Annotated in this window: 100 protein-coding genes and 2 pseudogenes (1 of these 102 only partly in view); 52 read left to right on the top strand and 50 right to left on the bottom strand. The window is 41.8% G+C overall.

Translation table 11 applies throughout. The annotated features are described in order from the left end of the window. A partial coding sequence (locus AC5JL8_RS04070; protein WP_495878499.1) for a hypothetical protein occupies positions 1–340 on the top strand: 340 nt, incomplete at its 5' end. Between the two features lie 58 nt (positions 341–398). After that, the gene (locus tag AC5JL8_RS04075; protein ID WP_495878500.1) at positions 399–4892 is read left to right on the top strand and encodes a PAS domain S-box protein; all 4494 of its coding nucleotides are present in this window, start codon (positions 399–401) and stop codon (positions 4890–4892) included. 317 nt (positions 4893–5209) lie between these two features. Here AC5JL8_RS04075 and AC5JL8_RS04080 read toward each other — a convergent pair whose 3' ends face one another. The 3 genes from AC5JL8_RS04080 to mnmE form a co-directional block, all read right to left on the bottom strand. Next, positions 5210–5539 (bottom strand): hypothetical protein, encoded by a 330-nt coding sequence (locus tag AC5JL8_RS04080; protein WP_495878501.1) that lies wholly within the window; start codon positions 5537–5539, stop codon positions 5210–5212. A gap of 50 nt (positions 5540–5589) precedes the next feature. Further along, positions 5590–6360 carry an SDR family NAD(P)-dependent oxidoreductase gene (locus AC5JL8_RS04085; protein WP_495878502.1) on the bottom strand — a complete coding sequence of 257 codons (771 nt, stop codon included), beginning with the start codon at positions 6358–6360 and terminating at the stop codon, positions 5590–5592. Positions 6361–6538: 178 nt separating this feature from the next. Then, entirely contained in the window at positions 6539–7930 is a 1392-nt protein-coding gene (gene mnmE / locus AC5JL8_RS04090; RefSeq protein ID WP_495878503.1) for a tRNA uridine-5-carboxymethylaminomethyl(34) synthesis GTPase MnmE, read from the bottom strand. Positions 7931–8097: 167 nt separating this feature from the next. On the opposite strand from mnmE, the gene AC5JL8_RS04095 reads away from it, so the two are divergent. Continuing rightward, entirely contained in the window at positions 8098–8298 is a 201-nt protein-coding gene (locus tag AC5JL8_RS04095) for a hypothetical protein (protein WP_495878504.1), read from the top strand. 442 nt (positions 8299–8740) lie between these two features. Here AC5JL8_RS04095 and AC5JL8_RS04100 read toward each other — a convergent pair whose 3' ends face one another. Both AC5JL8_RS04100 and AC5JL8_RS04105 read right to left on the bottom strand, forming a co-directional pair. Next, positions 8741–9340 carry a hypothetical protein gene (locus tag AC5JL8_RS04100; protein ID WP_495878505.1) on the bottom strand — a complete coding sequence of 200 codons (600 nt, stop codon included), beginning with the start codon at positions 9338–9340 and terminating at the stop codon, positions 8741–8743. Positions 9341–9651: 311 nt separating this feature from the next. Next, positions 9652–10101, bottom strand: a pseudogene (locus AC5JL8_RS04105) (ISAs1 family transposase); the annotation flags it as partial. Between AC5JL8_RS04105 and AC5JL8_RS04110 the strand changes: the two are divergent. Both AC5JL8_RS04110 and AC5JL8_RS04115 read left to right on the top strand, forming a co-directional pair. Beyond that, a complete protein-coding gene (locus AC5JL8_RS04110) occupies positions 10002–10430 on the top strand; it encodes a hypothetical protein (RefSeq protein WP_495878506.1) in 429 nt (142 codons plus the stop codon). The pseudogene AC5JL8_RS04105 and the gene AC5JL8_RS04110 overlap by 100 nt on opposite strands. Before the next feature lie 213 nt (positions 10431–10643). Further along, complete coding sequence (locus AC5JL8_RS04115; protein ID WP_495878507.1) at positions 10644–11630, top strand: endonuclease/exonuclease/phosphatase family protein; 987 nt, start codon at positions 10644–10646, stop codon at positions 11628–11630. A gap of 17 nt (positions 11631–11647) precedes the next feature. Here AC5JL8_RS04115 and AC5JL8_RS04120 read toward each other — a convergent pair whose 3' ends face one another. The 10 genes from AC5JL8_RS04120 to AC5JL8_RS04165 all read right to left on the bottom strand — a co-directional run bounded on the left by AC5JL8_RS04120 (position 11648) and on the right by AC5JL8_RS04165 (position 22133). Beyond that, positions 11648–12340: a Uma2 family endonuclease gene (locus AC5JL8_RS04120; protein WP_495878508.1), complete on the bottom strand. Its 693-nt coding sequence runs from the start codon at positions 12338–12340 to the stop codon at positions 11648–11650. A 257-nt stretch (positions 12341–12597) separates the two neighbouring features. Next, a complete protein-coding gene (locus AC5JL8_RS04125; protein WP_495878509.1) occupies positions 12598–14010 on the bottom strand; it encodes an alkaline phosphatase PhoX in 1413 nt (470 codons plus the stop codon). A gap of 343 nt (positions 14011–14353) precedes the next feature. Continuing rightward, positions 14354–15994: a mucoidy inhibitor MuiA family protein gene (locus tag AC5JL8_RS04130; RefSeq protein WP_495878510.1), complete on the bottom strand. Its 1641-nt coding sequence runs from the start codon at positions 15992–15994 to the stop codon at positions 14354–14356. Between the two features lie 184 nt (positions 15995–16178). Next, the gene (locus AC5JL8_RS04135) at positions 16179–17120 is read right to left on the bottom strand and encodes a LysR family transcriptional regulator (protein ID WP_495878511.1); all 942 of its coding nucleotides are present in this window, start codon (positions 17118–17120) and stop codon (positions 16179–16181) included. 339 nt (positions 17121–17459) lie between these two features. Continuing rightward, positions 17460–18239, bottom strand: a complete 780-nt coding sequence (gene ccmO, locus AC5JL8_RS04140; protein ID WP_495878512.1) for a beta-carboxysome assembly protein CcmO — start codon at positions 18237–18239, stop codon at positions 17460–17462. 47 nt (positions 18240–18286) lie between these two features. After that, complete coding sequence (gene ccmN / locus AC5JL8_RS04145) at positions 18287–19087, bottom strand: beta-carboxysome scaffolding protein CcmN (protein WP_495878513.1); 801 nt, start codon at positions 19085–19087, stop codon at positions 18287–18289. A 214-nt stretch (positions 19088–19301) separates the two neighbouring features. Then, complete coding sequence (ccmM, locus tag AC5JL8_RS04150) at positions 19302–20978, bottom strand: beta-carboxysome scaffolding protein CcmM (protein WP_495878514.1); 1677 nt, start codon at positions 20976–20978, stop codon at positions 19302–19304. 103 nt (positions 20979–21081) lie between these two features. After that, a complete protein-coding gene (gene ccmL, locus AC5JL8_RS04155; protein WP_495878515.1) occupies positions 21082–21384 on the bottom strand; it encodes a beta-carboxysome shell vertex protein CcmL in 303 nt (100 codons plus the stop codon). 6 nt (positions 21385–21390) lie between these two features. Continuing rightward, entirely contained in the window at positions 21391–21735 is a 345-nt protein-coding gene (locus AC5JL8_RS04160; RefSeq protein ID WP_010995041.1) for a carbon dioxide-concentrating mechanism protein CcmK, read from the bottom strand. 89 nt (positions 21736–21824) lie between these two features. Continuing rightward, positions 21825–22133: a carbon dioxide-concentrating mechanism protein CcmK gene (locus AC5JL8_RS04165; protein ID WP_015209255.1), complete on the bottom strand. Its 309-nt coding sequence runs from the start codon at positions 22131–22133 to the stop codon at positions 21825–21827. Between the two features lie 589 nt (positions 22134–22722). Between AC5JL8_RS04165 and AC5JL8_RS04170 the strand changes: the two genes are divergently transcribed. From AC5JL8_RS04170 to AC5JL8_RS04180, 3 genes are all read left to right on the top strand, one after another. Beyond that, positions 22723–24579 carry an NAD(P)H-quinone oxidoreductase subunit F gene (locus AC5JL8_RS04170; protein WP_495878516.1) on the top strand — a complete coding sequence of 619 codons (1857 nt, stop codon included), beginning with the start codon at positions 22723–22725 and terminating at the stop codon, positions 24577–24579. 100 nt (positions 24580–24679) lie between these two features. Next, entirely contained in the window at positions 24680–26182 is a 1503-nt protein-coding gene (locus AC5JL8_RS04175; RefSeq protein ID WP_495878517.1) for an NADH-quinone oxidoreductase subunit M, read from the top strand. Positions 26183–26283: 101 nt separating this feature from the next. Then, positions 26284–27414: a CO2 hydration protein gene (locus AC5JL8_RS04180; protein ID WP_495878518.1), complete on the top strand. Its 1131-nt coding sequence runs from the start codon at positions 26284–26286 to the stop codon at positions 27412–27414. A gap of 154 nt (positions 27415–27568) precedes the next feature. On the opposite strand, the gene AC5JL8_RS04185 is transcribed toward AC5JL8_RS04180, so the two are convergent. The 5 genes from AC5JL8_RS04185 to trpS form a co-directional block, all read right to left on the bottom strand. Beyond that, positions 27569–29536: a tetratricopeptide repeat protein gene (locus AC5JL8_RS04185; protein WP_495878519.1), complete on the bottom strand. Its 1968-nt coding sequence runs from the start codon at positions 29534–29536 to the stop codon at positions 27569–27571. Positions 29537–29640: 104 nt separating this feature from the next. Further along, positions 29641–30909: an ATP-binding protein gene (locus AC5JL8_RS04190; protein WP_495878520.1), complete on the bottom strand. Its 1269-nt coding sequence runs from the start codon at positions 30907–30909 to the stop codon at positions 29641–29643. Between the two features lie 221 nt (positions 30910–31130). Next, positions 31131–31874: a Uma2 family endonuclease gene (locus AC5JL8_RS04195; RefSeq protein ID WP_495878521.1), complete on the bottom strand. Its 744-nt coding sequence runs from the start codon at positions 31872–31874 to the stop codon at positions 31131–31133. Between the two features lie 113 nt (positions 31875–31987). Continuing rightward, positions 31988–32920 (bottom strand): methylenetetrahydrofolate reductase, encoded by a 933-nt coding sequence (locus AC5JL8_RS04200; protein ID WP_495878522.1) that lies wholly within the window; start codon positions 32918–32920, stop codon positions 31988–31990. Positions 32921–32982: 62 nt separating this feature from the next. Further along, entirely contained in the window at positions 32983–33993 is a 1011-nt protein-coding gene (gene trpS / locus AC5JL8_RS04205) for a tryptophan--tRNA ligase (protein ID WP_495878523.1), read from the bottom strand. 1165 nt (positions 33994–35158) lie between these two features. On the opposite strand from trpS, the gene AC5JL8_RS04210 reads away from it, so the two are divergent. Both AC5JL8_RS04210 and AC5JL8_RS04215 read left to right on the top strand, forming a co-directional pair. Continuing rightward, positions 35159–37360, top strand: coding sequence for a S8 family serine peptidase (locus AC5JL8_RS04210; protein ID WP_495878524.1), 2202 nt, complete (start codon positions 35159–35161; stop codon positions 37358–37360). A gap of 17 nt (positions 37361–37377) precedes the next feature. Further along, positions 37378–38121: a DUF429 domain-containing protein gene (locus AC5JL8_RS04215; protein ID WP_495878525.1), complete on the top strand. Its 744-nt coding sequence runs from the start codon at positions 37378–37380 to the stop codon at positions 38119–38121. A 276-nt stretch (positions 38122–38397) separates the two neighbouring features. Here AC5JL8_RS04215 and glgP read toward each other — a convergent pair whose 3' ends face one another. Further along, positions 38398–41019 (bottom strand): alpha-glucan family phosphorylase, encoded by a 2622-nt coding sequence (gene glgP / locus AC5JL8_RS04220; protein ID WP_495878526.1) that lies wholly within the window; start codon positions 41017–41019, stop codon positions 38398–38400. A gap of 510 nt (positions 41020–41529) precedes the next feature. After that, a complete protein-coding gene (locus AC5JL8_RS04225) occupies positions 41530–41853 on the bottom strand; it encodes a hypothetical protein (RefSeq protein WP_495878527.1) in 324 nt (107 codons plus the stop codon). 476 nt (positions 41854–42329) lie between these two features. Here AC5JL8_RS04225 and AC5JL8_RS04230 point away from each other — a divergent pair, with 476 nt between their 5' ends. The 4 genes from AC5JL8_RS04230 to AC5JL8_RS04245 all read left to right on the top strand — a co-directional run bounded on the left by AC5JL8_RS04230 (position 42330) and on the right by AC5JL8_RS04245 (position 47313). Beyond that, positions 42330–42458 carry a hypothetical protein gene (locus tag AC5JL8_RS04230; RefSeq protein WP_495878528.1) on the top strand — a complete coding sequence of 43 codons (129 nt, stop codon included), beginning with the start codon at positions 42330–42332 and terminating at the stop codon, positions 42456–42458. A gap of 597 nt (positions 42459–43055) precedes the next feature. Continuing rightward, positions 43056–43748, top strand: coding sequence for an acyltransferase (locus AC5JL8_RS04235; RefSeq protein ID WP_495878529.1), 693 nt, complete (start codon positions 43056–43058; stop codon positions 43746–43748). 422 nt (positions 43749–44170) lie between these two features. Then, on the top strand, positions 44171–44287 hold the full coding sequence (locus tag AC5JL8_RS04240; protein WP_495878530.1) for a photosystem II reaction center protein I: 117 nt from the start codon (positions 44171–44173) through the stop codon (positions 44285–44287). A 398-nt stretch (positions 44288–44685) separates the two neighbouring features. Continuing rightward, on the top strand, positions 44686–47313 hold the full coding sequence (locus tag AC5JL8_RS04245; protein WP_495878531.1) for a DUF3769 domain-containing protein: 2628 nt from the start codon (positions 44686–44688) through the stop codon (positions 47311–47313). Positions 47314–47490: 177 nt separating this feature from the next. Here AC5JL8_RS04245 and AC5JL8_RS04250 read toward each other — a convergent pair whose 3' ends face one another. The 4 genes from AC5JL8_RS04250 to AC5JL8_RS04265 all read right to left on the bottom strand — a co-directional run bounded on the left by AC5JL8_RS04250 (position 47491) and on the right by AC5JL8_RS04265 (position 53836). Beyond that, positions 47491–49011, bottom strand: coding sequence for a hybrid sensor histidine kinase/response regulator (locus AC5JL8_RS04250; protein WP_495878532.1), 1521 nt, complete (start codon positions 49009–49011; stop codon positions 47491–47493). A gap of 7 nt (positions 49012–49018) precedes the next feature. Further along, positions 49019–51019 (bottom strand): PAS domain-containing sensor histidine kinase, encoded by a 2001-nt coding sequence (locus tag AC5JL8_RS04255; protein WP_495878533.1) that lies wholly within the window; start codon positions 51017–51019, stop codon positions 49019–49021. 749 nt (positions 51020–51768) lie between these two features. Continuing rightward, entirely contained in the window at positions 51769–53301 is a 1533-nt protein-coding gene (locus AC5JL8_RS04260) for a SagB/ThcOx family dehydrogenase (RefSeq protein ID WP_495878534.1), read from the bottom strand. Positions 53302–53707: 406 nt separating this feature from the next. Continuing rightward, positions 53708–53836, bottom strand: a complete 129-nt coding sequence (locus AC5JL8_RS04265) for a hypothetical protein (RefSeq protein ID WP_495878535.1) — start codon at positions 53834–53836, stop codon at positions 53708–53710. A 201-nt stretch (positions 53837–54037) separates the two neighbouring features. On the opposite strand from AC5JL8_RS04265, the gene AC5JL8_RS04270 reads away from it, so the two are divergent. Then, positions 54038–54904, top strand: coding sequence for an aldo/keto reductase (locus tag AC5JL8_RS04270; RefSeq protein ID WP_495878536.1), 867 nt, complete (start codon positions 54038–54040; stop codon positions 54902–54904). A 230-nt stretch (positions 54905–55134) separates the two neighbouring features. Beyond that, the gene (gene ilvC, locus AC5JL8_RS04275) at positions 55135–56130 is read left to right on the top strand and encodes a ketol-acid reductoisomerase (RefSeq protein ID WP_495878537.1); all 996 of its coding nucleotides are present in this window, start codon (positions 55135–55137) and stop codon (positions 56128–56130) included. 49 nt (positions 56131–56179) lie between these two features. Here ilvC and AC5JL8_RS04280 read toward each other — a convergent pair whose 3' ends face one another. Together AC5JL8_RS04280 and AC5JL8_RS04285 are read right to left on the bottom strand one after the other, a co-directional pair. Then, complete coding sequence (locus AC5JL8_RS04280) at positions 56180–56950, bottom strand: hypothetical protein (RefSeq protein WP_495878538.1); 771 nt, start codon at positions 56948–56950, stop codon at positions 56180–56182. A gap of 157 nt (positions 56951–57107) precedes the next feature. Beyond that, entirely contained in the window at positions 57108–57395 is a 288-nt protein-coding gene (locus tag AC5JL8_RS04285) for a hypothetical protein (protein WP_495878539.1), read from the bottom strand. An 87-nt stretch (positions 57396–57482) separates the two neighbouring features. Here AC5JL8_RS04285 and AC5JL8_RS04290 point away from each other — a divergent pair, with 87 nt between their 5' ends. From AC5JL8_RS04290 to AC5JL8_RS04300, 3 genes are all read left to right on the top strand, one after another. Continuing rightward, entirely contained in the window at positions 57483–58259 is a 777-nt protein-coding gene (locus AC5JL8_RS04290; RefSeq protein ID WP_495878540.1) for a class I SAM-dependent methyltransferase, read from the top strand. Between the two features lie 88 nt (positions 58260–58347). Further along, a complete protein-coding gene (locus AC5JL8_RS04295) occupies positions 58348–58695 on the top strand; it encodes a cupin domain-containing protein (protein ID WP_495878541.1) in 348 nt (115 codons plus the stop codon). A gap of 21 nt (positions 58696–58716) precedes the next feature. Further along, on the top strand, positions 58717–59208 hold the full coding sequence (locus AC5JL8_RS04300; protein ID WP_495878542.1) for a hypothetical protein: 492 nt from the start codon (positions 58717–58719) through the stop codon (positions 59206–59208). Between the two features lie 93 nt (positions 59209–59301). On the opposite strand, the gene AC5JL8_RS04305 is transcribed toward AC5JL8_RS04300, so the two are convergent. Both AC5JL8_RS04305 and AC5JL8_RS04310 read right to left on the bottom strand, forming a co-directional pair. Further along, a complete protein-coding gene (locus tag AC5JL8_RS04305) occupies positions 59302–60009 on the bottom strand; it encodes a Crp/Fnr family transcriptional regulator (RefSeq protein ID WP_495878543.1) in 708 nt (235 codons plus the stop codon). Positions 60010–60013: 4 nt separating this feature from the next. Next, positions 60014–61411: an amidase gene (locus AC5JL8_RS04310; RefSeq protein WP_495878544.1), complete on the bottom strand. Its 1398-nt coding sequence runs from the start codon at positions 61409–61411 to the stop codon at positions 60014–60016. 226 nt (positions 61412–61637) lie between these two features. Between AC5JL8_RS04310 and AC5JL8_RS04315 the strand changes: the two genes are divergently transcribed. Further along, entirely contained in the window at positions 61638–63137 is a 1500-nt protein-coding gene (locus AC5JL8_RS04315; RefSeq protein ID WP_495878545.1) for a hypothetical protein, read from the top strand. A gap of 73 nt (positions 63138–63210) precedes the next feature. On the opposite strand, the gene map is transcribed toward AC5JL8_RS04315, so the two are convergent. The 5 genes from map to AC5JL8_RS04340 form a co-directional block, all read right to left on the bottom strand. Further along, the gene (gene map, locus AC5JL8_RS04320; protein WP_495878546.1) at positions 63211–64038 is read right to left on the bottom strand and encodes a type I methionyl aminopeptidase; all 828 of its coding nucleotides are present in this window, start codon (positions 64036–64038) and stop codon (positions 63211–63213) included. Between the two features lie 263 nt (positions 64039–64301). Beyond that, a complete protein-coding gene (locus AC5JL8_RS04325) occupies positions 64302–64844 on the bottom strand; it encodes a plastocyanin/azurin family copper-binding protein (protein ID WP_495878547.1) in 543 nt (180 codons plus the stop codon). Between the two features lie 211 nt (positions 64845–65055). After that, a complete protein-coding gene (locus AC5JL8_RS04330; protein ID WP_495878548.1) occupies positions 65056–67884 on the bottom strand; it encodes a M16 family metallopeptidase in 2829 nt (942 codons plus the stop codon). A 445-nt stretch (positions 67885–68329) separates the two neighbouring features. Then, entirely contained in the window at positions 68330–68773 is a 444-nt protein-coding gene (locus AC5JL8_RS04335) for a VOC family protein (protein ID WP_495878549.1), read from the bottom strand. Positions 68774–68949: 176 nt separating this feature from the next. Continuing rightward, positions 68950–69462 (bottom strand): TIGR02652 family protein, encoded by a 513-nt coding sequence (locus tag AC5JL8_RS04340; protein ID WP_495878617.1) that lies wholly within the window; start codon positions 69460–69462, stop codon positions 68950–68952. A gap of 236 nt (positions 69463–69698) precedes the next feature. Here AC5JL8_RS04340 and AC5JL8_RS04345 point away from each other — a divergent pair, with 236 nt between their 5' ends. The 3 genes from AC5JL8_RS04345 (at position 69699) to AC5JL8_RS04355 (ending at position 71953) form a co-directional block, all read left to right on the top strand. Beyond that, positions 69699–70229 (top strand): gamma carbonic anhydrase family protein, encoded by a 531-nt coding sequence (locus tag AC5JL8_RS04345; protein WP_495878550.1) that lies wholly within the window; start codon positions 69699–69701, stop codon positions 70227–70229. A 169-nt stretch (positions 70230–70398) separates the two neighbouring features. Then, a complete protein-coding gene (locus AC5JL8_RS04350) occupies positions 70399–70524 on the top strand; it encodes a photosystem II protein Y (RefSeq protein ID WP_495878551.1) in 126 nt (41 codons plus the stop codon). Between the two features lie 130 nt (positions 70525–70654). After that, positions 70655–71953 carry a bifunctional folylpolyglutamate synthase/dihydrofolate synthase gene (locus tag AC5JL8_RS04355; protein WP_495878618.1) on the top strand — a complete coding sequence of 433 codons (1299 nt, stop codon included), beginning with the start codon at positions 70655–70657 and terminating at the stop codon, positions 71951–71953. A gap of 459 nt (positions 71954–72412) precedes the next feature. Here AC5JL8_RS04355 and AC5JL8_RS04360 read toward each other — a convergent pair whose 3' ends face one another. Beyond that, positions 72413–73711 (bottom strand): ABC transporter substrate-binding protein, encoded by a 1299-nt coding sequence (locus tag AC5JL8_RS04360; protein WP_495878552.1) that lies wholly within the window; start codon positions 73709–73711, stop codon positions 72413–72415. 141 nt (positions 73712–73852) lie between these two features. On the opposite strand from AC5JL8_RS04360, the gene pilM reads away from it, so the two are divergent. The 10 genes from pilM to AC5JL8_RS04410 all read left to right on the top strand — a co-directional run bounded on the left by pilM (position 73853) and on the right by AC5JL8_RS04410 (position 83809). Further along, positions 73853–74959 (top strand): type IV pilus assembly protein PilM, encoded by a 1107-nt coding sequence (gene pilM / locus AC5JL8_RS04365; protein WP_495878553.1) that lies wholly within the window; start codon positions 73853–73855, stop codon positions 74957–74959. 4 nt (positions 74960–74963) lie between these two features. After that, positions 74964–75728, top strand: a complete 765-nt coding sequence (locus AC5JL8_RS04370; RefSeq protein ID WP_495878554.1) for a PilN domain-containing protein — start codon at positions 74964–74966, stop codon at positions 75726–75728. After that, complete coding sequence (locus tag AC5JL8_RS04375) at positions 75725–76492, top strand: pilus assembly protein PilO (protein ID WP_495878555.1); 768 nt, start codon at positions 75725–75727, stop codon at positions 76490–76492. The genes AC5JL8_RS04370 and AC5JL8_RS04375 overlap by 4 nt, the downstream gene beginning before the upstream one ends. A gap of 130 nt (positions 76493–76622) precedes the next feature. Continuing rightward, positions 76623–79058, top strand: a complete 2436-nt coding sequence (locus AC5JL8_RS04380; protein WP_495878556.1) for a secretin GspD/PilQ domain-containing protein — start codon at positions 76623–76625, stop codon at positions 79056–79058. A gap of 236 nt (positions 79059–79294) precedes the next feature. Further along, positions 79295–79528 (top strand): DUF433 domain-containing protein, encoded by a 234-nt coding sequence (locus AC5JL8_RS04385; RefSeq protein WP_495878557.1) that lies wholly within the window; start codon positions 79295–79297, stop codon positions 79526–79528. Then, positions 79525–79866, top strand: a complete 342-nt coding sequence (locus tag AC5JL8_RS04390; RefSeq protein ID WP_495878558.1) for a DUF5615 family PIN-like protein — start codon at positions 79525–79527, stop codon at positions 79864–79866. Before AC5JL8_RS04385 ends, AC5JL8_RS04390 begins: the two co-directional genes overlap by 4 nt. A 359-nt stretch (positions 79867–80225) precedes the next feature. Then, positions 80226–80510: an HU family DNA-binding protein gene (locus AC5JL8_RS04395; protein WP_495878559.1), complete on the top strand. Its 285-nt coding sequence runs from the start codon at positions 80226–80228 to the stop codon at positions 80508–80510. A gap of 26 nt (positions 80511–80536) precedes the next feature. Continuing rightward, positions 80537–81712 (top strand): threonine-phosphate decarboxylase CobD, encoded by a 1176-nt coding sequence (gene cobD, locus AC5JL8_RS04400; RefSeq protein WP_495878560.1) that lies wholly within the window; start codon positions 80537–80539, stop codon positions 81710–81712. A gap of 171 nt (positions 81713–81883) precedes the next feature. Then, the gene (locus AC5JL8_RS04405) at positions 81884–83338 is read left to right on the top strand and encodes a dihydrolipoyl dehydrogenase family protein (protein WP_495878561.1); all 1455 of its coding nucleotides are present in this window, start codon (positions 81884–81886) and stop codon (positions 83336–83338) included. Positions 83339–83566: 228 nt separating this feature from the next. After that, positions 83567–83809: a hypothetical protein gene (locus AC5JL8_RS04410; RefSeq protein ID WP_495878562.1), complete on the top strand. Its 243-nt coding sequence runs from the start codon at positions 83567–83569 to the stop codon at positions 83807–83809. Here AC5JL8_RS04410 and AC5JL8_RS04415 read toward each other — a convergent pair. Next, complete coding sequence (locus tag AC5JL8_RS04415) at positions 83800–84510, bottom strand: diacylglycerol/polyprenol kinase family protein (protein ID WP_495878563.1); 711 nt, start codon at positions 84508–84510, stop codon at positions 83800–83802. The two genes, AC5JL8_RS04410 and AC5JL8_RS04415, sit on opposite strands and share 10 nt — an antisense overlap. A 467-nt stretch (positions 84511–84977) precedes the next feature. Between AC5JL8_RS04415 and AC5JL8_RS04420 the strand changes: the two genes are divergently transcribed. The 4 genes from AC5JL8_RS04420 to AC5JL8_RS04435 all read left to right on the top strand — a co-directional run bounded on the left by AC5JL8_RS04420 (position 84978) and on the right by AC5JL8_RS04435 (position 86672). Next, on the top strand, positions 84978–85217 hold the full coding sequence (locus AC5JL8_RS04420) for a hypothetical protein (protein ID WP_495878564.1): 240 nt from the start codon (positions 84978–84980) through the stop codon (positions 85215–85217). A 361-nt stretch (positions 85218–85578) separates the two neighbouring features. After that, the gene (locus tag AC5JL8_RS04425) at positions 85579–85788 is read left to right on the top strand and encodes a DUF2997 domain-containing protein (protein ID WP_495878565.1); all 210 of its coding nucleotides are present in this window, start codon (positions 85579–85581) and stop codon (positions 85786–85788) included. Positions 85789–85824: 36 nt separating this feature from the next. Continuing rightward, a complete protein-coding gene (locus AC5JL8_RS04430; RefSeq protein WP_495878566.1) occupies positions 85825–86211 on the top strand; it encodes a DUF1257 domain-containing protein in 387 nt (128 codons plus the stop codon). Beyond that, positions 86211–86672, top strand: coding sequence for a ferredoxin (locus AC5JL8_RS04435; protein ID WP_495878567.1), 462 nt, complete (start codon positions 86211–86213; stop codon positions 86670–86672). Before AC5JL8_RS04430 ends, AC5JL8_RS04435 begins: the two co-directional genes overlap by 1 nt. Before the next feature lie 147 nt (positions 86673–86819). On the opposite strand, the gene AC5JL8_RS04440 is transcribed toward AC5JL8_RS04435, so the two are convergent. From AC5JL8_RS04440 to AC5JL8_RS04475, 8 genes are all read right to left on the bottom strand, one after another. Continuing rightward, positions 86820–87104: a YiaA/YiaB family inner membrane protein gene (locus AC5JL8_RS04440; protein ID WP_495878568.1), complete on the bottom strand. Its 285-nt coding sequence runs from the start codon at positions 87102–87104 to the stop codon at positions 86820–86822. A 229-nt stretch (positions 87105–87333) separates the two neighbouring features. Next, positions 87334–88992, bottom strand: a complete 1659-nt coding sequence (locus AC5JL8_RS04445) for a DUF4335 domain-containing protein (protein ID WP_495878569.1) — start codon at positions 88990–88992, stop codon at positions 87334–87336. Between the two features lie 73 nt (positions 88993–89065). Continuing rightward, positions 89066–89671 carry a DUF3038 domain-containing protein gene (locus AC5JL8_RS04450; RefSeq protein WP_495878570.1) on the bottom strand — a complete coding sequence of 202 codons (606 nt, stop codon included), beginning with the start codon at positions 89669–89671 and terminating at the stop codon, positions 89066–89068. 352 nt (positions 89672–90023) lie between these two features. Then, positions 90024–92459, bottom strand: coding sequence for an endonuclease MutS2 (locus tag AC5JL8_RS04455; protein WP_495878571.1), 2436 nt, complete (start codon positions 92457–92459; stop codon positions 90024–90026). A gap of 218 nt (positions 92460–92677) precedes the next feature. After that, positions 92678–92923: a hypothetical protein gene (locus tag AC5JL8_RS04460; RefSeq protein ID WP_495878572.1), complete on the bottom strand. Its 246-nt coding sequence runs from the start codon at positions 92921–92923 to the stop codon at positions 92678–92680. Next, positions 92907–93182 carry a BrnT family toxin gene (locus AC5JL8_RS04465; protein WP_495878573.1) on the bottom strand — a complete coding sequence of 92 codons (276 nt, stop codon included), beginning with the start codon at positions 93180–93182 and terminating at the stop codon, positions 92907–92909. Before AC5JL8_RS04465 ends, AC5JL8_RS04460 begins: the two co-directional genes overlap by 17 nt. 289 nt (positions 93183–93471) lie before the next feature. Continuing rightward, a complete protein-coding gene (locus tag AC5JL8_RS04470) occupies positions 93472–94008 on the bottom strand; it encodes a hypothetical protein (protein WP_495878574.1) in 537 nt (178 codons plus the stop codon). Between the two features lie 130 nt (positions 94009–94138). Next, positions 94139–94495 carry a hypothetical protein gene (locus AC5JL8_RS04475; RefSeq protein ID WP_495878575.1) on the bottom strand — a complete coding sequence of 119 codons (357 nt, stop codon included), beginning with the start codon at positions 94493–94495 and terminating at the stop codon, positions 94139–94141. A 224-nt stretch (positions 94496–94719) separates the two neighbouring features. Here AC5JL8_RS04475 and AC5JL8_RS04480 point away from each other — a divergent pair, with 224 nt between their 5' ends. After that, a complete protein-coding gene (locus tag AC5JL8_RS04480) occupies positions 94720–95883 on the top strand; it encodes a GuaB3 family IMP dehydrogenase-related protein (RefSeq protein WP_495878576.1) in 1164 nt (387 codons plus the stop codon). Positions 95884–96241: 358 nt separating this feature from the next. After that, positions 96242–96589 (top strand): annotated as a pseudogene (gene trxA, locus AC5JL8_RS04485) (thioredoxin); the annotation flags it as partial. Between the two features lie 360 nt (positions 96590–96949). Here the strand turns inward: trxA and AC5JL8_RS04490 are convergent. Then, entirely contained in the window at positions 96950–97150 is a 201-nt protein-coding gene (locus AC5JL8_RS04490) for a hypothetical protein (RefSeq protein WP_495878577.1), read from the bottom strand. Between the two features lie 39 nt (positions 97151–97189). Here AC5JL8_RS04490 and AC5JL8_RS04495 point away from each other — a divergent pair, with 39 nt between their 5' ends. After that, complete coding sequence (locus AC5JL8_RS04495; RefSeq protein WP_495878578.1) at positions 97190–98260, top strand: LOG family protein; 1071 nt, start codon at positions 97190–97192, stop codon at positions 98258–98260. 605 nt (positions 98261–98865) lie between these two features. Next, positions 98866–100188 (top strand): D-alanyl-D-alanine carboxypeptidase, encoded by a 1323-nt coding sequence (locus AC5JL8_RS04500; protein WP_495878579.1) that lies wholly within the window; start codon positions 98866–98868, stop codon positions 100186–100188. A gap of 41 nt (positions 100189–100229) precedes the next feature. Here AC5JL8_RS04500 and lptC read toward each other — a convergent pair whose 3' ends face one another. The 3 genes from lptC to metG all read right to left on the bottom strand — a co-directional run bounded on the left by lptC (position 100230) and on the right by metG (position 103892). Beyond that, positions 100230–101495, bottom strand: coding sequence for an LPS export ABC transporter periplasmic protein LptC (gene lptC / locus AC5JL8_RS04505; protein WP_495878580.1), 1266 nt, complete (start codon positions 101493–101495; stop codon positions 100230–100232). Next, on the bottom strand, positions 101495–102124 hold the full coding sequence (locus AC5JL8_RS04510; protein ID WP_495878619.1) for a LabA-like NYN domain-containing protein: 630 nt from the start codon (positions 102122–102124) through the stop codon (positions 101495–101497). Before AC5JL8_RS04510 ends, lptC begins: the two co-directional genes overlap by 1 nt. A gap of 166 nt (positions 102125–102290) precedes the next feature. Next, positions 102291–103892: a methionine--tRNA ligase gene (gene metG, locus AC5JL8_RS04515; RefSeq protein ID WP_495878581.1), complete on the bottom strand. Its 1602-nt coding sequence runs from the start codon at positions 103890–103892 to the stop codon at positions 102291–102293. Positions 103893–104269: 377 nt separating this feature from the next. On the opposite strand from metG, the gene AC5JL8_RS04520 reads away from it, so the two are divergent. The 11 genes from AC5JL8_RS04520 to AC5JL8_RS04570 all read left to right on the top strand — a co-directional run bounded on the left by AC5JL8_RS04520 (position 104270) and on the right by AC5JL8_RS04570 (position 115040). Next, positions 104270–104995, top strand: a complete 726-nt coding sequence (locus AC5JL8_RS04520; protein WP_495878582.1) for a lysophospholipid acyltransferase family protein — start codon at positions 104270–104272, stop codon at positions 104993–104995. A gap of 351 nt (positions 104996–105346) precedes the next feature. Then, positions 105347–106162 (top strand): alpha/beta fold hydrolase, encoded by an 816-nt coding sequence (locus tag AC5JL8_RS04525; protein WP_495878583.1) that lies wholly within the window; start codon positions 105347–105349, stop codon positions 106160–106162. A 281-nt stretch (positions 106163–106443) separates the two neighbouring features. Beyond that, positions 106444–107541, top strand: coding sequence for an EcsC family protein (locus tag AC5JL8_RS04530; RefSeq protein WP_495878584.1), 1098 nt, complete (start codon positions 106444–106446; stop codon positions 107539–107541). A gap of 102 nt (positions 107542–107643) precedes the next feature. Then, positions 107644–109122 carry a leucyl aminopeptidase gene (locus AC5JL8_RS04535; RefSeq protein ID WP_495878585.1) on the top strand — a complete coding sequence of 493 codons (1479 nt, stop codon included), beginning with the start codon at positions 107644–107646 and terminating at the stop codon, positions 109120–109122. A gap of 238 nt (positions 109123–109360) precedes the next feature. Beyond that, positions 109361–110386, top strand: a complete 1026-nt coding sequence (gene plsX, locus AC5JL8_RS04540) for a phosphate acyltransferase PlsX (protein ID WP_495878586.1) — start codon at positions 109361–109363, stop codon at positions 110384–110386. A gap of 120 nt (positions 110387–110506) precedes the next feature. Next, positions 110507–111499 (top strand): beta-ketoacyl-ACP synthase 3, encoded by a 993-nt coding sequence (locus AC5JL8_RS04545; RefSeq protein WP_495878587.1) that lies wholly within the window; start codon positions 110507–110509, stop codon positions 111497–111499. Between the two features lie 87 nt (positions 111500–111586). After that, complete coding sequence (fabD, locus tag AC5JL8_RS04550) at positions 111587–112468, top strand: ACP S-malonyltransferase (RefSeq protein WP_495878588.1); 882 nt, start codon at positions 111587–111589, stop codon at positions 112466–112468. A gap of 158 nt (positions 112469–112626) precedes the next feature. Further along, a complete protein-coding gene (locus AC5JL8_RS04555; protein WP_495878589.1) occupies positions 112627–112869 on the top strand; it encodes a hypothetical protein in 243 nt (80 codons plus the stop codon). Next, a complete protein-coding gene (locus AC5JL8_RS04560; RefSeq protein ID WP_495878590.1) occupies positions 112841–113479 on the top strand; it encodes a lysophospholipid acyltransferase family protein in 639 nt (212 codons plus the stop codon). The genes AC5JL8_RS04555 and AC5JL8_RS04560 overlap by 29 nt, the downstream gene beginning before the upstream one ends. Positions 113480–113617: 138 nt before the next feature. Continuing rightward, positions 113618–114655: an AI-2E family transporter gene (locus AC5JL8_RS04565; protein WP_495878591.1), complete on the top strand. Its 1038-nt coding sequence runs from the start codon at positions 113618–113620 to the stop codon at positions 114653–114655. A 76-nt stretch (positions 114656–114731) separates the two neighbouring features. Continuing rightward, positions 114732–115040, top strand: a complete 309-nt coding sequence (locus AC5JL8_RS04570) for a DUF2288 domain-containing protein (RefSeq protein WP_495878592.1) — start codon at positions 114732–114734, stop codon at positions 115038–115040. A 109-nt stretch (positions 115041–115149) separates the two neighbouring features. On the opposite strand, the gene AC5JL8_RS04575 is transcribed toward AC5JL8_RS04570, so the two are convergent. Then, positions 115150–115343 carry the 3' end of a YcjF family protein gene (locus AC5JL8_RS04575; RefSeq protein WP_495878593.1) on the bottom strand. The gene runs 1189 nt beyond the window's last position, so 194 of the gene's 1383 nt are visible here — the last part of the coding sequence; the start codon falls outside the window, past its right edge; it ends in the stop codon at positions 115150–115152.

Below are 115343 nucleotides of genomic sequence, written 5' to 3' on the forward strand. Positions count from 1 at the left end.
GGAGATGAATGAGTCTTTGAGGGAGATGAATGAGTCTTTGAGGGAGATGAATGAGCCTTTGAGGGAGATGAATGAGCCTTCGAGGGAGATGAATGAGTCTTTGAGGGAGATGAATGAGTCTTTGAGGGAGATGAATGAGTCTTTGAGGGAGATGAACAAGGCTCTGAGGGAGATGAATGAGTCTTTGAGGGAGATGAATGAGTCTTTGAGGGAGATGCTTCCAGTTATAACTCTTCCCCTGCTCCCCTGCTCCCCTACCCCCTCATCTCTTGCTCAGTTACGCTTAGGGTTTGTAGTCCTTCTTAAGGTAGATTCATTCAAGGAAAATAGTCAGATTTAAAAAAATTAGCTATATGATTTAATAATCTCAGCCATATAGGTATACGGGCAGTACCTGAGTGAAGCGTGATAGAAGTGGTAAATTTACTCACAATTGGGGATCGGAATCGAAGCAAGCAGTTAATCTATCGCTGACTCAAACAGCTTGGCAGATTCTGAAGCAGGAGGCGAGTCAACGCGGCATTTCCCGTTCTGAGCTGGTGGAACGCTATGCTCGGAGCTTGGAATCGAGTTCTGCTGGCAACGAGTTAGGCGAACGCAACAGTAAAATTGCGGCAGCCCCAAACCCCAATATGGATGCGGAAGATGATCGGCGAGATGGAGAAGTTCAGCATCAAACTGAAGAACGGTTTCGCCAAATTATTGATGTTATTCCCCAAATAGTTTGGACGTGTAAAGCTACTGGTGAATGGGAGTATTTCAATCAGCAAGCTTTTATTGCCTTTGGCATTAACTTGGAACAAATAGTTGCAAAAGGTTGGCAGGCACTGGTTCATCCCGATGATTTACCGCAATGCATCAATGCCTGGATAGCAACGCTGACTACAGGTAACAATTACCAGATAGAGTGCCGTTTGAAAATTGCAGATGGCTCCTATCGGTGGCATTTGACACGTGCTACTCCCGAACGCGATCGCACAGGCAAGATTATAAGGTGGTTTGGTACTTGCACCGATATTAATGACCGCAAGCAATTGGAACAATTACTCGAACAGCAGGCACAAGAAGTAGCAAATCAACGCCAATGGCTAGAGGCAGTACTGAATCTGTTGCCCATCCCCCTAGTGTTTATTGAACCAGAGACAGCTTGCTTCATTTTCTCGAATCAAGCTGCAAATGAAATGGCAGGAGGTGAAATTGCTAGCGATCGCTTTGCTAGAGAGTATAATGCAGAGTTTTACTGCACCGATGCTACAGGACAATTTATCCCACCCGATCAACTGCCGACAGCCAGGGTAGCAAGAGGGGAAAAAATTCACAAAGCACAGATTAACTGGCACACACCGACAGGCGTTTACTCACTGCTTGTCCATGCTGATATCTTACCTGCAATGCACGATCACCCGGCAACCTGCGTCATGGTGTTTCAGGATATTGGAGAACAGCAAGCTGCGCTCCGCGATCGCCAGCAAATCGAGGTGCAACTCCAGCAAAACCAACGCTTCATTCAACAAGTTGCTGATGCCACGCCTGGTATTTTATACATTTACGATCTGATTGAGCAGCGCAATGTCTACGTAAATCGGCAGATAGGTGAACTTCTGGGTTACACTCCCGCACAAGTGCAAGCAATAGGCAATCAGTTATTTGCCCAACTCATGCATCCAGACGATTTCGCCACGCTTGCTGCCCACATAGAGCGCTTTCATCATGCAGAAGATGGGGAAATCATTGAGCGGGAGTATCGGATGCAGCATAGCAACGGGGAATGGCGCTGGCTTTGGAGCCGGGATTTAATCTTCACTCGTACCGAGAACGGCTCACCTCGTCAAGTCATAGGCATCTCCCATGATATTACTGTCCGCAAACGAGCAGAAGCAGCCCTAAAAGCAAGCGAGACACAGGCAAGGGCACGGGCACAAGAATTAGAAGCTTTCATGGAAGTTGCCCCAGTTGCTGTTTGGCTTGCCCACGATCCTGAGTGCCATCAGGTAACTGTGAACCGGGCTGCCTATGAGTTGATCCGGGCAAGGCCTGGTTCAGTTGCTACCGCCACGCCTAAAGATGGCGTGTATCCCTTCAAGTTTAAGACGCAGCGAAATGGTCAAGAAGTCCCACCACAAGAATTATCCTTGCAAAAAGCCGGACAAACTGGACAAGAGGTATGCGAAGAAGCAGAAATTGTCTTTGAAGATGGCGTAGTGCGGTATATCTATGGCAGGGCAGTTCCGATTTGGGACGAGGAGGGCAAAGTCAGAGGTGTAATTGGGGCGTATCTAGATATTACCGAGCGCAAACAAGCCGAGGAAGCTGTGCGGTTGAGCCAAGAACGCTATCGCTCTTTGGCAGAATCTTTGCCGCAACTTGTATGTATGACTGATGCCGATGGTGTTACTAATTACTGCAATCAAAGTTGGATTGACTACACTGGGCTAACCCTAGAGCAAACCCAAGGTAACGGCTGGCAACAGGCTTTTGATTCTGATGATCTTCCTTTAATTCTTAAGCGGTGGACTGAGGCGTTAATAGACGGCAATGCCTACTCAATAGAGATCCGAATCAGAAGGTTTGATGGTGTTTATCACTGGCACTTAAATAAAATCGTTCCGATTAAAGCCGAAAATGGCAGTATCGTTGGCTGGTTAGGAGCAGCAACAGATATTGATGAGCGCAAACGAACCGAGCAACGAGAACAGCTTCTAGCTTTGGCATCGCAAACTTTTGCCGCAGCGAGGTTAGACTTGCAAACTGTGTTAGACACAATCACCCGGCTAATTAGCGATTTGACAGGTGATTCATGTGTTTTAAGTTTGTTATCTGAAGATAAACAATGGCTAGAGACTGTTTCGTTTTACCATATCAATCCAGAAGTGCGGGAATTTCTTGGTGAACTGCTAGAGCATCCGCGTCATATCACTGATGGGATGGCGGGACGAGTGGCACAGACAGGTGAGACGATATTCTTGCCAGTTGTATCACAGGAGCAGATTCGGGATTCTGTGAACCAAGAATATTTGCCTTATTTAGATCGCTTTGGCATTTACAGTCTGTTGATTGTACCGTTGAAAGTGCAAGAACAAATCATTGGCACACTGGGCATTTCACGGGAGCAACCTGGATATCCTTATAGCAATGACCATCCAAGGTTATTACAAGATATAGCAGACCGGGCAGCGATGGCGATCGCTAATGCTCGACTTTATCAACAGGCAAGACTAGCACGGCAACAAGCCGAGCAAACTGCCGATCGTAGCGCTCGTCTACAGTTGGTTACAGCCGCCCTATCAGAATCGCTGACACCCACTCAAGTCGCCGAGGTAATTGTAGAACAGAGCCTTGCTGTACTTAATGCCGCCGCTGCTTTAGTGGCAGTTGTGTGTGAGAATGGCAGCGAATTTGAAATCATCCACTCTGTTGGTTTCCAAGCAGATATCGTTAAGATATGGCGTCGGGTTGCAATTGCGTCATCAAATCCTCTATCAGACGCTATACGTAGTGGGCAACCTATTTGGGAAGAATCGACAGATGAGCGAGTCAGTCGCTATCCTCACTTGGTAGATACCTATGCTAGCTATAATTACACCACTTGGATATCCTTACCTCTGATGGTTGAGGGTCGAGCAGTGGGAGGAATCACCCTTGGCTTTAGTGAATTTTCTTCCCTGAATCAAGATCAGCGAGCGTTTATTTTGGCTTTATGTCAGCAAGCTGCTGGTGCGATCGCCCGTGCCCAACTTTACGAAGCCGAACAATTTGCTAGAGCCACAGCTGAAGCAGCAAACCGGACGAAAGATGAATTTCTCGCTGTCCTTTCTCACGAACTGCGAACACCACTAAATCCGATTTTGGGTTGGGCTAAATTGCTGCGAAACGGCAAACTTAATACTGATAAAACAGCATTAGCCCTAGAAACCATCGAGCGCAACGCCAAGTTACAAGCCGAATTGATTGAAGATCTGCTGGATATTTCTCGCATTTTACAAGGCAAGCTGACTTTAAATTCTTGTCAGGTTAACTTAAAAGCGGTTATTGAAGCGGCTATTGAAACGGTACGTTTAGCTGCCGAAGCCAAAGCTATTCAAATTCAAATTAATTTTGCATCGGATGAAGCTAAAGTTTTAGGCGATGCGGCTCGTTTGCAGCAAGTTTTATGGAATTTGCTCTCGAATGCGGTGAAATTCACTCCTACAGGGGGTAAAGTTGAAGTTGAATTAGAGACAATTGATTTATACGCTCAAATTCAAGTCAAAGACACCGGTAAAGGTATCAGTTCTGAATTTTTACCTTATGTCTTCGATTACTTCCGTCAAGCTGATAGTAGTATTACTCGCACCTTTGGCGGTTTAGGGTTAGGACTAGCGATCGCCCGCCACATTGTAGAACTGCATGGAGGAACTATTAAAGCTGAAAGCCCTGGAGAAGAACAGGGAGCTACCTTTACACTCAGATTACCACTGCTATTCACACCGACTTCCACAACGGAGGCAAAAACATTGACACAAAGCACGCAGACTTTGCGGGGAATTCAGGTTTTAGCCGTGGATGACGAAGTAGACAACTTGGAATTAGCCGCTTTCATTTTAGAGGAAGCGGGTGCTACCGTTATCTGCGTAGCCTCTGCACGAGAGGCACTACAGGCACTCAATCAAAAAGTGCCCGATATTTTACTAGCTGATATTGGGATGCCAGAAATCGATGGCTACGCATTGCTACGTCAGATTAGAGCCATGCCACCAGAACAAGGAGGACACATCCCAGCGATCGCCTTAACTGCCTATGCCGGGGAGATTAATCAACAAAAAGCTTTGGAAGCAGGGTTTCAATTGTATATCTCCAAACCAGTTGATCCAGAAGTATTAATTGAGGCGATCGCATCTACTTCTAATAAATAAGTTATTGCCTTTCCAATCCTCAATGCTAGACCTCCTAAATCATTAATACTTTTTTCGCTTTGTAACCTTATGGAAATCACAAAATTGTCGTCTTTTTTCAAATTGGTATAATCTACTGATCTATCACATTAATTTTGTGAGGTAAACTAACTATTCAATTTATTTTCTTCTTTCTCTTTCTTCGTGTACTTTGCGTACTTCGCCGTTTGTTCCTCAATCTCCTCATAATTAATACGATGAACCACTACACATTTATCAAATAGGCTATCGCTTTTTTTAACCACAATATGAGGCGAGTTACCGATTTAAATGCAAAGTCAGTTGTTGACATTCTCTGAAAAATACGTTGCTGAAGAGTGAGAGTTTTTTGCAGCCAAGATAGGCTCTCCCTTTACTCCTCCACGGCTAAGAGTACAAATTTTATACAAGTTTTCACAATCAAAGATTGCAAGCACCAGTTCTTTTCCTGTTGAAAAATAGGATGGTAAAGGTTTTCCTACCTCGCATTCCATATCTATTTCGGTGTGACGCCAGCGTAACTTCCAAATCCGGTTTTCGGTTACTGGTGCTTTGACAGAATTAGCAATAGCGCTATATACCTGCTCCGCTTTGACATCATCCTTAGCTGCTGGAACAAAAAACTTCATACGCTTTGGTTACAAGTGATATAGGTTTCATTAGCACCAGCGTAACGCAGCTACCAAGGCAACCGACTCCCATCCCACGAGAAAAATTGCCCACTATCGCCTTCCTGAAGTTGTTCGATGACACTCAGCAATTGGGTAACGGTGCGTTCTATCGAAAATAACTTTTCTTTTGGTACATTTCCCTGAAACGGACGAGAAAGCCGTGTATCGGTTGTACCAGGATGTAACGTCACTACCAAAGTTTTAGGACTGCTTCTGCTGTACTCAATTGCTGCTGTTCGCATAAACATATTCAGTGCAGCTTTAGAAGCACGATAACCATACCAGCCACCAAGTTGGTTATCGCCAATACTACCAATCTTGGCAGAAATACTAGCAAACACACTACGTTCTCCATGTTTGAATAGAGGTAATAAGTGTTTAGCTAACAATACAGCCCCAATACTGTTAATTTGAAAGTAGCGTAATAAATTTTCTGAATTTAGCTGTCTTAAGCTTTTTTCTGGTTGTAAAGTCTCGTCATGTAAAATTCCTACACAGTTGACTACCAAGTGCAGCTTGTTAACTTGGGTACGTATTTTCTGTACACATTCACAAATCTGCAACTCTTCAGTAATATCCAGCGGCAAACATATTAATTGCTCAGGATATTTGTTTTCTAAAGCTATTAATTCACCCGCTGATTCTTGTTGGCGATAAGTTGCATAAATTTTGGCTATTCTGTCATCTGTCAGCAATCTTTTCACGAAACCCAAACCAATGCCTTGGCTAGCTCCCACAATCAATACATTGACATGATTACTTTCATCGATAAAAGACATATAAATATTAGATTAGTTGTGATATCATGCCCGTTTAAATAACCGTGATTGCGACCGAAGCAAAGCAATCCCAAAAACTTTGCGATTGCGTCGTTTCACTTCGTTCCACTCGCAATGACATATTCAGGGTGATTTGCCGGACATCATATGAGGGTATTCCATATTATTAACTAATGGATTATTTACCGATACAAAACCTACTAAAAATCCGGTCAAGTACTGATTCTGTCACTTCCTCACCAGTGATTTCTCCAAGACTCTGAATCGCACCCCTTAAGTCAATTGTCCAAAAATCGAGCGGTAGCTGCTGGGCAATTGTCGTTTTCACTTGCTCTAGTGAAATTTTAGCTTGAGTTAATGCTGCTGCTTGCCTTTGGTTAATCGCTAAATCCATATCAGCAGCTTGGGCTTTTCCAGCTTGAACTATCTCTAAAATTGCTGTTTCTAAAGCGTCAATACCTTGATTTTGAGATGCTGCTGTGGTGACAACTTGGTGAATTGTGTTTGGATAATGGCAAGACGTAATCAATTCGGTTTCTACAAGGTCAATTTTGTTAATTACTAAAATCAACGGGCGATGTTGCACCTGTTCATAAATTTCTTGATCGCCATCAGTCCAACCCGTTGAAGCATCAATAGTCAACAATACTAAATCAGCTGCACTTGCGGCACGACGCGATCGCTCTACACCAATTTTTTCTACTTGGTCTGCTGTTTCTCGAATGCCAGCTGTGTCTAACACCTGTACAGGTATACCGCCGACAACTAGCTGGGATTCCACAACATCGCGGGTTGTACCGGGTAAGTCAGTGACAATGGCGCGATCGCTCCGGCTCCAAGCGTTCAACAAGCTCGACTTACCAACATTTGGCCGCCCCACAATTGCCACTTTTAATCCTGTGCGGAGTAGTTCACCTTTATCTTTGGTTGCCAATAGCTTGGTAACTTCTGCGGCTATGTTTTCAATTGCTGATATGATAGCTTTATCATCCAGCGGAGGTAAGTCTTCCTCAAAATCGATACGAGCCTCGATTTCTGCCAAAATATCTAAACAGTTAGCGCGTAACTGACGGATAGGATGAGCTAATTTTCCTTGTAAACCAGCTAAGGCAGTTTGGGCAGCTTGGGGCGATCGCGCTCCTACTAAATCGGCAATACCTTCGGCTTGTGTCAAATCCAATCGTCCATTCAAAAAGGCGCGGAGGGTAAATTCTCCTGGCTGTGCGAGTCTTGCGCCATTTTCCAAACATAGTTGCAGAACTTGCTGCACTGCCATAATTCCCCCATGGCAATGAAATTCCACCACATCTTCACGGGTGTAAGAACGTGGTGCTTGCATAATCAGCAACAAAGCTTCATCCACCAGTTCTCGCGTCTGAGGATGGCGGATGTAACCGTAGAGAATGCGGTGACTTTCCCAAGCCTGACGCCCAGGTGCGTGAAAAATAGTTTGGGCGATCGCAATCGCTTGGGAACCAGATACCCGCACAATGCCAACGCTACCCTGTTGGGGAACAACAGCAGTAGCGATCGCGGCGATGGTTCCAGTAGTAGCAAAAACTTCCGACATGAGCGCCCTTTCAAGCAAAACATTGCATATACATGGTTAGCGTAGCAGGAGTCCGCTCATCAGGGACTCTATTTAAATGGTAGGTATTAAAACTAATAGGATGACAAGTGGCAAGGTAAAATTTATCTGGAGGGTCAATAAACGCTCTAAGTAGAGAGGAATTCACTGTGGAGCAGAAGATTAACTGCGCTGAAGCCTGCGTTAACGGTTGTGTTTTAGGGGATAAATGCCCCAATATTGAGTTTAGAGAAGCTGCCGCACAATTTATTGAAGAGACTTCTTTAGATAAAATGCTGGAGTTGGCGGAAGAACGACTGCGGAAAAAAATGTCAGAACCGCCAAAATGGGTTTTTCCTGAAGATCCATAGCATTAATCTCTAAATTTAAACATTTGATAGTAATCTACCCAATAAACTTTCAGTATTGGGTAGATTACTCTGCAAACATCCAACCTATAAAATCTGAATTTAAATAAAGTTATAGGAGGAAGTTTGATGTTAAAGTAGAAAAAAGATTGGTAAATTTACCAAAACATTCTCTTGATCAGGCATAACTTGGGTTTGCTGTATTAGCAATGATAAATGCAGATGAACCTAATAGAAATGCTGTCAAAGCCAAATTAATCTTGATTGTCTTTCCAAAGTTAATTTTCATGGTCAATCCATTAAAGTTAGCTTGAGTTTTACACTTCAACATTAGGGTTCTGGAGACTCACTTTGTGCTAAACATCCTATACCGTACCTGTGTATATATGCCTTACTAAGGTTTATGCAGAGTTTCCTTTGAAATTGTTGGGATTTTTGTTTTGGTTTAGAGGAATATTTTGATGAGATCCCTGATTTTTTCGGCAGTTGCATTGAAAGATGGGGCGTTTGAATTTCTCTGGGCAATTACGTATCCGCTAACTTGATTTAATACTTCTGCCGGTATGTCTACCTGCCACCGATCAGTTCTTTTGCTAGGCCCAGGTATGAATCGGCCTTCGACGGCAAATCTTTGTTGCGGTGTAATAAACAAAATATTACCGTCTTTATCGGTAAGTATTACTTCCACAACTCCAACAAAGCCGTTCGTTTTTCTTGTAGTTCGTGTTGCTGTAACACCATCAATGCGACCTGTATTGGATATAGTGATGTTCGTTTGCATGTACTGCTCACGTCCAACTTCTTCTTCTGTAGAAGAACCTGTCAGAGGAAAGGATGCGACGGATTGAGCTACAGTTACTTTATGTGGCACAGGCTCTTGCTTTCGGAATACTGGTCGCTGAGGTGTTGGCTGGAGTGACACGACTTCTGACACCTTGAATGAGTCAGACAGAGGAGCTTTAGCTAAAGCATTTGCCGATGACAAAGACACACTCGACAGTGCAGCTAGCGAGAATATGAATGCAATTTCACGCATTGTCTTCATTGTCTATACCCTTTTTTATTTCAATTTTGTCAAAGTTAAAAGCTGCGGCAAAACCTAGACAAAATCGCGCTATTGGTTTTGCTTTTCGCCTCTATTGTGATATCGTTCCCAAAATTAAATTTTTCGCGGGGATTTTACATTATTAAAAACTTCATATTTCAGCCAGAAGACAGAGTTGAAGTTGACAAAGAATGAAATCCTATAGCCAAAGGACGCTCTACCTGGTTGTAGCAGTTAAAAATCATTTTGAAAATTAACTTTGAAAAAATTTTTTAGTGATTCTGCGAAAAATTTGAAATTGAGTTTGATAACTAGATAGTAGACCAGGGCGTTGCTAAATACTGATTATCCATCGCAGCTAGAAATTGTTTATTTTTCACTCCTACCTTCACACGTTTTTCTTTACCTAACAGACTAACTGCGATGTGGCGCAAAACTGCAAAATTTTATGGTGCATTATCTTTTCTAATACGACAGTTATCTTCGTTTAATGCTACATCCAATACCCAATGTAGTGAATTCTCAATTCCCCAATGGCTGCGGACTGAGCGGGCGAACTAATCAGCATTCTCCTTAAGGCTGCTGATAAAATAACGAGTTTCAACTGTTGTTTCACCATTTCCTTGCCGAACAGACTCTACCATGCTAACGCTATTTGATTTTGTCCAGACTGAATCCAGGTAAAGTCTCCTTTGAATATCAGATAACATCAGATAATGGCGGGTTTCATGACGACCATGCCCAAATTCCTCTGTTTTATATGATGGCGATCGTCAAAATATCTATTAACTTATGTCGCTTCGTGCGGTCTATTCGTGTATCGGACATCTGTGCAAAGTGGTCGCTCTATGGCGATTTTGGGCTTGAACTGAATAGGCTCTGGCTATGTTTTACTTTGAGAATGAGAATATCATTTTTAGCGATCGCACACAGCGAATGCTCCAGATGTTGGCCGTTTCAATCAGTTCAAAGCGTCATCGTCTCACCGCAAGCCGCCAAGCACAATTCCTCTCCTCACCCGTCTGCCAGTTTATCCGTAACACTTTGCCAAAATTTAGATGCGTTTGCCCTGGCCTCTCCCACCTTTTAAATCGCTGCTGTTGTTCAGTGCGGGAGTAAATGAAACTACAAGCTTGATAATTACAGTATTGTTGAAAGGTTTCCGATTGGTTTTAAGTTGTTGAGGTAATAACTTCTCAACATTTGCATAATTTAGCTGACAACTTTACACCAGCTTCCGAAAAACGGCTAATTGTAATTGATGTTAATTCATAAGCCCAAGTTTGATGAAATCTATTAATCTATGAATCAAAGAATACTTTTAATTGTAGCGATCGCCACACTGTTAATTTTAGGAATATTATCTTTAGGTAGTTACATTGCTTGGTTTTGGCCATTAGAACTCATAACTCATTTCCGAGTCCATTATTTTATTCTATCGCTAATAGTTAGTAGTATTTTAATTTTTCTTTGGAGAACACGTCATTTCAAAAGTAAAATAATAGTTCTTGCAGCTTTATTGATTGTTGGGCTGAATTTGATTGAGGTGATTCCTTGGTATCTACCTCATTCACAACAAGTAACTATTAATGCTAATGCAACTAAACAAATTCGACTTATATCTTTTAATATTAATATTCAAAATAATAATCACAACCAAGTTATTAATGTAGTGCAAAATAGTGACCCTGACGTAGCTTTGTTTCTGGAAGTTGATCAAGGTGCAGTTGAAAGTTTAAAAGCTGGGTTAAAAGATACTTTGCCTTATACTTTCAGAAGCCCTGGTGGTGGTCTTGCTATTCTTAGCCGCTTACCGATTAAAGATGCGAAAGCAGATAACTTTAACAGCAAAGGAGGTCATAATCTTATAGCAACCTTAGAAGTAGATAAAAAGCCTATTAAGTTAATTGGAACTCATCCCCTAGTACCTGTGACACGTAAGAATTTCCACAGACGTAATCTCCAGGTAGCGGCATTGAGTAATTATATTCAAGAACTTAATCAACCATTGATATTAATGGGAGATTTTAACTTAACACCCTGGTCGCCTTATTACCGTAGATTTATTAACAAAACAAAATTGCATAATACTCGCTTAGGTTTTGGTATCTTACCTAGCTGGCCACGACCAGCCACTCACGTACATTTACCAAGCTGGCTAATTCCACTGATGAATATCCCGATTGATCACTGCTTAGTCAGTAAGGAGTTTCGTGTTGCTAGAGTTGACACAGGAGCAAATGCTAATTCTGATCATGCTCCATTAATTACTGACTTAGTTTTACGTTAGAGAACAATACAGTAACATCACACAATAGTATCAGGATCAATTCCTAATTCTCGCAGTTTTGCTGCCAAGCGATCGCTGCGTTGCTTTTCTTGTTCAGCGCGTTGCTTTTCTTGTTGTGCAACTTCTTGCGGTGTTGGAACTAGTTCTCCTTCAAAAGTAAAAAAACGTAACTTTTCTTGATAAACTCCCAAATATAACTCTAGTTGCTGGCTCCACAACCAGCCTTGGGGATTAGCTTCTATTGGTTGAAACTTACCAGCCACCAAGACAAACCCAGCAAATTCTAAATTATTAGGGTCAAACCAGAAGTATTCTGGCGTGCGAAAGGTATCTTGATAAATTTGCTTTTTCAAACCTTTGTCAGTTGCTGTTGTAGAACTTGATAGCAGTTCTACAATTACGTTGGGATAGTTGCCATCTTCTTGCCAGACAACCCAACTTTTACGGGGTTTGCGTTCAGTTCCCAACACTACAAAAAAATCTGGCCCCCGGAAATCTTCTGACTTGCGTTGGCGTGGACTGTAGTAAATTGTAATATTGCCGGACGCATAGAAGTCATTACGGTTCTGCCATAACCACTCAAGACATTGGATGAGCAACGTCATTTGTAGACGATGTAAGTCACTTTCCAAAGGCGGTTCGTCACTATATAAATCCCCTGGGGGAAATATAACATCTTCTGGGGTTGCTAAATCTTGGGCGACAGACATGGCAGCAAGTGTCTCAGTGCTATAAGTTTAGCGTAGCAGTGAGGAGAAATTTTGGTATTGAGCTTATAGGCTTGCCAATAAATAAGAGAATAATATACATTTCTCATTTAAATAAGCATATAAAGTGCAAAGATGATTGCAAAAAGTCCGATTGATTTAACCACAGATAAATACCGATGAACATCGATAAATATCTGTATGTATCTGTGGTTTTTTAATCAAATTTTGGCAATATTATCACTCAGTTGTAATTAACCTTATGAGCGTTTTTTGGTTTTGTTCCAAGGGCCCCAAATCGCACAGGTAATTCCAGGACTTTGGATATTGACAAACATTGTGCGTCCATCAGGAGAGAAGCAAGCACCAGCAAATTCACTGCCGTTGATAGCATTTGCGGCAAACCGATACAGATCACCTTCCGGGGTAACGCCGATCACAAATTCAGTATTGCTACCGTCTTCGCACAAGAAGAGATCTCCAAAAGGAGCCACAGTAATGTTATCGGGGAAATTCAGTACATTCTCAGCGGGAGACTCTACAACCAGGGTGATAGTACCACTGTTGGGGTCATTATTGTTAGGTTTATAAGCAAAAACCTGCCCTTGCCCTGCATTGCCACCACTGGTACAGGTAAAGTAGATCAAACCGCCATTGCCATACCAAGCACCTTCACCCCGCCTGAAGATAGCTGCACCCTTATTTTGCCCCTGAACCCGCACAGAAGTGGCAAGAAGATTAGTAGGGGGATCAACATTATCAATTTTCACCCACTCAACTTCCAATGGTTGGTTTTTATATTGAAGAAAATTCGTGCCGGTATCAACTTTAAACATTCCTTTAATAACAAGGGCCTCAAGCACTCCATCACCACGAGTCTGAAGGTCGCCATATTTAGTAGGACGGACATCAGGACGGAAGCGATAGAAGCAGCTATTGCCGTCATCTTCAGTTTGATAGATCCATCCGCTTTCTGGATCAACTGCGACAGCTTCATGGTTAAACCGACCCATTGCCACAAGGGGAACTGGATCAGCAACCTGAATGTCGGCTGTTGCCGGAACCTCAAAGTTATAGCCATGCTTCTTGGTGGCTGTATTGTTAGGGGCAGGAATAGTCAGATTTTCTTCACAGCTAATCCAGGAATCCCAAGGAGTTGGCCCTCCAGCACAGTTACGAATAGTCCCTGCTAGAGAAACAAATTGCTTTCTCACCCGACGGTTAGGGCCAACAACTATCGTCGTTGTACCTCCTGCAATCTGGTCATATCGCGGGAACACATTAAGCCCATCAGAACTAGGGTTTAGCTCGTGATTTCGCACCAGAATTGTAGTGTTGTTAGGGCCAACAAAAGCAGCCATACCATCATGACCACCTCGCACTATCGTCCCATCATCCATAGATTGTCCAGTAATTGATATTGCAGTGTAGTTAAAACCGGGGGGAAGTTCTAGCAGGGGAGTAGTCCCCAAGTTAATTCCACCACGAACCAAACCAACAAGTTCATCGGCATTTTCTGGCATCTTTGGTGCTAAGGGGCCGTAACCACCAGTTAATCCTACAACTTGGCCACTAGCACGTCTTGCATATAAGGCTTCTAGAGGAGAAAACATCGTAGCACCAATGGCACTTGCACCAGCTAATTTGAAGAAGTTACGTCGTGAGAAGTTCATACGTCAGACACATTCAGCAGTATTAATGAGTCTTAGAATCGTATGAGCGTTCTTTTAAAAGCTGAGTAAGACAAAGTTAAGAGTCAATAGTAGACATAAAACGCAAATGCTGTTAATAAAAGGCAGTTTTTTAAAGGTTTACTAAGATTTTTTTAATTAATTTATTCAGATAAAAATAAGCTTTTAGAGTAGAGATGAAATACCCAGGCTGCTATTAGATAGCAACTTATGTCAGCTTCCATTAAAGGCTGTTCAACTTATATTGAGAATAAATATCAACTATCCAGTGATGCAACAATACAGTACAATCTGAGGCTACATAAACAAACTCCTTACATCTTGTCTAAATATCTAACCCAATAATGGTTAATTCGGGTGGATGCTCGACAACGAACTGATAATATAATTCTTGTGTTTCTTGGGCTGGAATAGTTAAATTCCATTTTAAAATTCCCATTTCACCAAGTTGAATTTGTGGGTTGCAACGGGTGAGGCGCACTTTAATATGTTCGTTGCGGCTAACTGGCAATTGCTCAGTTAATTCTAGATGAGTTTCTTGGTTGAGTAAGTTAGTAATTCTTAATCGATAACTATAAATGATGCGGCGCTGGTTGCCAATTAATTTTTTGTCTACTTGGCGTTCAATTAAGTCACGCTCAATTTTTAAACTTTCATCAATTCCTAAGTTAATTTTGAATTCTTGCCCTGGTGCAATATTCTCTAACTGAGTTGTACCGATAAAAACACCATCGCGGAAAATATTCGCTTTACCTGTTAATAAAGTTGCACCATCTAGTCTATTTTGTACTTTGGCTTGCAAATAAGCAAAGCTGACCAAGCGTGGCATGGCTACGTAATCGAAACTACTAGGATAGTCATCGTTAAAAATCGTAGTTTTATGTGGTGTGCCATCACTAGGAATGTTTCCACCACCGTTGAGTTTAAAGCTGACTACACTTCCTTCTTTGGTTACTTCTGCAACAACAGTTTCAGCGGCGATCGCACTGTTTTGTGCAAAGTCATCTTGTTCTTGCTCATTTACAGCACCAGCAGGAGCAGACTGAGCCGCTATAGCCATCGGTGGGGAAATGGCTGGTAATTGTGTGACTCTTCGGCTCATGAATTCTGGTGCTGGACGTGGGGTACTGATATACCAGGGTTCAAGTTTGGGTGGAAGTGTACCTAATCCTGGTTTAGCTGTAGAAAGAGTGAGAGCTACACCTAGCCAATCTTCACCAGTGCTTTGAGTAACTTCTGCTAGGTAGTTCAGATGTACAATATCGCTCGTATTGCTAAAGCGTAAGTCATAAAGCGGAATCCAACTCGCTTGATTCACCACATAGGAAAGCTCTAGTTCAAAGTCGCCTGCACCAGCAACTTCAACTGTCACAATTAAGCTCAAACTTTCTTTGGGATGAAGTGTTTGGATTTTGTCCAATGAGGCGCGAAGTACTTGTAACTGCTTTTCTAATTCTTGTTGTTGGCTTTTGCACTCTCCTGAAGCGATCGCATATTCACTATACTGGCTGCCTAAAAAGTTGAGAAAATCTAAAGTTTCGCTCAGACTGAGATTTTTTCGTGCCAAACTCTGAGAAAAAGGTTCTTCTGTTTTTTCGCGTAAGCCTTCGATAAAATTAGACTGCAATGCCAAAGCGTCTATTTGCGCTTGCAGGTGGCGTTTTTCTGCTTCTAGCTGTCGGATCTGCCTCGTCAATTGTGCCACACGTTCTGCAACTGGTTCAGTAGTGTAGATGCGATCGCTGCTCACTCCCAGTAAGCGCACCCCTACCGTACCTGTACCACTTACTCTCACGGAATCAGTTTCTAGAGTTACTGGCAATGAGGTGATGGCTAATTCCTGTTCTTGTCCTGTTAAGGAAACACTTCCCCGTCTTATCACCAGAGCTTTGTCACTATACACTGTCACAGCTACAATCTGGCTTTGTACTGTTGTGCGTAAAGATGGTGTTTCCGGGTTAACCATTGCCAGTTCTCCCCCATTTTTAATGGTTCTGCTGGTTAATTGTTAATGGTTAGAAGTCTAGCCGTCAAGACATTATATAGATTTGAATTCAAAAGTTGGAAATTCTGCACAGAACTAGGAATAATTAACCACATTAACCGCTGATCAATACTGAATCATAATCTACCTTTCCCCAGCCCCTTCTTCATTCTTGACCTTGCTCAAATGTACCCCAAGCAAAAGAAGTGTTTTGCTCTATAAAATTCTTTGCTGCATCTATAAGGTAATCATAATAGGTGCGAGCAACAATAGATAGCTGTTTACCAGAAGGGTAAACCATATACCAAGTTCGCTTAATCGGAAAGTGTTGAACATCCAGAATGCTTAACTCTGATGTGTCTTGTATTAAGGTATGGCGAGATAAAACAGAAATTCCTAATCCACCTGCGATCGCTTGTTTAATCGCCTCATTACTCCCTAATTCCAGCTTAACGTTGGCTTTTACTTCATGTTCCTCGAAGAGGCTTTGGACTGCACGGCGGGTTCCCGAACCTGGTTCCCGCATAATAAAAGGTTCTTGGGCAAGGCGTTCAATAGGGATATTTTTCTCTTTCGTCAGTGGATGATTAACAGGAGCAAAGACAACCAAAGGATTATCTAAAAAAGGTTGGCAATTCACATCAATATTTTCTGGAACTTGGCTCATAATGTACAAGTCATCCATATTATTGATCATTCTTTCCAAGATGCGTTCGTGGTTTGTGACTTGTAGCGAGATATCTATTCCAGGATAAAGTTGGCAAAATGGCCCTAACAAACGCGGTACAAAATATTTTGCTGTTGTAATCACTGCCAAGCGTAATTGCCCCTGTTTTAGCCCTTTTAAATCTGCCACTTTCATTTCAAATTGGGCTATAGTTTCAAAAATTTGCCGACAAGTGGCAAATAATTCTCGTCCCGCCTCTGTCAAATATAGGCGCTTACCCACCTGTTCAAATAAAGGCAAACCGACCGATTTTGTCAGTTGCTTAATCTGCATGGAAACGGTAGGTTGGGTGAGAAACAATTCCTCAGCTGCCCGAGTAAAACTACTGTGCCGTGCAGCCGCCTCGAACACCTTCAACTGGTGTAGTGTTGCTTGGTTCAAGGGAGATTCTCCTCTAATAGTGACTCTATGGATATAAATCTAGTATCACTGAATACTTGCAATTGATGAAGCATTAATACTACAAAAATTTTGAGTTCTATACATAGATAAATCTCTATTAATTATATTAAAAAACACAAAAAATTGGAGTTTTATGTATCAATAAAACTCTATCAACGCTATTAAAATAAAGATATTTTACTTATAGAGCGGAGAAGTTATTATCAGAACAACAAGCAAAGCGTAAGATGCCTTCCAACTCAAGATGAATGCTGAATACTGAATCCTGAATGAGAGTTACTCACAATTTATCATTCCTAATTCATAATTCACCATTCATCATTCTTCTACTTCTAATATTTTGACGGGTAACTGAGCTAAATCTGGCAACTGAAGCATCTCTATTTCCGCAACTTGCTCCTTGATATTAATTGGCAAGTTTAATGGTTGACGTTCTTCTATCCAGCAACTTGCTAATGGCAATGTTTGCTCTAATTCATCGAGTGGTCGAGGAATCACCATAACTGCGTTCAGATCCCCAATGCGTTCTGCCTCAAACATTCCAGCTTCTACTGCTACCGCAACATTTGCCACTGAGCCACGAATAATGGCTGTACACAAACCCGCACCAATTTTTTCATATGCTGCCAAATGGACATCAGCAGCCTTGAGCATGGCATCACATGCTCCTACCATCGCCGGAAATCCCCGCGTTTCGACCAAACCAACTGCTTGGTTACTCAAACGGCTATAATTTCCTTCTTCCATCAGTTTGCTGAGACGATTAGTAATAGGCAGCACTACCTCCAAATTGGGATAAGGACGGGGAATCACTAAGCTAGACACCAACTGACCAAACTGTTCAGCAGTTTGCACACCAGCTTCTACAGCAAGACGTACATCCGCAATACCACCCCGAACAATTGCAGTACAATGACCGCCACCAATTTTTTCATAGCCAACTAAATGAACCCCTGCCGACTTCAGCATCATATCCGCTGTGCCAACTATTGCCGGAAAACTGAGGGTAGATACTAAACCCAAAGCAGTGTCCTTGAGGCTATCTCGACGTTGGGAAGCCTGAACAGTGCTAATAGCCCGTTGATTAAATGTTTCCATGTGGAGTCTCCAGGATACTCACGAAACTGACAACTTACAATTAACACTTATTCAGACTGATCGTCAGAGATTGGTTCATTTAGAGACTGCCGATGGGGAAACAAGGTGACTAACAGCCTTTGGATGCTCCCTGTACCATAAATTTGAGTACCAAAACTATTGGGTGATTCGGTGGCATTTTGGCTGGATTGTGAGTCCTGGCTCAGTTCTTTTGGCACTTTTGCGGCTTCCTCTACGTTGGAACTACCCAAATCGGACTTTTCTGCAACAGGAGGAGATTCATCTGTCGGATTAGTAGCAGGCTGAGGTTGGGAATTAGGTTTGTGTGGGAACTGTAAGAAAACTCCAGCAGAGAGATTAGTTGAGGAAATAGTCTTGTTTTCATCTCTATTTACCCCGTTGTTTCTTTGTCTGCCGATCAAATTCTTTCCTTCCTTCGCCGCCTGCGTACCTGTAGAAGCATTAGTTGTTGGTTCCGGTTCTGTAGCACCAATACGCCGACTAGTGTCTCCCAAAATTGAACCAGGTGGAACTACTTGCCCAGATGCAACCGAACAATAAAAGACTGTTGTTGCTGAACCAACACAAGCATTCGTTCCTATTCTACCTTGACCAATCATGAGAAAACCGGCTCCCAAGTTTGCTCCTGCTTCTACTTCTAGGGTTCCTTCATTAACTTGGAGAATCGACCCCATGCCAATACAAACCCCCGGGCCAATGATGATCTTGCCGTTTAAAGCCGCTTGGAGTATCACCCCTGGTGCGAGTACCGCACTCGGATGAATAGTCACCTCGCCACTAATATAAGAATCAAAGTTATTGCTGAGGCGCAGTGGCGGCACAGACATGAAAATTGTAACCTCGGAAGCCAGAAAATTAGAGTAGTAATGAAGTGCTGAGTAAATTTCATTTTAGATTACAGTTTCAAAATTGAAACAAGTCTAAATGTCATTGTTCTGAGTCGAAAGTCAACTTGATACTCAGCAACGCCACTTGCAACAAGAACGGCTCGCCGTCCAACGCACTGGCTCCTCAGCACTCAGCACTCTTGACTTAGTACTGCTATGGGCGTTGAATAATTGTTTCCAATACCCGACGCTTGGCTTTGGGATCAATCCCGATTAAGCGCACATATTCTCCTTGATATTCAGCAAGGTGCGCTTCTAATGTGGCGATCGCTTCTCTTTCAGAATTCGCCTGGATGGGGCCACTGCTAGTCCAAGAACCAGTGCGGAACCGTCTTTGGTCTACGTGCTCAACGCTAATTTTGTAACCATTAGCTAATAGTTGCCGTAGTTGTTCTACTACTTCGCCACTCAAGCGGGTACTATTTGTTTGTTTTGTTTGTGCAGTTGCTGTTGGCGCACTGGCACTAGCGAATGATTTCTGGCTGCCAGATGTAGATGTGTTCACTGGGCCATTAGGTCGTTGGATAATGCTTTCCAATACCCGACGTTTAGCTTTGGTATCAATCCCAATTAACCGTACATACTCGCCTTGATGGTTGTTAATACAGTCTTCAAGAGCTGCAATTACTTCATTTGTAGAACTAGTATTAATTGGCTCACAACTTTGCCAGGAACCTGTACGGAATCTCCGCTCATCTACGTGTTCTGTACCGATTTTATAACCGCCTGCCAATAGTTGACGAATCTGTTCTACGGTTTCAGCACTGAGTTGCCCACTGCCATAACCGTTACCATTACCATTACTATTACTATTAGCTTTGTAGCTGCCATTCGACTGAGCAGCAGGTGCCCTAAAGCTAGCAGATGCTTGCGCTGTGCCATCTGGACGTTGAATGATGGTTTCTAACACGCGCCGTCTACCTTTGTCAATGCCAAACAGGCGGACATATTCTCCACTATGCTCTGCTAGACAATCTTCTAAAGCTGCAACTGCTTCGCCGACTGATCTAGCTTCTAGCGGCTTGCAGCTAGTCCAAGAACCAGTGCGGAACCGCCTTTGGTCTACGTGTTCCGTACCAATTTTATACCCTTGCTCTAACAGATAGCGCACCTGCTCTATTGTTTGTGCACCCAAGCTCTTGCTCGACACTTCACTACTCCTTTCTAGCTCTAAAACAGTAATGCCATTACTTGTAGAAGATTTCTTTAATCCATCCCGAATGGATGTAATACATTTACTATCAGCAACACAGAGGTAACCCGTTCGCAGTGCCTGATTAATTCCCACCACATGATGGGTAAATTCCTGATCCTGCGCTTGTACATCTGGTAAGCGGTCAGCTTGCTGTTGATTAGTAATGATCGCTCCCGAAGGTACATACTTACCAGGGGGAATTTCTACATCTTGAATCAAAGCGTGCATCATTACAATGCAACCTGCACCCACTCTGGCATTAAATACCGTAGAGCGAAAGCCAATAAAAGAATTATCCCCAACATAAGCTGGCCCATGAATTAGGGCCATGTGGGTGATGGAAGCATTTTTACCAATCCATACCGAGTATTGCTCTTGGTCATCACCAATTACTCGACCTTGCTCCAATCCATGAATTACTACACCATCTTGAATATTAGTGTTTTCACCAATGAAAAACGGTGTACCTTCATCTGCTCTAATCGAAGTTCCCGGAGCAACGATTACATTGGCACCTATACGCACGTCTCCAATAACCTTGGAAAACGAATGTACAAATGTGCTTTCATGGATTTTTGGCTCAGCTAAGTTCCTAGACCACGGGGTTGGGGGAGCCACCGTGTTGCTGACTGCCATTGCGAGATTCCTCCTAAATTAAGCTTTTTGTCATTTGTCATTGGTCATTTGTTGCCACTTGTCTCAAACTAGTGACTAATGACCAATGCCTAATAACTAATGACTATCTATATTGGTCTTTTTTGCTGTAAATGAGACGATCTTCAACATGAATAGTATCAATTATCGCCACTACTGCTGCATCTAACGGACGCTGTTCATTTCCCAAAACTTGACGAGCGGCACTGCCACGGCTGACAAGTACCCACTCATCTACTCCTGCACCAACATTATCCGCTGCTACCTCGTATTTTGGCAGGAGGTTTCCTTCTTCATCTACTAATTGCAACAACAGTAGTTTCACACCTCTAAGACTTGGATCTTTTTGCGTGCTAACTACTGTGCCACGAACTTTGGCAATTTGCATTACAAATTACGGTCTTCTGCCGAAAGGACGAATAGCGTTCACATTTTCACGGAACTGCTCTACGTCTTCGGTATAACGAATTGGCAGGACGTATTCTAAGTTCTCATGAGGACGAGCAATAATGTGGGTAGACAGGACTTGTCCGCCGTTAACTCGCTTCACTGATTCAACTCCCGCCGCTACAGAAGCTTGTACTTCTGAAACGTCTCCTCTAACGATTACTGTAACCCGACCACTCCCGATCTTTTCATAACCTACCAAGGTGACGCGAGCTGCTTTCACCATTGCATCTGCTGCTTCCACTACTGCTGGAAAGCCAAGCGTTTCTACCATTCCCACTGCGATCGACATTAGTTCTAACCCTTAATTAAAGTTTTTAGTTCTAGACAACAGAAGTACTCAAGAAGGCAACCCCGTTAATGACTTTGTTGAACCGATTTTTAAGTGCGGAACTGTTCTACGGCTTCGGTGTAACGAATCGGCAAGACATATTCTAAGTTTTCATGAGGACGAGCAATGATGTGGGTGGATAACACTTCACCACCATTTACTCTTCTGGCTGCTTCCACCCCAGCCGCAACTGAGGCTTGCACTTCTGATACATCTCCCCGCACAATCACGGTAACTCGCGCACTACCGATTTTTTCATATCCCACTAATGTTACACGAGCAGCTTTCACCATCGCATCAGCAGCTTCTACAACTGCTGGAAAGCCTTTAGTCTCAATCATTCCAACTGCAATTGGCATCGCAGAACTCCTACAAAATTAATCCAATCAGTACTGAGGTTTGAAATTTTTGACGGGGAAGCTCATCTTGAGCTAAGAAAATACTTCTAAATTAAGCATAAGAAAGCTTGGCGTCCCTGGCAATATAAATTACTATAATAGTTTATAATAAAAGTGTTTAAGAAAACTTAACACAAATTAATATTGGCATTTGGCTAATGAAATTTCACGGATTGCTAGAGTAGCCAATTCAGCTTTATAATTTTTTAATTACATTGGTTTAACTCAGGTTAATAAGCTCTAAAATCCCGCTTAATCAGGAGTGACCGGAGCCGGAAGATTTTGCTGTAACTGCCTTTTATTGGTTTGTATTATCTATGTAGGTATAAACTAAAAGGTATATAAGTTTTTATAATGATCGATATAAATTGACGATGTAGAAGTAGGAATTCCAATGCTATAAGTAAAATATACTCCAAGAATTAAATATTTTTATTTTGACATAACAGTTTTTATAATTATGTAATGTCAAGCTAAATATAGAAATTATATTTTGTATAAGCTCATTTAAAACAAAACATTGCATCCTGAGTCGTCAAAGGAAATTTAAATGAATCATTTTCTCTACATAACAAGTTGGTTGGTACCTTTGTATGGTTTAATAGGTGCTATTTTAACTTTGCCGTGGGCAATGGGCATTATTCGGCAAACAGGGCCAAGACCTGCGGCATATTTTAACTTGTTAACGACTATTGTCGCTTTTGCCCATAGCCTATCGATATTTCAATATATCTGGGATAAAGAGCCAGAAATTATATTAATTAACTGGTTCAAAGTAGCGGATTTAGATTTATCATTTGGATTAGAAATCTCGTCAGTCAGTATTGGGGCAACGGTTTTAATTACAGGGCTAAGTATATTAGCGCAAATCTACGCCCTAGGTTATATGGAAAAAGACTGGGCGTTGGCGCGCTTTTTTGCACTGATCGGATTTTTTGAAGCGGCACTGAGTGGTTTAGCCATGAGTGACTCTTTGTTTCTCAGCTATGCCCTTTTGGAAGTCCTGACGCTTTCGACTTACTTGTTAGTAGGATTCTGGTATGCACAGCCCCTAGTAGTGACAGCAGCACGGGATGCATTTTGGACGAAGCGGGTAGGAGACTTGTTGCTGCTGATGGGTGTAGTGGCGCTTTCTAACTTAGCGGGTAGTTTGAACTTTTCCGATTTATATGAGTGGGCGCAAACAGCTAACTTAGATTCAGTCACTTCGACTTTACTAGGATTGGCATTGATTGCTGGGCCTGCGGGTAAATGTGCCCAATTTCCTCTGCATCTGTGGTTAGATGAAGCGATGGAAGGGCCGAACCCGGCTTCAGTATTACGGAACTCACTGGTGGTGGCTGGTGGTGCTTATGTTCTATATAAAATACAACCTTTGTTGGTTCTGTCCCCAGTGGCGCTCAATGCCTTGGTAATCATGGGCACGGTGACAGCAATTGGTGCAACTTTAGTGTCCTTAGGTCAAATTGATATTAAGCGGGCACTATCTCATTCCACCAGTGCATATATGGGGTTAGTATTTTTGGCGATGGGGTTGCAGCAAGGGGGTGTAGCCTTGATGCTGCTGTTAACTCATGCGATCGCTAAAGCTCTATTATTCATGAGTTCTGGTTCCATAATCTATACAACCCACACTCAAAACCTCACAGAAATGGGTGGTCTGTGGTCGCGGATGCCAGCCACTACCACTGCCTTTGTTGTTGGTTCTGCGGGGATGGTAACACTGCTGCCATTAGGAAGCTTTTGGGCAATGCTGTCCTGGGCTGACGGCTTTGTTAATATTAGTCCTTGGGTGATTGGCGTATTAGTGATAGTCAATGGTTTGACAGCTTTAAATTTAACGCGGGTATTCAGATATATATTTTGGGATACACCGCAACAGAAGACTAGACGTGCCCCAGAAGTAGGTTGGCAGATGGCATTTCCAATGGTGACTTTGACCATCATGACGCTGTTATTACCTTTGATGCTACAACAATGGTACTTACTCCCTGATTGGGAAAGTATTAATTGGTACGTAGTAGCAATATTACTGGTTTCTACGCTAGTGGGCGTCGGTATAGGCTCTACCATGTATCTGCAAAAAGCATGGTCGAGGTCTAGAATTCTGGCATGGAGATTCATGCAGGACTTATTGGGTTATGATTTCTACATTGACCAAGTTTATAAAGTGACTGTGGTAAGTGCAGTAGCGCTACTTTCTAAAATTTCTGCATGGAGCGATCGCTATCTGATTGACGGTCTAGTGAATTTGGTTGGGTTTGCGGCAATTCTTAGTGGGCAAAGTTTAAAGTACAGCATTTCTGGGCAATCCCAAGGTTATATGTTGACAATCCTAGCAGTCGTCAGCGTATTGGGTTTTTTCATTAGTTGGTCATTAGGCCTACTAGATAAGTTGCCTTTTTAACAGCCCTGGGTAATGAGTCCTGAGTTCTAAGTGAAAAGCTTAGGAGTTAGTAATTATTCTTTCCCTGCTCCCCCATTTATATCTTTAACTAGTTCTGTTTATGCTGAGTGCTTTGATTTTAGTGCCATTGTTTGGTGCAGCTGTTATTGGTTTTTGGCCCCCTGGTATGAGTGGGAAACTCTCCCGTGGGTTAGCTTTAGTTTTTGCCAGTATCGCTTTCTTGTGGACAGTCATTTTAGCAAGCCAATTTAATCCTAGGGAAGTCAGCCAACAGTTTACTGAGTTCATACCTTGGGTGGATGCCTTAGGCTTGAACTATAATCTTGGAGTAGATGGTTTATCCTTGCCTTTGCTAGTTTTGAATGGGCTGTTAACTTGCATTGCTATCTACAGCAGCGATGAATCTTTGCAACGTCCGAGATTTTATTACTCATTGATACTACTGTTAAGTGCTGGTGTAACAGGAGCCTTTCTAGCGCAGGATTTACTACTATTCTTCCTGTTTTACGAGTTGGAATTAATACCCTTATATCTTTTAATTGCTATTTGGGGTGGTGAAAAGCGGGGTTATGCGGCTACTAAATTCCTTATTTATACTGCTCTTTCAGGAATCCTGATTTTGGCAAGTTTCCTCGGACTAGTTTGGTTGAGTGGTGCTTCTAATTTTTCGTTAGGAACCTTGAATGCTAAGTCTCTACCCTTAGCAACGCAACTTTTATTGCTAGCAGGAATTTTAGTTGGTTTTGGCATTAAGATTCCCTTGGTTCCCTTCCATACATGGTTGCCAGATGCTCACGTTGAAGCTTCCACACCTATTTCAGTGCTATTGGCTGGGGTATTGTTGAAATTGGGAACTTATGGCTTATTGCGGTTTGGCATGAATTTGTTGCCAGAAGCTTGGAATTATCTGGCTCCTGGATTGGCGACTTGGGCAGTAGTGAGCGTACTTTATGGTGCATCCTGCGCGATCGCCCAAAAAGATATGAAAAAAATGGTAGCCTACAGTTCCATTGGACACATGGGCTACATACTTTTAGCCGCAGCAGCAGCCACACCGTTAAGCATTTTAGGTACTGTCATGCAAATGGTGAGCCATGGCTTGATTTCCGCACTGCTGTTTCTGCTAGTGGGAGTTGTGTATAAAAAAGCTGGTAGCCGCGATTTAGATGTCATCCGGGGACTGCTGAATCCAGAACGGGGTATGCCTGTCATCGGTAGTCTGATGGTTTTGGGAGTTATGGCTAGTGCAGGTATACCGGGAATGGTAGGGTTTATTTCCGAATTTGTAATTTTTCGGAGCAGTTTCGCAGTTTTTCCAATCCAAACCTTATTATGCATGATTGGTACAGGTTTAACTGCTGTTTACTTCTTAATCCTCGTTAATAAGGCCTTTTTTGGGCGCTTATCTGCACAAGTTGTCAACTTACCGCGTGTGTATTGGAGCGATCGCCTGCCATCTATAGTTTTAGCTGTTGTGATTGTAATTTTTGGTATCCAACCTGCTTGGTTAGTACGCTGGACTGAACCCACAATCACAGCAATGGTAAACACCCAAAGCTTAGTGGCTACAGTTTCCTTAGACAAAGTAAAAGGCAAAAGTTAAAAGGCAGGGATTAAGTTTGTAGTGGCTAATAGACGCTACTACAAGCAAATCTGCGATTTCCTATCCCGTAACTTTATTTTTACCTTTTTGGAGCAATAGTAATGGTAACTTTTAAAAACAAGCCTTATAACAATCCTTTAGCGGACTATATTAAACGCTTGCAAACAGGAGAAGCACTACTTGCTGATAATCCAGAGAATGTTCTAGAGGTAGTTGGCATTCTTAAAAGCTATGGTGTAGTTTTAGATGCTTATTCAAACAATCTTATCTACATTGCTGAGAAACAATTTTTAGTATTTTTTCCCTTTTTTAAATACTTTAATGGAGAATTTTCTTGGCAGAAATTACTCCGTCACTGGTGGCATGACAGAATTAATTTTGAATATGCCGAGTATTGCATGAAGTCCATGATGTGGCACGGTGGCGGTGGGCTAGATACATATTTGGATACAAAAGAATTTCAACAAACAGCGCAAGCTGTAATTGCAGCCAAATTTAAAAACAATCTCTTAATGAAGGGAATGCATCAACTATTTCCTGACTTCTTAATTGAACAGTTGCGTGCTTCTGCATACTACAGTGGCTTAGGTCAGTTTTGGCGCGTGATGGCTGATATATTCTTGAGCTTATCAGACCGCTATGATCAAGGGGAAATCAAAACAATTCCCGAAGTTGTAGAACATATTAAAGTAGGGTTAGTAGAAAGTGCAACCAAGCCAATTACTTACGAGGTGAAAATTGATAACAAAGTCTATGAAATCCTTCCCAAAAAAGCTGGTTTAACCTTCTTAGCAGATACAGCAATCCCTTACGTAGAAGCAGTTTTCTTCCGGGGAACTCCTTTTTCTGGCACAGTTACATACAACGCCCAAGCATATCAAATTCCCCCCGATCAAGCTCGCTTTCAATATGGTGCATTATATGCCGATCCTTTACCCGTTGGAAGTGCAGGTATTCCTCCCACCTTATTAATGCAGGATATGCGGCATTATCTGCCAGACTATTTGCATGAAGTGTATCGTCGCAGCCTCCGAGGTGAAGATGATTTGCTAGTGCAAATTTGTATAAGTTTCCAAAAATCGATGTTCTGTGTAACTACGGCAGCGATTTGGGGATTGATGCCTTATCCTTTAGATAGCCAAGACCCATCTGAACAACAAGCTAATCAAGTCTATTTAGAAAAGTGGATGGAACGCTTTAAAAATTCTCGGTTGCTGGATGTTAATCAATAGATTTAGAGTAGTACTAAACAAAAACGACAGAACAATTTGTAGTTGCAATCATCAAGGGAATTTGGGGTCAGCAGAGAACGGTAAAAGCTAAATTTTTGAGAATTGAAGAGGAAGTGCAATCGTTACTTCCAGCAAGTTTACCTTTCACACCTGGCTAGAGATTCAAACCCAATAGTCTAGAGATAGCAGGTAATAATTGATTACCAGTTTTTACTAAATTTGCAGAACTAGGTAAACTTGCCAGCGTACCTATCAAAATCTTGAATGCAGTTCTTGCTAGCCTCCGGATGCGTCCTCCTTCAGAACTTTTCCCGGCTTCAGCTAATGCCATTACCTGTTCCAATGCTTCTGCTTTATCTTCAGGCTCTAATTGTTGATCAGCTTCAATTTCTGTTTGCAACTTTTTCAAGAGATTTGCTAATTCTGAAGCTTCTGGAGAATCTAAATCTTGAAGTTGAGCAATACTGCTAGAAACGAGGTGATTGGCATCAATAATTGTGGCCTCAGTTATTATAGAGTCACTCAGTTTTTCAATGTAGTTACCCCTTGTAACTACAACTCTTTCACCGTTTCTAAAAATCTTTCTCTGTTGCTGGGCAGCAACTAAAGCTGCTTGGATTGCTGAATTATCAGGTTGAAGTACCAATGCTTGTCTAAATTGTTCCTTTGCTGCGTCAAACCTTCTTTGCTCCATTAGCTCTTGCCCATAGCTAAGTAGAGCTTGGATAAATCCTTCCTTGTTCCTAATTGGATCAACTTTGTATGCTCGCGCATAAAGTTCTACTGCTAGGTCAAAATCTTTGATATCTATGCACACCTCAGCTAGTCTAAATAGAGCATCAAAATGGTTGGGATTAGCTTGTAATACCTGCTCATATAATTTGAGTGAGTTTTGTAAATCACTATTTTGATATAGTTGTATAGCTTGTTGATAAATACGATTTGCTTGTTCATCCAGCTTCTCTAATTCCCAAATTTCTCGCCGTAAAGGATACCGCTTCACTAACCAGCGACGCACTAACTCAACTGTCAGTTTGTACGAATTTAGGTAGGCTAACTCTGGTATTTTAGAAACCCCTAATTGCTTTAAGAAGCCCCACTCTAACAATTGCTCTTCTGCTATATGAAATGCCTCAGTCAGAGCAACACCATACTGCACCAGCCGTGTTAAAGGTTCTCCTTTAATTACAGATATTTTCTGTTGTTGAGCTTCTGCTACTGCTGAGAAAACTACTCGTTCCGGAAGTGGTAACCCATCTCGGAACCATGCTAAACCAGCCTCGCCAATCTCAATTGCCTCATCTACAATATTTTCCACATCTTTGCGAGTCATTTGCCAGTTCTGTTCCTCTCTGGCCTGTGAGAAAAGAGCGAAGCAGATTACTTGTGTAAAATAGGGATGCCCTGCTGACAATTCCAAAATTGCATCTATGGCGTCAGGCTCATATTTGAGAACTTTCTCAGCAGGTTTAGTAATTAGCTGTTCTGCACTATGTCTATCCAGTAGACCAATTTCTCGATGAGGAGCTTGCCTAAACAAACTGAGTAAGTTGGGCATATCATCTAATTGCCGCCCCACAACTGGAATGATAAAAAGTTCTCTGTGCCAATAGACAATAGACTGGAGGCAGGGAAAGAAGTGAGAAACAGCGGAATCTTGGTTAGAATCACCCAAAACATCAAACTCATCCAGCAGAAGTACCAAATTCTTACCGTCTATTGCCTGATAAATTTGAGGTAAGAAATGATTAAAAAATATTTGTGCATCTTCTTCTAGTTCAGTTTTTGAAGGTAGAAACACTTGGATTTCGGACAATTCCAGGTAATCAATAATATCCCTTGCTAGGTCATGGAGAACTTCACTCAGGGGTTTCTGACTTTTACCTTCTAGCGAAAGAGGTACAAATAAAAACTCTTCTAATTTAATAAAGTGGGGAATTTGGGACAGCACAGACGACTTACCAATCCGACGTTGACCATGCAGCAAAATCACCTGTGCCCTTTTATTCAAATTGTCTTGGACAAAATTGAATAGATCCTCACGCCCAAAAAACAACTCTGGTTCATAAATTGGGCGACCAATAATATAGGGATTATCTTCCCAATCGGTTGAAGAAACCATTTTCGCCAACTCCTCCTCAGAGGAAGTAGATCCCGATGTAATTGTAATGCTGAATGTTCTATTTTAAATGTAAATTTAAGTATAAATCAGGTTAAAATTACTTCTCAAGTTGGGTCGCCTGCTAGTTTGCGAGTAATCCATACTAAAGACTGCACTACATCTCGATGCTGCCATATCCAATGGATAGCCTTTTGCACTGTCCCCGCTTGCTCACGGCTCATTAAATTGAGAAATACTTTCTCCCGCCCTTGAAGTTGGGCTTCGTTGCTGTTATAGATTTCTTGGATTACCCACCACTCCATCATTGATGAATTAAAAGTATAAACAGTTTTCCCTTCCTCTAATGTGCGCTGAATTACTCCCCGTTCTTCGAGATCAATCAGTTCTCGACTTCGTTGGCTGAAGACTAAGTCCATGTCGCCTAGAGCATATCGCGTGTTTTTGTTCAGACGACCTTGCAGACGAACAAGGGCAATCAGCATCATTAAAATTTGCTCCTCTTCGGTAGAAAACCTCCAGGTATCTCGAAAGTATTGCTCGGTAGCGCTTTCAAAATCCCGTGTGAAGGCTTGAATATTAGGAGTTTGTCCAGCTTGCAGGGTATCGTATAGCAGATAACCAGCATTTTGAAGCAGTGCTGGATGCCCATCAATAATTTCTAACACTCCTGCTTTTAAAGTGCTGGGAATGGGGATGGTGAGTTGAGTGTTGACTTCATTGGCGGGTAATGGTCTAAGCAGCCGGAATAGATAGTGATTGTACCACGGGGAACCACTAGGTGTGATTTTTGGCCCAAGTTCGTTGAGACGGCGAAAGGTGGTAACAATACTTGAGAAGTATTTGCCTTCATTGCTGTGAACTGCCAAATCACGAAACTCACTCAAGAAGGTCAGCATTTGGGTTTCGGTGTATTGACCGTTGGGATGAAGAGCTGCGTCATAATCATCTAGCAACAGCAACAAGAACTTGTCACGTTGCCCAATTTTTCTGAGCATTCGGCGCAAGTCGCCCTTTTCCACTCTTTCTTCTTGCAATAACTGTTGAATATCAGCTTGTAGGGAATCATCACCCTCAGCCTCATCTTGCAGCAGGCTGAGGATCTCTCGCCAAAAACCAGAAGGTGTAAAAGGACTGATACCTGTACAGTTAATAGAAACTATGAAGGCTTTCGATGCATCTCTTCCTCGCGCCTGCCAGACTATCGGTGAAGCGATAAATCTCAGCAACGAAGACTTGCCCATACCTGGACTGCCGTAAATAGCCAAGTGAGCGCGCCTAGATATCTGATCAAAAGCGGTTCTAACCTCAGAACTACGTCCGAAAAAGTAATCTGGAGGCACTGGCCCACCGACGAAGAAGGGATTTTGTGACATCTGCTGAGAATCTAGAGTTAGTTTAAGCAAGCCAAAAGATAAAACCAACTACTGGTAGTAATTCTGGCTTTTTGAGTTATGCAATTTAAATAACAGCTTAATTACATTATTAACTTACCCAGGCGATCGCATCCTCTCACACTGCAACTAAATAAGCGCACAAATGCGATCGCGCCTGTTTTTTGTTATTGCATATTTGCAGAATGAATTTTGTTCAAAAATTACGCTTCAGGTTCAATGCCTAAAGCTCGCAATTGTGCAGTCAGGCGATCGGCTCGTTGTTGTTCCTGTTCCGCCCGTTGGGATTCTTGTTCGGCTCTTTCTTCACCAGTCAACAACAAATTACCTTGCAAATCCCACCAGCGCAGCCAGGGTAATTCAGCGTTTTGATATTGTCCCTGCCAAATACCTAACTCAACTCCCAAAGGGGTTATGGCATAATGTCCGCGCTCATTTGCTGCTAATAGCTGATATCGTCCACCAATTAATTCGTAAACTTCGACGCTGGCTTTATTCACTTCATAAATGCCGTAAAACGGAGTCCGAATCACCTGCTCATAAATCCAAAATTTTCCCTTCCAAGGGGTTTTGTCTCGCTCCTCATTACCATTGCCAGAGACAAATTCTAATATAATCAGCGGAGCGATATACTCTTGCCACAGCACATAAGACCTTCGCGTTTGTCCATTCAACAAAAGCGGTACATTCGGTACATAGAACCAATCGGGAGCTTCTGCTCCTCGTTCTGGCGGGTCAGTAATACGCCAGTATATGCCTAAGTCCTGACCAATACAATATTGACTATCAGGATGTAATTGCTTGAGGACAGGTGTAATTGAGTCAGTCAGTAAGATGCTTTGGGGATGGTCTTGCCAATTTTTCACAAATGTACCATCAGACTCAGGAAGCTGCGTATGGTCTGGAAGGGTACTTCCAGAAGTGGGTGGGTTGATTGCAGAGGTCATAAGACTACCTTTGCATGGGTAAGGGTTGTTTTTTAGTTTAACAATGAAAGCGAGGAGGGGCGATCACATTTCACCTGATTGCCAACAGGGGAGATGCAATCGCCTCAACTAGACTACTTCGCTACTACTAAATTAACTGGTGCTACCCCAGCCAAATCCAAAATTTGCGGAATCAAATCTTCGCGCTTCACCGCCATCATGTGGACACCATGACACAATTGTCGCGCTATCTGCACTTGTTCGGCTGCAATTTTTACTCCTTCTTCTAAGGGGTCTTTGGCTTTTGCCAATCTATCAATAATGTGTTGGGGAATATTTACACCCGGAACGCACCTATTAATAAACTGAGCATTCTTTGCCGATTTCAACAGAAAAATTCCTGCCAAAATTGGTTTTTGATAGCCAGCAGCTATTGTGTCCATAAACTTTTCTAGCCGCTCAAAATCCGTAATTAATTGACTTTGAAAAAACTGCGCGCCTGCTTCAATTTTGCGTTCAAATCGACTTTGTAAACCAGACCAACTTGCACACTGCGGATCGACAGCTGCACCAGTAAATAAATCTAGTGCCCCATCTGTTAGGGGTTGTTCATTGCTGTCAAACCCTTGATTCATTTTTCTTACTAGTTGCAGCAATCGCACAGCTTCTAAGTCAAAGACGGCTTTGGCATCGGGGTGATCGCCTGCTTTTACGGGGTCGCCAGTAAGAGCCAATATGTTACGGACACCCAAAGCATGAGCGCCCATCAAGTCAGCTTGTAGACCAATCCGGTTGCGATCGCGGCAAGCTATCTGACAAATTGGCTCAATGCCATTTTGTAACAAAATCACTGACGCTATTAACGAAGACATCCGCAAAACTGCTCGGCTACCATCGGTAATATTGACGGCATGAACCCTCCCCTTAAGGGTCGCCGCCATTTTGAGCATATGTACTGGATCTCCGCCTTTGGGAGGTGCTACCTCGGCGGTAACTAAAAATTCACCCGCTTGCGCGGCTCTACGGAAGGAGTTTCCAACCGTGTTGCTGTTTTGGCTATCAGGCATAACATCATAAGGATTGTGATTTTCTTACAGGGTAAAGCAAATCACACCCAAAAGCTAAAACCTTAAAGAGGTACAGAGTAACCCAAAGCAGCTTTCACTTGTGCCAGAGTTTGGTTAGCGATCGCTTGGGCTTTCTGCCGCCCTTCCCGCAACACCGATTCTAGATAGCCTTTATCATCCATTACTGCCTGATATTTATCTTGGATCGGTTTGAGGGCAGCGATCGCTGTTTGTGTTAACAATGGCTTAAATTGTCCCCAACCCATATCTTGACACTCAGCCGCTACCTCTTCCTTAGTTTTACCAGCGAGCAGCATATATAGTGTTAACAGATTGTTACACTCTGGCCGCTCTGGATCGTCGAAAGTTAAACCACGAATTGGATCGGTTTTACAACGCTTAATCTTATTGGCAATTTGGTCTGGTGTATCTAATAAATTAATCCGGCTTAATTCCGATGGATCTGACTTCGACATTTTGCGAGTACCATCGGTCAAACTCATCACCCTTGCACCTTCTTTACGGATCAAAGGTGCTGGCAACTTCAACACTGGTTGATCTGGTTTGGCGAATAAGTGATTAAACCGATTGACAATATCCCGCGTCAATTCTAGATGTTGCTTTTGGTCTTCCCCTACAGGCACTTGATCTGCTTGGTATAGCAAAATATCAGATGACATCAGCACTGGGTAATCTAATAAACCCACACCTACATTTTCACCCTGTTTGACAGCCTTTTCCTTGAACTGGATCATGTCTTGCAACCAGTTGAGGGGTGTAATACAGTTGAGCAACCAGGTGAGTTCACTGTGTGCCGAGACGTGAGATTGCACAAATATAGTGGAGTGATTTAAATCCAGACCACAAGCCAAATAGAGAGCAACAAGGGTATAAGTATTAGATGCCAACTCTGTAGGCTCATGTGGTACTGTAATCGCGTGTAAATCAGCTACGAAGAGGTAATTTTCGTATTCACTCTGGGCTTCTACCCAGTTACGAATTGCTCCCAAGTAGTTGCCTAAATGCAAATTCCCAGTTGGTTGAACTCCCGACAGAACGCGCTGCTTGCCCATAATTTTCAACTTTAAGTTATCCCAAATCCGCGCTATGTAAAGTAGCGGTTACAAAACTCATTTAATTTTGACATTTTCTAGGGCAAGTGGGCATGGAGTATGGGGTATGGGGCATTTTTCATTGTAAATTTATACTTTTGAGTGATCGCCTTACTAATTGCTGTACCTGCTAAAGTGACTATATAGGATTATTGCGGATAGTTGCTTCTAGATTTTAAGCCTAAAGAAAATTAATGCGATCGCTAACTCATCATCTCAAAAATTCGGTCTGCTTGTTTTCAGCCGCATGACCATTGACTTGTATCTTTATACTTTAATCATTTGAGCTTTTTTATTTTTGTAAAGGATTATGTCTTATTTCTTGTCTTAGGAGAACAGGCGACGAGTAATCTCTTCTTTGACTCTACTCAGTTACAAAAATTTTAGATTTTGAATTAATCCACAAGCTGTTCCAGGCATTTTAAATAATATTACGTCTTCTTACGTCTTCCAATTAGCTGCCCTACTATTTTTCTTTAAGCTTAGGATAAATCACAAATTTCTACCCTACACAGTATATATTGTGCTGTACTGAACTCAATAACTGAATAACTATAAATTTATACTAACTATAATTTTAAAATTTAGTAGCAAAATATTGTTTATTTACTCAGTATTTACTCCAAAAAAAAATATACTAACGATAAATTTTCAGTTCAAGGCTATGCAGAGTAAAGCTTTAGTCTGATTTTTTAATTTAAAATTATTGACGCATATATATCTTTTGTATATTGACGTGTTTTAAGTAACATGGTATCTTTCATATTAACAATTTATTTAGATTCATAATATACCTAATAACATACCAATATTTATGGCATCCTGCCTGTTATATTTGGTTGACTTGCCAGATTAAGTTTTTGTTATTAGGATAGCTGGCTGTTTAAAATATGGAACAAGAAAAACTATACAAATCCTTTTAAATGTTTGTAAATTTGTAAATGTTTACCCATATATTTATATATTAAGTAACAGGTTTTTAGATATTAATAAAGTATTTATTACTAAATAAAAGCAACATTAAATGATATTTTATTAAGGATATAAACTAAATGTAAAATGTACAAAATTGTATTATAAAAATGTTTAGCTATCTGCTAAATAATAATTTCCTAGATAATTAACCATGAAAAAATTCATAAGTTCATTAAAAAATTATTTAAAAACAAAAATTGTTCAGCTTGGGGAACTAGTTTCTCTTGAAAATGAGTATTTATTAAATGATTCAGGTAAGAGACTGTTATCCAAAGTCAGCCAAGATTTGCAAATAGCCACACCGGAGCCTGATGTTACTCAAAATAATCAGGATGAGCAAATTACTCCTAATTTAGTTAGGAATATTACTGAATTGAGTAGCATCAGTATTTATGCTTCTTCCTCCGGCAAGCGAGATGAAAGGATTAGTAGTACTCAAAAAAAACACTACATACAGACAACTGAAAATAATGGCATAGTATTACTCGATTCGATATCAGATGATATAAAAACAAATGCCTTAGAAACGGGTGGAAATAATGACGTAACATCACCCGACTGGATACCAAACGAGCCATCGTTTAGTAGTCTCTGGGGTTTAAATAAGATTAATGCACCAACGGCATGGAACTATACCAGAGGCAGTAATAATGTAGTCGTGGCTGTTGTGGATACTGGCGTTGACTATAATCACTCGGACTTAGCTGCCAATATCTGGAGAAATAAGAGAGAAATAGCTGGAAATGCAATTGATGATGATGGCAACGGCTATATAGATGATGTACACGGTTGGGACTTTGGTGATTGGGATAATGACCCAAGAGATGATCACTCAAAAGGAGGTCATGGCACGCACATTGCAGGTATACTCGGCGCTGTAGGCAATAATAGCCTGGGTGTTGTAGGGGTCAGTCCAAATGTCTCAATTATGACCACGAAGCATTTCAAGTCAACTGACCCAGAAGGTTATTTATGGGATACAGCGCAAGGTATTAAGTATGCTGTAGATAACGGAGCCAAAATCATCAACCTTAGTTTCGGCTCAAAAACTTTCGATACAGACCAATATAATGCTATTAAGTATGCATATGATCGTGGTGTTTTAGTTATAGCAACAGCAGGTAATACCAGTCGAAATATTGATGAGATTCCGCATTATCCAGCAAGCTACGATCTTGATAATATTATTTCTGTTACGGCTACAGATGAAAATGATCAGCTGGTCGATTTCTCGAACTATGGGGTCAATTCAGTAGATTTAGCTGCACCTGGGGTAAATATTTTAAGTACCTTTCCTAATAATCAGTACGTTACATGGGGGGGAACCTCAATGGCTGTTCCTCATGTAACTGGTGCTGCGGCATTACTGTTGTCTATGAACCCCAATTTGAGTGTTTTAGAACTCAAATCTGCTTTATTGTCAAGTGTTGACCAAATAAATTCTTTGCAAGGTAAGACCAAAACTGGCGGGCGTTTGAATTTAAGCCAGTTGTATCCACAAAGGTTAGGAAAGAATCTCGCTGAACCTGGTAATTTAAACAATAGTTCTGTTGATGTGCCTGTTGCACAGACAATTCGCATCGAAGCAGAAAACTACAAAACTGCGTATGATAACAGTCCTGATAATGACGGTGGACAATATCGCATAGGTTTAAATGTAGACGTCGAGGCTACCAGTGATGTTGGAGGTGGCTACAATGTAGGTTGGATTCAACCTGGGGAATGGCTGACTTACGATGTCAATATACCTAAAAATGGGTTCTACGACATTTTGGTACGAGTCGCGGCTTGGGGTAGTAGTAATCCCAAGCAACTCAAGGCTTTAATTAATAACGAGCAAGAGCGAATCATCAGTTTTAATCCTACAGGAGGTTATCAATCTTGGACTAATGCGATCGCTAAAGGACTAAGTTTGAGTGCTGGTAGCCATGAACTGCGTTTAGATATGCTCACAGCTAGTTTCAACATTAACTACATTGATTTGATTCCCACAAATGCAACTTCTGGTGATAGCAATAATGCCACAATTTCCAGCGATACCCAGAATAATTTGATTTCCGGGGGCCCTGGGAATGACATTCTCATAGGCGGTGATGGTAATAGCATTCTTACAGGCGGTGATGGTGCTGATATTTTTGCCTTCAACTACATATCAGAGGGAATTGATACTATCTCGGACTTTTTACATGAGGCTGGAGATAAAATTCAGATTGGTTCTGGCTTTGGCGCAACTGACCTGAGCCAATTTAACTATGACAGCCTTACAGGTGCTTTGAGCTTTAATACTACTCAATTTGCCTCATTAAACATCAATTCTGGTTTTGATCAGTTTTCTGACATTATCTTTGTGTAGTCGTATGAATTTATGTGATGAAATTTATTGGCATTGACTTAGGTTGGAAATCCCAACCGAGCGGCTTATGCTACTTAGAATTTATAGACGGACAATTACAACTCCTTGACCTAGACCGCAAAGAAGCTATTGCAGACATCCTTAACTGGATTGATACTTGCGTAAACCCAGAAGAACCAGCAATCATCGCCGTAGATGCACCTACCCTTATTCCTAATGCTAGCGGGAGCCGTCTACCAGACAAACTCAGCCACAAAAACTTTGGTAAATACCATGCTGGATGTTACCCAGCTAATTTAGGTCTGCCTTTTGCAGAGCGTACTGTCAACTTCGGTTTAGAATTAGAAACGCGTGGCTTTGCACACGCACCGACTATAGAACCGCAAACACTCGGCAGATATCAAATAGAAGTTTTTCCCCATCCGGCAATAGTTCATTTTTTTAACTTAGAACGCATCCTTAAATACAAAAAAGGACGCCTCAGCGATCGCCGTTTAGAACTAATCAAACTATACAATTACATTATTAATACCCTACCCACCCTCGAACCGCCTTTACCTTCTCTAGAGTTTTGCGGTTTGATACCTTCCGAAATTCCCACCACTGGTGCAGCACTTAAAGAAACCGAAGATAAACTAGATAGCCTAATCTGTAGTTATGTAGCTGCACACTGGTGGTATTGGGGTGAACAACGTAACTTAGTATTAGGCGATCGCACCACTGGTTACATTGTCATCCCCAAATCATATCGTGTCCGGTGAAAGACTTATCATTAAGGCCGCAGGGGAGCAGGGGGAAAAAGGATTTCCCGGTTTTTGCACAAATGCGGGAATTATCACTAATTAGGCGGATATGATATCAGTGCTGAGTGCCCAGTAGCGAGTGCTAAGTATAAAAAAATTAAGAGTAAAAAGTACAAGACATAACTCATAACTTCTTACTCTTAACTCTCTCAAACTCATTACTCAGAACTCAGCGAGAAGTTGCAAGGAGGGTTTCCCTCCGGGCAAACTTCGGTGACTCAGCACTCAGAACAGTTACTCCGCCCAAGCAATCAATCTTGGTTCATAAGGATTAGAGAGGTAATTGTGTTTTGGCAGTACACGCAAAGACAAGCCTTGCAAACCAGAGGCCGTGTAAGTGATGTTACCTGTGTAAACACTTAAACCTTGTGTATCCTCTCCTTGGTAATCCATAACTACAGGAATAGCATTGACAATCTCACCATTGGCATCAATCGTACCCTGATAGAGTTCCACCTGCACATCGTTGTTTGTTAAAGTTGCCAAATCAACTTTGGCTTTAACAGCAACGGTTTGGTTGACCTCAATGTCTGCTGCTGCTGATACGTCAACATCTTTGATTCTGATATTAAACCAGTGTTCACTGAGTTTTGCTTTCCAAGCAGCTAATTCTTTCGCTGGCGCGTAATTGTCGGCAGTCAGGATATGATAGCGATCGCTAGCTGGGAAATAAGCTCGCTGTGCATATTCTCGCACCATCCGAGCTGTGTTAAAGAACGGACAATTCAAACGAATCGCATCCTTCATTTTGGCAACCCACGGACGGGGTAAGCCATCAACATCCCGATGATCGTAAAATAGCGGCACAACTTCCTTCTCTAGCAAATCGTAGAGAGCGTTGGCTTCTACCTCATCTTGGTAGTTGGGATCTTCGTAATTTTCTCCATGTCCGATCGCCCAACCAGTGCGGACGTAATCCGCTTCATCCCACCAGCCATCTAGTACGCTTAAATTTGGCAATCCGTTCATTGCTGCCTTCATACCACTTGTACCAGAGGCTTCCCGTGGACGACGCGGCGTATTTAACCAGATATCACAACCCGCTACCATCAACCGCGATATGTGAATATCGTAATTTGGAACAAACACCACTTGTTTTTCTAAGTGTTGTTCACGGATAAAATGATTGATCTCGCGGATGAGTTCTTTACCTGGAATATCTTTTGGGTGTGCTTTACCTGCAATGACAAATTGCACTTTCCGGTTTTTGTTAGCCAGCAAAATCCGCCTGATCCGTTCTACATCGCGCATCCACAGGGTAGCACGTTTGTAGGTAGCAAAGCGCCGTGCAAAACCCACAGTTAAAGCGTTTGGATCTAAAACTTCTTGAGCTTGGGCAATTTCAGATCCAGAAGCGCCGCGATCGCGTAAGTGCTTCACCAAATGCTCCCGGATATACAGAATCATGTCCAAACGGCAGCGTTCGTGGTTACGCCACAATTCCTCATCAGGAATAGCGTCCATCCGTTCCCACAACTGGTTATCTGGTGGTGCTGATGACCAGTTTGGCCCCAAGTAGCGATCGTATAACTCCTGAGTCGATTTAGCTACACAGCTACGAGCATGGACACCGTTAGTAATGGCGGCGATCGGTACTTCCTCTACAGGCACTTTCTTCCACAAGCCTTGAAACATCTGCCGCGACACCACACCATGCAGTTGCGCCACACCATTAGAAAATGTTGCCATTTTCAGCGCCAACACAGCCATACTGAAAGGCCCAGACAAATCCCCTGTATTTTCACGCCCCAAACCTAAAAATTGCTCTTTAGGTAAGCCAAAGATATCTGCAAAATACCCTAAGTAATGCAAAAGTTTTTCTGGAGGAAATAAGTCAATCCCCGCTGGCACTGGCGTATGGGTGGTAAAAATATTACTAGAAGCCACCACCTGTTTGGCATCAGCATAACTTAACCCTTCTTCTTGAATCAGAAGACGGATGCGTTCTAGGGCAGAGAAGGCTGCGTGGCCTTCATTCATATGATAAGCGGTGACTTTATAACCCAACGCTTTCAACATCTGCACACCACCGATCCCCAGCATAATTTCCTGGTGGATACGCATATCGATGTCGCCACCGTATAGCTGATCTGTGATGTCATGGTCGTAAGGGTTGTTGGGTTCAATGTTGGTGTCCAACAAATACAGTGGCACTGTTCCCACTTGTACCCGCCAAACTCTGGCGTAAACCTTGCGTCCTGGATAATCTACCGCAATCCGCAGTTCTGAACCATCGCCATTACGCTCCAGGTGTAAGGGCATATTGTAGAAATCATTGATCGGGTAGCGTTCCTGCTGCCAGCCATCAGCATTCAGATACTGGGCAAAGTAGCCTTGTTGGTACAGTAAACCGACACCTACTAGTGGTAGCCCCAAATCACTAGCAGATTTGAGATGATCGCCCGCAAGAACACCCAAGCCTCCAGAATAAACAGGGAGACAATCTACAAGCCCAAATTCAGCCGAAAAATAAGCGTAACACTCTTTTGCAGGCTGAAGTGATGAATTAGAGCCACTTTCTAATTCATCCTTGACACTTAATCCTTCAGCCTTTTTTCGTTGTTTCTGATACCAAGAATGCTCTTGTAAATAATCTTCTAACTGACGCGCAGCTCGATCCATTTGGGCCAAGAAGCCTTCATCCTCGACAACTTCCAAAAGCCGAGCTTGAGAAATAGTACCCAGCATTAATACTGGGTTATGGTGGCTAGACTCCCACAAGTCTGAATCTAAGCGGCGAAATAAATCTTTGCTCTCAACGTTCCAATCCCAGTGCAAGTTATATGCCAGCTGCCGCAGCGGTTCGAGTCGCGGCGGTAGTGAAGGAGAGACGTTGAATGTACGAATTGGCTGCATAGGTTGGCAAAACTCCTAGTTTAGCTATGGCTATTGTTTACTGTCTTTTCCCAATGTTGCCAATTCTTTATACCGTATTTGTCAAAATGCTATGACTTTGTTAAGTATTGAGAATTATTTTGATCAAGGTTGCTAAAGTTTACACTAAGGATATTTTTCATCCTATGGACTTCGCTCTAATATGAGCTTGGTATTATAAAACTTAACTAGTGGCTATCATTTACTACTTAACATAAGTAGTATTTTCTGTATTAATTTTATCAGTAATTTTATTTGTATGAATTATATAATCACCAGCAGGAATCTTTTTATAAGCTTTATTCCAGCATTTTTGCTCAAACTGACAACAGCTTACTGCTAGTTTAGACAAAAATTTTATTCTTAATTATTTTTTAATATTATTCTGGTTGAATAATAGCAGCACGAGATGAATAGACTGATATGGTAGCAAGCGCCAAATCAGACTGGAGGATGAAATTGTGTGGCGATCGCAGAATGAAAAGTAATATTTTATGCACCCAAGTAAGGATACTCTTTGGTATTTTTTGGCATAGTCAGAGCCATAGCAGCGACACAAGCAATCTCGGCTGCAACTTGATAAGCAAGTTTGATGTTTGATGCAGCATCCTTACCTGTAGAGGAAAGCAAAGCTTTTTGGCTACGCGCTTCTTGCTTGACATCACCCGCCACAACAGCCCGCTGCAAAATAATGTAAGCATCTAAGTCTTCCGAGTCATAATCACCTTGAAGCAGCACTTGTATCTGGTTTTGGGCTGCAAGACTCAAATAGCCGGTGGTTAAAGCTTGTTGGACAATTTCTTTGATAAAAACCATAATTTTAACCAAGTGTACGAATTGAAAAAGATACCTAACAAGAGCGTTTGCTCTTGTCAAGCCGAATGATTTAGTAAGTAAAGTATGTCTGGGTTTTATCAGAAATTTATAACGGCCAGCACCAAGTACGCATCACCCGCTTGGATAACCCATCCGGGTGATTTACAAATTTATGGGTATACGCAAGTAAAAAATCATTAGTTACAAGTGATGGCTAGAAGAATAATTGAATGTAAAACTCAACACTTAAAATAGATTTTTTTGCTGATAGTATAAAAGATGTGCTTATTATTAATATTTAAATTAAATACTCGTTGAGCCGCAGCATTTAATAAATAAGTAATATAGAGTAAATTAGCTTTTTATAGTGAGCCACTAAAAATAAAATATGTTATATTTAAAAGCAATTGTTATTAAAAGCCACTCATGTAATTACAAGAGTGATTTGGTTAGTTTGTAAATCATCCGTGTGCAACATGATTAGAGCAGCATACTCTAGAAATACGTTGCAAGAAAGCCGTCATAGCAGTCGGGGAAGCGCTTACTTGTTTGCACCGATGGTGAACTTCAATGTGATGGCTGAAGTGGGAGATACTCCACCCTAATTTAGTTTGAATTGGGCAGAAGCAACCATAAAAATTAAACAATAATTACATTTGGCGCTAAAAGAGAAATCTTTTAGACTACTGATATAGCCAAACAAAATGTAGTATAGCTAACAAAAATTTTGTTAAATTGAGCAGTTAAAAAAATGACAATTGCCAGATATAAAGTAGTATCTAGGCGAAAAATAAAACTGTCTAAAATAACAATTTTGCAATTTAATATTCTGCATTTTGACATAGTAATTCACTCAAAGTAGAATTTGCATTCCGTCTGGTAAAAAATAAACAGTCCTTGTAATCACCCTGGAAAGAAACAACCCTACAGGGCTTTTTGCCAAACAAGGCAGTTGATGCATAGCTCGAAAGAGTAATTATTGTCTATATCAATTTAGGAATTCAACAAAACTTGGCTTAGGAAGTTGCTCATTTAGCCAAATTTAGATTCTGCCTTCCTATAAATTGAGAATTTTTATCTGACAGTTGATATACTGCTCCGTTAAGGAAACTTCAGTATCAGTAGCAGTAGTAAAAGACTCAATGCAATTTGACGTAATTTTCCTAACTAACAACCACAATTTGTTTAAAAGGTATGAAGCTATGAAACTGAAGCAATATTTAGCAAAATTTCGGCGTCTACAAGAACTTTTGGTTACTACATTTTTAGGTGGTATTCCCACCCTGGCTCTAGGGCCTCAGTTACGAAATCTGATATATTGTAGTATCTTTGCCAAGTTAGAATTCCCAGTTTATATTCAAAACGGTGTCGAATTTATTGGTGCTAATTGTGTTGAAATTGGCAAGGGTGTATTTATTTTTAAAGGAGTGCGGATAGATGCAAGAGGACAAAATAATAGAATTTACCTAGCAAATAAAGTAGCGATTGAACGTAATGTTGATATAGGGTGTTTAGAAAATACTTATATACACATTGATGAAGAAACATTCATTGGCCCTAACGTGTGTATTGCTGGACCTGGGAATATCAAAATTGGCAAGCACTGTATGATTGCAGCCCACTCAGGAATCTATGCTAATAATCACAATTTTGCAGATCCGCTGGAGTTGATCAAACACCAAGGTATTACTCGCAAAGGAATTGTAATCGAAGATGACTGCTGGTTAGGCCATGGAGTAACAGTATTAGATGGTGTCACTATTGGTAAGGGTAGCGTCATTGGTGCAGGAGCAGTTGTTACTAAAAATATTCCACCCTTCTCGGTTGCCGTAGGTATACCAGCGCAAGTAATCAAAAGCCGCATTTGCAAGGAGCTAGTGACATCTGTAGACTAAACAATGGTAGGTAGTGCTTTGAGCGGTAAGGGTTGAAAGTAGTACAGAATACTGAGGTGAAGTCAATTTTCGGCGATTATTATAGATAGCAGACTATAAAGGAAAAAATAGCAATTTTTGACAACCAGCTACTGTTTGTCTACACTAGGAAACCTAATGGCTTCGGTAAACGTCACAACAGTAACTAGTCTACAACTTCATTTATTAGGGATATCTATAAGTCAGATAAACTGCAATAGCATAAAAGAGCCAAACACGCAATCAATCCTTAATTTGGTGCTAGTGAGATGGTTCTCTACTCTCACCAAAGTCCTCCAAAAAAGGGACGAGATTTGGGTAATATAAAGGAGCTATCTTTTCTGCATAGCAGATACTGAGAGAGAGAAGTTCTCTGTTTCTCATACCTTTTGGAGATATCTCTGATGCTGACTTTAAAAATCGCTGTTTATATTGTTGTCGCCTTCTTTGTAGCTATCTTTGTCTTCGGATTATTGTCGAACGATCCAGCTCGTAACCCCGGTCGTCGGGATTTAGAGTAAAAGCGCGACTAAATTAATCCAAGGCAAGACTGTCGAAAGCCGGAAGACACCAGAAGCTATGGACACTTGCTTTCATGGGAGTTACCCACGACAGTTTTACCCTAACTTGTGGGTTCTCCTGAGGATTATGGAAAGCCGCCTCTAGGCGTCTAAAAATCAGTAAAGCTGACGGCAGTTGCTACAACGGACGTAATCTCCTAAAGTTCGCTCAGGGGTAAATCCTGCCAGCGACTTTTCTTTCTAATGCGCTGCCGCAACAGCATACTGACTTTGTAACGCAGTGTCCTTCTCCGGCCGGCTTGCTGCAAGTAGGCAGAAGGCCAAGTCGGAAGGCAAAAGGTGTTAATTCATCCTTCCGGCTACTAATTGGCTATTTGTTAGCTTGATTGTGCTGAAATATGCTTCATCCAGTTCTGCCGCCCGCATTGCCTCCCATCACGGAAGCATTACAACCTGTAAATCCTACCTCATCTGCTAATGATACCAATTTTCATTCGATTGTAGAAACAGATACTGGGACGCAGGAAAATCAAGAAAAAATCAAGCAGCAACCGCAAAAGCTGCAACCTCCAACTGCGGGGGCAAAGAAGAATTCTCTGCCAGTGCCAACTTCTATCAAACCCAATCGGGATAAATTAGTAGTTGCCCAAACCCTATTCACACCCAATCCACCAGAAACTTTCCCACCGGAATTTTCTCCTGTAATTGAATCTCAGGGTGCTGCATTGTTGGGGCAGCCATTGGTAATTGCTTATCCCATAAAGCATGAGGATGACAGCCCAGATACGTCTGCCGCAGTGGTGTCAAAAACAGCCCAAGTTGTCCCAAACGCTACAAACCTTAAAGATTCGCCATCACAGACACTGTTGACTGCTGAAAAATTTGCCCAAGTAGAACAGCCAAATAATACTAATATTGGTCAACCAGCAGAAAGCATAAATCTCACTGTAACTGATTCAGAAAATACATCTAGCCCTGAAGTAGTACAAAATACTATAGAGTTTAAGCCTCGCAATCCCACAAACGAAACATCAACGCCGCCCTCGACTATAGAATTCACGTCGCCTAACCAACAAACTCAACCGCCAACACAATCAACACCAGATCCTCAAGGGGAAACCACAAATCAGCCACCTGCGACAACTCCCCCTGCAAGCACGCCACAAATTAGACAGAGAACTGTGGAAGTAATTTCAGATAGGCAGGTGTATGACGACCAACGACGAATTGTCACGGCTGAAGGTAATGTAGTGGTGCGATTTGATGGGGCGGTGGTGGATGCCGATCGCCTGCAAATAAATTTGGACAACTTGATTGCCGTGGGAGAAGGCAATGTAGCATTGGTACGGGGCGACCAAATACTGCGGGGACAGCGTTTTACTTATAACTTTATCCAAGATAGTGGCGAACTAGAAAATGGTAGGGGCGAGATTTATATACCCACAGCTCAAGCAGATTTTGCTTTCTTACCTACCGATGTCACAGCTGGTGGAGTGCCACAAGATTTGCCAAGCGATCGCGTTCGAGCCAATCAGCCGCTTTCTGGTGTCAACAGTCCGGGAGGGATTGATGTCACGGTAGGTGGTCGCAGGGATGCCAGAAACATCCCACCACAAAAATCAGGGGGTGTAGTCAACCGCCTACGCTTTGAAGCTGAACGAATTGAATTTTATCCGCGAGGTTGGCAAGCAAAAGATGTCCGCATCACTAACGATCCATTCTCACCCCCAGAACTAGTTTTACGGGCAGCTAACGTCACTCTGACGCGGCAATCTCCCTTCGTAGATGAAATTAGAGCAGAGCGATCGCGTTTAGTGTTTGACCAAAACTTTTCTGTAGGCATTCCCCGAAATCAGCAGCGGCTTGACCGTCGGGAGCGTGATGTTACTCCCACTATTGCCTCCCCTGGTTTTGATGGAGATCGGCGGGGTGGTTTGTATATTGAGCGTGGCTTTGAAGCTGTGACTACAGCACAGACACGCTGGACGATTACGCCTCAGTTTTTTGTGCAAAAAGCTGTGCAAGAAGGTATTGGTGATTTCAGTTCGCTGTTTGGTGTTAGGACGAGGCTGAATGTTGGTTTGAATCCTAAAGCTGTAATCGAAGGTAACGGAGAGTTAACCAGTCTCAACTTGAGCGAAGTAGAAAACAATCTCAGAGCAAGTTTGCGGTTGCGCCAGATATTAGGCGATCGCAATCCTCATTTATTAAATCTGGAATACAGTTACCGCGATCGTCTTTACAACGGTACTCTCGGTTTTCAAACCGTCCAAAGTAGTCTTGGCGGTGTAATTATCTCTCCTGTAATTCCTTTAGGCAACAGTGGCATCAACCTTAGTTATCAAGCAGGCGCACAGTATATTAATGCCAACACAGATCGCTTAGATTTACTAGAACCCAACAGAGAAAACGATCGCATCTCACTAGGCCGCCTACAAAGTAGTGCTGCCTTGAGTGGTGGTTTGTTGCTGTGGCAGGGGACACCATTACCACTCACTGCTACCGAGGGATTACGATACACTCCTAACCCAGTGGTTCCTTACTTGCGCGCGATCGCTGGCATCACAGGTACTACCAGTTATTACACCAATGGTGATAACCAAAGCACCCTAATTGGTACAGTTGGTTTAGAAGGGCAAATTGGTCATTTTTCTCGACCTTATTTAGACTACACTGCCTTTAATGTTAGTTATTCCCAAGGTCTCAATAGTGGATTATCACCCTTTTTGTTTGACCGCGCTGTTGATAACAAAGTACTGAGTGCTGGGATTTCACAACAAATTTATGGGCCATTTCGCTTAGGCTTTCAAACTTCTGTTAACTTAGATACAGGTCGAGAAACTAGTACTGACTATATTCTGGAATATAGTCGCCGCACCTATGGAATTACCTTGCGTTATAATCCAGTGCTGGAATTAGGTGGCTTTAGCTTCCGCATTAGTGACTTTAACTGGAGTGGCGGGACTGATCCATTTTCTGGAGAAGAAGTTAAGCCAGTTGTGGGTGGTGTACGACAGGAGCGTTAAACAAAAGATAAGTACTGTCTATTCCGGCAAAATGATAGTTAGTACTTATCTGTTAAAAGATATCTGGTTAACCAACCTCAATAAAAAACTTTTGTAGTTAGAGCTAAAACCCTAACTACAAACTTTAAATTATGACTATGCAACCGAAAATGATATTAATGCTGATTTGATTGCGTTTCACTCGTTAGCTTCATTAACAGGTAATTCCGAAGTTAATGGCAAAATTATTGTGAATGTAGTACCCACTCCAACTTGGCTTGTAACACTAATTTTTCCATTGTGAGCTTCGACGCATCTTTTAACAATCACTAACCCCAGCCCGTTACCTTGAATTGTTTTTACATTTGAGGCGCGATAAAATGATTCAAAAAGTCGAGCTTGGTCTGCTTCAGGAATGCCAATTCCTTGATCTTGAATCCGAAAAGTTGCTACACCTTCAATAGGATCACATCTGAGGTCAAATTCAATAGCTCCACCTTCAGGAGAGTACTTAACTGCATTTGAAAGTATATTTCCCAGCATGTAATGTAACAACCTTTCATCCATCCATGCATCTGTGTTAACACTATCACAGGTAAATACGAATTCATGCAAGCTACTGTTAACTAGAGAAAATTCTTCAATTAGTTCTTGGCAAAATTTTTCCAAGTTCAGTAGGACAGGGTTAAACACAAGTTTTCCAGCTTCAGCCCTACCCATGAACAGCACATCTTCCATAAGATGCTTCATTGATTGCACAGCAGTTTGAATTCGCTTGACGTAGGTTTTTCTTTTTGCTTCGGTTAACTTTGGGCCCTGTAAATCTATGAGTTCCACTGCGGTTTGAATCACAGTTAAAGGATTACGGAATTCATGAGAGACAGTAGAGATAAATAAAGACTTGAGACGGTTAACTTCTTGCTCTTTTTCCAAAGCTTTCGTGAGCAATTCTGTTTGACGTCTTTCGCTGATATCCCAGAAAACAACTACAACACCACTTATTTGATTAGGTCGTCGCATCACAGGTGAAGCACTATCGCCAATCGGAACTCTTCTTCCGTCTTTAGAAACCAAAGATATGTAATCTTCTAAATAAACAACATTTTGCTCTCGCAATACTTTGGCTACTGGATTTTCTATTGTGGCGTCTGTAACTTCATTGATCAAATGCAGAATTTTCGACACTTCACTTCCTAAAGCTTCTTCTTTCTGCCAGCCAGTCAATGCTTCACAGGCCGGATTTATAAATGTCACAATTCCTCGCTCATCTGTGGCAATCACAGCATCACTCATTGAGTTTAAAAGAGTTTCTAACTGGTCTCGATTCTCTCGTAGATCGCGTTCTAATTGGTGTTTTAACAAACCTATTTCTATAGCTATTTGTAAATCTTTTATAGTAAATGGTTTAACAATATATCCAAATGGTTGAGTAATTTTGGCACGTTCTAAAGTATTATTATCACCATAGGCTGTGAGAAAAATTATAGGAATTCCTAAATGCTCACGAATATAACTGGCAGCAGCAATACCATCCATTTCTCCTTTGAGGATAATATCCATTAACACTATATCTGGCTGAGTATCGGAAGCCTTAGCAATGGCAACTTGTCCAGAAGAAGCTGTACCAGTCACAATATATCCTAGTTGATTGAGTTGGCTAGCAATAGTTCTAGCCACAATAATTTCATCTTCAACCACTAAAACTCTCACCTGACCCATTTGATGTTTACTGCTGTAAAGTTAACTGTGGAAATTTAATTTTGAATACTGTGCCGTGATTATTTTCTAGGGTAATATTGCCTTCTAGCTGTTCTGTAACTAAGTCATAAACTAACGAGAGACCTAAAGAACCAATATTCCTCCAATCTAAATCCTTTGGTAATCCAGTACCGTTATCTTGAATAATCATCTCAATGTTATTAACGAGATTTTTTAAGGTGATGCTGATACTACCTGTTTGTCGGTTAGTAAAAGCATGTTTTAAGGCATTTGAGATTAATTCGTTAATAATTAGTCCACAAGCGATCGCTTGATCAACATTTAGATAAACTGAATCTATATTAGTTTCTAAACTAATCCTACCAGGCACTATTTGGTAAGAAATTAATAGACTTGTTACCAAATTATTAATATAGTCAGCAACATCAAGTTTCCCAATATTAGGAGATGTGTATAAATTTTTATGAATTAGAGATATTGATTCAATGCGGTTTTGACTTTCTCTGAGAACTTTGATGGTTTCAAGATCATTGAGTGTGTGAGACTGAAGTTGTAACAGGCCAGAGACTATTTGCAAGTTATTTTTAACTCGATGATGGATTTCTTTTAGCAGAACTTCTTTTTCTGCTAACGCACTTCTTAACTTCACTTCTGCTATTTGTCTTTGGGCAAGTTCTGTTTGGGCTTGCTGTAGGATGCTAGATTGTTGAATGGCGATCGCTATTGGTACGGACAGTTGATCGAGCAAATCCAAGTGATGTTCTTCCCACTCTCTAGGGCCAGAGCATTGGTGTGCAATTAATAAACCCCAAAGGCAAGAACCACGATTTTCTCCATTTATTTCTACAAGAATAGGTACTACTAAATTTGCTTTTACATCAAACTGCTCCAACAAGCGTAGATGGCAATCAGTTAACCCAGCTTCGTAAATGTTAGCGATCGCTCTTTTATGGCCTTGATAATAATCCTTACCTGCACCTGTTTGAAAACACGTATCTACGATATCTGCACCTAGAGAAATAGTCCATTTACTATCCACCGATTCAGCCACAATTCTACCGCTCATATCTGAGGCAAACCGAAAAATTATTACCCGATCAACCTCAAGCAAATCTCGTACTTCTTGAACTGTAGCATTAAGAATATCTTGAAGGTTGAGAGATTGATGAATTCTCTGTGCAACTCTTCTCATCAATTGTTCTCGTTCAATCTGAGTTTTTAACGCTTGTTCAGTTTGCTTACGGTCTGTGATATTTTGTCCTATACCTATTATTTGTCCATTAGCTAGGTGAACATTAGTCCATGAAGTATCTATAAAACTTCCATCCCGCACCTGAGTTTTAAAGTCACCCCAAATTCGTTTTGCTGACTGAATAAAGTTAATTGCATACTGACGGTCATTAGGATTAGGATATAAAGCTTCCAAAACATCACGTGTTTGGAAATACTGAAAATCCCATCCTAAAATACGTTCCCACTCTTGATTCACCCATTGAAGTTTACCTTGCTCATCAATGAGCGCAATCATTAATGGAATGTTTTCAAAAATATTTTGTAAAAATTCGTTTTGCTTTTGGAGATTTGCTTCATTATTTTTGCGAGCAGTAATGTCATAAAATACTGTTAAAATTGCCGATTCTCCGTTAAAGGTTAAAATTTGTAGCGAAATACTTGCCCAAAAAGTAGTTCCATCTGCTCTTTTAAGTTGAATTTCATAATTATGAAGAGATCCATCTTGGGCAAAAGCTCTTAATAATTTCTGTCGTTCAGATGGCTCGTGGTAGAAATCTAAAGTTTTCTGCTTAAATAAATCATTTGAAGATAGACGAAATGTTTGCAGCAACTCTTGGTTAGAATATAGAATTAGTCCATCTGATAAACGTGAAATCAGTAATGGAATAGGAATTGCTGCTAAAATTGCTCGTAAAACTTCTTCTGTCGGTGAATCTAAAATTGCATATTGATTAAGGATTTCCAGGCGTTGTTTTTCAGTTTCAGGTAATAGCATTAGTGTTTATGTAAAAAAATATTTATATGCTCGCTCGGATTTTATAAAAACTCAAGCGTTCGGCGTTATTTCAAGAAATATGTTAGGTCTTATTTTCTCAACATTTGCTGTACTATTAAGAATTAGGCAAAGCTCATCCTCAGATAAACGACTCCTTTGCTCATTGGATAGGCCTGCTCGATGAACTTGTTAAACTACTATTTTTATTAACGTAAAGTTTACCTTAGTCCCTGGAGGAATGGGGGTTTATCTATAATTCTTTTTATAAAATCGAATAATCTTTATCTTAATTTTTAACAAGCCAGGGGCAGTTTTTGCAAAAAAAATTAATATCAAGAGAGATTAAATGAAAGCGCGATCGCACTTCAAAGGCTGTAACTAATACGTGATACAAGAAAAATGTTTCATTTCAAAGCTAGGCAACTGAAACTAAATATTCTTTGCACCTTAGTAGTGCCTTGGCTTAAATTTTAGGTAGCAGCTTTAACCTTAAACTTAAACTTCATGAAACTAAACCTTTTACAGAAGCTGAATCGTTGCTACTTACTGTTGCGTTCGGCTATGACTGGCAATAGTTTTGGCAAGGGGTGTAGGAGTATGAATGTACATGGGTGTAGGTGTTCAAAAATTTTACACCCCTATACCCTTACACCCAGTCTCAAGGGACAAACTTGATGCGTAAGTCCTTATTACGATCCTGGCAAAACCCAATTTACTCGTCTCAATGTGCAAACTAACAACGCAACAGCTTATCTCGGTCGTCCCAAAGTAGTAATGTAGAGAACTGCCTCATCTGTAGGAATACCTAAAACTTCATTTACTTGGTCATCAAAGAAGCCACCAATACCACTAACGCCTAAGTTTAAGTGAGTTGCAGCTAAATTCAGCCTTTGCCCCAAATGTCCGGCATCCATGTGTAAATAACGGTAAACGCGATCGCCGTATTGAGCGATCGCTGATTTGAGATCAGCTGTATGAAATAGGACTGCTGCGGCATCCCGCCCTAAATCCTGCCCCAAACAGAGGAAGTGTAACTCTCGCCGGAAGTTTTTAAAGCGAATTTGCCGCAATTCCTGTGCTTTTGGTGCGTAATAGTAACAACCTGCTTCCAAACCTTTGACTCCGCAAACAGCAATAAATGTTTCGATTAAATTCAGGTCAAAGTAGTCTGGAGAACGATCTAAACTTTGGTGAATGTAATTTTGGGGTTGGTAAGTGAAATCGAGTAAAGCTTTAAGTTCATCGAACGTTAGATCATCACCACTGTAAGCACGGGTAGAACGTCGCTTGTGCATCGTGTTTTCTAGTTCTGTTAGCTGTTCCCCCCAGTAAATGGGGCTGGTAGTGGTGGGAATTTTCAGACAGAAAGGAAAGTTGTATTTATCCTCTAAAGATTTGTCTTGTTTGACTTCTGGTAAATTGAGTTTGCCAGTTGTACCAGGTTGAATCTGCGTGTGCAGATGAAAATATTTCAGCAGTTCGCCATCGGGGATCGGAGGATAAGTGGTTTCGGTGGCAGAAGGTAAAGCGCTTCGTCCGAGTGGTAAATTTTGTTTGATATCTAACAAGTCTGCCAGAGGCAGAACCGCGATCGCTCCTTCTTGTTGCGGATCGATATAAAGTAGATCGTTAACAGCTTCATCCACAAAGCCGCCAACTAAATGGGGGCGATAGTCATTAACCGCCGCAGCTAACTCGATATTACCCAAGAGGTGTCCCGTATCCAAAAAAATTCGGCGGTAAGCTCGATCCTCATAGCGCCATGCTGAACGATAAAATACCGCAGTGATCACAATTGCCAGTTGGGTACTTTCTAGGGATGGATGCCAGAAACAAGCTGCTTGTAAAGCTGGCCAAACATCACTTTCCCAATAATGCATCAACGAATGAGTCCGACATTGGTAGTTATATAGCCCAGGTGGTAAGAACTCTGTTCCTCTGGAAACCACATACACCTCAGCCGGATACAACCCACCTGCACTGGGAGCAGCACGTAAATATACCGCACTCCCCATAGATGGCATTCTTGCCGTTAGTCCATAACTGCGAAACAGTAACCGTGACAGTCTCTGCCACCATTGAGCATCTGAGCTATTAGTAAAAGCTTCTGGATTTTCTTGTAGGAAGGGTTTGAGATCAAAAGACGAGCCAATTTTATACTCTTTGAACGGCACTGGTTGTTTAGCCCAGTCTAACCTCTGACTTTTCGAGGCCAGAGTCTCAGGGTCATATTTAGTACGTTCGTGGTAGTGTTGAGCAATTGATTGGTGTAATTCTGGCATAGTACTTTCAATACCATTGGGCGTCCTTTTTTGATCTTGGCATTCTTGCGCCTGATTATTTCGTGTTAATTGGTACAATCTTAATAATCGCAATATGATACTGAGTAACTACTAGTATGTGATTAACTAAGTTGTTAGCTGATTATGGCTTAATTGAGATGTTGCTTAGTGCAGTAATATTTCGTGAGCAGTCTGAACTTAGTTGATAAATGCCAAAATTGACACTTAATCGAGTGCGATCGCTATAGACTACCATCCAAGAACACCCCAAAAAACTACACACAATAGTATATTTTTGTAGACTAGCCAAAGGCGGCTTCCTGTGGGGTATTTGAAATTTTCAATGTTGCGTAGTCTTACCAGTGTTACCTTTAGTAACCAAAATTAAGAAAACATAATTTTTTTATCAATCATAATTTTCTACTGGTAGCGTTGTCCGCACAGGTTGTGAATTCCGCCGCCAACGGTTCAAGCCATACACAGCAGCAGCTAAAATCAACAAATATGGGCTGTAAACTATTAACCAAATACCCAACTTGAGTAAGCCAACAGTAAATTCTCCAACCGAGTTACTGGAGTGATTCCAGGTTTCCTGAATTTGCGAACCCTAAATCATAGCCGATGCGTAGGCATAGGCATATCACAGCTATCGATAAACCTAGCCAAAGATAAATTGTTAAAACCTCTGTGACCAGCTACTAAATAAGTAATGGTGCTGCAAACTAGAGCTATAAGCATGGAAATTAAACAGCTAGGAAAAACAGGTGTCTCTGTGAGTGCGATCGGCTTGGGTGGGATGCCGATGTCAATATCGAATCGCCCTCCTGAATCAGAATCAATCCAAGTTATCCATCGTGCTTTGGATCTAGGTATCACATTCATTGACACTGCTGACTCTTATTGCCTAGATGAGTCAGATAAACACCATAACGAAAGGTTAATTAACAAAGCACTTGCCAGTTACAAAGGCGATGTTAGTCATGTAGTTGTGGCGACTAAGGGCGGCTTGATGCGTCCTAATGGAAGCTGGGCGCGTAACGGTAACCCAGAACATTTACGTCAAACAATTCGTGAAAGTTTTGAGGCTTTCGGCGGTAGTAAACCTATCGATGTTTGGCAATATCATGCCCCCGATCCCAAGTACAGCATTGAAGAATCTCTCGCACCAGTTAAAGAAGCGGTAGAAGCTGGTTTAATTCGGTTTGTCGGAGTTTCTAATTTTTCCGTAGAACAAATTCAGCAGGCGCGGAACGTAGTTGATATTGTCTCTGTGCAAAATCAATACAGCCCTTGGGAACGACAGCCGGAAACTGACGGCGTGTTGAAGTATTGTGAACAAGAAGGACTAACTTTTTTACCTTGGAGTCCCTTCGGTGGTAGACGTCGCCATCAAAACTTGCAAGATATTACTGCGATCGCGCAGTTAGCTCAACAAAAAGGCATATCTGTTTATTGTCTTGTACTGGCGTGGTTGCGTTCTAAATCTCCCGCTATTTTACCCATACCTGGCGCTAGCAAAATTTCCAGTATTGAAGATTCGGTAAGTGCAATTAACGTGAAACTATCTCAGGAAGAAGTGCAAAAAATTGATCAGGCAACCTAAAAATCCTTAAATTAAACCACAGGTACATACAAAGTAAACACTAATAAATTTTATTTCAGCAAAAAGTGTCAAACCTTATCTCATTCATAGACTTTTTCTCTCCTGTCTGAAGCCGAAACGGATAACTTTAATGCCTCATACTTGATCGGTATTTATCTGTGGTTCCTCAATTTGGGGTACAATCAAAAGCCTGCTAATTAATGACGATGCTTGCTGACAGGAGATGCGCTATGGCCCGGATGTATTATGACGAAGATGCCAATTTAGACCTTTTGGCTGGAAAAACCATTGCTATCATCGGCTATGGTTCCCAAGGTCATGCTCACGCCCTTAATCTGAAAGATAGCGGTTTGAATGTGATTGTGGGTTTATATCCGGGCAGTAAGTCAGCTGCCAAAGCCGAATCTGCTGGGTTGACCGTGAAAAATGTTGCAGACGCGGCTAATGCTGCTGACTTCATCATGATTTTGTTGCCTGATGAAGTGCAAAAAACAGTTTATAAAAACGAAATTGAACCAAATTTACAAGAAGGCAATGTCTTAGCCTTTGCTCATGGCTTTAATATTCACTTTGGGCAAGTTGTACCCCCTGCTAATGTAGATGTGGTGATGGTAGCACCCAAAGGCCCAGGGCATTTAGTACGGCGGACTTATGAACAAGGGCAAGGCGTACCAGCGCTATTTGCCGTTTATCAAGATGCTAGTGGTCGGGCACGCGATCGCGCGATGGCATACGCTAGAGGTATTGGTGGTACTCGTGCCGGCATTCTCGAAACTACTTTCCGTGAAGAAACCGAAACTGATTTGTTTGGCGAACAAGCAGTATTGTGCGGTGGTTTGAGTGCCTTAATCAAAGCCGGATTTGAAACTTTAGTAGAAGCTGGTTATCAACCAGAATTGGCTTATTTTGAATGTCTGCATGAAGTCAAGTTAATTGTTGACTTAGTTGTAGAAGGTGGTTTAGCCAAAATGCGTGACAGCATTTCTAACACTGCTGAATACGGCGATTATACCCGTGGCCCTCGAATTGTGAATGACCAAACCAAGGCAGAGATGCGGAAGATTCTCAGCGAAATTCAATCTGGGCAATTTGCACGGGAATTCGTTTTAGAAAATCAATCTGGCAAGCCTGGATTTACCGCTATGCGTCGTCAAGAAGCCGAACACCGCATTGAGGAAGTTGGCAAAGATTTACGCGCCATGTTTAGCTGGTTGAAAAAGGCTTAATTGCAATTAGTAATAGGTAATAGCTAATGAGTTAACTGCAAATTAACTATTAGCTATTATTTATATTCAGAAAGTAGCGTATCCTAGAAACTGCATATTGCACGCTTTTTTCATCTGTATATTCTAGATTAATTGGTATTTCTTTGTGGTATTGCAGCACAATCACAACACGATAAAGTTTAGAGTATTTAAATTGCTTGTCTTGAATATCAAAACGCAAAATGGATTCTAAAGGAAATTCAATGCTTTGTTGACTGCGTAACCCTTTGCGCTCTATAAATACCTTGTTCAGGCTTTTGTAAAAAGTACAGTTGGTGACAGGTGTTGTCGCAACAAAATCACCAATAGCCATAATAATCAACAGAAATAAGCTTAAGAAAAATATATAATTCCGCTGATTTTGCTGTACTGATAGAGAAGTTTGACTAGATATTAGAAAATTATTGACATTAAAAGCAAATTCTTGATTTTCTTGATAGCTAATTTGGGATAAAAGAGGATAAACTCCAAATGGTGTCAAAATGACAATCTGGTAAGTTCTTCCTCCTTTGCTGCCGATATTTGTCTTGATGTACGCTTCCTGTGGGTCAAAAATTTTTACCTTCTCCATGCTTCCCAGCAAATTATACCGCCTTAACTCACAGTTAATTCCGTTGGATGAGGAGCGATCGCAAGTTAGACTAACTGAAGCAGATTCAAAAAATATGCAGTAAATAAAAAGACTAAAACAGGCAATAAAAATAAACCACCCGGTGAGCCAATGTCTTAGTGGTCGGTGCTTTAGCTGCAATCTGGTGCGGGTTTCCTCTACAATTTCCATCAGTAGTAGTGTATGGAATCTCAGATCATAAGTAGAGTATTCCCTTCATAACCCATCCACCTATCATTTTGTGCTTTTAGTTAACTTTGATGTACTTGTAAAAAGGCCCTAGTATCGCTGCACGTAATTCAAAATTAAAAAATTTTTTTTAATCTTACTATCTTTTGGAACCACCGTTTTCGAGGTTGTCTACAGCCTTCTCTGTACGTGCATTCGGACGAGTTTTTGGTTGCCAACTTGGAAACAAGCCAACAAAAAATTCATTGATTGTTGTGCGAGTTTGTAAGCTAGCAGTACTTAAAGGTTTGGGTAGAAAGCCATCCCCAAAACCAACAAATATCAAGAACAACAATATCAACCATGTCGTAGCTGTCTTGCGATCCATTTTTTTATACTCAGAAGCAGTTGACTCATAGTTTAATCGACCTTTTTCTGAAACAGCCACATCTTTTTCCTTCTTTGAGCTACCTCAGAGACGGCAGCAAAAATTCCTGGCAAAGTGGGGATAAGATCAGTTCAGAGGGTCACACAGATGACTAACCCCACCCTCAATTTCCAAACTGCTTCCGGACACCAAGTTTTAGCGGCCGCAGGTAAAAAGTATCTGCGTCCCGGCGGACGGATGGCTACAGAGCAATTATTCCAGTGGGCAAATTTTCAGCCTAGTAAAACAGTTTTAGAGTTAGCTTCTAGCTTTGGTTATAGTGCTATATCTCTAGCTCAACGCTACCAAGTAAAAGTAGTAGGCATAGAAAAACATCCTGATAGCGTAGCTCATGCGCGTGCCAATATCCGCGCGGCTGGCTTAGAAAATCAAATTGAAATCATCGAAGGCGATATTTTCCATCTGGATAAAATACCAGGGAAGTTTGATTACGTTTTTGCAGAAGCTATTCTCACTATGCAATCACCACTAGCAAAAGCTAAACTTTTAGCTGAAATTTGCAGTCGGCTCAAACCAGGAGGTAAATTTCTCTCTCATGAACTTTTAGCTCGTGAGAAAGAAGAACAAATTCATGCTGATTTAGCACAGGTAATTCGAGTTAATTCTACACCACTCTCAGAAACCAACTGGATTACTGCTTTGGTAAAAGCAGAGTTAGAAGTGCAGCAGCATCTCACTGGGCCTATGAATTTATTGAATTTGGGAAAGATGTTGCAAGAGGAAGGCATTGTTAACAGTATGCAAATTTTGTGGAATATCTTGACCCAGCCATCCATCCGTAACCGTATTTTAGAAATGCGCCATGTCTTCCAAAAATATCGCCATGAATTGGGCTACATCATTATGTGTGCTGTTAAAAAATAGCATTTTGAAACTAAAATTAAGCTGATTTTGTTTCATAAATTCTCGTTGTTCATCAGTATCTATCGGCGGTTATAAATCGCCAATCACTATGACTTATATAATCACAACAAACTCATCTTTTGTTACTCAACTACGAGAACATATTGAATATCCGCATAGCGGAGTTATTAGCAAAGTGTTACTAAAAGATAAGGCTTGTCAATATACCTTATTCTGCCTAACGGCTAACACTGAAATTTCCGAACATACTTCAACTCGCAATGCCACAATCAAAGTACTTGAAGGCAAGGGCTTACTGACTTTATCAGGGCAAGAAATTGTACTTGAACATGGCATTTTAGTTTTTATGCCTGCTAATGCACCTCATGCTTTACAAGCTGAAGAAAATCTCGCGTTCTTGCTCATACTATCTGAAAAAACAGCAGATACTAATTAGATATTTATTGAGGAATAAACCATGCAATCACTAATTTCAACTTTCAGCCAACACTTAAACTTTTCTCAAACTCAGTTAGAAGCAATACTTTCAAAGACGCTAACCGAAGTTCTCAAATCCCCTGAATTAAAGCAAGAGCTAGACAGCTTAGACGCTAATTTGCTAAAGGAAACATTACCAACAGCAGGAGCAGTTTTGGCTCAAAAACTACCGCCTTTTTACAACTGGCTAAAAAATGAATTAGGAGTTAAGCGTGTTCCTGATAGTCCTGATCACACAACAAAATGGGTAATTGGTTTCGTCCATAATCAGGAAAGTCTTAGTAACTTAGTTGATTTGCACCGTCCTGTACCTTGTGCAGCTTTAGAGGCTTCTGTACCGCGCTTGGTGGCGTTGTTTGATGGTGTTGAAAATGTCCAAGTACAGCAGGAATGGCAAAAAGCGATCGCAGCTTTATGTCTAGTTTTAGTCGTTGCTGCTCGTGAACAAGATAAAGTTACTATAGCTACTTAATATCTATACAGAGATATTGCACTATTCTCAATAATTGTATGGAACTAACGCCTGGGGTTGCAGATTTACAAAATATTTACTTGGCAGTAAAACTTAATTTTCAAGTGATACTGCACCAGAAGCGATCGCCTCTAGCTTATTCATATCAATTACTGTAATTTTTCCACCACGACTATAATTAATTATCGACTTCAGGCTTTTAATTAAACGCACGCATTCCTCATAAGAAATGCCGACACTCCGAGCCATGTGATAGTAAGATAATTTAACTTTTAAACACTCACCTTTGGGAGTTGTTTCAGTTCCAGATTCCGCGGCAAAATATTGAATTAATCTGGCAAGTCGCACAATAGCTCTTTCGGAAACTAATCCATGAACTGTTTCATGCAATTGCTGAATCCGATTGTTAAAAACCATCAGCATCCTTAAGGCAATCTCAGGATTTTGTTGAATAGTTTTTAATAAAGCATCTCGCTCGACAGTGAGAATTGCACAATCAGATTCAGCAGTTACAGTTGCAGGCGAAATTCCATTGCCTAATAAAGCAGGTGCAGCAAAAATTTCCCCAGCAGCTAAGGTGCGAAGAATCGTTTCTTTACCTGTGGTTGCAGTTTTGGTAATTTGAATTGAACCACTAATAACAGCATATAACTTGGCTGGTAAGCGATCGCCTTCATGCAGAATAATCTCTCGTTTGCGATAACCTTGCACCTGGGTGTAAGGTTGCAAACTTACTTTGTCTGCTGTTTCTAAACTCGCAAATACGGTAACTTGAGAGAGTTGTTCTAAGGATACCTGCATGGCATTATGTTGCCAAGGCTGGACGATGCTGAAGCCAAGGGTTAGCGGCTTCTAGTTGCGCTGCTAGGCTAATGAGTGTTGCTTCAGCAGCAGGTTTGCCAAGTAACTGCACACTAATCGGTAAACCATTACTATCAAAACCTACAGGTAAGGCGATCGCGGGTTGTCCAGTTGCATTCGCTGGTGGACAGGGCGCTACCCAATTAATAATATTTTGGAATGCCTCTTCGGGACTTAAAGCAGCCCATTCTCCCACCCGAATCGGTGAATGCAAATAAACAGGTAAAACTAGCACATCTACATTGTCAAAAAATGCCACGATTTGCCGTGCCACCATCTGCATTTGCGAAACTGCTTGGACATATTCAACAACAGAACCGGTGCGTTGAAATAACCAGCGATTCAAGGGTTGCAATACTTCAATAGGCAGTCCTGACGCAGCTACCCCAGCTTGCCATACGATTTGAAATGGTTCAACTAAACCGCTAAAATCTAGGCATTTTTGTTCAACGTGGTGACCAAATTGTTCTAATAATTTGACTGTTTGCAAAACTCCTTGTTCGCAGTTAGCATCCGCTTTACCCAAGGGAGGGATGCTAGTAGTAAAAGCAATTCGCAAACTACCAAGTTTTTTCTCAGTAGCCGCGAGAAATGATGGTTCTGGATCGGGTAACCAATAAGGATCGCCTGTGAAATAGCCAGATATCGCATCTAACAAAGCAGCTGCATCAGCAACAGTACGCGCAATCGGCCCACTAGTAGCAATTCCAGAGAGGCGATCGCCTACTGGTGCTTTAGTCACCCTTCCCCGTGATGGTTTGATTCCTACCAAACCACAACAAGCGGCTGGCCCACGAATTGAACCACCACCATCAGAACCTTGGGCGATCGCACACAATCCTGCTGCTACTGATGAGGCTGCACCACCGCTAGAACCGCCAGGTGTATATTCTAAATTCCAAGGATTTCTAGCCGGGGGAAATCCTGTAGGTTCGGTGTAAGGAAATGAACCAACTTCTGAAGCTGCGGTTTTACCAAGCAGAACAAACCCAGCTTGTTTAATCCGGGTTACAACCCCATCATCATAATCAGGAATATTGTTTAGTAACGCAGGATTTCCATAAGTACAAGGCACACCCGCCACGGCATTAAGGTCTTTAATAGAAATCGGTACGCCAAAAAATGGTGGTAATTCTGCGGTAGTTGTTAGCATTTCTGTTTTGGCTTTAGCATCTGCGATCGCCAAATCTGCCGTCACCGTAAAATAACTTCCTAATTTAGGATTCAACCGCTCAATCCGTTCTAAATATATTTCCACCATCTCTAGGGGCGACACTTCCCGGCGATGGATTAATTGCGCCAACTCCAGTGCTGGGGTAAAAGCTAAATCATTATTATTCATGGGTTAGCTACCGGGTATTTTTGTCTTTCTCTGCAATTTTTAAACTGAGACGTTACTTTAGCAAGGTTCCTGGGAATTATAGCTCTGATAGCTCCTGAGATTTGCCAATCAACTAGGATATTAGGCTGCAACAAGCGAGGTTACGTTTTTAGTCAAGCCATAACCTTGCTTCATAGCCATTTTAATTGTTTGGCATAAATTTTCGGCAAATCCCCAAGAGATATTTATGGCTGACCTAGAAACCCTTTTGAATGAACTGCCAAATCTTGTTGAGAGTCTGAAGCTGACTGTTGGTGATTCTCAGAAAATTAGTCAAGAAATCACGCGATTAAATCATGTTCAGGCACAACTCCAGAATCTTCAAACTGCTATTGCTCAAGAATTAAGTAGCGGCAAATTCAATAATACAGTAGTTGGTGTGCTTTCTCTCACTACAGCCATAACTGTATTTCCTCCTGAGACTTTTTTTGTAGATCAACTTATTACTCGTGGGCAGGGATTTATAGCAGAAAAATTTGGAAATACCTACACAAAACTATCCTTAAATGATTTACAAGCTCAAATTGAGCGCTGGAATGAATGGAGTGAATTGCTTCAGACGATAGCAAAGGATATTTTAAGCGATTCTCAATTTATCAATCAAATTAATTCTAATATTAACTATTCTAGCCTTCCTGAATGTTTCCAAAAAATAAAAGAAGCTTTAAACATTAATTTAGAAGTTATAAAGCCTAAAAAATTACAGCAGCAACTTCAAAAAATTATTACTTTTCAAGAAGAATTAACACAAATTCAAGAAAGATTTACTGTTATTTTTAACAGTATTAAAAATAGTCATAATATTCTAGAAATGTTGCTAGGATTATCAGCTTTTTGTGGTAACTCTGGATTAGAATTAGAATGGTTTAACGATGAATATGGGTTTATTATATCCAGCGCTGGTAAATTCCAACCATTGGTAGATATTATTAATGATTGTGAAATACTTAAACAAAAAATAGATGCATTACTCACAGATAGTAGTAGCTTAAAATTACAAGCAGAGCAGGAACTGATAAATATTGAAGAGAGATTAAATAAAAAACAAAATGCTAACAATATCAAAAGATTAGTACCAGATTTTTTAATACCAAAAGTAGCACATTCGACTTTAGCCATAGCCTCAAGTCTAGTAATATTTGGTTTGGGTATTTGGGTAATTAAGCATAAAATTCCGCAATTTCAGCAAGTGAGCCTGATTACCGAACAGGAAAGAAGCGCCATAGCTAATTATAAATCCGCTCAAAAACTTGGTATGGAAGCTGCTATTATGGTTCAAAAGCCACCGCTTCCTCTACCAGTTTGGCAACAAGCAGAAACCAAATGGCAGCAAGCAGTAAACTTATTAGAGAGTATTCCTGAAGGAACATCAGTTTCGACTCCGGTAAAAAAACACCTGAATATTTATCGTGATAACTCTATTGCCATTAGTCAAAGAATTTTGACTGAAAAGAAAGTAGCGGCAAATTTAAAATCTAGTCAACAGCTAGCAACAGAAGCTGCTGCTATGGCGGAAAATCTGCCTCATTCAGCACTAATTAGGCAGCTAGCAAAAGCACAATTGCAGCAGGCTATCAATTTATTAGAAGGTATTCCAGAAGGTACGTTTGTTTATAAGCAGGCTAAAGATCAGCTGTCTAATTATAAAAATAACTATAAGGCTATTAGTATAAAACTTAAAGAATAGGTAGCAGATTCATATACGAAAAAAATGCGATCGCAAGAGGATCGCATTTTAATTAATTGCAGATTTTCGATGATTAAACTTTTGTGCGATCAGTCAAAATCTCATAACCAGTATCTGTCACCAAAACAGTATGTTCAAACTGAGCTGATAAAGAATTATCAACAGTTACCGCTGTCCACCGATCAGATAAAGTTCGCGTATGCTTAGAACCAGCATTCAAAATTGGCTCAATCGCCAAAGTCATTCCTGTACGGAGTTTAACATTCGGCATCTCGCGGGTACGATAATTAAACACTGAAGGTTCTTCGTGCAGGTTACGTCCAACCCCGTGTCCCGTAAATTCTTCAACTACACTAAAACCATTGCTTTTTACATGGTCTTCAATTGCGCCAGCAATGTCTAATAAATAAGCACCCGCCTTGACTTGCTCAATACCTTTATAAAGAGCTTCTTCGGCTACCCGAATCAGTTTAGCGGCTTCTGGGGTAACTTCACCCACAGCAATTGTTATACAGGAATCCCCATGAAAACCTTGATAATAAGCACCTGTATCTACTTTTAATACATCCCCAGTACGAATTACTTTCTTAGTACTAGGAATGCCATGCACAACTTCATTATTAATACTGGAGCAGATAGAACCAGTAAAACCGTGATATCCCTTAAAGCTTGGTGTTGCATCCATTTCTCTGATGCGTTTTTCCGCATAAGCATCCAAGTCAGCCGTAGTCATTCCTGGCTTTACTAGCTCAGAAATTTCTTTAAGGACAGTTGCCACAATTTTTGCAGATTGCCGCATAATTTCAATTTCACGCGGCGATTTAATTTCAATACCTCGGCGTTGTTTTTTTGGAGGTGTCGGCTGAGTTGCTTGAGAAAGCAAGTTAGTGAGAATGTTCATGGGGGATTAAAAATTATTGGCGCTGAGATACTTAAGTGTCTATGTTTGTTCTAGATTAGTTGAAAAATAATATCTATAATTTAACTTAACTTATTTTTTACCTCTGAATTTACTAAGTAAGCCAGATTATTCAAAGTGCTGAGTTCTGAGTTTTGAGTGCTGATGGCTAAATTTTGCTCCCCTGCTGCCCATCTACCCCAGTCCCCAGTCTCCAGTCCCCAATCCCCTTTTCGGGCTGCCTTCTACTGAATCAAGATTAATTTTTAATTGCTGACGGTAATTACTCCAGTCATCCCTGCTTCTGTGTGTCCTGGTATTGGACAGCGTAAACTGTATTTTCCAGATTTTAGAGGTACAAATACCCATTCGGCTGTAGCACCTGGCTTGAGTTCGAGTTCGTGAATAGCTCCTTTAATTTCTACTTTGCCTGCTTCGACTTTTTGTGTCCAGATGCCATCGGCAAAATCCTTCGCAGTAAAATAGTGCTTTAGTTGGCTAGGATTTGTAAGCCGCAGATTATAGCGTTTTCCGGTGATAAATTCTAGGTTATTTGGCTCAAACTTGAGTTCATTAGCTGAATTTCCTAAGCTAACTGTAATTTCTGTAGGCGCTTGCTTAAGTAAATCTTTAGACAAGTTATCTGCCAAAGTTGGAGTGCTATTAATAACACTAAAGCACAGTATTAATACTAAAAAACATAAGCTACGCTGGATTGGTTGCAGCCAAGCAGAGGAAATATGAAAATTAAAAATTGTAATGAGAAGTTGGGGTAAATGTTTGGTAATTTTTGTAACTGAGCAAAGCATTGCTATGACAGTCCTAAAAAAGTAATGGTGGGACTCAGGAACCAATGACGTTAGAAAAGTACTTTATCTATAGCAATCCGATTTGATTCCTAAATTGATTGTAGAGACAGGGGACAGGGAACAGGGAAGAAGGAATAAAGATATACTAAATTTTTTCAAAAATCAAATAGGAGTCCTATATATCTCAATTATCGATTACTAATTAGCATTTCTACTTGATGCTTTGATCTGCTAATACAGCCGGGCCAGCTGTTACCACTAAAATTTTATCTGGGTTGAGTAACTCACGAGCAGCTTGATTAACTTGAGCAAGGGTAACTTGCTGAATTTTTTGTGTAAAGGAGCGCAGTTCGACTTCATCGAGTCCGTAAACTTCATTCATCAGAATTCTTTTGGTTAATTCCTCTGGGTTTGCCAAAGAAACATTGTAGTTGCTGATTAAGGTTTGTTGAGATGTCTCGACTTCTGATGCACTAACGCCTTGCTGATGAATTTGCTTTAATAGCTGACGAGTACTAGCGATCGCCTGACTCGTATCTTCTGGGCTAGTTTGCATTTCAATCCGAAATGTTCCTGTATTCTTTCCTACTTGGAAGTAACTATAAATTCCATAGGACAAACCTTGGCGATCGCGTACCTCGGCTCCTAACCTACTCGATAGGGTATCCCCTCCCAAAATCTGATTCAATACTAAAGCTGCATAAAACCGGGGATCTCGCCGATTAATCGCTGTGTAACCCATATAAGTAATTGCTTGGGCTTTCCCAGGTAGCACAGGATTTACACGCACAACCTTCTCAAGGATTGGCGCTTTGGGATATTTTAATGTTGGTGGTTGACCACTAACTTGCCAGTCACCAAACTCAGTTTTAATAAGCGATCGCACTTGTTGTGGATCAAAATCTCCTACCAGTACTAATACTGTATTATCAGGGCGATAATGTTTTGCCTTGAAAGCAATTACATCCTCACGTTTAATCCGGCGTAGGCTCTTCTCGGTTGGAAAGGTATGTAACGGGTGTTTTTTCGGGTAAATAGATTGTACAAATGTTCTTATAGCTACTTCATAAGGATCATCTAAATCAATTTCTAGATTAGCCAAAGCTTGTTGGCGATTCAGTTCTAACTCTTTAGCAGGAAACGTACTATTTTTAACTACATCTGCTAAGGTTCGCAAAAGGATGGGTAAATCTCCAGCTAAACTATCACCTTCAATACGTACACCTTCGCGGTACGCTTCAAAATCCAGATCGGCTCCACGATCTTCTAAGGCTTTAGCAATTGTTAATACGTCCTTCGTTTTTGTGCCATTCATCAAGTTCTCTGCCACGAAAGATGCTAGTCCAGCTTTATCATCAGGGTCAAATTCCATACCCGCGTTGATGTGTCCGCTCAAAGTAACGGTAGGAGTACTGTTATCAGGAAGCAGCAATACCCGCAGACCATTGGCAAACGTAAATTGCTGTGGCAGCTTTTTGATACCTTGATCTGTTGCCTCTTCTACAGGTGGTAGGTATTTTAATACCTCAGTTGGATCTACAGGCGCACCAGGAGAGAATTTTTCTGTAGTTTGTGTGGAGTCAAGTTTGCCAGCACTGCCTATTGTCTGTTTTAGGCTTGGTTCAAAAAAGCCTACTGCACGTGCTTCTTTTTTGAGGTATTTATTGACCACATTCATAACATCCGCCGCATTCACCTTGCGGATAGCTGCTAGGTAACGTTCTGTGTAGTGATAATCACCAGCAGTTGTCTCATCATTGCCCAATTGCATCGCTTGATTAGTGATATCACGGTTATTTAGAATTACAGCCGCTTCCAACTGGGTTTTAGCTCGGTTGACTTCCTCTGATGTCACTCCTGTTTTTACCAGATTGGCGATCGCGCTATTCAGCACAGAATCAATTTTTGCCAACTTTTGATTAGGAGCAGCTATCACTAATAACTCATACCAGCCACCTTCTCGCAAGCTAGCAACAGAAGCTGTGACTTCACTGGCTAAACCTGATTCTACCAATGTCTGATAAAGGCGAGAATTGCGTCCTTCTGTGAGAATGTAATCCATCACATCGAGTGCTGGCACATCCGGGTGATTCACATCTGGTAGCGGGTACACTACTTGCAATAGCGCTCCTGCACCCGCTTCTCGTAGCACGATAGGAGTGGTGAGTGGTGAGTTCTCAGTCCTGAGTGGTTTTAACTCAGCACTCGATACTGCTTTGTCAGCACTGTTTTTTGGTATTTTGCCAAATATCTCTTTAACTGCTTCTAGAGTTTTTGTAGTTTCAAAATCTCCAACAATGACTAAAACTGCATTGTCGGGACTGTAAAAGTTACGGTAATACTTCCTTACCTGCTCAACCTGAAATTTCTCGACATCAGCTTTGGTTCCGCCCACAGGTAAGCCGTAAGCATGATTCGGAAAAGCTGCCTGCATTACGGCGCGATTGAGACGATATTCTGGACTATTTTCATAACCCTGTAACTCGGAAATTACTACTCGCTTTTCACTCGCTAGTTGCTCAGTATTAATCAGAGAATTTTGCATTCTGTCTGCTTCCAAAGCTAGGAGTGCTTTGAGCTTATTCCGTTCTCCAGTGCTGTAATATGCCGTTTGGTCGTAGCTGGTAAACGCGTTCGAGTCACTCCCTAAAGCACTAAACAATCGCCCAAATTGAATCGGACGATTTTTTGTGCCTTTAAACATCATGTGTTCCAATTGGTGAGCAATGCCATTCACTCCAGGTTCTTCGTTGCGCGAACCCACCTTGTACCATACCTGCACACTTACCACTGGTGCAGTATGCACTTCTTTTGTCAGAACAGTCAAACCATTCTCTAGCAATGTTTTGCGGACGTTCTCTGTCACTGTTAAAGGTGTTATTTTGTTTGCAATTACTGTTGATTGAGGATGTACTTGGTTAGATGCTATCCTATGTTGGCTCTCGGCAGGTTTACCGCTAAGTAAAAACACTGCAATTATCCATAGACTTAACAACAATAACGGAAAACGATATCGATACAAGGTAGAAAACACAGACATGGATTTTGCGGCTACTCTGTAAACTAAGTTACATTTTTTTAGTGATGGCTATAGTTTAATCCTTTTGATAAATCTTACATCTAAGCATATATACAGAAAAGCATTATTAATAATATACATATAATTTGCTCAATTACTAGGTTAGTGCGAACTTTTGTACTATAGTTGAGCTTGTTACAAATAAAATCGTATAAAAAAGTACTTTTAATTCTTGGTACTGGTATTTTATTTTGTCCTTAACTTTTGTCTTTTACAATTAAAGTCAAGCATTTTAAGATAAAACCTGATTATTTATGATTTTTAATTTATACAACTACGCAAAGTGTTGCAAAATAAAAAGATGCTTTAAGCTAATTCTATTTTGAAAAAAAATGTGACAGATACAAGCCTAGAAACCCAAATGACATCTGGCTTTTTTAATGAGCGAATTTGGAATTGGTATAACTTAGCCTAGCTTTGCTAAAACCCGAATAAACTCTAGTGGTAACCCATCAGCATCCGCAATAAAAGCTACTTCAAAAATGCGATCGCCTATTTGCTGCTGTGTCGGCTCTAAAAGCACTTTCAGCGGTTGCAATTGTTCTGGTTGACTTTGATGTGCTGTTGTGAAGCGTTCTTGTAAATTTTTTAACCAACTGGGCAAATCTGACGTTGTCTCAGTTAAATCAAACGAGAGATGATAATACCCTACATAATGTTCGTCTGCAAATGCATCTAGGGCTGGTTTTGGTTCGGGAATCTGGATCAATTCAATTCGGCTGCTCAATCCTTCCATCCAGCAAGCTAGGGTGTAGCCTGTAGTGAAGCGTTCACAAACTGTAAACCCCAATTGTTCATAAAAGGCGATCGCTCGATGAATATTCCCAGTCCGAATAGAAGCGTGATGCATAAGTTAATAGTGCTGAGTAACGAGTTCTGAGTTCTAAGTTTTCAGTAAATGACTGTGTTTTACTATCTCAGTAATGCTCTTTGTTTATACGGTTCCAGAAACTTTTAACTAAGAACAACCACTAAGTATTATCATTAAATACTCAGCACTCAGCACCCAGAACTCACCACTGATTATTACTCAAATAATCTGAAATAAGGATAGCGTACAGGTACACCAGGCTCTTTTTCCAAATCAAAATTGATTACTTCCCAACAAGGTTCTTCTGCGGGGTCAGGGCTAAACTCTACAGGTAAACCGTACAGCCGCGCAGATGTTGTTTCTGCCTGTTGTCCAGAACGCCAGGGAGTGCTGCGTTCTAAATAGCCACTCATCAACTCTTGATAGCGTCGAGCGATAATCACCCGCGTTGCTCGGTAGCCTTGGGTATACAACTTATCTAGTGCTTCGTGAATTTCAAACCGAATGCCATCGGGATGGGTATGTTGCCTATACCATTCACTATTCCACTTCCGCCAATGACGCCCTGACTGTAGATGGATCAATTCACCAGTTTTGGGATTCGCCTCAAACGCCCCATGTCGGGGACATAAGTATGTATCTGTTAGTGTCAGCGCCGGAATTGTTTGGCGACAGTGGGGACACTGAATTTCGGGGCCAAATATGGGGTACTGCAAGCCTGGATTCATCATGAAGTGCGTAGAATCATAGTTTTGTCTTCACCAGCACCAGTGGTTGGATTTTACACTTCGGCTCCGCCACTTTTGCTTACCTGCTCCTGCTACACAAGGATTTGTGGCAGTAACGGTATTCACTAGTGTATTCCTCACTGTAGAGGCTTAACGCTGTGATATTCTGGTTGTGCAACCAGCCTCAAATGTTGGAGTTTCTCCAGTGTTCCTGGGTACCATATTCATATTCTATCGTGTCTACCGCTTCTTACTGGCCATCTCCTGATTTTTCTCAAGCTGCTTTCGTTGCAGCCAATGCTGTTGTTATCGGTTCGGTAAACATAGCAGCTGGGGCTAGCATCTGGTATGGAGCCGTAGTTAGAGGAGATGTAGAACGCATAGACATTGGCGAATGCACAAATATTCAGGATGGCGCTATTCTACACGGTGACCCCGGTTTTCCAACAATCTTAGAAGATCATGTTACCGTAGGACATCGCGCTGTAGTACATTCTGCTTACATTGAACGTGGCAGTTTGATTGGTATTGGCGCTGTAGTTCTAGATGGCGTCAGGGTGGGCGCTAGTAGCATTATTGGTGCTGGGGCAGTAGTTACTAAGGATGTACCGCCATTGTCCTTAGTAGTAGGCATTCCTGGCAAAGTTTTGCGCCAATTATCAGACACTGAAGCCTCAGAACTCATTGAACACGCTGAACGTTACCAAAAGTTAGCTTTAGTTCATGCTGGGAAGGGAACTGATGTTGGCTTTAGTACGCCCCAGTGACAAAGGAGGCGGGGATCAGGGGGAAGAACAAGAGAAATAATTAATCACCAGTGACCCCTAGTTTAAATATTCTTTACACATGGGGCTGGAAAAATTGCCCACTTCAGCTAACAATAAAAGTGAGAGCGGTTGACAAAACTTTAATTTATTTAACAGAGGAGTTCTAGATATGGACATTGATTATCGTGTAGCACTTGTTTTAGCACCAGTCGCTATTGCTGCTGGTTGGGCTGTATTTAACATTGGTGCTGCTGCCTTACAACAAATTCAAAACTTTTTAAACAGAGAAGCTTAAACTCGCATCAAAATTAACATTCTTTAACCGATTGTTACTCTTCACAGGGGGCAGTCGGTTCATTGGTATTGGGGCCTAGAACATGAAATCCCCAATTTCCAATCCCTAGCCCTCAATGCCTAATCCTGCTGTGGATATTGACTCCTTACTAAAAACTTTTCAACCCTTTGGCATCAATTTGGGACTTTCGCGTATTGTCAAACTGTTGGCAAATCTTGGTAATCCTCACGATCAAGTCCCAGTAATTCATGTTGCTGGTACTAATGGCAAAGGTTCGGTTTGTGCTTATCTTTCCTCAGTTCTCACTGAAGCTGGTTATCGTACAGGACGTTATATTTCGCCTCATTTAGTTGATTGGACAGAACGCATCTGTATCAACGAACAAGCGATCGCTTCTGAGGAATTGTACCGATTATTATTACAGGTTCAAGCTGCAATTGCGCGGAGCGCAGCGCCAAGGGCGATCGCTCCTGATGACGAGTGCCCAACTCAGTTTGCCCCAACTCAGTTTGAATTCATTACCGCAGCCGCTTGGTTGTATTTCGCCCAGCAGCAAGTCGATGTTGCAGTTGTAGAAGTCGGGCTAGGAGGACGCTTGGATGCTACCAATGTTTGCCCAAAGCCTTTAGTTACTATAATTACCTCAATTAGCCGCGAACACTGGCAGCAACTAGGCCCTACCATTGCTGATATTGCTAGAGAAAAAGCCGGAATTTTAAAACCCGGATGTCCGGCTATTGTCGGGCCATTGCCAAAAGAAGCCCTAGAAGTTGTGCGATCGCGGATTCAAGAATTACAATGCCCAATGTTTACGCCTCACCCTGCGCGTCAAATATCTTCAGGATGGGCTGAATACCAAACTCTGGAAAATTCAAAATTAATTCAATATCCTCTGCCTTTACAGGGACAAATTCAGTTAACGAATTCTGCCTTAGCTTTAGCTGCTGTAGAAACTCTCCAAAAACAAGGATGGTATATTTCTCAAGCAGACATCATCAACGGCATGGCAAAAACTAATTGGCCAGGTCGTATACAATGGATAACCTGGAAAAAACATCAATTATTGTTAGATGGCGCTCATAACCCAGCTGGGGCCAAAGTTTTACGCGAATATGTAGATACATTAGATACTCCAAGAGTAACTTGGGTTATGGGAATGATGGCAAATAAAGACCATGCAGATATTTTTAAAGCTTTGCTGCGAAGTGGAGATAATTTGCTTCTCGTACCAATACCAGATACCAACTCAGCAGTTCCTAATGAATTAGCAAAGCTAGCTATTGATATTTGTCCAGAATTAAGTTTTTGCCAAAGTTATCCAGATTTATATTTAGGATTAGAAGCAGCTTTTGCTTCTACAAATAATGTAGTTGTTTTATGCGGTTCACTTTATTTAATAGGCTATCTTTTAGGAAATTCTGAGAGGTAAATGGGTAATGGGAAATAATGAGAAACGCCAACAGGTTAGAAGCCTTATCATTACCCACATTTTTGTCACAGTCAAAGTATCGCATTGACCGATATCCCGCCCATAATTTAAGTTCAATGGCTTATAGTCTAAGTCTACCCAAGTGGACTGAAATATGCAGCTTAGTCTACTTAAGTAGACTTTAGCTATTAGCTTTTGAATTGATCCCAAAACAGGTTGACAACGAAACAGGAGATTTAAAATATAGGGGTAATGACAAGGAATTGTAGCCTCAGAGGTTATTTGAAAAGTCTAAGGTTGTATCGAGATCCCTCCTAGCCCTCTTTAAAAAAGGGGAATAATCTTCTCAAAGTCCTCCTTCAAAAAAAGGATTTAGGAGGATCTAAACTTTTTGATACATCAGCCATCACTTTTCAAACATCCTCTGAGAAAAATTCTCTAATTCTCAACTTCCAAAAACTATCTATTGTTCCACTGTTGTGCCGCATCTTCTACGGCTTTATCTACCGTTTTTTCTCCTAACATTGCTGCTTGCAAATTTTCATAAATTGCCTTTTGCAGTTTGTTGGAATCTTTTAAAGTAGGGGTCAATATTTCTGCTTGTTGCAGCTGTTTTGCACTAGTAACACGCGCCTTTTCTACAGTTGAGGCTGTAGCTAGAACATCTTTAAAATAACTGTCAGACAAGGACTTGATTGTAGATGGCAGAACATTCGCAGATTTAGCAAAAGCTAGTTGGTTTTCGTCATTGGTGACAAATAGAGCAAATTTAACGGCTGCATCAGGGCGCTTGGTATCTTTAGGGATAACTATGTTCATCACAGCGACATTTTTCTTGCCAGTATCACCTGTGATTTGAGGTGCTATTGCTGAAGCTTGAGCAACTTTAGGAGCATTATTGGCGATCGTTTTAAGAAACTCTGGCCCAGAAGCCAGAAAAGCTGTTTCTCCTGATTGGTACAAATCAATAGCATGGCGATGTCCTTGGGTTAATACCTCTTTAGGAAGCAGCTTTTTGTTGTACAAATCTACCCAATACTGAAATGCTGCTTTGCCTTGTGGAGAGTTAAACGCTGCTTTGCCTTCAGTATCTACTAGGGTAACTCCCATTTGTACAAAGGATTCCAATACTTCACCAGAATCTTGCGGTACGAAAGTTACAAAAAAGGCATACTTGCCAGTCTTATCTTTAATTTGTTGCGCCGCCTGTGCTAATTCTGCGTAGGTAGCAGGGACTTTATTGATACCTGCCTGTTTTAATAAATCAGTGTTATAAATGGTTAGTCGCGTGGTGAGGTACCAGGGAATACCAAAACTCTTGCCATTGAGTGTGCTAGCTTTCCAAATATTTGGCAAATAGGAGGAACGTACTTCATTTGGGACTTTCGCATCTAGATCCAGCCAGGCATTTCGTCCTGCAAGTTGGGAAGCGAAATCCGGGTTGAGGTTCACAACATCAGGTGGCGTTTTTGCTGAGACAGCTGTTAAGATTTTGTTCTCCATTGCTGCCCAAGGTATATCCACCCAGTTAACCTTTATACCAGGATTATTTGACTCAAAAGTTGCAATCAGGCTTTGAAAGTAGCTCGTAAATTGAGGTTGGAGTTGCATCGTCCAAAACTCAATAGTTGCTGCTCCAGAAGAAGCCTGTTTTGTTCCTGTGCCAACATTACCTGTGCTGCAACTAACAATCCAGCTGGTCAATAAGCCGAGTAGTGCCCAAACAGTCAATCGCCTGAACTTTTGAATTTTAAACATTTTACTAGTATTTTTACGCTTGCTTAGAGTGAAAAGCTTATGCAGAATTGTCGAGATTATAGGCTAAATCAATTACCTAGTACCAGGCTCGTTTTTTAGTAACATTTAACTTTTCAATTTAGCAGTGCAACGGGCACAAAAGTGGTGAAAAGCTTCAATAGTTTGTTTGGTAAATCTAATAAAGGGGTCGGCATTGAACTAGCACCTGAACGGGTGAATATAGTTCAATTACGCAAACAACGTCAAGGCTTTAAAATAGAAGCCTTAACATCAGTACCTGTTCCCGAAGGACTTGTTACTGATGGTCAAATTACTGATCCTCCAGCAATGGCGCAATTAATTCAGCAGGCGCTGGCTGAGAGTAAAATTAAAGCTTCTCGCGTTGCTACTGGTGTACCGGGTCGAGATTCAATTGTACGTCTCATCCCTGTACCAGCAGAGTTAGATGATAAAGAACTGCGAGAGATGGTGCTAAACCATGAGGCAGCTTTATATTTACCCTATCCTCGTGAAGAAGCTGATGTAGATTATCAGAAACTTGGGTACTTTGTAGATGAGGATGGCATTGAAAAGGTACAAGTACTGTTAGTTGCCACCCGCAAGGAGGTGACGGACACTTATATCCGTACATTTGAGCAGGCAGGATTGCAAATTGATATTTTAGAGATTAACAGTTTTGCTCTGATTCGGACAATTCGCGAGCAACTGCGACAATTTGGGCCGCAAGAAGCAGCGGTACTAGTTGATATAGAGTTTGATAGCTCAGAAATTGCCATCATTGTTAACGGAGTCCCCCAGTTTTCACGCACTGTACCAATAGGGGCTTATCAAATGCAAACTGCCTTATCAAGGGCAATGAGCTTACCTGCATCACGGGATATGGAACTGTTGCAGGGAATGACTATTATCGCAACTCCCATAGACGGGGGGAAAACTGGCGTCACCGAACTCAATCCTGGTATGGCAGCCATATTGCGAGTCTTAGGAGAACTAACAGATGAACTGCGCCGTTCTATCGATTTTTACCTCAATCAAAGTGAAAATTTAGAGGTAGCACAGATTTTTCTAGCTGGGCCAGGAGGTGGCCTGCAACAGCTAGATGAGTTTTTTACCCAACGATTGAGTGTGCCAACCGCCCAAATTGATCCGATAGTCTCTTTGTCGTTAGAAGTTAATGAAGAAAAATACCCTACGGTACAACGCTCTAGTTTAGCGACGGTACTTGGTCTGGGAATGCGGGAGGTGTGACAAAATGTACAGTCTAGACATTAACTTTCTTAAAGATCGCCCAACTTACCACAGTAAATCTAACAAAAAATCAGGAGTTAAACTTCCTACTGGCAACTTAACACCAATATATTTGGGTGTCGCCCTTGGTGTATGTTTACCCACTATTTCAGTAGGTGCTTGGTGGTTGTTACAAGCGAAGAACGCTGAATTAGAGCAGAATGTAGCACAGTTAGATCAGGAAAACAAGAGGTTAGATACAGAAATAGGAAATATTAACAAAATTAAAGAAGAGACGAACAACATAAAAGGGGAAACACAAGCTTTAGTAACGGTATTTGACCAGATTCGTCCGTGGTCAGCTATGTTACAAGATTTGCGCGATCGCATACCAGCGCCAGTGCAAATTGAGAACGTCAAGCAGATCCCACCCATTCCTCCAGCCGCAGGACAGCCACCAGGCAATCCCGCAGGGGGAATAGAAATTACCGGAATGGCTCGCTCCTTTAACGATGTCAACGATTTCCTGCTGACGCTACAACAATCGCGGTTTTTGAAGGCCTCTGAAAGCAAAATTACTACAGCAGAGTTAGTCAATTTACCATTGCCAGCAAGTACTGCTAAAAGTGCTATAACAATTCCGCCACCCCAAGCGGTCAAATACACTATTCAATCAAGCCTTAGCGAGATTCCGGCTTCGGAGTTAATCCGCGAGTTAGAGCAAAAAGGCACAGTGGGACTAGTTACTAGAATTCGTAGTATGCAACAAACAGGAGTCATTTCAAAATGACGCTGAGTGAAGATTTCAATTTTGCAGAACAAAGTGGGGAGTTTGATTCAGAATCCTCAGGCTCTCCTGTTATTTTTGGGATTACCTTTACACCCAAAATTATCGGTATAGTGGCAGGGGTTTTGGGAATTGCAGGAGCATTGTATATGCTGCTAAACCTGATAATGCCAGCTTGGGATAACTATCAACAGCAGCAAGCAAAAATTAACGAACTCCAAGGGCAAGTTGACCAAAAGAAAATCAGTATCAAAAAGATTGTCCAGGTAAAAGAAGAGCTAGACCACGCAAAGCAGCAAAGAATTCAGGTTTTAAGTTTATTTTCTCAGGAAAATACCTTGGATACATTGCTACTGGATATGAACCGTTTAATTGAAACTGGCAATGGTCAAATTTCCCCCAATTTAGTAAGAGCCAAACTGAAAAAATTCGCGCCAGCTACACAAAAAACGGAAGCGATTAATGATGGTAGCCTGGGGGCACAGGTCAACGGCAAGCTGAAACGTAGCAGTGTCAACATTGAAATTGTAGGCACTTATGAACAAACTCAATCAATTCTTCGTAATATTGAGCGTTTACAGCCTTTGTTGATAGTGAAAGATTATCAATCGCAATTGGCTCCATCAGAGTCTACCTCTGCATCAGGAAAACCAGTGCAGAGAATTGGCCCTGCATCGATTAATACAACCTTCCAGTTACAGGCATTAATGCCACTTAGCCCAGAAGAAATAGCAGCAGCATCAGCTAAGGCTGCTCCTAAGAAGTAACAGCAAATAGTACTGCGTCCTGAGTTTTGATTCTTAGGTAGAAATAAAAACTCTCAACATTTAGTACTAAATAAGGGCGCAACTATTTATAAATTTTGTCAACAAGGTTTTATCAGGTGAGGAATGAACTGTGAAACAGCTTCACGGTAATAGTTTATTATTGGGAACCACCGCTTTTGTGTTTTTGGCAGCTCAACCTGTTTGGGCACAAACTACTCAAATTACTGATGTAAAGCTCAATCCAGCTAATGGTGGAATTAATGTTGTCTTGAAAACTTCCTCAGGCGATGTCTCAGGACAAGCCGCTTCGCGTCTACGCCCACAAGTTTTCACAACAAAAAGAGGAAAAGCCTTAGTTGCAGATATTATTAATGCTCAACTACGTTTACCACAAGGCAATAATTTTCGCCAAGATAACCCCGCTTCAGGAATTGCCTCAGTCGAGATTCTTCAGCTTGACGCTAATAGCATCCGGGTAGTGGTAACTGGAAGCAATAACGCCCCTAGTAGTCAACCTGTGGTAAGACAGCAAAACGGCATTACCCTTAGTTTTGGCCCAGCTACAGATACCACGGCATCAACGCCAACACCAACACCGTCATCACCAAAGCCAACAATACCGCTTGCTCCTACCCCATCTCAACCTGGTAGCAAGCCAGAAGTTCTTGTTCCCAACCCGGTAGTTACGATTGATGGACGACCTGCACAGCCAGCTGGCCCAGGTCAACCTGTAAATCAAGGGCCGCCTTTCTTGCCAAGAGCTGTTGCTCCACCAGTAGGAGATATTGCGATTTCTAATACAGATGCCTCTCCTGTCACCATTGACTTAGCAACGCAGGAACGCGTTCCTCGTTTGGTGCTGCGGGATGCTCCAGTGCGCGAAGTTTTATCACTACTTGCCCGTGCTGCTGGTCTTAATTTAGCTTATGTAGGAGGCGAAGGAGCAGGAGCGCAGCCTTCTGGAGGACAGCAAGGCGGTGCTAATAACGGGCAAGCAAGCTCTCAAACAATCTCTCTAGATATAGAAAACGAGCCAGTACAAGATGTATTTAACTACGTCTTGCGCTTGAGTGGTTTAGAAGCTAACCGCAGTGGACGCACAGTGTTTGTTGGGCCTAACCTCCCTAATTCCACCCGCGATACGGTTATGCGTAATATGCGCCTCAATCAAGTAACGGTGGATGCGGCTCTAAGCTTTTTGGTCGGCTTGGGTGCAGAAAGTGCCATTAGCCGTGAACGACTGGTTACTAGTGTTAATGCTGTGCCAGTAGGTGGTGCAGCCAATAGCGCAGTTACTCAAACTCAGACCACCACAGAACTTAAAATAGAGACTCTACGTACTGATTTTAAGGATTCTAGACCATTACTGAGAGGTTTACAGGCATTAGGAGACTCACGTACTAACTCTGTCACCTTAGTTGGAACTCCCAGGTTAATTGATATAGCGATCGCTCAACTGACTCAGCTAGATGTTCGTCGTCGTCAAGTTGCAATCAACGTCAAAATTATCGATGTTAACCTCTTGGGAACCCACGATTTTAATACTAGCTTTTCCTTTGGGGTTGGTAATAATTTCTTTTCTAGCGATGGTGGTGCAGCATCTCTGAATTTTGGTGGTTCTAGAACACCTACTTCGCTTGAAGCGAGAAATAGTGTGACTAGTACACCAGTAATCAAAAATCCCATTACAGGTGAGACATTTCTGGGGGATGGTTTTTTTAACCCAGCAACTGGAAGGCCATCAGCTAGTGCTTCTTTAGACCCAAATGGAAATCCACTACAACCTGGCATCACAGACTTTACCCCAGGAACTCCTGGAACAAGTACAACGTCAATTGTGCCAACTGCAATTGATCCTGTAACAGGTCAACCTACCAGTTATGGCTTTCAAACTACAACAACCCCTGCAACGCCTGATAAATATACATACGCTCTTCCAACTTTATTCCAGTTCCCTAAACGTCTTCTAGCTAGCTTGCAGGCTCAGGTTACTAACGGCAATGCCAAAATTTTGACAGATCCAACTTTGACAGTTCAAGAAGGTCAGGATGCTGTAGTGAAGCTAACAGCACAAGTCTATGGGGGTCTGAAATTTGGCGCTGAAGGTACGAGGGAACCAATCATTAAAGATGCAGGTCTAACTCTTGCAGTCAAAGTTGATCGAATTGATGATAATGGTTTTGTTTCCTTATCTGTTGCGCCTACTGTATCTGCACCTAGTGGTACAACACCAAGTCCAGATGGTGTAATTACTCTACTCTCAGAAAGAAGTCTAAAATCTGGGCTAATTCGCCTCCGAGATGGTCAAACACTAATTCTCAGCGGTATTATCCAAGATCAAGACCGAGTTTCCGTAAGCAAGATTCCTATTTTGGGTGATATTCCTATCCTTGGTTCCTTGTTTAGAAGCACAAACAAAGTGAATCAGCGTAATGAGGTAATTGTATTACTTACACCTCAAATTATGGATGACTCAGAGAACTCTTCCTACGGCTATAACTATAATCCCAGCCCAGAGGTGCGGCAAATGCTTGAGCGCCGAGGTTGGAAACCTTCTGGCAGGTAATCATAGGATGAGAAATGAGGAAGATGAGGAGGAAAATTGCTCACTTGCTCGCTTATCTTCCCTGCTCCTCATTTCAGTAACATTTAAGATAGGGAGAAGCAAAACTTAACAATTCAAAATTCACGCATAAAGACATTTTCAGTCGAGGACTTAAACCCCGGCTGAAAATATGCTACGTGTAATGGTTGGGGCCTTAAACCTTTGAATTTACATAAAAAACTGTATAACGTAGATAAATGATGCAAGCGCCTACCCTATTGAATCGCATTACACAAAATCCTGGTCAATGCGGAGGTCGCCCCTGCATTCGAGGAATGCGAATCCGTGTAAGTGACATTTTAGAAATGCTGGCTGAAAACGTGAGTACATCTGAAATTCTAGAAGATTTTCCTGATTTAGAGCCAGAAGACATCCAAGCTTGTCTATTATTTGCGGCGCGACGCACGGACTTCCCTCGATTGACTGCATGAATATTTGGATTGATGCTCAGTTACCGCCAACATTGGCAGGCTGGTTAAGCAGAAACTTTGGGGTGACTGCTACCGCTTTGAGAAATTTAGGTTTGCGAGATGCTCAAGATACAGAAATTTTTGATGCAGCGCGTGCAGCATCCGCAGTGATCATGACAAAGGACAGTGATTTTGTTGATTTGGTTTGTCGGTTGGGAACACCTCCGCAAATCCTTTGGCTAACTTGTGGCAATGTCACGAATCGTAAACTTCAGCAGATTCTTACTCCCATATTTCCAGAAGCTTTAGAAAGGCTGCGACAAGGTGAAGCGATCATAGAAATTAGCGATCGCTCTTAATACCCAAAATTCTTAACCCATCTGCTCTATTGCTTCATTCTCCCACTCCCCTGTTCCCCTAGCGACAGGGGTTTTTACTAAGTATTTTTTCCTACTACAGGGGCTGTTTCGAGGGAAACAATCACCCTAAAATCACAAAAAATCCTGAAATCTATATAAATTAATGGTTTCATCTATCCACATCACGCTACAACACCTTAGAATGATTCATTGAAAAGTCGAGCCAATGGGATTCGCAGCGATTTTGAGTAAAAATGCTCCCAAAGGATGACTTTTGTATTTCTTCAAACAGAGATTTCAGTAAGGATGCAACAGGGTGCATCTTTAGAGAGTCTCAAGTAAACCTTAAGGAGTCTGACATGAACAAAGGTGAATTAGTTGATGCCGTAGCTGAAAAGGCTAGTGTGACCAAAAAGCAAGCTGATGCAGTTTTAACGGCTGCTTTAGAGACAATCATCGAAGCTGTATCCTCTGGCGATAAGGTAACGCTGGTAGGATTTGGCTCCTTTGAATCACGGGAACGTAAAGCCCGTGAAGGTCGTAACCCAAAAACCAACGAAAAAATGGAAATTCCAGCTACCAAGGTTCCTGCCTTCTCTGCTGGAAAACTATTTAGAGAAAAGGTAGCACCCCCAAAAGAGTAAGTTTCACTTCTAGGGACTTTATTTTGATGCGGCAACCTGCACACGGGGGAAATTTAGCCTGGGCAGCAGCACTGGCTGGCTGTCCCCCTGATGCTATTCTGGATTTTTCTGCCAGCATTAGCCCGTTGGGGCCACCAAATAGCGCGATCGCTGCTATTCAGTCCCAAATCGGTAATCTAAGGCACTATCCAGATCCAAATTATAGTGAACTGAGAGTTGCTCTCAGTCACTTCCATCAACTGCCGTTTGAGTGGATTCTGCCGGGCAATGGTTCAGCAGAATTACTTACTTTAGCGGGGAGAGAATTAGCACAATTAGCCGCAACATTTTTAATAACTCCAGCCTTTGGCGACTACTACCGCACCCTGGCGGCACATAACGCTAATTTACTGGAGTTTCCTGTTGGATTGGGGGCTGAGGATTGGGGGCTGGGAATTAGGGAAAAGGGGACTGGGCATTGGGGACTGGGGATTGGGGAAAATGGGACGCAAGGAGAAAGAAAAGTTCGTAGTGTCTCCCTATCTCCTTATCTCCCTATCCCCCCATCTCTTGATCTCCCTGTCTCTGGCCCCCAAAGGTGTGGGCTACTGTTAAACAATCCACATAACCCAACAGGAAAGCTGTTCTCGCGTGACTCGGTTCTTCCCTACCTAGAGGAGTTTGCCTTGGTGGTGGTGGATGAAGCGTTTATGGATTTTTTGCCTCCCGATGAGGAACAAAGTCTGATTTCGCTTGTACAGGAATATGAAAATTTAGTAGTGTTGCGATCGCTCACAAAATTTTACAGTCTTCCTGGGCTAAGACTGGGATATGCGATCGCTCACCCTGAACGCCTATCTAGATGGCAGTTGTGGCGTGATCCATGGCCTGTAAATACGTTAGCGGCAGCAGCAGCAATTGCTGCACTCCAGGATACTCAATTTCAACAGCAAACCTGGTTATGGCTACCACCTGCACGAAATCAACTCTTTCAGGGATTAGCCGCAATCCCAGGATTGCATCCACTAAAAAGCGCTGCTAACTTTTTACTGGTTGAGTCAAAACAATCTATTTTGCCATTGCAGCAACAATTACTTCAGCATCACCAAATTTTAATTCGTGATTGTCTTAGCTTTAAAGAACTAGGCGATCGCTTTTTCCGGGTTGCTGTACGTACTGAATCCGATAACCAGCGCTTACTTACAGCGCTAAATGAGTGCTGAGTGGTGAGTAACCTTAAGGGCCAGTTGTTTTTTGCAACTGGCAACTAATACCAATTCTCCAAAAGAAGGCTACAGATCCAAAGTGTGGAAACCTAGATTGAATCTGGCTTTATGAATTACGAATTACGAATTACGAATTGGTATAACTTATGGCTAATTGGCTAGTGACTAATGACTATTGACTACGATGTTGTGATTATTGGTGGCAGTCTTGCTGGACGCTATGCTGCCCTGGCTGCTACCCAATTACGTGCTACAGTCGCCTTGGTGGAACCTAAAATAAACTACGGTTTTTTTCACCACCAGGCTATTAATAAAATCACCAAACTCGCCCACCAACTGGATGATACGCTTGGTATTCGCATTCATCCCTCACAGGTTGATTCTCTAGAAAAACCTCAAATATCTGTAGTCTGGCCAGAGACGATGCTATATGCTCAAGGCGTTGTTTCCAACATTGAAGCACAGCATTCTGTCGCTAACCTAGCTGCTTTGGGAGTTGATGTCATTGTTGGCAGTGGTCAATTTCAATCTTCCCCCCATCTAGCGTTTGCTGTTAATGAGCGTTTCTTACGGGCACGTACTTATTTGCTAGCCAGTGGTTCACGTCCAGCAATTCCAGACATTGACGGATTGCAAGCTACAGGCTACCTTACCCTATTTGATATTTGGCAGTCTCTCAAAGAAACGACATTACCTAAAAATTGGGTAATTATTGGTGGTGTTCCCCAAAGCATTGAAGTAGCTCAAACTTTAGCGCGGTTAGGTTGTGATGTAACGCTAATAGTCAAGTATCCTTATATTTTGCCTTCTGTTGACCATGAAATAGCCCAGCTGCTTCAGGCGCAGTTAGAAGTTGATGGCGTGCGCGTCCTTACTCAAACACTAGTAACCCAGGTGAAGCGAATTGAGGATAAAAAGTGGGTACAGGCAGGAGATAAAGCAATTGAAACTGATGAAATTTTAGTGGCGGCTGGACAACAGCCAAATATTGAATCTTTAAATTTGGCAGCAGTAGGCGTGAAATGGCATCAGCGTCATTTAGTAGTGAATCATAAACTCCAAACCACTAACCACCGGATTTACGCTTGTGGTGATGTCATTGGTGGCTACGACTTTGCTAACCTCGCAAATTATGAAGCAAGTATTGCCTTGAAAAATGCGCTCTTTTTTCCTAGATTACGAGTTAATTATCGGTGCATTCCTAGAGCAATATTTTCTCATCCAATGTTGGCGCAAGTAGGTTTGACAGAGGCGCAAGCAAAACGCAGATACAATCGTCATGAAGTATTAGTTGTGCGGCAGTATTTTAAAACAGTAATAGCAGCCCAAATACGAGATGAAACCATGGGAATTTGTAAATTAATTGCCTTACGTAATGGAAAAATTTTAGGAGCAGAAATTTTAGGAGCAGAAGCTGGGGAAGTAATTAATTTAATAGCATTGGCAATTTCCCAAAATATTAAAATTCAAAAATTAACAAATTTATTTCCTGTTTATCCTAGTTTTTCAGCAATTATAGAACAGGTTATAAAAGCGTGGAATCAACAAAAATCAAATAGCAACATTGCTTTGCAAGAGCTTCTGGAAGGCTTCTTTCATTTCCGCCGTGATTGGAATTTCTAAAAATAATGGTGTTGGGATTGCGCGGAGCGCAGCGCCTGCCGTAGGATGCCACCCCTACGCTTAAGCAAGCTACGCGTAGCGTCTCCTTTAGGAGAAGGGCTGTAGGGCGATCGCAATAATTAGTACAAGACTGCGAAAATAAATTTAATATCAAAAACAAAATAAACTTTTGATTATATAAATAGTACAGTACGGTTAGTTGCAGAGAATAAATAAGGATTTTGATCTATGTCAGACTCAATTGACTGGCAAAAAAAGTTGAATGAGGAATCTTGGCAATCGCTATGTAAGACTATCTGCAACGACTGTGTTTTTCATATCCAGGTAGAAGGTTTCATAAAATGCCTTAATCCTGAAGAAATGGGAGTTAATTGCTGTAACGTCATTTTTTGCAATTCATTTCAGCCCACACAAGAAGTTGACAGTCCTTGCGTGTCCTTCAGTAATGGTGAAGATGTGAACTATGCATAGAGGTAATTTACAATCCATACTACTCCTGCTGCTACCAAAGGCACACTCAGATTATCTGTGCCATGAGGTGAAACTCCCTCAGCTAAGGTCGCAAAAACACCACTGAAAACAGCCGCTAAGATGGCCTTATCTACACCAAAAGATACTGCCAGCGGACTCAACGATGAATCTGGTAGTAGTAGCAGTACTAGGAAAATTACTGTTGTACTCGCCAGAAACATTGCTAGCGAACCTTCCCAAGAACGTACAGAATTACCTACCTGGTATTTATGCTGCCCGAAACGCCTACCAATTAATGCTGCGAGTGCATCTCCCCAGGTCATCGCCATCACTCCAGCCACAGCAATGGGGACGCTATCTACTGGCCCAGATGGTCTCCACAGCAGCCCAAACAGCAGTGTTACGGAAATAGCAAAATAGACTGTACCAGGTGAACTGTCCTCGGTGTCCATCGCGCCAATGACACGGTAACGATAGAGCAAGTAATTGACTCCAATAAAAGTGATAAAAGGTAGAATTCCAATTTCCCAGTGGTTAAACAGTAACAGTACGCCAAATACCCACATCCCTGCACCAACATGGATAACCTTACGAGTTAGATTCGGTTTGATATGAAACAGCCTTCGGAGTCCCTCACCAAAGACAAGCAGACCGATAGCATAAGCATAGGATGCTGCCAACCCGATAAAATCGCTAGTCATAAATTATTAATCATTTGTCATTAGACGCTGAAATGTTTACCTTAACTAGATTTTTTAATAACGCTATGTAAATACGGTTTCTGAACAATATCCTAGCGTTACAACTTCACTTGACTACCCACCTTATAGATTTACTTTATAGCTAGGCACTAACTACTGCCCGCCTTTTGATGCTGGAGCGATCGCTGTCTTTGATAAATTAAGAACAGACAGATTCATATATCTGCAACTATCTACACCCTCCGAGTGAATCCTACGGATACGCCACTTGACCACCAGTCGCCTACAGCGATGATTCACTAAGATAGATGAAAAATTTTTTACCCCAGTTACCCTGCTTTTTCAAGCTAGTCCCTCATGCATAAAAAAGTGACAAAAAGACTGAGGGCTGGGGACTGGGGACAAGGTGAGACAGCGCTCTTGGTAGGGTTTCCAACGCCAGTCGCTCATGGGGAGCCACTGCGCCCTTGCGGGTTCCCCGACTCCCTCAGTGGCGTGGAGACCCCCAAGACCGCGCTGGCTCCTCCGCAGGCGACTGCGTTCCCCGAAGGGGTTCTCGAAGAGTACCCGAAGGGGGACAAGGAGAGAAATTATTACTCAGAACTCAGAACTCAGAACTCAGCGAGAAGTTGCAAGGAGGGTTTCCCTCCGGGCAAACTTCGGTGACTCAGCACTCAGCCCTCTTCAAACTAGGTGTTCAGCCTTGAGAGAATAGACCAAATTTAATCATAATGATAAACTTTATCAATAAATTTCTTTAGTTTTATAGCTAACTTAGCCAGTTATACATCCGCTAATGCTTGCTAGTAGAGCATTTGCTACTTACATTGACAGATTGATTGTGAGCTTGACTAATTAATGAGGTTAAGAGAAACTAACTAATAACTGATGTGTCTGCTAATAAAAAAAATAATTTTTGTAAAGATTCTGAGATATATATTTTGAGAGATGGAACATTAGTTAGCAAATGGCAAATTTGTATCTAAGTAAAAATGTTCCGATGGCTATATTTTTAGCCTTTTTCTAGAGCAGTACAATTCAAGCGTACTATCGTGGTTGGCCAACAACATGGAGACATTAGAGTTCATAATTTATCCAGACGGTCGGGTACAAGAGAAAGTCACTGGCATTGTGGGTGCTTCTTGCGCTGAAGTTACAGCAGCAATAGAGGCACAGCTAGGGCAAGTACTGAATCACGAGCCAACCTCAGAATTTTTTGCCACTCAGGTGCAGCAATCCAGTGTGGTGAATACGCAAACCTCTTTCAGCGATTGGTAATTCCAAAATCTTTACTGTCGTTAACTCACAACCACCATGTCACACTTTAGCCAAATTAAAACTCAAATCCGTAACCTCGACTCCTTAAAAGATGCTTTAAATGAATTGGGTATAGATTGGAAACCAGGCCCCCGCGAAGTCCGTGGCTATCGCGGTCAAACACACCCTGCGGAAATTACAATTGAGCAAGAAAATGGCTATGACATCGGCTTTAGATGGAATGGCCAGGAATACGAACTGGTGGCTGACTTGCAATATTGGCAGCAAAACTTGTCCGTGGATGGTTTCTTGCGCCAGGTAACCCAGCGCTATGCTTACCAAACAGTTGTGAAAGAGACTGCTCGTGTTGGCTTTCAAGTTGCCGAACAACAAAAAAATGAGGATGGTTCAATTCGCCTGGTAGTACAGCGCTGGAGTGCGTAATGGCTGATTTTCTGCCGTCGCCGGAAGAACAAGAAGAGAATCGCTCCGGTTTAGAACCAGAATTGGGCGGTTTTTTACGGGATGATCCAGAACGCTCTGGTCTAGAGCCGGAATTGGGTGGGATGCTAAGGCAAAAGGGTGTTTACGTTGACGAAATCACCTGTATTGGTTGTAAGCATTGCGCTCATGTTGCACGTAATACTTTTTATATTGAACCAGATTATGGGCGATCGCGTGTGATTCGTCAGGATGGGGATGTAGAAGAGGTTATTCAAGAAGCAATAGACACTTGTCCGGTTGATTGCATTCACTGGGTTGATTACACCGAACTGAAAAAGTTAGAAGAAGAACGCAAATTTCAGGTTATACCTGTGGTGGGTTATCCAGTAGAACACGCTGTAGCTGCTGCTGAAAGGCGGCGTAAAAAGCAAAAGTTAAAACAAAAAAAATCCCGTTATTAAAACAAAGTTTCCATAAATATACTTAAAGGACTGGTTATCTCAGTCCTTTTGTTTTTTGTTATGTAGTTATTTTCCAAGGTAGTAATTAAAGCCTTAGTCAATAATATTTAAACAAAACAAAATTCAAAAATTTAACTGTTGAATATCTTATTTTAGATTTAAGGGATCGTGCTGTGAAAGCAACTTTTCAACTTTTGCCTCATCTATCCTAGCCGTTAATCTTCTAGTTTCGTGCAAGTCTCTAGTGGTTTTTGCCAAAGTAAAAGTTGAGCCAACAGAGAATGCTAAACCCATACCCATAAAGCCTTTCACCCAGTTATCTACAGGTAGATTCACAATGCCGAAGGTTGTCATAGAAAGAGACATAACAAAAGCAGCCCATGTTTGAATAACCCAAGCAGTGCTGTCTTTTTGAGGACTCATCGGTTGCATATTTCCCACCTTTAATTGAGTGATTTAACCGTGATTGTATTTATTGGCACATTCAAAGACAATAACGATGTTACCAGTTTTACAACTGGACTCACGAATATGGGTTCCAAAGCATAAGCATTATAGACCTCAAACTTCCTGAGTGAGGCAATTTGCCTAACTTTAGTCAAATCACTACTATAAGAATACCTATACCAGTTTTGCAACTGACATAAGCCGATTTAGTTAATTATTCAGTTTCTGGAAAAACCTGCACTTTACCATTAGGGCTAAGAACAGCTCGCATTCTGGCATTTCTACCATATCTATTGGGAGAAATAAATGGTGTTCCAATGACAGGCATCCCAGCGCTGTCAACGTACTCTCTTGCTGCTTTATTTAAAGGAAAAATTCGTTCAATTGTACCGTCAACACCAATCATCAAACTATACTCTAGTGTTCTCTTTAACCCTGCTGGTGGTTGCCAACGCTTTTTGAAATATTCTCTAGCTTCTGTCACTTGAGGTGTATCAAACAATGTACTGTCGGTGGCTACATTTGTGGATGTTGTTGTTTTGCCTCCGCCCCTCAATTTCTCGACTAATGAATTATCATTACCTGTTACTGAAGAGGTATTAGATGCAGAATTTAATTCTTCCTGCAAATTCCGTGGGTTTGTTGGAACATTGGGTATGGTGGCAAGAGGTGGGGCAACTGTTGAAATGTTAGGGGTTACACCGGTTCTACTAGGAGATAAGCTTGGTGGTAGCTCCCTTTTTTTGGGCAGAGTAATTTCGCCTTGAGTAACTGACCTCGCTGGGTTTTGTCCAGGATTTGGTTGTAGAGCAATTTTCTGGTCACCGGTTGTGCCGGGTGCTGTGAACTGTGAATTAGTAGGAAAGGTTGAGTTTGTCTTCTGCGGTATACTCAGTACGCTTCCAGGAGATGGCAAGGCAACGTTGGGCAAATTAGAGTTGGGGGCAGTTTGAGATGTTGTGGAGAAGCTGGAATTGGGTAATGTTGGGGAATTTGCAGATAAGTTAGAATTAGGCGGGTTTAAGGGTGGTGCAGGTAAATTCGTAGTGGGAAACTGAGGATTGGAGCCTGCAATTGGCTGCTGTTGTAAAGTGTCTGGGGATGTGAGTCCAGGTTGAGGTGTAGGAAAGTCGAGCAAAGGAGAGTTTTGCAGAGGAATTTGTGCCGATTCTGAAGTTGGTTTTTTGGCTATCTGCTGCTTTGCCTTACCGTTATTAACATATTGCCAGGTAACGGGTAATAAACCTACACCTATTACTAGTACGGCTGCTACTGGTGCCCAAGTTTGCCAGCTAAAGCTGGAAATCCTACTGTTATTGAGAGTTGGTAATGCCATAACATCAGCCGAGTATTCATCTAGGGCTGTTGCTAAATCAAATAGTTGCAACAGACTGAGTTGAATTACAGGCCCAGATGCTTGGTTAGCGAGAGAACCGAGAAATAAGCTGTGAGTTAAATAGCTGCTTGGTTCTAAATGTATCTGTGTCTCAGGTAAATAAGAGTTAAAAGCTTTTAATGTCTTAGTAGCTGCTAAAGAAGGATGAAAATCTGTTAATTCTGAGTCATCAGCGACTTTGCTGGAGTCTTGGGGGCCTGATAAATTGACCCAAAAGCTTTCTGGAGACTGCTGAAGAAATTGCTGTATGTAGCTTGTAACAGCATCACACAAAGCTTCAAGTTGGTCGCGATCGCCCCGAATTGACAACCTGCTTTCTTCTGTTGGCAGTCGCGGATCGTCAAACCGTAGCTCAAAGCTCAACTGTTTAAGAACAGTTTTTCCCATCCAATGGGACAAAGGCGAACTTTGCGCCAATACTTCTAGCGTGCAAGTAGGGGGTGTGTAGCGACGAATGACAGGATTTGATAGAGGCATGGCAGAAACTGCGAGGGAGATAATTAGGGATTTTGGATTTGGGATTTTAGATCAGAAATCTAAAATCTAAAATCTAAAATTTTGTCGAACGGTCTATAAGAGCTAACCAGAGGCGGCGGTGCCCACCAGGAGCACTATAAAACAGTAAATCTACTAATAGTTTTAGTGCCAGTTGGGTAAGTAAATCTGTAGAGATTTGTTCATCCTCTTCCATCCGCTCTTGGTAGGTGTTGCAGAAAGCATCGATATAATCTCCAAGTAAAGCAGTCTGATGAGGTTCCCGGTTATTCTCCGCCATTTGTTCTAACAGACCGACAGCACGACGAATTAATTCCTGGTGCTGTTTGGCGAGGTAGCAAGTGATCAGAACAAGCGATCGCGCTTCTTCTACATCTAGCTTTTTTCGCCCACCTTGACCTTTGCGTAGAGGATTTGACTGACGCAGCCGCCATAAAGCTACGCGGTCTGGTACCCTTGACTCTAAATTTAGGCTAATTGCCGCGGAGAGCATTGCCTCGGAACCAATGCCAGTTAAGGTTTCCAGCGCCAACAGCACTAAGTCCAACTGAGTTTTAATATTGTCCCATTGAACGGCGTTTGGGGCTGGAAGTTTGATTAAATCCTCCCATTGGGAATTTGGTGTTGCTGAATTGGCGGCCGAGTGCATAACTTTTAGCATAGGTGATCGGGCTAATAGGGGCTGTTGCTGTTACCCATTTTGAAACAAGACTTGTAAGCATTCAGGTAGGTTTCCCATTGCTATTTAGTCAGAAGCTTCAGCTAAGTTTTTCACTGTGGTCAACAGCAGGTATCTTTGTCTTACTCTAAATGAAAATTTATTTTCTACAAAGCAGAAATTTAAATACTTCACCTAAGACTCATCTAGTATTAGCTGCCCAGTACGTACCAATGTATAAATAAAAGTCATCAATGAACCTAATCAATAATTGCCAATCGCTAATAATAGCTAGGCAATTAGTAATTAGTAATTCATGATTACATTGACCCTCAATAGTGACATTTATTGCACTTTATTTAACATAAGCAATGGTGACACCACTGCCGCCATCTGCTTGTTCTGCGACTTCGTAATGACTGACTTGGGGATGCTGTTGCAAAAAGCTGTGAACACCTTGCCGTAGCTTACCAGTGCCGTGTCCGTGAATAATCCATATTGGGCCCTGAGCTTCTGAGATTGCTTTATCTAAAAGGAATTCGGCATCAGCCACTCGCTTACCACGCAAATCGACTGTGTTTTTGGAAGTCCGAATTGTTAGGGCTGGTTGTGCTGGTGGCGTGACTGGTGTTGGCGCTGGTGCTGGTTTCGATTTGACGATTGGTTCGGCTTTTTGTCCATCTAAAGATTCGACGTCTTCCAGCTTCACTGTCATCTTCATGATTCCAAAGCGCACAGTCAATTCGCCATCTTCATCAGGGGCGACTAAAACTTCTGCTGTTTGCCCTAATTTAGAAATACGGACGCGATCGCCTACTTTCGGCATAAATCCAACTTTTGGTTTTGCTGGCGTTGTCGGTTGGTATTTCTGGCCGATTTGATTTAAGGCGTTAGTTGCTTGCTGGGCATCTTGTGCTGTTGGTGTTCCTTGCTGCAAACGACGAATTATTTGGGCAATTTCACCTTTGGCTTGGGCGATCGCTTGCTGCACTGCTAGTTCTTGTGAAGCCTTTAAAGCCTGCTCTCTTTCTTGCAAATTTGCTGCTTTCGCTGATACTTCCTTATATAAACGTTCTGCTTGCTGCAACAAATCTTGTGCGGCGGCGGCTTTGGTTTCCTGACGGCGACGTTGTGCTTCTAATCCAGCAATTACCTGGTTAACTTCATCTGTTGCTCCTCCCAGATGAGTTTTTGCTTGTTCTACGACTTCTTGTTTTAACCCCAAGCGACGGGCAATTGTCAAGGCATTAGATCGTCCAGGAATTCCCCACAGTAGCCTATAAGTCGGCGACAGGGTACTTTCATCAAATTCTACAGAGGCATTTTCAAAGCGCTCATCTTCATACTTCAGCGCTTTCAATTCACCAAAGTGAGTGGTAGCAAGCGTTAATCGGGCGTGGTTAGCGAGATATTGCAGCAGGGCGATCGCTAAGGCGCTACCCTCGGCTGGATCAGTTCCTGCGCCTACTTCATCGAGTAAAACGAGGGATTGGGGATTAGGGATTAGGGATTGGGAAGACTCTTCCCCAGTACCCAATCCCAGTTCTCCAGCCCCCAGTGCCTCCAAAATCCGACTGATCCGCCGGATGTGGCCAGAGAATGTAGATAAACTTTGCTGAAGGGATTGTTCGTCACCAATATCTGCTAGTACCTTGTCAAACCAAGGTATTTCTACTGGTTCACGGGCTGGCAAAAATAAACCTACCTTTGCCATTAATGCTGCCAAACCCAAGGTTTTCAAGCTTACGGTTTTACCGCCAGTATTGGGCCCAGTAATTGTCACTACTCGAATTTGCGGGTTGATAAGCAAATCTACGGGAACCACTGGTTGGCTTTGTTCGTGCTGATGCTGCCACACCAATAGAGGATGCCGCAAGTTCCGCAAGGTAATAGTTTCGTTTTTCTCCAAATCAATAAATCGGGGAGGATTTGCTCCTAACCAGAAACTGTAACGCGCTTTAGCGGTTGCTAGATCTAGAGTGGTAACAATCGCTAATAACCTCTCTAAATCTGGTTTGACTGCTGCTATTTGCTCCGTCAAAGCGCGACGAATTGCTTCTTCTTCGGTTTGCTCTCTTCTAATTACTTGGCGTAGTTGATTACCTAGAGGCACGATGCTATTAGGTTCCACATATAGCGTTGCACCGCTCGTAGAGGTATCGTGGACGATGCCAGGAATAGCGTCTTTTTGCGGCGCTTTCACAGGGATGACAAAGCGATCGCCTCGTTGGGTAATCAGTTGTTCTTGGACTGCGCCAGATTTGACTTGTAAAATATTTTGCAGTTTTTGGGTAATTTGACTGCGTAATCTCCGTAGTTCTGTGCGAATTTCCCCAAGTTTTTGACTGGCGCGATCGGTTACTTGTCCCCGTTCATCTATACAACGGTGAATTTCTTGCTCAAGGTCAGGATAAGTTCGTAAATCAGCAACCAACTCTGTCAGTATCGGCAAATTTTCCTGGTTATCGATTACACGACGCAAAGTCCTGCTGCCAGCAAGAGTCGTAGCGATCGCTAACAATTCGTCCCCTGCCAAAATTCCTTGAAGTTCTGCTCTTTCAAGGGAATCACCGATATCTTGAATTCCCTCAAACGATAAACTTATAGCTAAACGACTCTCTAGTTGGTAAACTTCCTTAGTTTGCTCCAACAACTGTGTGCTTTCGGACTGAGATTCCGGGATTTTCAGATAACGCGCTGCGATCGCCCCTAGTTTAGTTGCCGCAAATGTCGAAAGATGCTGGCAGAGGCGATGCCATTCTAGTAATTCTAAAGTTTCAGATTGGATCAAGGCTTCAATATCTAATCTCAACCTATGGTAACAATTCTGGCTGCCAGAAAGCTGAATCTTGTTGCAGTTAATTGCAATAGGACAAATTTGTGAAAGTAATCAACAAAATTCATGATTGCTTCATCATTTAAGACACAATTACACCTTTGTAGACAACTCTGCTGTATAACGCTATAAGTCAGCAGTGGCTAGTGTCCTTGAACTCTTACCGAAAGCTTTTATTCCGTTTGCTGCATCGCAGTATTGTTCTGCTGGCGCTGGGCAATCTGAATCAATAATCGTAATGCTTCATTGACTGCTTCATCATTAGGAAAAGCCTGGGCAACATCGGAATCTAAAAGCACTAAGTTTGTTCCTGCACGATATCGCTCAACATACTTGCCCCTAACACCTCCGTTCATTTGGGCAAAGTCGTACTCAGGACGTAATTCGTCTTCCATTTCGTTCTCAACTTCCTTCTTCATAAAACCTCCTCTCTTGTCGGGTAGCTTTTCGGGCGCTGATAACTCGTACCTTTTCTCCTCTATCAGTATGTGCAACAACTAAAAGTTGTCCATATCGAGATACACCAATGATAATGTAGCGATTTTCTCCGATAGAATGATCTGGATCAGGAAAGGTCATGGACAGTGGGTCATTAAATACGGTTGCAGCTTCTTGAAAGGAAACACCATGCTTCTCAACATTTAGCGCCGCTTTGTTTGGATTCCATTCAAATTCCATACAGAATGCTTCTCATTTTCTCCCATATCCTAAAGCTCATTTACTTGGTCGTCTTCTATAATGTGCTCTTACAGGGGTTCCATCTTTTCGATAATACGCTTCGACATACAGATAATCACTTTGATTAGAAATTCTTCTATATTCCTCTACTGAGATTTTCTTTTTGGTCGCTATTGACTTAGTAGTTTTTTGTCTTTGTTGTGGAGAACTATAACTAGAAGTTGGAGATTGCAATTGGTTAGCTTGGGAAAGCTGTGTTCTTAAATTAACTATTTCGTTCTGTTGTTGTCTAAGCAAGCCGAAGGCGATAAGGACTTATTTGATTGGTGTTATATGCTATTTCTGTAGCTAGTTTTTTGATAACTTCTGAAATAATAATTTGTGAAGGCTGTCTACTTCTCGTAAACAGAACTAAATTAGTTACAATTTTCTGAAGCTGTTCATAGTCTTTCTCAGCTTGACTAGCTAAAAAAGTGCGAATAGAATCTTGTATTTCTGCTAGGACACGATAGTTTCTAGGTCTTCGAGGCTCTAGTTCTTGTAGAATTTCACTTCTTTTATACTCTAATGCCTCAAGTGTTCTTGCAATCTTTTCATGATTTGCGGAAGGATCTGCGCCAAGACGTTCTAAAATACCTTCATATAACCATGCTTGAGACTCTAAGTTATTTAACTTTTGAACTTGCTGTTGATTGTTTGGCTGGGGAATTATATCTGTCCTTTGTAACTGTTGCTGTAGGCTATTAACCTTTGCTGAGATAGTACCCTTGAAGCAAGCAAGCATTAGCTCTAGAGCCTGACCGAAGGGAAAGGAGCACTCAGCCAACCAACCAAATAAAAACCAGAAAAATAGAGCGCATACCAAAAAAACAACTACTTTAATGTAGTTGAGAAGCCTTCTAAATAAATTCCTATTTGATTCTAAATCTGAGTCTTTAAGGTCAAAATAAAATTGATTAACGAAAAAATTGCTTACCTATTTGCTGCCCAATCACTGTACCTGAATTGCTACTAACATTGACGTTCACACCTGATTCGGTACTTTGAGAAACAGAGGTGTTTTGTATTTGCTGATACTGATTTACCAGCCTTTCAAGGTCTTCCTGAAACTTCTTATCAGACTCGGCTTCACTTAAGATCGCAGCTTCTAGAAGTTTTGGTTCAGACCCTCTAATTTTAAGTTTGCCTTGAAATCTTTTTGTCAAAAAGTCTAGAATATCTGCTCCAGCTTTCTCCAACGCCCCACCAGAAGTCTTATCAATTGCCCAAAGTGCAATATTTACTGCTTGTAAAGCTAGTACAGATAATTCCATGTTGGTAGTGTTCCTGTCGATTCCAAAGTCTTTGTCAATTTATAGCACATACAGATCCTGACCAAGCCCGTGCTGACAACAGTCAGTTTCAACAGGGTGACTGCTGTAAGAATTTTTCTGGCTCTGTTAAGAGCTACTTGCTGACAGTTACTTCTAAAAAAGTCGCTCCAAGTCCCCTCACAATTTGATACCCTAGCTTAAACAGATTTGAGAAAAGTTTAAGCGTGGACATTCAACTTGGGCGGGGAAAAACGGCTCGGAGAGCTTACGGAATTGATGAGATTGCTTTAGCACCTGGTAATAGAACACTCGATCCGAGTTTGGCAGATACCAGGTGGCGGATTGGCAATATTGAGCGAGAAATTCCAATTATTGCCAGTGCTATGGATGGCGTAGTAGACGTTCGGATGGCTGTGCGTTTGTCGCAGTTAGGAGCATTAGGTGTCCTCAACTTAGAAGGTATCCAAACTCGCTATGCTGACCCAGAACCGATTTTAGATCGGATTGCCGCTGTGGGGAAAGATGAATTTGTATCCCTGATGCAAGAACTCTATGCCGAACCAATAAAGCCAGAATTAATTGAAAAGCGTATTCAGGAAATTAAACAACAAGGTGGCATTGCGGCAGTTAGTGCAACACCAGCCGGAGCAAGCAAATATGGTCAGGTGGTAGCAAAAGCTGGGGCAGACTTATTTTTTGTACAAGCTACGGTGGTTTCTACTGCACACCTATCACCAGAGTCTGTAGTTCCATTAGATTTAGCAGAATTTTGCCGTTCTATGCCCATCCCTGTGATTTTGGGCAATTGCGTCACTTACGACGTGACTTTAAATTTGTTGAAAGCTGGGGCAGCTGGAGTACTGGTAGGGATTGGCCCCGGTGCTGCTTGTACTTCACGCGGTGTGTTGGGCGTGGGCGTACCGCAGGCAACTGCGATCGCGGATTGTGCAGCCGCACGGGATGATTATTATCAAGAAACTGGTAACTATATCCCTGTTATTGCCGATGGTGGTTTAATCACTGGCGGTGACATTTGCAAGTGTATTGCTTGCGGTGCCGATGGCGTGATGATAGGTTCTCCCTTTGCCAGAGCAGCCGAAGCCCCAGGACGCGGTTATCATTGGGGAATGGCGACTCCCAGCCCTGTATTGCCTCGTGGCACCCGCATTCGCGTTGCTACCACTGGTACCCTAGAGCAAATCCTCATTGGCCCAGCAGGGCTAGATGATGGCACTCATAATCTTTTAGGGGCCTTAAAGACAAGTATGGGTACATTAGGAGCGAAAAACATTAAAGAAATGCAGCAAGTTGAAGTTGTGATTGCTCCTTCATTGTTAACTGAAGGCAAAGTTTACCAAAAAGCTCAACAATTAGGTATGGGTAAATAAAGCGATTGCGGACTGGGGATTAGGGGCTGGGGAGGAGTTTTCCCCATACTATGAACCTAATACTCAAGGCCCACTAGCTAATACCTAATACTTAATCCTTAGTAGATATCAACTTCAAAAGCTTAAATTAATTTTTCCAGACTCTCAAACAATTACTGGAAAAATTGCATATGTCGCCTACAATAGAGATAGCGGAGACGCATGTTTCCGTTCACTCCTCACACCACACTCCGCCCGGACTACTGTTCGGGCGGTTCCTTATGTTTGTGAATAAATTCTAAAGCTTCTTTGCAAATGTACATCCTTCACTCCGAAGCAACTGTTTTTGCTATGGTAGAATTTTCACGAAACTCAGAAATATAATTGGCAAAGGTTTTTAGGCATGTCAGCAGCTGCACAAGTTACGGATTCTACGTTTAAGCAAGAAGTACTCGACAGCGATGTACCTGTTTTAGTTGATTTTTGGGCACCCTGGTGTGGTCCTTGCCGGATGGTAGCTCCTGTAGTCGATGAAATTGCCTCTCAGTATGAAGGCCAAATAAAAGTCGTTAAAGTCAACACTGATGAGAATCCTAATGTTGCCAGCCAGTATGGCATCCGCAGCATTCCCACATTGATGATTTTTAAGGGTGGGCAGAAAGTGGATATGGTCGTCGGTGCCGTGCCTAAAACTACATTAGCTAACACTTTGGAAAAGTATCTTTGAAACTCAATAGGGACTCCAACCTTTCTGACTTATCCATTTGCTCTAGCTTTAGGTGAATATTTGTTAATAAGTTTGAGAGGCGCGAAACTTCGCGTCTCAAAACAACTTTTGACAGTGGTAAAATAGTAAAGTTCCCGCTGCTAAATTAATTCTGTTATTCCTTGAGAGAAAATCCCTAGACTCTTGTTTTGACTGACAACAGTTGTTTAGGTGTCAAGGAGTTACGGTAACCTTAGATAAGTGTAATATTACCTAAAAGGCGGGCGATCGCCTGTTTGCAGTAGCGATATTAAGTGAGTTAAGTTTGGCAAATAACTTCTAGAGCCATATGATGTTCGCGTAGCAACTTACTGAGCTACGTTAATTGAAATAGAAGCTAATGTCAAATAAATAATTCGCTTTGATGAACAAAGGTTGACGGCGAAAGTCGTCACCAGCGCCTTGGTTAATAATAAACCAAAGGTGCTTTTTATTGTGATGAAGTAGTCGATAGTCAACAGACAAAAACTTTTGATTATCTACTAAGCAACTGCGCGAAGCGGTTGATAAATAGCACAGCATAATTAGATAAAATATAATGCCATTGTGGCAGCAGTTCTCATGACTTCATCTGCGTCGTTTGACACATTAGAGTCTCTACAGGCGGATATCGCTGAATTAATTGCTCGGTTACCGACGTTAAAAAATCAGCAACTCATCAAGCAGGCACTTACTACGATAGTGCGTTTGGCTGATAGTGACATTGAACGTCTCGATTGGAAGATATTGTCGGCTTCTCTAGCAGACATGGAACGGGGTTTTAAGCTGTTTTATAACTACCGACACGTCCGTAAGGTCACCATTTTTGGTTCTGCTCGCCTAGCTCCAGAAACCCCTGAATATCACATGGCAGTGGACTTTGCTCGCGCTGTGACTCAGTTGGGATTTATGGTGATGACAGGCGGTGGTGGTGGCATCATGCAGGCGGGTCACGAAGGCGCGGGACGCGAAAATTCTTTTGGTTTAAACATTCAGTTGCCCTTTGAACAGCAAGCTAACCCCTTTATCGAGGGTGATCCTAAGCTGATTAACTTCAAGTATTTTTTCACCCGCAAACTATTTCTCTTGAAAGAAAGTGATGCTGTTGCCTTGTTCCCTGGCGGGTTTGGCACTCAAGACGAAGCTTTTGAGTGCATGACATTAAGTCAGACGGGTAAATTTGGCCCAGTGCCTTTAGTTTTAATCGATATTCCTGGTGGCGATTATTGGCGGTCTTGGAGCCAATACATTGATCAACAATTAGTACAAAAAGGTCTTGTCAGTCCTGAAGACCCCAGCCTTTATACAGTCGCAGACAACTTGGATGTAGCTTGTGATGCTATTACGCGTTTTTACCAAGTTTACCATTCTAGTCGCTACGTAGGCGATCAGTTAGTAATCCGCTTAACAACAGATTTATCTGAAGCTGAGGTAGAGCAACTTAATGCTGATTTTAGCGACATTCTGGTCAAAGGACGGATTGAAAAAAGCCAGGCATTGCTTCAAGAAGCTCAAGATGAAACGATTGAGCTACCCCGCCTTGTTTTGTATTTTAATCAACGCGACTTAGGACGCTTATATCAGATGATTGCCGTGATTAACCAGATGGCTAATCATTCAATAGAAGAGACAGTACATCCAGAAAGGAAGTAGGCGTTAGGGGTGGATTTTGCCACCCTCGCGCTTTCACTTCTGGAGAAGTCTTGCTTCGATAGCTAACCTAACAGCTTTTATATTGAAAAATCGCAGTTAAATTAATAATTCCGTCGTTTTTAAAGACAACTTATACTATTCTGTACCAGAGTTGGATTTTCCTATTTGATAAAAAAAGGTTTACAACGCTAAACTTCCTATTTATAATTGCGCTTGTTGTGGTTCATTGCCACTTTACGATGTCAAGTCAGCTTAAATTGTTAGATTGATAAAGGCTAATTAAAATATTGTTTTGGGCAAGGTGGAACTTTTTAGCGATGATAAATAGCTCTACAAGCAGCTTCGGGGATCAAGATTTACTGAGTAATTGAACATCGAAGTTATTATCTTATACTGTATCTTACTTATTCACTCGTATTTATATTTACGAGCTTATAGAATTATATGGTTTAATTGCTGATTAAAAAGATACACATAACTCATATTATCCACTCTACCTCAAATGGAAAAAACATTAGTTATTATGACTCCATGCTGATAAGCATGAAAAAGATTGAATATTAGCACAGGAAACAACTTTTCACATCCTAATAGAGGAATAAAATATGCTGGAAATATTGGGTTCAGGTCTGGTTACACTTTGGCTGGAAATGGTTGGGTTAAAGATCAAGCCGTTAGAAGCCTTAGATGCCTTGGCTTGGCAAAGTAGCCCTGGCTTGGTAATTGCTCCTGATCCAAATCCAGTTGGAGCTAATGTAGTACAAGGCTATCTTCAGGGGCTGATAACATCAAAATTGGTGGCACAAAATCTGGCAGAAAGTCAAGGAATTTGGATGCAGTCGGGGCCAATGCTCATGGCGAATCACCAAGGTACAACACCTCTGCCTGCTGCTTCTTTAACTAAAATTGCTACCTCACTAGTTGCTTTTAAAACTTGGGGGCCAAATCACCAATTTGAGACTTTGGTAAGTGCCACAGGGCCAATAGTCAACGGTGTATTGCAAGGTGATTTGGTGATTACTGGTGGTGGTGATCCGATGTTGGTATGGGAGGAAGCGATCGCTCTTGGTAATACTCTTAACAAAATGGGTATTAAGCAGGTAAAGGGTAATTTGGTAATTACTGGCAATTTTGCGATGAATTTCCAACGTCATCCGCTGTTAGCAGGCCAAATATTTAAACAAGCATTAAATTCTGGTACTTGGACTCGCCCTGCAAATTTCATACACTCGATTATGCCCAAAGGCACGCCGAAGCCTAAAGTTGTGATTGCTGGTGCTGTCAAAGTCGCAGCACAACCCAATCCTCAACAAGCTGTGTTGATTCGTCATCGCTCTTTGCCCTTAAAGCAACTCATCAAGGAGATGAACGTTTTCAGCAATAACGAGATGGCAGAGATGCTGGCAGAATCAGTAGGAGGAGCGCCTGTAGTCCAATCAACTGCTGCTAGGCTGGCTAGAGTTCCAGAGTCGGAAATTCAGTTAATCAATGGTTCTGGACTAGGGCCAGAAAATCGGATTTCTCCAAGAGCTGCTTGTGCCATGTTGATGGCAATGCAACAGGAAGCCGTAGCTCATAACTTGACTATAGCTGACTTGTTTCCCATGTCTGGGTTCGATCACCGCGGAACAATGCACGCTAGACATATGCCTGCTGGCACAGTCATGAAAACTGGTACTCTGCGGGATGTGAGCGCTTTAGCTGGGGTGATGCCGACACGCGATCGCGGTTTGGTTTGGTTTGCTATCCTTAATCGTGGTACTAATGTATCAGGTTTCCGTGCTGGACAAGACCAACTGTTGCAACGTTTAGTGCAGCAATTACAAGTAGCTCCAGAAGTCCCTGCTGCTATCACCCCCCACTCAACCATCAACTCTTTACCCGAACTGGGAGCCGCTAACCGTAATGAAGTTGTGTTCAAAAGTTAGCCAAGAATCTAAAAGTTTTTGGCTAATAACTAATCCCTAAACTATTGACCTTTGATTTTTTCTTGAGGAATAATTTCTGTAACTACCCTATCGCCTGGACTACCGCCTTTGACGACAATATTTTCTGTTTGTAGATTACCAACGGCGGTTTCACCCCTAAAAGTTAATGGTGGGTCAGCTTGGTTATACACTACGTTGCCTTGAGCTTCCAACAACTTATTATCTAAATACCAAGTTAATGTCCGAGATTTTAGGGTCTGGCGGCGTTGCCCAACGGCGTTGACATTGCCTGTTAAAAAAACCGTTTTTTGCGGTATCTTCATTTCACCTTGATTGGCGGTCACGGTGACATTCTCAGCACTGTGGAATACACGCACGGGAGACTTTGTAGTGACAGTTTCCGCGTTCATGTTCCAGATCATAGAATTACTAGTTATTTGCATAGGTGGGTTTAGTAATTCTAGCTGGGCATTTTTTGTGACGGTGGCAATCTTTGTTTTCAAGTTCACTTCAACAGTATTGCCTCTACCACGATCGGTAATTTGATTATTTTTGTAGCGATCAATTTGTACAGGGCGATCGCCAATTAATTTTTCTTCTTTGATTTGCCAAATTAAATGCTCGGTTCGCATTTGCAATTGGGGATCAGCAGAGTTTGCTACCACTCCTCCCGAAAATTCCATGCGCTGCTCACGGGTTTTAACTCGTGCTTCCTGCGCTACTGCTTGTAATTGTTTATGAGTTCCGTTGATCTGGTTACGAACAATCAATAAATCTTCTTGGGGACGCCATTCTAATTCATTACCTCGCAAGACAATACCATTACGAGGATCTGTAGCAAGTATCTTACCTTTGAGAAATAGTTGTTTCCCGTCTTGTTCAATATCTGCTCGTTCTGCTTTGATTTGGTAAACCACTTTGCCATCTTGGTATAGTTCACCATATGGACTTTCAGCCTGACCAATTTGTTTTTCTTTAGTGTATTTTGCTTCTTTAGCATTGACTTTCCAAATCGGTCTTCCTACCTCATCAAACTGTTCAAAAGCAACACCAAAAAAAGTCAAATTGCTATCTGTATTTTGTCCAGATGCACCCGAAGCATTTGGTTGGTTACCTGTGGGAGATTTACCTTGGCAGGAGACTAATCCTATAAATAATAAAAAAGTCACAGGTAGGTAAAACCAATTTACTTTTAGTTGTAAATTACTAAGAAATTGGTATGAAAAGAATTGGGGGGAATGTGTTTTACTTCCCCCCTTGTCGTTTGAAATTCCTCTGCCCTGGTTTCTTGCTTCTGACTGCTTCATTAATCTTGAATTTCTAAATGTCCGTCACTATCTCTTGGGTCATCCAAAAAACCCATAGTGGATAAAGGTCGATATGGATAGCTTTGGCGAGGGGTTTTTTGAATATCTTCTTTGATGGCTTCTAAGTCAATGTAGCGATCGCTAACATTAATTAAGCTGTCGCTAGTCATTGAGCGTAAACTTACAACCTCTACCCGTACACCACGATAGCTGACTGAATTCACAGCGTAGGCTAAATCCCCATCGCCGCTTACTAACACTGCTGTATCATAAGAATCCACTAAGGCCATCATATCTACTGCAATTTCTACATCTAAATTGGCTTTTTTTGAGCCATCTGGGAGTTGTACTAAATCTTTAGCAATGACTCTATAGCCATTGCGACGCATCCACAGTAGAAAACCTTGTTGCTTCTCGTTTGTCCGGTCTACTCCAGTATAGAAAAAAGCACGTAACAGCCTAGAACCGCCAGTTAATCGACACAGCAACTTAGTGTAATCAATTTCGATTCCTAGTTGCAGTGCAGCATAAAATAGATTTGAGCCATCAATAAATATAGCTACACGACCCCTATTCTCTAAAACTTGTTCCGGCGTAAATATCGAATCATTTTCTAAATTATTTAACATTGTTGTCATACCTCTGTTGTTATCCTTGTGATATTTGATACAAAATTTTTACTTTTTTAACGCAAGTTAGAGCAGCTTATGATAAACTTCCGGGGCTAATTGAGTGCAGCCCCGATAAATTTTTTGAGAGAATTTAGAAATGAACCAAAATCAAAAATTCAAAGTACTAATCGTTTTTTGGGGTTTCTATTCGCTTAAAGATTGGTTGGGGTGTGCCCAACTGTTGTTTACTCGATAGTATCCCCCAAGTTCCATGAATGCTGAAAGGTGCTGCAATTGCACTTTCTGTTTGATCGTTAAAGTTGATTCCGAAGCCCAACTGCTGATAAATATCGCTGCTGATATTCGGAATCACTGGAGACAGCAGATAAGCTGCTAGTCTAACTGATTCTAGAACTGTGTAAAGCACTTTTTCTAATGCCTGCTGCTGTCCTTGTTTATATAATGACCAAGGGGCTTGTTCATCAATAAACTTATTGCTGGCTTGAACCATTACAAGGATAGCTTCACAGGCTTGATTGAAAGCTAGCGCTTCGTAAGCTTGTTTTACCTGCTCCCCTAGACTTAAGCCAATCGCTTTTAAAGGATTTTCAACCGGAATGGCTTCATTGGCAATTGATGGCACATTACCGGCGCAGTATTTCTTCATCATGTTCAAAGTGCGATTGAGTAAATTGCCTAAATCATTTGCCAAATCTGCATTCAGAACATTAATGAATCTAACTTCATTAAAATCGCCATCTTTACCAAACTCAATTTCCTTAAGGAAGTAATAACGAACGGCGTCACTACCGTAGCGCTGGACTAGTTCTACAGGATCGAGAGTATTACCTTGGCTTTTACCCATCTTCTGACCATCTTTGGTTAAAAAGCCATGTCCAAATACTCGCTCTGGCAAAGGTAAGCCAGCTGAAAGTAGCATTGCTGGCCAGTAAACTGCATGAAAACGCAGAATATCCTTACCAATTAAATGCACATTTATCGGCCACCATGTGGCTAAGGCATTTGTTAAAGTCGGTTCTGCATCGGGTTCTAGCAACGCTGTGATGTAACCTAGCAGTGCATCAAACCAGACGTAAAGAGTATGCTTGGGATCAACTGGTACTGGAAAGCCCCAATCTAAATTTACCCGTGAAATCGAAAAATCTTGTAACCCTTGATTTACAAAGTTCAAGACTTCATTACGGCGGCTAGCAGGCTGGATAAACTCTGGTCTAGACTGGTAAAATTCTGTCAGTTGAGTTTGATATTTTGATAATCGAAAGAAGTAGTTCTGCTCATCTCGCCACTCGACTTCTTTGTTAGTGTGAATCGGACAACGATTTCCTTCTTGCAGATCCCTTTCTTCTTTAAATTCTTCACAGGCTACGCAGTACCAGCCTTTTTGTTGTCCCAGGTAGATATCGCCTGCTTCCCATACCCGCCCAAAAAATTCTTTAACTATGGCTTCATGGCGAGGTGAGGTAGTTCTAATAAAGCGATCATATGGAATATTTAATACCTGCCATAAGGAGACGAATCCTGCTGATATTTCGTCACAAAACTCTTGTGGCGATCGCCCTTTACTCTCGGCTGTTCGTTGTATTTTTTGCCCATGCTCATCTGTACCTGTAATCAGTAGAACCTGATGCCCTAACAGCCTCTGAAAGCGTGCTACGACATCTGCTGCCATTGTTGTATAGGCACTACCAATGTGAGGTACATCGTTTACATAATATAGCGGAGTTGTCAGTGCAAATGTCTTTTCTTTTTTATTCACTAGATTCATGCAGAATAAAAAACAACTTATTAAAACGTTTTTTCTGGAAATATTATCGGTAAAACCACGTAATTATATAACATTGTTACTTTTTTTTCAAATCACACCTTGATATTAGCAAATTTGTCGGGTTCAAGATTAATTTATGATATATATAACCTCAGCTAATTAATCAACAAAAATTGAAAATTAGCTAATAAGAATAATTCTGAAAATTTTTGATTGCATCGATTGTGACTTGTAACACATAGATAATAAACCACAAAATATAGCTGCTCTATGGATTAAACATTTCTACCTTAAGACGGTCGTAGCGGTAGTAAAGAAATGTAAATAATAAATCAAGACAAACTGCGATATTTTCTGAAAAATATTATTGATCATTTATGAGTCTAAATAGCCCCCTGGAGATTTCTCGCTGGTCATTAATGGCGCTTTCAACACAAATATTTCGTTATTACGAGGATCGTATTCCCCAGGATGCCAGCGTGTTAGTGGTGAGCAATCACCGCAGTTTTATGGACGCATTTATTTTAATGGAAGCGCTATCGAGTCCGATCCGCTTTGCTTGTCATCACTACATGGGACAAGTACCAATCATGCGGGAGTTGGTTACGGGACAATTGGGGTGCTTTCCCTTAGAAGATAGCCAACACCGCCAGCAGAGCTTTTTTGTGCAGTCCCAGTTGCTGTTGCAGTCCAAGCAGATGGTAGGGGTATTTCCCGAAGGAACCGAACCAATGGTAAAATTTACCCAACCCGATCAAGTGGGTGAATTTCAACGGGGATTTGCCCATTTGGCATTGCGAGCATCTGTAAAAGACTTAGCAATTTTGCCAATTGCGATCGCCTCCCTTGAGGAAGTAAACACTCCTGGTTTTCCTTTACGCTTGTTAAGTTTGTTTGACCCTTCAGAAGCTTTGTTTAATCAACCAGGTTGGCATCCCTTGGTAATTTATCGTCGGGTTGCTGTGTTAATTGGTCGCCCTTATTGGATTACCTCTCAACAACAAAAACAATATCAGGGAAAAAAAGCGAAAACTGTTGTAGCTGAACTGACAGAACATTGTCATTATGAAATTGCCAGTTTACTACGTCAAGGTTGTTATTAAATTATCTGGCGTCTTTATGCAGCAATTCCCCGATCCATAAATTATAGAGATTGCATTTCCAGATTTCCTAAGATAGTTTTAGGATATATGGCTATCGGAGGATTGACCACACTTAACAAATCCTGTAGACAGGAATTTTTAATTACCTAAATTATCTTTTTTGTAAACTTAAATGCTATAGCATTGAATTTTAAAAGTTATTTTTATCGTAATTTTTGATACTTGCGCTATGATTTTAACAGAATTTTGACTGAAGTTTGACAATATTAATCTTTTAGATATAAACCTCAAATTATTGAGCTTGTATAGATTAAAACCTATAAAAATAAGTAAGACAATTTAAATTTTACAATGCTAGAAGTAGAGTTAAAGCCGTGTTTCCTTACTCCTAAACGTATAAAGCCAGAATATCCACTGTTTGTATACTTGCCAGGAATGGATGGAACTGGTCAACTATTGCGAGCGCAAACGGCTGGATTAGAAGTAGGTTTTGATGTTCGCTGTTTAGCAATACCACGGCAAGACCTCACTACCTGGGATGTGCTTACTAATAACGTTTTGGACTTGATCCATGCAGAATTAGAAAGAAGTTCTCAGCGGCCAGTTTATCTGTGTGGTGAGTCCTTTGGTGGTTGTTTAGCGATGAAAGTAGCTATCCAAGCACCACAGCTGTTTAAGCGAATTATCCTGATTAACCCAGCTTCTAGCTTTCATCTTCGGCCTTGGTTAAATTGGGCATCTCAACTAACTTACTTAGTGCATCCATCCCTTTATGAGATAGGCTCACTGGGGTTGTTACCGTTTTTAGCATCTCTGCCACGGATTTCACGCAGCGATCGCCAAGAATTGCTCAAAAGTATGCGTTCTGTACCTCCAGAAACAGTTCTTTGGCGATTATCTTTACTAAGAGAGTTTCATGTAGAAGAAGAGCAGTTACGTCAACTCACACAACCGATTTTATTGATTGCTGGGATGCTTGATCGGCTTTTGCCTTCTGTTGATGAAGTGAAACGTTTAGTTGAGATTTTACACAATACGAAGATGGTGATTTTGCCTGATAGCGGACACGCCTGTTTGCTAGAGGAAAATATTAATCTCTATAAAATCATGCGGGATAATGACTTTTTAGAAAGTAGCGTCCACACAATTCAACAACTAATAGTCTGAGGATAAAGCAACAGAGTTAATTTTTGTGGCTGTATAGGTAAGATTTGCACACAACATACCAGAAGATAGAGCAAAACCAACAAATAAAAAATTTGTAATTCTTAATTCGTAATTTTTAATTGCGTTTTGAATGTGAATTTAAACGTAGTGACATTAAAACGAAATGGTATTACCTCTGTCTTTAGTATGTTTTAAATTAAATTGCGCTGTTTGGGAGATGTCAAACTACTCAGGCTTTCGTTACAACCTGAATTAAGAAGCGTTCAGGATGGTACTAACCGATGGTAGACAAATCTCAAAAAGAAATAAAGCTGAATCAATCTGATAATTTACCTGCACAAACATCTTTTGTAGAGTCTTTGACCAAAACCATAGGCCAGGTAGGAGAAGTAATTTCTCAAACTGGTAAAACAGTTGCCAAACAAACACACCAATTAATTGAACAATCAACTCAAACCACGGGGAATGTAGTTAATAGTCTCAGCCAATTTTGGCTGATTCGTAAATTATCTGGCGTATTAAATCTGAATTGGTTGGTCGGAGCTAGCGAAAAAGTTGATTTGGCAAAGGCAGAAGAGGCAGTCAAAAAACTAAAGCAACAGTATCCCAATGAATCACCCAGCCAAATTGCTCACCGGATTATGGTGGAAAAAGCAACAAAAGCAGGCGGGATTGGAATAGCTACTAGTATTTTGCCAGGAGTAGCGGCGGCTTTGTTAGCTATTGATTTAGCAGCCACCACAGAATTACAGTCAGAGATGCTTTATCAGATTGCAGCTGCCTATGGGTTAGATTTAAAAGACCCTGCGCGTAAGGGTGAAGTTTTGGCTATTTTTGGTTTAGCTTTAGGCGGTGGCCGTCTTTTGAGAGTAGCGGGATTAGGTATGCTGCGAAATGTACCTTTTGCAGGTGCGGTAATCGCGGCTAGCTCAAATGCAACAATGATTTATTCCTTGGGATATGCTGCTTGTCGATTTTACGAAGCCAAGTTAGATGAATCCACTCCAGTAACCTCCAAGGAGACATTGGCAACGTTAAAACAACAAAGTGAAAAGTATTTAGAAACAGCGATCGCCCAAGAAGCGCTAATGGATCAAATTCTAGTTCACATGATCCTTGCCAGTAATCCAGAGAAGACTTGGGAAGAAATTCTCCCAGACTTGCAAGCGGCAAATCTTAGTCCTACTTCATTGGCAGCGGTAGAGCAAAACATCAAATCACCTCAGCCTTTAGATACATTGCTCAATCAACTGAACCGTGATTTTGCCATACCTTTATTAGCTCAGTGTAAAAAAATTGCCCAGCTTAACGGCGAGATTACACCAGTTGAACAAAAGGTAATTGCAGCGATCGCCAACAAATTTGATATTAATCATTAAGTTATTCTCCCCTGCTTCCCTGCTCTTTAACTCCCCCCTATCAAGCACGAACACATAATTTTAAGCAATACTGGTACAAGAAGATTTACACAAAATACAAAAATGCTAATTCGAGCGAGCGATACGCCTCTTTTAGAGTGGGCAGGGGATACTTTGGCAATTGGATTATTTGAAGATGCAGTAGAGTTAACTGGAGAACTGGCAACTTTAGATGGCAAGTTTGCTGGGATTCTAAAAGAACTGATTGCCGAAGAGGAATTTAAGGGTAAAGCCAATAGCACCATCTTCACCCGTGTAGCTGCTGGTAACCCAGTTCGGAAAGTTATTTTGGTAGGTTTGGGAAAACCAGAAGCTTTAAAACTAGATGGTTTGCGACGTGCGGCGGCGGCTGTAGGCCGAGTTGCCAAAAAGCAAAAAAGCAAAGTTTTGGGATTTAGTTTTCCATTATGGAACAACGATCCAGCGGCAAGTGCCCAAGCGATCGCTGAAGGTGTGCAACTGGCACTTTATCAAGATAACCGCTTTAAATCAGAACCAGAAGATAAAGGTTCACAAGTAGAAACCGTAGATTTACTAGGATTTGGTGGACAAGAAGCAGCGATTAATCTGGCTAATCAAATCGTTTCTGGAGTAATTTTGGCACGGCAGTTGGTCGCAGCCCCAGCAAACGAGGTAACGCCTATTACTATGGCAGAAACTGCACAAGCGATCGCCACCGATCACGGTTTGCAACTAGAAATTTTAGAACGCGAAGAGTGTGAAAAGCTAGGTATGGGAGCCTTTTTAGGAGTTGCTCAAGCTTCCGACTTACCTCCTAAATTTATTCACTTAACTTACAAGCCAGAAGGTACACCCACACGTAAACTAGCAATTGTTGGTAAAGGATTAACCTTTGACTCCGGCGGACTCAACATCAAAGGCGCTGGTAGCGGTATTGAAACTATGAAAATTGATATGGGTGGTGCAGCCGCCACCTTGGGTGCAGCAAAAGCCATTGCCCAAATAAAGCCCAATGCTGAAGTACATTTTATCTCAGCGGTGACCGAGAACATGATCAGCGGTCATGCCATGCACCCAGGTGACATCCTCAAAGCGTCTAACGGCAAAACTATAGAAGTTAACAATACCGATGCTGAAGGACGTTTAACTTTAGCAGATGCTTTGGTATTTGCCGAAAAATTGGGCGTGGATGCGATCGTTGATTTAGCTACCTTGACTGGTGCAAATGTGATTGCCTTGGGTGATGATATTGCTGGTTTGTTTACCCCTGATGATGCTGTAGCCGCCCAACTAGAAAAAGCTGCCGAAACCACAGGCGAAAAAATTTGGCGGATGCCTATGGAAGAAAAATATTTTGAAGGGCTAAAGTCTGGGATCGCCGATATGAAGAATACAGGGCCTCGTCCTGGTGGTGCGATTACTGCGGCTCTTTTCCTCAAGCAGTTTGTTAAAGAAACTTCTTGGGCACACTTAGATATAGCTGGCCCTGTGTGGGCAGATAAAGAAAATGGCTATAACGGGCCTGGGGCGACCGGCTTCGGCGTCCGTACCCTAGTTAACTGGGTAATGGGGATTGGGTAATGGGTAATGGGCATTGGGCATTGGGCATTGGATAAAGAAGACAAGGAGCATGGGGGATCAGGGGACAAGAAGCAAGAGTTAATCATGGTTCTTTCCCCTTGTCCCCTTGTCCCCCAGCCCCCAGTCCCCAACCCCCAGTCCCCACGATTCATGTTATGTTTGGCTTGCCGGAACCTCTTTTCAGATTTTCGGCAAAGCCATCTGGTAAAATTTGTAAGGTTTCTATAAGCTCTGAGCAATGGGATCGACTTGCGTACGGATCGCAATTGACGCAATGGGAGGGGATCATGCACCCAGTGAAATCGTTGCTGGCGCACTGCGAGCAATGGAAGAACTGGATGTAAAAGTTCTGTTGGTAGGTGATCCCCAACAAATTGAAGCTGTCCTGCCACCAAAAACCAATTTGGGGCAAGTGGAGATCGTTCCTGCTGAGGAAGCGATCGCAATGGATGAGGAGCCTTTAAGCGCCATCAGACGCAAACCCAAGGCTTCCATCAACGTGGCGATGGATTTGGTAAAGCAACAGCAGGCAGATGCAGTGTTTTCTGCTGGTCACTCTGGGGCAGCTATGGCAGCAGCCTTGCTCCGCTTAGGACGATTACCGGGAATTGACCGCCCTGCAATTGGGGCAGTATTTCCCACAATCGTAGCTGGCAAACCAGTCCTGATACTTGATGTTGGCGCGAACGTAGACTGCCGCCCTAAGTTTTTAGAGCAGTTTGCTGTCATGGGGTCTGTCTACAGTCAGTATGTGCTGGGGACAAACGAACCGAAAGTGGGTCTTCTAAATATTGGTGAAGAAGACTCTAAAGGTAATGATGCCGCAGTCCGCGCTCACCAAATGCTACGCGAAAATTCCCAAATTGCTTTTATTGGGAATGCAGAAGGACGTGACGTGCTTTCTGGGCACTTTGATGTGATTGTCTGTGATGGCTTTGTGGGCAATGTGTTGTTGAAATTTGCCGAAGCAGTCGGAGAAGTGATTCTGCAAATTTTGCGCGAAGAACTACCCCAAGGATTGCATGGTCAAATTGGTACAGCTCTTTTAAAACCCAATCTCAAGCGGATTAAGCAACGGATGGATCATGCGGAACATGGTGGTGCTTTACTTTTAGGCGTGGCGGGAATTTGTTTTATCGGTCACGGTAGCTCACAAGCACCTTCGATTTTTAATGCAATTCGCATGGCTAAAGAAGCTGTAGACAACCAAGTGCTACAACGAATTCAGTCTCAGTATCAAACCCTACAGCGCGAGAGTGGTTAGCAATCAGCAGGAAGATTAGCAATCAATAGCTGGAGAGGGGGTCATTGGTCAAACGTTAGTGGCTAATGACTAATGACTAATGACTAAACGCTGATAGCTGGATAGTTTGGGAGACTAGGAGTGCATAAGTTAGGCATAGCAATTACTGGAAGTGGTTCGGCCTTACCAGAAACTTCCTTAGACAATGAAGCGCTGACTGAACTGGTGGAGACATCAGATGATTGGATCACCACACGAACGGGAATTCGTCAAAGACGGTTGGCACATCCTGGCGAGTCTTTAAGTCAACTTGCTGCTGCTGCTAGCAAACAAGCGATCGCATCTGCTGGAATCACAGCAGCAGACTTGGATCTAATTCTGTTGGCAACCTCTACCCCTGATGATTTATTTGGCAGTGCTTGTCAAATTCAGGCTGAATTAGGAGCCACCAAAGCCGTAGCCTTTGACTTGACTGCTGCCTGCTCTGGCTTTGTCTTTGGACTGGTAACTGCTGCCCAATACATCAGAACAGGCGTTTATCAAAATGTACTGTTGGTAGGAGCAGATATCCTCTCTCGTTGGGTAGATTGGCAAGACCGCCGTACTTGTGTATTGTTCGGCGATGGTGCTGGAGCGGTAGTATTACAGTCTAATGAGAGCGATCGCTTGCTGGGATTTACTCTCAAAAGTGATGGTACACAAAATCATTACCTCAATCTTGCCTATAAAGGCTCCTCCCGTGAACTGATTTCAGACGTAAATATCTCTCAAGGGACTTACCAACCCATTACGATGAATGGCAAAGAAGTCTACCGCTTTGCTGTACAACGAGTACCAGAAGTCATCGACAAAGCTTTATTTCAGGCTAACCTCAGCATTGAGCAAATAGATTGGCTACTTTTGCACCAAGCTAATCAGCGAATTCTAGATGCTGTTGCCCAACGCCTCAATATTCCCAAACATAAAGTTATCAGCAATCTTGCCCATTATGGCAACACCTCTGCCGCCTCCATTCCTATTGCCCTAGATGAAGCAGTGCGGCAAGGCAAAATTCAACCTAATGACATCATTGCTGCATCCGGCTTTGGTGCTGGACTTACATGGGGCGCAGCAATTTTTCAATGGGGAAGATAAACAATTCAAAATTCAAAATGCAAAATTCTAAAACTGGATTTTTCATTTTGAATTTTTAATTTTGAATTCGAGCGAAGCGACTGACCAATGACTAAAACTGCATGGGTGTTTCCCGGACAAGGTTCCCAAGTAACAGGAATGGGAATCGACTTATTAGATATAGCTTCTGCGCGGGATAAATTTGCCCAAGCTGAGGCCATCTTAGGCTGGTCTGTCACAGAAATTTGCCAAAGCGATGCCGAACAGTTATCACGTACTCTCTACACCCAGCCAAGTTTATATGTAGTAGAAAGTATTCTTGCCGACCTTATCCGCGAACGGGGACATCAGCCAGATTTAGTTGCCGGTCACAGTTTGGGAGAATATATCGCTCTTTATATTGCTGGGGTCTTTGACTGGTCTGTGGGCTTACACTTGGTGAAGCGTCGTGCTGAACTTATGAATAGTGTTTCAGGTGGCATGATGGCTGCACTGATGAACTTTGAGCGCGAACAGTTGGAAATGGTTATTGCCCAAACGCCCGACGTAGTACTGGCAAATGATAACAGTCCGGCTCAGGTTGTCATTTCTGGCTCTCCAGAAGGTGTACAGACGGTACTATCGCAAGTTAAAGCCAAGCGTGCTATCCCTTTAAAAGTTTCTGGAGCCTTTCACTCACCCTTAATAGCAGCAGCAGCTACAGAGTTTCAGGAAGTCTTAGAATCTGTACAATTTCAGACAGCTACTGTACCAGTTTTATCTAATGTAGAACCTGTACCAACTGTTGATGCAGAGGTTTTAAAACAACGTCTAATTAAACAAATGACTGGTTCGGTACGGTGGCGAGAAATTTCTTTGTTTTTTCCTGACAATGGCATTGAGCGAGTAGTGGAAATTGGCCCTGGTAATGTGCTAACTGGTTTAATTAAACGCACAAGTCCTGGTTTAATCTTAGAAAACGTGCGTAATGCCGCTGAGTTGCCTGTTTAGCGATTAGAGGCTGGGGACTGGGTACTAGGGACTGGGAGACAAGGGGACAAGGAGACAAGGGGAGAAGCGGACAAGGGGAAAGAACCATGATTAACTTTTGCTTTTTGTCCCCCCATCCCCCATGCTCCTTGTCTTCTTTATCCAATGCCCAATGCCCCATGACGGCAGTTGCTACCCTGCGGGAAGCCACCCTCCGGGTGTCTACAAGCCGGGGAACCCTTTCGGCAGTTCCTCCTGGGGGAAACCCCCAAGGCCGGACTGCCTCACCAACGCACTGCCTCCCCAATGCCCAATGCTCACTTGCCCTGAGCGAAGCCGAAGGGATACCCCATGCCCAATGCCCAATGCCCCATACCCAATCCCCAATCCCTTATGTCTCGAAGCCGCGAACCGTTGATTAGTCTGGCACTCTATCACGCTTTTAAGTGGTCGGTTGTCAGCCCCATGCTTCATGCTTACTTTCGGATTCGGATTTATGGTGCTGAAAATGTGCCTCAATCCGGGCCATTAGTTGTAATAAGCAATCATGCTAGTTACTTTGACCCGCCAATTGTCTCTAGTTGTGTACTGCGTCCGGTAGCGTACATGGCTAAAGAAGAATTATTTAATATCCCGGTTTTGGCACAAGCAATTAAATTGTACGGTGCTTACCCAGTTAGTCGAGGTACAGCCGATCGCACTGCTATCCGTTCAGCCTTAGAGTGTATTGAAAATGGTTGGGCTGTGGGTGTTTTCTTACAAGGTACTCGCACACCAGATGGGCGAATTACAGACCCTAAGAGGGGTGCAGCGCTTTTAGCGGCTAAGGCAAAAGCACCTATATTGCCAGTGAGTTTATGGGGTACTGAGGGGATTTTACAAAAAGGCTCGACTATTCCCCGCGCAGTTCCCCTAACTGTCAGAATTGGCAAGGTGATTGATGCTCCTAGTTCGACTAATAAAGAGGAACTACAAGCGCTGACACAAAAGTGTGCAGCAGTAATTAATGGAATGCATGATTTAGGACGATAAGTGAGTACATCTAGAAATATGCTGGAAGGTGGTTGCGATCGCCTCTAAATTTCTGTAACTGTAAGGTGAATGTGCTTACAGCAAGTAGAAACATGATTGTTAAGCGCAATTAACTATTACACCTATCCCCAACAGTATATGAGCGGCTTTGAAGCCAAGAATTTTTGGCAGCGATTGAATAATCTGGCGTTAGTTCGCTTTTTGCTTTTGGTAGCTTCTGGATGGGCTATTGTACAGCTTTTAGCTTACTTTGAAGCGGTGATCGTTATTTTTACATTCGCCGCAATTTTGGCTTTTTTACTCAGCTATCCTGTAAAATGGCTGCGGCGTTTTTTACCACACGGTATAGCAGTTTCTATAGTTTTCTTGGTTAGCATTGTGATTCTTGGGGGGCTGGCAATTACTTTGGGTTTAGCAGTTCTATCTCAAGGACAACAACTAATTGACAGCGTGACTACTTTTTTAAACTCTTTAGCACCTTTAATCGAGCGATTAGAACAATTACTACGTAACCGCAATATTCAAATAGATTTAAGATTTATTGAAGAGCAATTACGCAATCAAGCAATATCCAGCCTTGTTAATAGTCTAACCATATTACAACAATTTTTGACTAATTTTGTAACTTTTATATTAATTGCAGTTATTGCATTTTTTATGCTTTTGGATGGAGAAAAGATTTGGAATTTAATCTTAAAAATAATTCCAAGTCAGCGGCGTAGTAGATTTAATAAGATAATCAAACGCAGTTTTTTAAGTTTTTTCCAAGGTCAATTGATATTAACTTTATTTTTAACAAGTACCACGTTTATTGTATTTTTATTATTAAATGTACCTTTTGCCTTGCTATTGTCAGTTATTGTCGGCTTACTTGATGTAATTCCCGGCATAGGGGCAACATTAGGAGTTAGTACAATTAGCTTACTTGTTTTGTCTCAAGATGTTTGGCTAGCATTAAAAGTATTTGTAGCCTGTATTGTACTCCAACAAATACAGGATAATTTAATTGCACCACGAATTATGCAAGGTGCGCTTAATTTGAATCCTATAGTAGTATTTTTTGCTTTGTTAGTAGGTGCTAGAGTGGCGGGATTACTCGGTATTTTTATCTCAATTCCCATAGCTGGAGTGATCGTAACTTTATTTGAAATTGAAGAGATGCAATCGGAAACTTAGTTATTAGTATTAGCCATGAGCTAGACAGTAGGGATTAATGTAAAATCAGTCTTAGACTCATAAAGAATAAGGAATTATGCCGGACTTAAGAGCAGATTTAACAGAAAATGTAGATGAGGCAGAGTGGGAATGGCTAATTCCTCATGTAAAAAGAGATGCGGTGATTGTAGTAACAGCTGGGCTAAGCTTGCTAGATGTTGGAATAGCGATCGCTAGTGATAATATTCCTGAAGTACAAGTGTGGATTGATGAACAATTGATTACCAAACCCACTACAGAACAGTTGGGAGAATGGAATGCTAATCCCACCAAGCGGTTTCAAACGCTCATCGTCCAGCCTTATGTTTTAGTACAAGAAATAGTAGCTGCTTCAGATGAAGTTTAGTAGCGTGGTTACCCTAAACTTTTTCTTGTTGCTGAGGTTGGGTTGAGTAAAACCAAACCCAATATTTACGATAAAGCAACACTAATTAAGACCTTAATAACCCCAGCGACTATTCTTTGGGCTTAATACCTTTAAAGCGTTGTTGCGCTTCTTTAAATGCTTCTTGCATGACAGACTGAATCTTTTTGGGATCGGGTTTTTTACCACCCATCAAGTCACCAAAGTACACACAGGCTGTTTCACCAAGTGACCAAGTGTAAGCAGCAGCCCAAGATGCAGCAATCACGCTGCCGAAACCGGGCA

The sequence above is a fragment of the Mojavia sp. genome (genome assembly GCF_059505145.1).

Excerpts from the sequence above, each read along its gene's own strand:
- AC5JL8_RS04330 (WP_495878548.1), bottom strand. The coding sequence starts at position 67,884 with ATGTCTGTGTTTTCTACCTTGTATCGATATCGTTTTCCGTTATTGTTG.
- lptC (WP_495878580.1), bottom strand. The coding sequence starts at position 101,495 with ATGAAGCAGTCAGAAGCAAGAAACCAGGGCAGAGGAATTTCAAACGAC.
- AC5JL8_RS04195 (WP_495878521.1), bottom strand. The coding sequence starts at position 31,874 with ATGACCTCTGCAATCAACCCACCCACTTCTGGAAGTACCCTTCCAGAC.
- AC5JL8_RS04170 (WP_495878516.1), top strand. The coding sequence starts at position 22,723 with ATGAATCATTTTCTCTACATAACAAGTTGGTTGGTACCTTTGTATGGT.
- ccmN (WP_495878513.1), bottom strand. The coding sequence starts at position 19,087 with ATGTCTGTGCCGCCACTGCGCCTCAGCAATAACTTTGATTCTTATATT.
- AC5JL8_RS04185 (WP_495878519.1), bottom strand. The coding sequence starts at position 29,536 with ATGGTTTCTTCAACCGATTGGGAAGATAATCCCTATATTATTGGTCGC.
- AC5JL8_RS04210 (WP_495878524.1), top strand. The coding sequence starts at position 35,159 with ATGAAAAAATTCATAAGTTCATTAAAAAATTATTTAAAAACAAAAATT.
- AC5JL8_RS04360 (WP_495878552.1), bottom strand. The coding sequence starts at position 73,711 with ATGTTTAAAATTCAAAAGTTCAGGCGATTGACTGTTTGGGCACTACTC.
- AC5JL8_RS04385 (WP_495878557.1), top strand. The coding sequence starts at position 79,295 with ATGATGCAAGCGCCTACCCTATTGAATCGCATTACACAAAATCCTGGT.
- mnmE (WP_495878503.1), bottom strand. The coding sequence starts at position 7,930 with ATGTCGGAAGTTTTTGCTACTACTGGAACCATCGCCGCGATCGCTACT.
- AC5JL8_RS04475 (WP_495878575.1), bottom strand. The coding sequence starts at position 94,495 with ATGGAATTATCTGTACTAGCTTTACAAGCAGTAAATATTGCACTTTGG.
- metG (WP_495878581.1), bottom strand. The coding sequence starts at position 103,892 with ATGAATCTAGTGAATAAAAAAGAAAAGACATTTGCACTGACAACTCCG.
- AC5JL8_RS04190 (WP_495878520.1), bottom strand. The coding sequence starts at position 30,909 with ATGTCACAAAATCCCTTCTTCGTCGGTGGGCCAGTGCCTCCAGATTAC.
- AC5JL8_RS04335 (WP_495878549.1), bottom strand. The coding sequence starts at position 68,773 with ATGCATCACGCTTCTATTCGGACTGGGAATATTCATCGAGCGATCGCC.
- AC5JL8_RS04525 (WP_495878583.1), top strand. The coding sequence starts at position 105,347 with ATGCTAGAAGTAGAGTTAAAGCCGTGTTTCCTTACTCCTAAACGTATA.
- ccmO (WP_495878512.1), bottom strand. The coding sequence starts at position 18,239 with ATGGAAACATTTAATCAACGGGCTATTAGCACTGTTCAGGCTTCCCAA.
- AC5JL8_RS04430 (WP_495878566.1), top strand. The coding sequence starts at position 85,825 with ATGTCACACTTTAGCCAAATTAAAACTCAAATCCGTAACCTCGACTCC.
- AC5JL8_RS04120 (WP_495878508.1), bottom strand. The coding sequence starts at position 12,340 with ATGTCTGTCGCCCAAGATTTAGCAACCCCAGAAGATGTTATATTTCCC.
- AC5JL8_RS04460 (WP_495878572.1), bottom strand. The coding sequence starts at position 92,923 with ATGAAGAAGGAAGTTGAGAACGAAATGGAAGACGAATTACGTCCTGAG.
- AC5JL8_RS04270 (WP_495878536.1), top strand. The coding sequence starts at position 54,038 with ATGGAAATTAAACAGCTAGGAAAAACAGGTGTCTCTGTGAGTGCGATC.
- AC5JL8_RS04500 (WP_495878579.1), top strand. The coding sequence starts at position 98,866 with ATGCTGGAAATATTGGGTTCAGGTCTGGTTACACTTTGGCTGGAAATG.
- ilvC (WP_495878537.1), top strand. The coding sequence starts at position 55,135 with ATGGCCCGGATGTATTATGACGAAGATGCCAATTTAGACCTTTTGGCT.
- AC5JL8_RS04290 (WP_495878540.1), top strand. The coding sequence starts at position 57,483 with ATGACTAACCCCACCCTCAATTTCCAAACTGCTTCCGGACACCAAGTT.
- AC5JL8_RS04315 (WP_495878545.1), top strand. The coding sequence starts at position 61,638 with ATGGCTGACCTAGAAACCCTTTTGAATGAACTGCCAAATCTTGTTGAG.
- AC5JL8_RS04175 (WP_495878517.1), top strand. The coding sequence starts at position 24,680 with ATGCTGAGTGCTTTGATTTTAGTGCCATTGTTTGGTGCAGCTGTTATT.
- AC5JL8_RS04570 (WP_495878592.1), top strand. The coding sequence starts at position 114,732 with ATGCCGGACTTAAGAGCAGATTTAACAGAAAATGTAGATGAGGCAGAG.
- AC5JL8_RS04410 (WP_495878562.1), top strand. The coding sequence starts at position 83,567 with ATGTCAGACTCAATTGACTGGCAAAAAAAGTTGAATGAGGAATCTTGG.
- AC5JL8_RS04445 (WP_495878569.1), bottom strand. The coding sequence starts at position 88,992 with ATGCCTCTATCAAATCCTGTCATTCGTCGCTACACACCCCCTACTTGC.
- AC5JL8_RS04425 (WP_495878565.1), top strand. The coding sequence starts at position 85,579 with ATGGAGACATTAGAGTTCATAATTTATCCAGACGGTCGGGTACAAGAG.
- trpS (WP_495878523.1), bottom strand. The coding sequence starts at position 33,993 with ATGGGCAAGCAGCGCGTTCTGTCGGGAGTTCAACCAACTGGGAATTTG.
- AC5JL8_RS04310 (WP_495878544.1), bottom strand. The coding sequence starts at position 61,411 with ATGAATAATAATGATTTAGCTTTTACCCCAGCACTGGAGTTGGCGCAA.
- AC5JL8_RS04235 (WP_495878529.1), top strand. The coding sequence starts at position 43,056 with ATGAAACTGAAGCAATATTTAGCAAAATTTCGGCGTCTACAAGAACTT.
- AC5JL8_RS04125 (WP_495878509.1), bottom strand. The coding sequence starts at position 14,010 with ATGAACTTCTCACGACGTAACTTCTTCAAATTAGCTGGTGCAAGTGCC.
- AC5JL8_RS04130 (WP_495878510.1), bottom strand. The coding sequence starts at position 15,994 with ATGGTTAACCCGGAAACACCATCTTTACGCACAACAGTACAAAGCCAG.
- AC5JL8_RS04390 (WP_495878558.1), top strand. The coding sequence starts at position 79,525 with ATGAATATTTGGATTGATGCTCAGTTACCGCCAACATTGGCAGGCTGG.
- AC5JL8_RS04440 (WP_495878568.1), bottom strand. The coding sequence starts at position 87,104 with ATGCAACCGATGAGTCCTCAAAAAGACAGCACTGCTTGGGTTATTCAA.
- map (WP_495878546.1), bottom strand. The coding sequence starts at position 64,038 with ATGAACATTCTCACTAACTTGCTTTCTCAAGCAACTCAGCCGACACCT.
- AC5JL8_RS04535 (WP_495878585.1), top strand. The coding sequence starts at position 107,644 with ATGCTAATTCGAGCGAGCGATACGCCTCTTTTAGAGTGGGCAGGGGAT.
- AC5JL8_RS04340 (WP_495878617.1), bottom strand. The coding sequence starts at position 69,462 with ATGAATCCAGGCTTGCAGTACCCCATATTTGGCCCCGAAATTCAGTGT.
- AC5JL8_RS04085 (WP_495878502.1), bottom strand. The coding sequence starts at position 6,360 with ATGTCTTTTATCGATGAAAGTAATCATGTCAATGTATTGATTGTGGGA.
- cobD (WP_495878560.1), top strand. The coding sequence starts at position 80,537 with ATGCGGCAACCTGCACACGGGGGAAATTTAGCCTGGGCAGCAGCACTG.
- AC5JL8_RS04560 (WP_495878590.1), top strand. The coding sequence starts at position 112,841 with ATGTCTCGAAGCCGCGAACCGTTGATTAGTCTGGCACTCTATCACGCT.
- AC5JL8_RS04555 (WP_495878589.1), top strand. The coding sequence starts at position 112,627 with ATGACGGCAGTTGCTACCCTGCGGGAAGCCACCCTCCGGGTGTCTACA.
- AC5JL8_RS04465 (WP_495878573.1), bottom strand. The coding sequence starts at position 93,182 with ATGGAATTTGAATGGAATCCAAACAAAGCGGCGCTAAATGTTGAGAAG.
- AC5JL8_RS04295 (WP_495878541.1), top strand. The coding sequence starts at position 58,348 with ATGACTTATATAATCACAACAAACTCATCTTTTGTTACTCAACTACGA.
- AC5JL8_RS04300 (WP_495878542.1), top strand. The coding sequence starts at position 58,717 with ATGCAATCACTAATTTCAACTTTCAGCCAACACTTAAACTTTTCTCAA.
- AC5JL8_RS04305 (WP_495878543.1), bottom strand. The coding sequence starts at position 60,009 with ATGCAGGTATCCTTAGAACAACTCTCTCAAGTTACCGTATTTGCGAGT.
- AC5JL8_RS04510 (WP_495878619.1), bottom strand. The coding sequence starts at position 102,124 with ATGTTAAATAATTTAGAAAATGATTCGATATTTACGCCGGAACAAGTT.
- AC5JL8_RS04495 (WP_495878578.1), top strand. The coding sequence starts at position 97,190 with ATGACTTCATCTGCGTCGTTTGACACATTAGAGTCTCTACAGGCGGAT.
- AC5JL8_RS04260 (WP_495878534.1), bottom strand. The coding sequence starts at position 53,301 with ATGCCAGAATTACACCAATCAATTGCTCAACACTACCACGAACGTACT.
- AC5JL8_RS04250 (WP_495878532.1), bottom strand. The coding sequence starts at position 49,011 with ATGGGTCAGGTGAGAGTTTTAGTGGTTGAAGATGAAATTATTGTGGCT.
- plsX (WP_495878586.1), top strand. The coding sequence starts at position 109,361 with ATGGGATCGACTTGCGTACGGATCGCAATTGACGCAATGGGAGGGGAT.
- AC5JL8_RS04200 (WP_495878522.1), bottom strand. The coding sequence starts at position 32,920 with ATGCCTGATAGCCAAAACAGCAACACGGTTGGAAACTCCTTCCGTAGA.
- AC5JL8_RS04165 (WP_015209255.1), bottom strand. The coding sequence starts at position 22,133 with ATGCCAATTGCAGTTGGAATGATTGAGACTAAAGGCTTTCCAGCAGTT.
- AC5JL8_RS04520 (WP_495878582.1), top strand. The coding sequence starts at position 104,270 with ATGAGTCTAAATAGCCCCCTGGAGATTTCTCGCTGGTCATTAATGGCG.
- AC5JL8_RS04405 (WP_495878561.1), top strand. The coding sequence starts at position 81,884 with ATGACTATTGACTACGATGTTGTGATTATTGGTGGCAGTCTTGCTGGA.
- glgP (WP_495878526.1), bottom strand. The coding sequence starts at position 41,019 with ATGCAGCCAATTCGTACATTCAACGTCTCTCCTTCACTACCGCCGCGA.
- AC5JL8_RS04375 (WP_495878555.1), top strand. The coding sequence starts at position 75,725 with ATGACGCTGAGTGAAGATTTCAATTTTGCAGAACAAAGTGGGGAGTTT.
- ccmL (WP_495878515.1), bottom strand. The coding sequence starts at position 21,384 with ATGCAAATTGCCAAAGTTCGTGGCACAGTAGTTAGCACGCAAAAAGAT.
- fabD (WP_495878588.1), top strand. The coding sequence starts at position 111,587 with ATGACTAAAACTGCATGGGTGTTTCCCGGACAAGGTTCCCAAGTAACA.
- AC5JL8_RS04225 (WP_495878527.1), bottom strand. The coding sequence starts at position 41,853 with ATGGTTTTTATCAAAGAAATTGTCCAACAAGCTTTAACCACCGGCTAT.
- AC5JL8_RS04255 (WP_495878533.1), bottom strand. The coding sequence starts at position 51,019 with ATGCTATTACCTGAAACTGAAAAACAACGCCTGGAAATCCTTAATCAA.
- AC5JL8_RS04350 (WP_495878551.1), top strand. The coding sequence starts at position 70,399 with ATGGACATTGATTATCGTGTAGCACTTGTTTTAGCACCAGTCGCTATT.
- AC5JL8_RS04490 (WP_495878577.1), bottom strand. The coding sequence starts at position 97,150 with ATGCTGTGCTATTTATCAACCGCTTCGCGCAGTTGCTTAGTAGATAAT.
- AC5JL8_RS04565 (WP_495878591.1), top strand. The coding sequence starts at position 113,618 with ATGAGCGGCTTTGAAGCCAAGAATTTTTGGCAGCGATTGAATAATCTG.
- AC5JL8_RS04395 (WP_495878559.1), top strand. The coding sequence starts at position 80,226 with ATGAACAAAGGTGAATTAGTTGATGCCGTAGCTGAAAAGGCTAGTGTG.
- AC5JL8_RS04215 (WP_495878525.1), top strand. The coding sequence starts at position 37,378 with ATGAAATTTATTGGCATTGACTTAGGTTGGAAATCCCAACCGAGCGGC.
- AC5JL8_RS04115 (WP_495878507.1), top strand. The coding sequence starts at position 10,644 with ATGAATCAAAGAATACTTTTAATTGTAGCGATCGCCACACTGTTAATT.
- AC5JL8_RS04245 (WP_495878531.1), top strand. The coding sequence starts at position 44,686 with ATGCTTCATCCAGTTCTGCCGCCCGCATTGCCTCCCATCACGGAAGCA.
- AC5JL8_RS04415 (WP_495878563.1), bottom strand. The coding sequence starts at position 84,510 with ATGACTAGCGATTTTATCGGGTTGGCAGCATCCTATGCTTATGCTATC.
- AC5JL8_RS04530 (WP_495878584.1), top strand. The coding sequence starts at position 106,444 with ATGGTAGACAAATCTCAAAAAGAAATAAAGCTGAATCAATCTGATAAT.
- AC5JL8_RS04240 (WP_495878530.1), top strand. The coding sequence starts at position 44,171 with ATGCTGACTTTAAAAATCGCTGTTTATATTGTTGTCGCCTTCTTTGTA.
- AC5JL8_RS04450 (WP_495878570.1), bottom strand. The coding sequence starts at position 89,671 with ATGCTAAAAGTTATGCACTCGGCCGCCAATTCAGCAACACCAAATTCC.
- AC5JL8_RS04325 (WP_495878547.1), bottom strand. The coding sequence starts at position 64,844 with ATGCTTTGCTCAGTTACAAAAATTACCAAACATTTACCCCAACTTCTC.
- AC5JL8_RS04435 (WP_495878567.1), top strand. The coding sequence starts at position 86,211 with ATGGCTGATTTTCTGCCGTCGCCGGAAGAACAAGAAGAGAATCGCTCC.
- AC5JL8_RS04100 (WP_495878505.1), bottom strand. The coding sequence starts at position 9,340 with ATGAAGACAATGCGTGAAATTGCATTCATATTCTCGCTAGCTGCACTG.
- AC5JL8_RS04370 (WP_495878554.1), top strand. The coding sequence starts at position 74,964 with ATGTACAGTCTAGACATTAACTTTCTTAAAGATCGCCCAACTTACCAC.
- AC5JL8_RS04160 (WP_010995041.1), bottom strand. The coding sequence starts at position 21,735 with ATGTCGATCGCAGTGGGAATGGTAGAAACGCTTGGCTTTCCAGCAGTA.
- AC5JL8_RS04280 (WP_495878538.1), bottom strand. The coding sequence starts at position 56,950 with ATGGAAATTGTAGAGGAAACCCGCACCAGATTGCAGCTAAAGCACCGA.
- AC5JL8_RS04180 (WP_495878518.1), top strand. The coding sequence starts at position 26,284 with ATGGTAACTTTTAAAAACAAGCCTTATAACAATCCTTTAGCGGACTAT.
- AC5JL8_RS04080 (WP_495878501.1), bottom strand. The coding sequence starts at position 5,539 with ATGAAGTTTTTTGTTCCAGCAGCTAAGGATGATGTCAAAGCGGAGCAG.
- ccmM (WP_495878514.1), bottom strand. The coding sequence starts at position 20,978 with ATGGCAGTCAGCAACACGGTGGCTCCCCCAACCCCGTGGTCTAGGAAC.
- AC5JL8_RS04230 (WP_495878528.1), top strand. The coding sequence starts at position 42,330 with ATGATTAGAGCAGCATACTCTAGAAATACGTTGCAAGAAAGCCGTCAT.